The 115343-nt window shown below is 34.2% G+C and carries 96 protein-coding genes, 3 tRNA genes, 2 pseudogenes and 1 other annotated feature (1 of these 102 running past the window's edge); of the genes and pseudogenes, 84 read left to right on the forward strand and 17 right to left on the reverse strand.

Going from position 1 to position 115343, the window contains the following annotated elements; all coding sequences use genetic code 11:
• From ACWPVO_RS07310 to ftsH, 9 genes are all read left to right on the forward strand, one after another.
• Nucleotides 1–15: the end of a hypothetical protein gene (locus ACWPVO_RS07310; RefSeq protein WP_005957944.1), read on the forward strand. The gene continues 942 nt to the left of window position 1, outside the view; 15 of the gene's 957 nt are visible here — the last part of the coding sequence; its start codon lies off the left edge, out of view; the stop codon is at nucleotides 13–15.
• A gap of 201 nt (nucleotides 16–216) precedes the next feature.
• Complete coding sequence (locus ACWPVO_RS07315; RefSeq protein WP_454207517.1) at nucleotides 217–1134, forward strand: SAM-dependent methyltransferase; 918 nt, start codon at nucleotides 217–219, stop codon at nucleotides 1132–1134.
• Between the two features lie 138 nt (nucleotides 1135–1272).
• Nucleotides 1273–1551 carry an HU family DNA-binding protein gene (locus tag ACWPVO_RS07320; protein WP_005957971.1) on the forward strand — a complete coding sequence of 93 codons (279 nt, stop codon included), beginning with the start codon at nucleotides 1273–1275 and terminating at the stop codon, nucleotides 1549–1551.
• A 97-nt stretch (nucleotides 1552–1648) separates the two neighbouring features.
• The gene (locus tag ACWPVO_RS07325) at nucleotides 1649–1891 is read left to right on the forward strand and encodes an RNA-binding S4 domain-containing protein (protein WP_282925333.1); all 243 of its coding nucleotides are present in this window, start codon (nucleotides 1649–1651) and stop codon (nucleotides 1889–1891) included.
• 41 nt (nucleotides 1892–1932) lie between these two features.
• Nucleotides 1933–2247, forward strand: coding sequence for an FtsB family cell division protein (locus ACWPVO_RS07330; protein WP_005957995.1), 315 nt, complete (start codon nucleotides 1933–1935; stop codon nucleotides 2245–2247).
• A gap of 21 nt (nucleotides 2248–2268) precedes the next feature.
• Nucleotides 2269–2646: a S1 RNA-binding domain-containing protein gene (locus ACWPVO_RS07335; protein ID WP_005958005.1), complete on the forward strand. Its 378-nt coding sequence runs from the start codon at nucleotides 2269–2271 to the stop codon at nucleotides 2644–2646.
• 58 nt (nucleotides 2647–2704) lie between these two features.
• Nucleotides 2705–4039, forward strand: coding sequence for a tRNA lysidine(34) synthetase TilS (gene tilS, locus ACWPVO_RS07340; RefSeq protein WP_454207520.1), 1335 nt, complete (start codon nucleotides 2705–2707; stop codon nucleotides 4037–4039).
• Nucleotides 4026–4568 carry a hypoxanthine phosphoribosyltransferase gene (gene hpt, locus ACWPVO_RS07345; RefSeq protein WP_412277645.1) on the forward strand — a complete coding sequence of 181 codons (543 nt, stop codon included), beginning with the start codon at nucleotides 4026–4028 and terminating at the stop codon, nucleotides 4566–4568. Before tilS ends, hpt begins: the two co-directional genes overlap by 14 nt.
• A 5-nt stretch (nucleotides 4569–4573) precedes the next feature.
• On the forward strand, nucleotides 4574–6532 hold the full coding sequence (gene ftsH / locus ACWPVO_RS07350; protein WP_454207522.1) for an ATP-dependent zinc metalloprotease FtsH: 1959 nt from the start codon (nucleotides 4574–4576) through the stop codon (nucleotides 6530–6532).
• A 391-nt stretch (nucleotides 6533–6923) separates the two neighbouring features.
• Here the strand turns inward: ftsH and ACWPVO_RS07355 are convergent, their stop codons facing one another.
• Both ACWPVO_RS07355 and ACWPVO_RS07360 read right to left on the reverse strand, forming a co-directional pair.
• The gene (locus ACWPVO_RS07355; protein ID WP_454207524.1) at nucleotides 6924–9377 is read right to left on the reverse strand and encodes a transglycosylase domain-containing protein; all 2454 of its coding nucleotides are present in this window, start codon (nucleotides 9375–9377) and stop codon (nucleotides 6924–6926) included.
• 120 nt (nucleotides 9378–9497) lie between these two features.
• Nucleotides 9498–10034, reverse strand: a complete 537-nt coding sequence (locus ACWPVO_RS07360; protein ID WP_060799769.1) for a biotin transporter BioY — start codon at nucleotides 10032–10034, stop codon at nucleotides 9498–9500.
• Nucleotides 10035–10198: 164 nt separating this feature from the next.
• Between ACWPVO_RS07360 and ACWPVO_RS07365 the strand changes: the two genes are divergently transcribed.
• From ACWPVO_RS07365 to ACWPVO_RS07405, 9 genes and pseudogenes are all read left to right on the forward strand, one after another.
• On the forward strand, nucleotides 10199–10990 hold the full coding sequence (locus ACWPVO_RS07365; RefSeq protein WP_250342323.1) for a type III pantothenate kinase: 792 nt from the start codon (nucleotides 10199–10201) through the stop codon (nucleotides 10988–10990).
• Between the two features lie 10 nt (nucleotides 10991–11000).
• Complete coding sequence (dusB, locus tag ACWPVO_RS07370; RefSeq protein ID WP_195445369.1) at nucleotides 11001–11927, forward strand: tRNA dihydrouridine synthase DusB; 927 nt, start codon at nucleotides 11001–11003, stop codon at nucleotides 11925–11927.
• A gap of 185 nt (nucleotides 11928–12112) precedes the next feature.
• A complete protein-coding gene (gene greA, locus ACWPVO_RS07375) occupies nucleotides 12113–12586 on the forward strand; it encodes a transcription elongation factor GreA (RefSeq protein ID WP_005958008.1) in 474 nt (157 codons plus the stop codon).
• Nucleotides 12587–12629: 43 nt separating this feature from the next.
• Nucleotides 12630–14504 (forward strand): lysine--tRNA ligase, encoded by a 1875-nt coding sequence (gene lysS / locus ACWPVO_RS07380; RefSeq protein ID WP_454207962.1) that lies wholly within the window; start codon nucleotides 12630–12632, stop codon nucleotides 14502–14504.
• A 169-nt stretch (nucleotides 14505–14673) separates the two neighbouring features.
• A pseudogene (locus ACWPVO_RS07385) lies at nucleotides 14674–14757 on the forward strand (single-stranded DNA-binding protein); the annotation flags it as partial.
• Nucleotide 14758: 1 nt separating this feature from the next.
• Nucleotides 14759–14890 (forward strand): Maff2 family mobile element protein, encoded by a 132-nt coding sequence (locus ACWPVO_RS07390; RefSeq protein WP_454207528.1) that lies wholly within the window; start codon nucleotides 14759–14761, stop codon nucleotides 14888–14890.
• Nucleotides 14891–15613: 723 nt separating this feature from the next.
• Nucleotides 15614–17473, forward strand: coding sequence for a group II intron reverse transcriptase/maturase (gene ltrA, locus ACWPVO_RS07395; protein ID WP_454206952.1), 1860 nt, complete (start codon nucleotides 15614–15616; stop codon nucleotides 17471–17473).
• 274 nt (nucleotides 17474–17747) lie between these two features.
• Complete coding sequence (locus ACWPVO_RS07400; RefSeq protein WP_454207530.1) at nucleotides 17748–18002, forward strand: helix-turn-helix domain-containing protein; 255 nt, start codon at nucleotides 17748–17750, stop codon at nucleotides 18000–18002.
• 428 nt (nucleotides 18003–18430) lie between these two features.
• The gene (locus ACWPVO_RS07405) at nucleotides 18431–18925 is read left to right on the forward strand and encodes a hypothetical protein (RefSeq protein ID WP_004828926.1); all 495 of its coding nucleotides are present in this window, start codon (nucleotides 18431–18433) and stop codon (nucleotides 18923–18925) included.
• A 258-nt stretch (nucleotides 18926–19183) separates the two neighbouring features.
• Here ACWPVO_RS07405 and ACWPVO_RS07410 read toward each other — a convergent pair.
• Nucleotides 19184–19525 (reverse strand): annotated as a pseudogene (locus ACWPVO_RS07410) (helix-turn-helix domain-containing protein); the annotation flags it as partial.
• A gap of 186 nt (nucleotides 19526–19711) precedes the next feature.
• Between ACWPVO_RS07410 and ACWPVO_RS07415 the strand changes: the two are divergent.
• From ACWPVO_RS07415 to ACWPVO_RS07600, 38 genes are all read left to right on the forward strand, one after another.
• Complete coding sequence (locus ACWPVO_RS07415) at nucleotides 19712–19969, forward strand: DUF3847 domain-containing protein (protein WP_454207532.1); 258 nt, start codon at nucleotides 19712–19714, stop codon at nucleotides 19967–19969.
• A 203-nt stretch (nucleotides 19970–20172) separates the two neighbouring features.
• On the forward strand, nucleotides 20173–20745 hold the full coding sequence (locus ACWPVO_RS07420) for a uracil-DNA glycosylase family protein (RefSeq protein ID WP_454207534.1): 573 nt from the start codon (nucleotides 20173–20175) through the stop codon (nucleotides 20743–20745).
• A gap of 112 nt (nucleotides 20746–20857) precedes the next feature.
• Nucleotides 20858–21100 (forward strand): cupin, encoded by a 243-nt coding sequence (locus ACWPVO_RS07425; protein WP_454207536.1) that lies wholly within the window; start codon nucleotides 20858–20860, stop codon nucleotides 21098–21100.
• A 330-nt stretch (nucleotides 21101–21430) separates the two neighbouring features.
• Nucleotides 21431–22615 (forward strand): phosphoglycerate kinase, encoded by a 1185-nt coding sequence (locus ACWPVO_RS07430; protein WP_454207538.1) that lies wholly within the window; start codon nucleotides 21431–21433, stop codon nucleotides 22613–22615.
• Nucleotides 22612–23355 carry a triose-phosphate isomerase gene (gene tpiA / locus ACWPVO_RS07435; RefSeq protein WP_454207540.1) on the forward strand — a complete coding sequence of 248 codons (744 nt, stop codon included), beginning with the start codon at nucleotides 22612–22614 and terminating at the stop codon, nucleotides 23353–23355. The genes ACWPVO_RS07430 and tpiA overlap by 4 nt, the downstream gene beginning before the upstream one ends.
• A complete protein-coding gene (gpmI, locus tag ACWPVO_RS07440) occupies nucleotides 23352–24854 on the forward strand; it encodes a 2,3-bisphosphoglycerate-independent phosphoglycerate mutase (protein ID WP_454207542.1) in 1503 nt (500 codons plus the stop codon). Before tpiA ends, gpmI begins: the two co-directional genes overlap by 4 nt.
• 40 nt (nucleotides 24855–24894) lie before the next feature.
• Nucleotides 24895–26187 carry a phosphopyruvate hydratase gene (eno, locus tag ACWPVO_RS07445; RefSeq protein ID WP_412428536.1) on the forward strand — a complete coding sequence of 431 codons (1293 nt, stop codon included), beginning with the start codon at nucleotides 24895–24897 and terminating at the stop codon, nucleotides 26185–26187.
• The gene (locus tag ACWPVO_RS07450) at nucleotides 26184–26597 is read left to right on the forward strand and encodes a SixA phosphatase family protein (RefSeq protein ID WP_454207545.1); all 414 of its coding nucleotides are present in this window, start codon (nucleotides 26184–26186) and stop codon (nucleotides 26595–26597) included. Before eno ends, ACWPVO_RS07450 begins: the two co-directional genes overlap by 4 nt.
• A gap of 138 nt (nucleotides 26598–26735) precedes the next feature.
• Nucleotides 26736–27383 carry a response regulator transcription factor gene (locus tag ACWPVO_RS07455; protein WP_454207547.1) on the forward strand — a complete coding sequence of 216 codons (648 nt, stop codon included), beginning with the start codon at nucleotides 26736–26738 and terminating at the stop codon, nucleotides 27381–27383.
• Nucleotides 27383–28246, forward strand: a complete 864-nt coding sequence (locus ACWPVO_RS07460) for a sensor histidine kinase (protein ID WP_454207549.1) — start codon at nucleotides 27383–27385, stop codon at nucleotides 28244–28246. The genes ACWPVO_RS07455 and ACWPVO_RS07460 overlap by 1 nt, the downstream gene beginning before the upstream one ends.
• Before the next feature lie 47 nt (nucleotides 28247–28293).
• Nucleotides 28294–28974, forward strand: coding sequence for an ABC transporter ATP-binding protein (locus tag ACWPVO_RS07465; protein ID WP_454207551.1), 681 nt, complete (start codon nucleotides 28294–28296; stop codon nucleotides 28972–28974).
• Nucleotides 28967–31426, forward strand: coding sequence for an FtsX-like permease family protein (locus tag ACWPVO_RS07470; RefSeq protein WP_454207553.1), 2460 nt, complete (start codon nucleotides 28967–28969; stop codon nucleotides 31424–31426). The genes ACWPVO_RS07465 and ACWPVO_RS07470 overlap by 8 nt, the downstream gene beginning before the upstream one ends.
• Before the next feature lie 18 nt (nucleotides 31427–31444).
• Nucleotides 31445–31702, forward strand: a complete 258-nt coding sequence (locus ACWPVO_RS07475) for a hypothetical protein (protein ID WP_454207555.1) — start codon at nucleotides 31445–31447, stop codon at nucleotides 31700–31702.
• Between the two features lie 196 nt (nucleotides 31703–31898).
• Complete coding sequence (locus ACWPVO_RS07480; protein ID WP_454207557.1) at nucleotides 31899–33107, forward strand: ATP-binding protein; 1209 nt, start codon at nucleotides 31899–31901, stop codon at nucleotides 33105–33107.
• Nucleotides 33108–33200: 93 nt separating this feature from the next.
• Entirely contained in the window at nucleotides 33201–34700 is a 1500-nt protein-coding gene (murJ, locus tag ACWPVO_RS07485; RefSeq protein WP_454207559.1) for a murein biosynthesis integral membrane protein MurJ, read from the forward strand.
• 70 nt (nucleotides 34701–34770) lie between these two features.
• Entirely contained in the window at nucleotides 34771–35094 is a 324-nt protein-coding gene (locus ACWPVO_RS07490) for a DsrE family protein (protein WP_412446822.1), read from the forward strand.
• 155 nt (nucleotides 35095–35249) lie between these two features.
• Complete coding sequence (rpoB, locus tag ACWPVO_RS07495; RefSeq protein WP_285044340.1) at nucleotides 35250–38993, forward strand: DNA-directed RNA polymerase subunit beta; 3744 nt, start codon at nucleotides 35250–35252, stop codon at nucleotides 38991–38993.
• 36 nt (nucleotides 38994–39029) lie between these two features.
• A complete protein-coding gene (rpoC, locus tag ACWPVO_RS07500; RefSeq protein WP_005955722.1) occupies nucleotides 39030–42617 on the forward strand; it encodes a DNA-directed RNA polymerase subunit beta' in 3588 nt (1195 codons plus the stop codon).
• Between the two features lie 593 nt (nucleotides 42618–43210).
• A complete protein-coding gene (locus ACWPVO_RS07505; protein WP_005955795.1) occupies nucleotides 43211–44365 on the forward strand; it encodes a poly(R)-hydroxyalkanoic acid synthase subunit PhaE in 1155 nt (384 codons plus the stop codon).
• A gap of 59 nt (nucleotides 44366–44424) precedes the next feature.
• Nucleotides 44425–45492 (forward strand): class III poly(R)-hydroxyalkanoic acid synthase subunit PhaC, encoded by a 1068-nt coding sequence (gene phaC, locus ACWPVO_RS07510; protein WP_005955741.1) that lies wholly within the window; start codon nucleotides 44425–44427, stop codon nucleotides 45490–45492.
• A gap of 20 nt (nucleotides 45493–45512) precedes the next feature.
• Nucleotides 45513–45941, forward strand: coding sequence for a MaoC family dehydratase (locus ACWPVO_RS07515; protein WP_005955636.1), 429 nt, complete (start codon nucleotides 45513–45515; stop codon nucleotides 45939–45941).
• 390 nt (nucleotides 45942–46331) lie between these two features.
• On the forward strand, nucleotides 46332–47666 hold the full coding sequence (gene rsxC, locus ACWPVO_RS07520) for an electron transport complex subunit RsxC (protein ID WP_005955711.1): 1335 nt from the start codon (nucleotides 46332–46334) through the stop codon (nucleotides 47664–47666).
• 11 nt (nucleotides 47667–47677) lie between these two features.
• The gene (locus tag ACWPVO_RS07525) at nucleotides 47678–48682 is read left to right on the forward strand and encodes an RnfABCDGE type electron transport complex subunit D (RefSeq protein ID WP_195445463.1); all 1005 of its coding nucleotides are present in this window, start codon (nucleotides 47678–47680) and stop codon (nucleotides 48680–48682) included.
• Nucleotides 48683–49267, forward strand: coding sequence for an FMN-binding protein (locus ACWPVO_RS07530; protein ID WP_005955712.1), 585 nt, complete (start codon nucleotides 48683–48685; stop codon nucleotides 49265–49267).
• An 11-nt stretch (nucleotides 49268–49278) separates the two neighbouring features.
• Nucleotides 49279–49875 (forward strand): electron transport complex subunit RsxE, encoded by a 597-nt coding sequence (gene rsxE / locus ACWPVO_RS07535; protein WP_060799670.1) that lies wholly within the window; start codon nucleotides 49279–49281, stop codon nucleotides 49873–49875.
• On the forward strand, nucleotides 49875–50453 hold the full coding sequence (gene rsxA / locus ACWPVO_RS07540) for an electron transport complex subunit RsxA (protein ID WP_005955747.1): 579 nt from the start codon (nucleotides 49875–49877) through the stop codon (nucleotides 50451–50453). Before rsxE ends, rsxA begins: the two co-directional genes overlap by 1 nt.
• A 9-nt stretch (nucleotides 50454–50462) precedes the next feature.
• Nucleotides 50463–51380 carry an RnfABCDGE type electron transport complex subunit B gene (locus ACWPVO_RS07545; protein ID WP_454207564.1) on the forward strand — a complete coding sequence of 306 codons (918 nt, stop codon included), beginning with the start codon at nucleotides 50463–50465 and terminating at the stop codon, nucleotides 51378–51380.
• Between the two features lie 592 nt (nucleotides 51381–51972).
• A complete protein-coding gene (locus ACWPVO_RS07550; protein ID WP_454207566.1) occupies nucleotides 51973–53553 on the forward strand; it encodes a type I restriction-modification system subunit M in 1581 nt (526 codons plus the stop codon).
• A complete protein-coding gene (locus ACWPVO_RS07555) occupies nucleotides 53546–54811 on the forward strand; it encodes a restriction endonuclease subunit S (RefSeq protein WP_454207568.1) in 1266 nt (421 codons plus the stop codon). Before ACWPVO_RS07550 ends, ACWPVO_RS07555 begins: the two co-directional genes overlap by 8 nt.
• Before the next feature lie 58 nt (nucleotides 54812–54869).
• On the forward strand, nucleotides 54870–55460 hold the full coding sequence (locus ACWPVO_RS07560; protein WP_454207965.1) for a restriction endonuclease subunit S: 591 nt from the start codon (nucleotides 54870–54872) through the stop codon (nucleotides 55458–55460).
• Between the two features lie 12 nt (nucleotides 55461–55472).
• A complete protein-coding gene (locus tag ACWPVO_RS07565; RefSeq protein ID WP_454207570.1) occupies nucleotides 55473–58493 on the forward strand; it encodes a type I restriction endonuclease subunit R in 3021 nt (1006 codons plus the stop codon).
• A 188-nt stretch (nucleotides 58494–58681) separates the two neighbouring features.
• Nucleotides 58682–58914: a binding site (T-box leader), on the forward strand.
• 57 nt (nucleotides 58915–58971) lie between these two features.
• A complete protein-coding gene (gene brnQ, locus ACWPVO_RS07570) occupies nucleotides 58972–60315 on the forward strand; it encodes a branched-chain amino acid transport system II carrier protein (protein WP_454207572.1) in 1344 nt (447 codons plus the stop codon).
• A 258-nt stretch (nucleotides 60316–60573) separates the two neighbouring features.
• Complete coding sequence (locus ACWPVO_RS07575) at nucleotides 60574–62319, forward strand: ABC transporter ATP-binding protein (RefSeq protein WP_454207574.1); 1746 nt, start codon at nucleotides 60574–60576, stop codon at nucleotides 62317–62319.
• A complete protein-coding gene (locus ACWPVO_RS07580; protein WP_148466229.1) occupies nucleotides 62319–64040 on the forward strand; it encodes an ABC transporter ATP-binding protein in 1722 nt (573 codons plus the stop codon). The genes ACWPVO_RS07575 and ACWPVO_RS07580 overlap by 1 nt, the downstream gene beginning before the upstream one ends.
• Nucleotides 64041–64051: 11 nt before the next feature.
• On the forward strand, nucleotides 64052–64633 hold the full coding sequence (locus ACWPVO_RS07585) for an MptD family putative ECF transporter S component (protein ID WP_270675034.1): 582 nt from the start codon (nucleotides 64052–64054) through the stop codon (nucleotides 64631–64633).
• Nucleotides 64633–65328 (forward strand): energy-coupling factor transporter transmembrane component T family protein, encoded by a 696-nt coding sequence (locus ACWPVO_RS07590; RefSeq protein WP_412277388.1) that lies wholly within the window; start codon nucleotides 64633–64635, stop codon nucleotides 65326–65328. Before ACWPVO_RS07585 ends, ACWPVO_RS07590 begins: the two co-directional genes overlap by 1 nt.
• The gene (locus ACWPVO_RS07595; protein WP_454207577.1) at nucleotides 65322–66731 is read left to right on the forward strand and encodes an ATP-binding cassette domain-containing protein; all 1410 of its coding nucleotides are present in this window, start codon (nucleotides 65322–65324) and stop codon (nucleotides 66729–66731) included. The genes ACWPVO_RS07590 and ACWPVO_RS07595 overlap by 7 nt, the downstream gene beginning before the upstream one ends.
• Complete coding sequence (locus ACWPVO_RS07600; protein ID WP_454207579.1) at nucleotides 66718–67650, forward strand: helix-turn-helix domain-containing protein; 933 nt, start codon at nucleotides 66718–66720, stop codon at nucleotides 67648–67650. Before ACWPVO_RS07595 ends, ACWPVO_RS07600 begins: the two co-directional genes overlap by 14 nt.
• Before the next feature lie 22 nt (nucleotides 67651–67672).
• Here ACWPVO_RS07600 and ACWPVO_RS07605 read toward each other — a convergent pair whose 3' ends face one another.
• Nucleotides 67673–68467: a nitroreductase family protein gene (locus tag ACWPVO_RS07605; protein WP_005955793.1), complete on the reverse strand. Its 795-nt coding sequence runs from the start codon at nucleotides 68465–68467 to the stop codon at nucleotides 67673–67675.
• Nucleotides 68468–68576: 109 nt separating this feature from the next.
• Here ACWPVO_RS07605 and ACWPVO_RS07610 point away from each other — a divergent pair, with 109 nt between their 5' ends.
• The 3 genes from ACWPVO_RS07610 (at nucleotide 68577) to ACWPVO_RS07620 (ending at nucleotide 75050) form a co-directional block, all read left to right on the forward strand.
• Nucleotides 68577–70436 (forward strand): ATP-dependent helicase, encoded by a 1860-nt coding sequence (locus ACWPVO_RS07610; RefSeq protein WP_454207582.1) that lies wholly within the window; start codon nucleotides 68577–68579, stop codon nucleotides 70434–70436.
• The gene (mgtE, locus tag ACWPVO_RS07615; RefSeq protein WP_454207584.1) at nucleotides 70420–71757 is read left to right on the forward strand and encodes a magnesium transporter; all 1338 of its coding nucleotides are present in this window, start codon (nucleotides 70420–70422) and stop codon (nucleotides 71755–71757) included. The genes ACWPVO_RS07610 and mgtE overlap by 17 nt, the downstream gene beginning before the upstream one ends.
• A 152-nt stretch (nucleotides 71758–71909) precedes the next feature.
• Nucleotides 71910–75050: a leucine-rich repeat protein gene (locus ACWPVO_RS07620; RefSeq protein ID WP_454207586.1), complete on the forward strand. Its 3141-nt coding sequence runs from the start codon at nucleotides 71910–71912 to the stop codon at nucleotides 75048–75050.
• Nucleotides 75051–75085: 35 nt separating this feature from the next.
• Here ACWPVO_RS07620 and ACWPVO_RS07625 read toward each other — a convergent pair whose 3' ends face one another.
• The 3 genes from ACWPVO_RS07625 to sfsA are packed head-to-tail and all read right to left on the reverse strand — an operon-like array spanning nucleotide 75086 to nucleotide 76502.
• On the reverse strand, nucleotides 75086–75301 hold the full coding sequence (locus ACWPVO_RS07625; RefSeq protein ID WP_148466236.1) for a DUF6440 family protein: 216 nt from the start codon (nucleotides 75299–75301) through the stop codon (nucleotides 75086–75088).
• An 8-nt stretch (nucleotides 75302–75309) separates the two neighbouring features.
• Complete coding sequence (locus tag ACWPVO_RS07630) at nucleotides 75310–75813, reverse strand: GNAT family N-acetyltransferase (protein ID WP_454207588.1); 504 nt, start codon at nucleotides 75811–75813, stop codon at nucleotides 75310–75312.
• On the reverse strand, nucleotides 75804–76502 hold the full coding sequence (gene sfsA, locus ACWPVO_RS07635; protein ID WP_454207590.1) for a DNA/RNA nuclease SfsA: 699 nt from the start codon (nucleotides 76500–76502) through the stop codon (nucleotides 75804–75806). The genes ACWPVO_RS07630 and sfsA overlap by 10 nt, the downstream gene beginning before the upstream one ends.
• 77 nt (nucleotides 76503–76579) lie before the next feature.
• Here sfsA and ACWPVO_RS07640 point away from each other — a divergent pair, with 77 nt between their 5' ends.
• The gene (locus ACWPVO_RS07640) at nucleotides 76580–77104 is read left to right on the forward strand and encodes a cysteine hydrolase family protein (RefSeq protein ID WP_454207592.1); all 525 of its coding nucleotides are present in this window, start codon (nucleotides 76580–76582) and stop codon (nucleotides 77102–77104) included.
• 220 nt (nucleotides 77105–77324) lie between these two features.
• Here ACWPVO_RS07640 and ACWPVO_RS07645 read toward each other — a convergent pair.
• The 3 genes from ACWPVO_RS07645 to ACWPVO_RS07655 all read right to left on the reverse strand — a co-directional run bounded on the left by ACWPVO_RS07645 (nucleotide 77325) and on the right by ACWPVO_RS07655 (nucleotide 77583).
• Nucleotides 77325–77400 (reverse strand) — tRNA-Phe (locus tag ACWPVO_RS07645).
• A gap of 7 nt (nucleotides 77401–77407) precedes the next feature.
• Nucleotides 77408–77484, reverse strand: a tRNA-Ile gene (locus tag ACWPVO_RS07650).
• A gap of 7 nt (nucleotides 77485–77491) precedes the next feature.
• Nucleotides 77492–77583 (reverse strand) — tRNA-Ser (locus tag ACWPVO_RS07655).
• Nucleotides 77584–77849: 266 nt separating this feature from the next.
• Here ACWPVO_RS07655 and ACWPVO_RS07660 point away from each other — a divergent pair.
• From ACWPVO_RS07660 to ACWPVO_RS07670, 3 genes are all read left to right on the forward strand, one after another.
• Entirely contained in the window at nucleotides 77850–79907 is a 2058-nt protein-coding gene (locus ACWPVO_RS07660; RefSeq protein ID WP_454207594.1) for a heavy metal translocating P-type ATPase, read from the forward strand.
• Between the two features lie 272 nt (nucleotides 79908–80179).
• Nucleotides 80180–80350 (forward strand): DUF362 domain-containing protein, encoded by a 171-nt coding sequence (locus tag ACWPVO_RS07665; RefSeq protein ID WP_060799705.1) that lies wholly within the window; start codon nucleotides 80180–80182, stop codon nucleotides 80348–80350.
• A 326-nt stretch (nucleotides 80351–80676) separates the two neighbouring features.
• Nucleotides 80677–84954, forward strand: a complete 4278-nt coding sequence (locus ACWPVO_RS07670; RefSeq protein ID WP_454207596.1) for an acyl-CoA dehydratase activase-related protein — start codon at nucleotides 80677–80679, stop codon at nucleotides 84952–84954.
• A gap of 95 nt (nucleotides 84955–85049) precedes the next feature.
• Here the strand turns inward: ACWPVO_RS07670 and ACWPVO_RS07675 are convergent, their stop codons facing one another.
• Together ACWPVO_RS07675 and ACWPVO_RS07680 are read right to left on the reverse strand one after the other, a co-directional pair.
• A complete protein-coding gene (locus tag ACWPVO_RS07675) occupies nucleotides 85050–86000 on the reverse strand; it encodes a copper amine oxidase N-terminal domain-containing protein (RefSeq protein ID WP_250342258.1) in 951 nt (316 codons plus the stop codon).
• Between the two features lie 14 nt (nucleotides 86001–86014).
• Nucleotides 86015–86503, reverse strand: coding sequence for a hypothetical protein (locus tag ACWPVO_RS07680; protein WP_282924636.1), 489 nt, complete (start codon nucleotides 86501–86503; stop codon nucleotides 86015–86017).
• A gap of 99 nt (nucleotides 86504–86602) precedes the next feature.
• Between ACWPVO_RS07680 and ACWPVO_RS07685 the strand changes: the two genes are divergently transcribed.
• The 5 genes from ACWPVO_RS07685 to ACWPVO_RS07705 are packed head-to-tail and all read left to right on the forward strand — an operon-like array spanning nucleotide 86603 to nucleotide 92387.
• A complete protein-coding gene (locus ACWPVO_RS07685; RefSeq protein WP_454207599.1) occupies nucleotides 86603–87925 on the forward strand; it encodes a CCA tRNA nucleotidyltransferase in 1323 nt (440 codons plus the stop codon).
• A 4-nt stretch (nucleotides 87926–87929) separates the two neighbouring features.
• On the forward strand, nucleotides 87930–89273 hold the full coding sequence (gene glmM, locus ACWPVO_RS07690) for a phosphoglucosamine mutase (protein ID WP_454207601.1): 1344 nt from the start codon (nucleotides 87930–87932) through the stop codon (nucleotides 89271–89273).
• A gap of 9 nt (nucleotides 89274–89282) precedes the next feature.
• Nucleotides 89283–90116 carry a DegV family protein gene (locus ACWPVO_RS07695; protein WP_250342254.1) on the forward strand — a complete coding sequence of 278 codons (834 nt, stop codon included), beginning with the start codon at nucleotides 89283–89285 and terminating at the stop codon, nucleotides 90114–90116.
• 27 nt (nucleotides 90117–90143) lie between these two features.
• Nucleotides 90144–91262 (forward strand): 5-bromo-4-chloroindolyl phosphate hydrolysis family protein, encoded by a 1119-nt coding sequence (locus ACWPVO_RS07700; RefSeq protein WP_454207603.1) that lies wholly within the window; start codon nucleotides 90144–90146, stop codon nucleotides 91260–91262.
• Between the two features lie 3 nt (nucleotides 91263–91265).
• The gene (locus tag ACWPVO_RS07705) at nucleotides 91266–92387 is read left to right on the forward strand and encodes a toxic anion resistance protein (protein ID WP_005955679.1); all 1122 of its coding nucleotides are present in this window, start codon (nucleotides 91266–91268) and stop codon (nucleotides 92385–92387) included.
• Between the two features lie 200 nt (nucleotides 92388–92587).
• Here the strand turns inward: ACWPVO_RS07705 and ACWPVO_RS07710 are convergent, their stop codons facing one another.
• A complete protein-coding gene (locus ACWPVO_RS07710; RefSeq protein WP_195445048.1) occupies nucleotides 92588–93160 on the reverse strand; it encodes a xanthine phosphoribosyltransferase in 573 nt (190 codons plus the stop codon).
• Between the two features lie 173 nt (nucleotides 93161–93333).
• Between ACWPVO_RS07710 and ACWPVO_RS07715 the strand changes: the two genes are divergently transcribed.
• Entirely contained in the window at nucleotides 93334–94797 is a 1464-nt protein-coding gene (locus ACWPVO_RS07715) for a C40 family peptidase (RefSeq protein ID WP_454207605.1), read from the forward strand.
• A gap of 272 nt (nucleotides 94798–95069) precedes the next feature.
• Here ACWPVO_RS07715 and ACWPVO_RS07720 read toward each other — a convergent pair whose 3' ends face one another.
• Entirely contained in the window at nucleotides 95070–95390 is a 321-nt protein-coding gene (locus ACWPVO_RS07720; protein WP_454207607.1) for a zinc ribbon domain-containing protein YjdM, read from the reverse strand.
• Nucleotides 95391–95501: 111 nt separating this feature from the next.
• On the reverse strand, nucleotides 95502–96407 hold the full coding sequence (locus tag ACWPVO_RS07725) for a copper amine oxidase N-terminal domain-containing protein (RefSeq protein WP_454207609.1): 906 nt from the start codon (nucleotides 96405–96407) through the stop codon (nucleotides 95502–95504).
• 208 nt (nucleotides 96408–96615) lie between these two features.
• Between ACWPVO_RS07725 and ACWPVO_RS07730 the strand changes: the two genes are divergently transcribed.
• The 8 genes from ACWPVO_RS07730 to ACWPVO_RS07765 all read left to right on the forward strand — a co-directional run bounded on the left by ACWPVO_RS07730 (nucleotide 96616) and on the right by ACWPVO_RS07765 (nucleotide 104357).
• Complete coding sequence (locus tag ACWPVO_RS07730; protein WP_454207611.1) at nucleotides 96616–97176, forward strand: DUF5317 domain-containing protein; 561 nt, start codon at nucleotides 96616–96618, stop codon at nucleotides 97174–97176.
• Between the two features lies 1 nt (nucleotide 97177).
• Nucleotides 97178–98008, forward strand: a complete 831-nt coding sequence (cdaA, locus tag ACWPVO_RS07735; protein WP_005955641.1) for a diadenylate cyclase CdaA — start codon at nucleotides 97178–97180, stop codon at nucleotides 98006–98008.
• Nucleotides 97989–98927 (forward strand): CdaR family protein, encoded by a 939-nt coding sequence (locus ACWPVO_RS07740; protein ID WP_285044290.1) that lies wholly within the window; start codon nucleotides 97989–97991, stop codon nucleotides 98925–98927. The genes cdaA and ACWPVO_RS07740 overlap by 20 nt, the downstream gene beginning before the upstream one ends.
• 25 nt (nucleotides 98928–98952) lie before the next feature.
• A complete protein-coding gene (guaB, locus tag ACWPVO_RS07745) occupies nucleotides 98953–100398 on the forward strand; it encodes an IMP dehydrogenase (RefSeq protein WP_005955703.1) in 1446 nt (481 codons plus the stop codon).
• 72 nt (nucleotides 100399–100470) lie between these two features.
• The gene (locus tag ACWPVO_RS07750; protein WP_005955634.1) at nucleotides 100471–101154 is read left to right on the forward strand and encodes a response regulator transcription factor; all 684 of its coding nucleotides are present in this window, start codon (nucleotides 100471–100473) and stop codon (nucleotides 101152–101154) included.
• Between the two features lie 8 nt (nucleotides 101155–101162).
• The gene (locus ACWPVO_RS07755; RefSeq protein WP_454207615.1) at nucleotides 101163–102584 is read left to right on the forward strand and encodes a sensor histidine kinase; all 1422 of its coding nucleotides are present in this window, start codon (nucleotides 101163–101165) and stop codon (nucleotides 102582–102584) included.
• Nucleotides 102577–104013 carry a hypothetical protein gene (locus tag ACWPVO_RS07760; RefSeq protein ID WP_454207617.1) on the forward strand — a complete coding sequence of 479 codons (1437 nt, stop codon included), beginning with the start codon at nucleotides 102577–102579 and terminating at the stop codon, nucleotides 104011–104013. Before ACWPVO_RS07755 ends, ACWPVO_RS07760 begins: the two co-directional genes overlap by 8 nt.
• An 8-nt stretch (nucleotides 104014–104021) precedes the next feature.
• The gene (locus ACWPVO_RS07765; protein ID WP_005955767.1) at nucleotides 104022–104357 is read left to right on the forward strand and encodes a hypothetical protein; all 336 of its coding nucleotides are present in this window, start codon (nucleotides 104022–104024) and stop codon (nucleotides 104355–104357) included.
• A 144-nt stretch (nucleotides 104358–104501) separates the two neighbouring features.
• Here ACWPVO_RS07765 and ACWPVO_RS07770 read toward each other — a convergent pair whose 3' ends face one another.
• Nucleotides 104502–105152 (reverse strand): helix-hairpin-helix domain-containing protein, encoded by a 651-nt coding sequence (locus ACWPVO_RS07770; protein WP_454207619.1) that lies wholly within the window; start codon nucleotides 105150–105152, stop codon nucleotides 104502–104504.
• A gap of 151 nt (nucleotides 105153–105303) precedes the next feature.
• Here ACWPVO_RS07770 and fusA point away from each other — a divergent pair, with 151 nt between their 5' ends.
• The 7 genes from fusA (at nucleotide 105304) to radA (ending at nucleotide 113951) form a co-directional block, all read left to right on the forward strand.
• Nucleotides 105304–107364, forward strand: a complete 2061-nt coding sequence (gene fusA / locus ACWPVO_RS07775; RefSeq protein WP_285074116.1) for an elongation factor G — start codon at nucleotides 105304–105306, stop codon at nucleotides 107362–107364.
• Nucleotides 107365–107496: 132 nt separating this feature from the next.
• Nucleotides 107497–107979: a hypothetical protein gene (locus ACWPVO_RS07780; RefSeq protein ID WP_282924623.1), complete on the forward strand. Its 483-nt coding sequence runs from the start codon at nucleotides 107497–107499 to the stop codon at nucleotides 107977–107979.
• A 209-nt stretch (nucleotides 107980–108188) separates the two neighbouring features.
• Entirely contained in the window at nucleotides 108189–108641 is a 453-nt protein-coding gene (locus ACWPVO_RS07785; RefSeq protein WP_005955630.1) for a CtsR family transcriptional regulator, read from the forward strand.
• A gap of 11 nt (nucleotides 108642–108652) precedes the next feature.
• Complete coding sequence (locus tag ACWPVO_RS07790) at nucleotides 108653–109165, forward strand: UvrB/UvrC motif-containing protein (RefSeq protein WP_454207622.1); 513 nt, start codon at nucleotides 108653–108655, stop codon at nucleotides 109163–109165.
• Entirely contained in the window at nucleotides 109158–110138 is a 981-nt protein-coding gene (locus ACWPVO_RS07795; protein ID WP_454207624.1) for an ATP--guanido phosphotransferase, read from the forward strand. The genes ACWPVO_RS07790 and ACWPVO_RS07795 overlap by 8 nt, the downstream gene beginning before the upstream one ends.
• On the forward strand, nucleotides 110135–112600 hold the full coding sequence (locus ACWPVO_RS07800; protein WP_454207626.1) for an ATP-dependent Clp protease ATP-binding subunit: 2466 nt from the start codon (nucleotides 110135–110137) through the stop codon (nucleotides 112598–112600). The genes ACWPVO_RS07795 and ACWPVO_RS07800 overlap by 4 nt, the downstream gene beginning before the upstream one ends.
• Nucleotides 112572–113951, forward strand: coding sequence for a DNA repair protein RadA (gene radA / locus ACWPVO_RS07805; RefSeq protein ID WP_454207628.1), 1380 nt, complete (start codon nucleotides 112572–112574; stop codon nucleotides 113949–113951). The genes ACWPVO_RS07800 and radA overlap by 29 nt, the downstream gene beginning before the upstream one ends.
• A gap of 72 nt (nucleotides 113952–114023) precedes the next feature.
• Here the strand turns inward: radA and brnQ (ACWPVO_RS07810) are convergent, their stop codons facing one another.
• Nucleotides 114024–115331 (reverse strand): branched-chain amino acid transport system II carrier protein, encoded by a 1308-nt coding sequence (brnQ, locus tag ACWPVO_RS07810; protein WP_454207630.1) that lies wholly within the window; start codon nucleotides 115329–115331, stop codon nucleotides 114024–114026.
• Between the last annotated feature and the right edge of the window lie 12 nt (nucleotides 115332–115343).

Consider the following 115343-nt stretch of genomic DNA (forward strand, 5'->3'; position numbering starts at 1 on the left):
TTTGGATTTGATTAATCCTTATGAGGAGGGGGTAACCCCTCTTTTTTTTATGCAAAAATTTAAAATTTAAAGGACTTGAAAAATAAAATTATTAATTGCTAAAAATATTTTTCTATTGCATGGGAAAAAATTTTTTTATTAACAAAGACAGAGATATAATTAAAATTTTTTATAAACAAGTAGACTTTATGTGTATAATGTTAGCAGGTGATTAGAATGATAAATGTTGTTGGACTTGGATCCACTTCTTCAAGAGACCTTACCCTTGAAGCAGTAAAAATTATGAAAAATGGAATTAAAAATTTTTTGAGGACTGACAGGCATGAAGCCCTTTCTTTTTTTGAGGAAAATAAAATAGCTTACCAGTCCTTTGACTACTTGTACGATGAGATGGAAAGCTTCGACCAAGTTTATAATAAAATTGTAGAAATATTAATAGAAGAATCTAAGAATGAGGACATAAATTATTTTGTGCCAGGTACTCCCCTAGTTGCAGAAAAAACTGTGAGGCTCTTAATAGATAAGAAGGAAGACATAAATATTGTAAATGGAATTTCTTTTATTGAACCAGTTCTTGCAGGAGTTGGACGAGATGCCGTCGATGGACTTTTGTTTTTAGATTCCGATGCAAAGAAGTTTGACTTTGACACAAGGCGTGACACCCTAATAACTCAGGTCTATAACAAGAGAATTGCATCAGACCTATCACTTCTTCTTCAAGAAGTCTATAGCGAAGAGGACATGGCTTATGTAATTACCAACGCAGGTCTTGATGATGAGATTGTAAAGAAGGTGGAAATTTATAAACTGCCAAGACTTGATGACTACAATCACCAGTCCTGTATCTACATCCCAAGGACAAGTGGCAAAAATTTTCAAATGATTATGGACCAGATAGAAAATATTTTAGAAGACAAGGACCTTTACTTAGATGATGAAAATTTTTATAAGCTTAAAAATCTTTTAATAGAGAAATCTAAGGGGATTTCCATGGACTATGAAGATGAAATTGACACTTTAATCCTGTCTTTATTTATGCTTTTCTTAAAGGAAAGAGAAGGTTTAGTGGATTTTCGTGAAATATTTGATGAAATCTATAAAAAATTGGATAAAATAGCGATTTTTTTAAAATAAATGTAGAAAATAAAGTGAACTTAGGTTATAATTGTAACAGTCTTAGCAATAAAGCCCTAAGAAGTCTTGTATATCAAAGACTTACAAGGCTTTGTAACTAAGGAAAGACTATAGAAAATTCTTCAAGGAGGATATAAAATGAACAAATCAGAATTAGTAGCAAGCATTGCAGAAAAATCAGGTCTTACTAAAAAAGACGCTGAACAAGCTTTAAACGGATTTATTTCTTCAGTTCAAGAAGCTCTTGCAGACGGAGAAAAAGTTCAATTAGTTGGATTTGGAACTTTCGAAGTAAGACAAAGAAAAGCTAGAGAAGGAAGAAACCCTAGAAATCCAGAAGAAGTTATTAAGATTCCTGCATCTAAAGCTCCAGTTTTCAGATCAGGTAAAGCTCTTAAAGAAGCTGTTAATAAGTAAGAAAAGAGAAGGCAAGGCCTTCTTTTTTTATGCTCAAATTTTGTCTAAGTATTGATATTTTCTTCTCTATTTGATATATTCATTAATGGAGAGGATTATGAGATTAGATAAATTTTTAAAAAACTCAAGACTTATAAAAAGAAGAACTCTAGCAAAGGAAGCTTGCGAAAAGGGCCTTGTCGAAATTAACGACAAGCTTGCCAAACCATCAGATTCTGTTAACATTGATGACATTATTTCACTCCAACTTGGCGAGAGAAAAATTAGAGTCAAGGTTAAGGATATTTCTGATGTGAATTCCAAGAAGGATGCAGAGACTCTTTATGATAGGATAGATTAATTGAGGATAATAATCTAATTGTATATAGGTGGGAGAGACTTATGAAGGTAAAAAGAAGAAGATTTCCCTTGGCTCTTGCCATTATAATTATAGGGTCTGTACTTTTTGGCTCAGTAAAAATTGGCAAGTCAATATCTCTAAGAAATCAAAAACTTGAGATTATTTCTGCCAACAATAGAGAAATTTCTAATTTAAAACTTGAAATAGATAATCTGAATTCTGAACTAGAAAATTCTTCCTCTACTGATTTTATTGAAAAGGTAGCGAGAGAAGATTTGGGCATGGTTAAACCAAGAGAAGTTATCTATGTTGACAAGAACAAGGATAAGACTACAAATACTGATAAGGGTATTTAAAATAAAATTTAGGAGGAAGTTATGGATTTATCGCCAGGCGATATAGTTGAAGGTGTAGTTACTAAGGTTGCTAAATTTGGAGCCTTTGTAGATTTAGAAGATGGCAAAAGTGGTCTAGTACATATTTCTGAAATTGCAGACACTTTTGTTAAGGATATAAATAATCACATTTCTGAAGGTGATGAGGTTAAAGTCAAGGTTCTTAGCATTGATGAAAAGGGAAAGATTGCCCTTTCAATTAAGGATGCCATTGAGAAAAAAGAAGAGCCTAAGGATGAAAAAGTAGACCAAAGATTCGAAGACATCTTGAGCAAGTTCCTCAAGGAAAGCAATACAAAGCTTGACGAAGCTAGAGCAAGATACAATCAAAAGACAAAGAAGAAGAATTCTAGAAATTAGTAGTGGTAACTATCTTTTGATAGTTTGCCACTTTTTTATTTTAATTTTTATTTTAATTATGGATAAGATATTTTACGAGAACTTAAAAAAACTAAATATAATAAAAAAATCTGACAAGCTAAGTCTTGGTGTATCTGGTGGAGCAGACTCCATGTATCTTTTTTATAATTTTATGGATTTAAAAGAAGAATGGGACCTTGATATAATAGTTTGTCACCTAAATCATGGCATAAGAGAGACTGCCAAGAGAGATGAGGAATTTGTAAAAAAATCTTGCCAAGCTTATGGAATAAAATTTATAAGCAAGACAGTGAACATGGATGAATTTGCAAGAAAAGAAAAAATTTCATCTGAAGAGGCTGGAAGGATTTTAAGGTATGAATTCTTTAGAGAAAACTCTCAAGGGAGGAAGATTTTAACAGCCCACAATGCCAATGACAGGGCAGAGACAGCCCTTTTTAATATTATGAGGGGGACAGGCCTAAAGGGTCTTTCTGGCATCTCTCATGTCAATAAAGACGTCTATAGACCTCTTATAAATATTAAGAGGGAGGAGATCGAAGACTATCTTCACAAGAATAAGCTCCAGTACTTTGATGACGAGACAAACTTTGAAGAAATCTACACTAGAAATAAAATTAGGCTGGGACTTATTCCACAACTTAAAAAATTCAATCCAGATATAATAAATTCTCTTCTTAGACTTTCTGAAAACGCAGAAGAAGCTAATGACTTTATAGGAGAAATTCTAGAAGAAAATTATAATAATTGCTTAGGAGATAATTTTTTAATTCCCTCTGAAATAAAAAAATTAAAAAAGTTTATAGGTCAAGAAGTAATAAAAAAATACTTAGAAGAAAATTTTTATGGTGAAAATATTTTAAGTAGGTCCAACATACTTGCTATCTATGACCTATGCCTTGGCGACTCTGGAAGACAAATTGATCTTGGCAAAAATATTTCTGCAAGAAGGTCCTATGACAAGATTTATATCGAAGAAGTTATTGACCAAGATGAGAAAACAAGCAAGGATTTAGTGCTTGGAAGAAACACAACTGACTTTGGAGAAATTTTCATCTCAAGAGATGAGAAAGAAAGTCATGAGGATTCCTTTATAAAAGTAATAGACTGTGATAAAATAAAGGGTAGTCTTAACATAAGGAAGAGAGCCCCAGGAGATAGATTTAAGCCACTGGGTATGAAAAATAATAAAAAGCTAAAGAATTATTTTATTGATAGAAAAGTTGACAGGCTTTTAAGAGATGAAATAGGACTTGTATGTGATAATGAAAAAATCATCTACATACTTGGGATGGATATCTCAGAAGATGTTAAGGTTGATAAAAACACAAAAAACAAACTCATTTTGGAGGTTAGGAATGTCAGATATTAAAGAAGTTCTTTATTCTGAAGAAGAAATCAGAGATAAAGTTAAAGAACTTGGGGAAAGAATAACAGAGGACTACAAGGGTAAAAATTTATTCTTGCTTGGAATCTTAAAGGGATGTGTTCCCTTTATGGCAGATATTATGAGAAGTATTGACTTAGAGCTTGAATACGACTTTATGGATGTTTCCAGCTACCAAGGCACAAGGTCCATGGGTGAAGTTAGGATCCTAAAGGATATTTCAACATCAATAGTTGATAAGGATATTTTAATCGTCGAAGACATAATTGATACAGGTGTGACTCTTTCTTATTTGACTAAAATTTTAAAGTCAAGGGGAGCAAGGTCTATAGAAATTGTAACTATGCTTTCAAAACCATCTAGGAGAAAGGTTGAACTGCCTGTTAAATACAATGGATATGAAATAGATGACCACTTTGTAATTGGTTATGGAATGGACTACAACGAGAGATTCAGAGGACTTCCTTACATTGGAATACTAGATGAGTCTGTCTATTCTAATAGTGAGGAGTGATATTATTGAATAAAAAATTTGGAGGAGCAGGATTTTATATTGTCCTGATTCTTGTATTAATACTGTCTATTAGATTTTTTGGACCACCAGCAAATGTTGTGGAAGAAAAATCTTTTACAGAGTTTGTGACGGAACTTGAAAAGGACGATGTAAAGTCTGTAAACTTACAAAATGGAATTGACTCCATTGCCAGCGTTAAACTAAAAAATGGCGACACTTTTAGGACTGTAATCCCACAAGAGGCAGCAGATACCTTCTATAAGGACTACTTAAAGGAAAAATCTGATGCAGGAACTATCAACGTAGTTTCAAGCCCAACTAAGCAAACTTCTTTCTTAGTTGAGTGGATTCCAACTCTTCTTATGTTTGCCTTTATTGTTTTCTTCTGGTACAAGATGATGCAACAAGCTGGTGGCGGAGGAAAGATGAACTCCTTCGGTAAGAGCAAGGCAAAACTAATTAACAAAGAAGATGGGAAAAACCTAGTTAAGTTTAAAGATGTTGCTGGCTTGGAAGAAGAAAAGGAAGAGCTTTCAGAAATAGTTGACTTCTTAAAAGATCCTAAGAAATTTATAAATATGGGAGCTAGGATCCCTAAGGGAGTCCTACTTGTAGGTCCTCCAGGAACTGGTAAAACTTATCTTTCAAAGGCTGTTGCCGGCGAAGCAGGAGTTCCTTTCTTTATAATGAGTGGATCTGACTTCGTTGAAATGTTTGTTGGTGTTGGTGCTTCAAGAGTGAGAGACCTTTTTGAATCTGCAAAGAAAAACGCACCTTGTATAATTTTCATTGACGAAATTGATGCAGTGGGAAGAAAAAGAGGAGCAGGTCTTGGCGGTGGCCATGACGAAAGAGAGCAAACTCTTAACCAACTTCTTGTAGAGATGGATGGCTTTGGAACTAACGAAGGAGTTATAGTTATGGCTGCAACAAATAGAGCAGACATACTTGACCCAGCGATATTAAGACCAGGAAGATTTGACAGGACAGTTTATGTTGGCAAGCCAGACGTTCGTGCAAGAAAGGCAATTCTTGAAATTCATTCTAGGGGAAAGAAGCTTGCAGATGATGTAAACCTTGAAGTAATTGCAAAGAGGACTCCAGGCTTTACTCCAGCAGATCTTGAAAACCTAATGAACGAATCAGCTCTACTTGCTGCAAGACGTGGCGAAAATGCAATTTCTATGGAAGATGTTGATGAAGCATCAATAAAGGTCCAAGCAGGTCCTGCAAAGAAGTCTCGTGTTGTTTCAGAAAAGGAAAGAAAGCTCACAGCAGTTCACGAATCTGGACACGCAATTGTATCAAGACTTCTTCCAGAAGAAGATCCTGTTCACATGATTACAATTATTCCAAGAGGAATGGCTGGTGGATTCACTGCCTACCTTCCTGAAGATGATGTTTCTTTCATGACAAAGAAGAAGATGGAAGCTTCTATTGTTTCTCTTCTTGGAGGAAGAGTTGCCGAGTCTCTTGTGCTTGACGACATTTCAACTGGTGCATCCAATGACATTGAGAGAGCTACAAAGATTGCTCGTTCCATGGTAACCCACTATGGAATGAGTGAGAAGCTTGGAACAATTAATTACGACTCATCAGAAAATGAAGTCTTCATAGGAAGGGATCTTGGACGTTCAAGGGATTATTCTGAAAGAACTGCAGCAGAAATTGATGATGAAGTTACAAGAATTATAAACGAGGCTTATACAAAGTGTAAGGAACTTTTAAGCGATAACTTAGACAAGTTGCTTGCCCTTTCTGATGCCCTTTTAGAAAAGGAAACAATTTACTCTAAGGATTTTGAAAAGATCTTTAATGGCGAAAAGCTTGATGAAGAATCAATTGACCTCGAAGATACAATAAATGAAGAAGACTTATCTGATGAAGCAAAGGAACTTATCCATAAGAATGATAAGTTAGATGAAACAGATAAGAAAAATTCAGAAGACGATAAAAGTTTATAAGCATATAAAAAAAGCTCCGAGAGGGGCTTTTTTGTTTTGTCTATTTTTAATAGTGATGGCATTAGAGAGTTTGAATTATGTGTAATAGATTTTAAATTTTAAAATTATTATTTGATTAAGTAGGCAAAATAATTTATTTTAATCTAAGTCAACCTTATAAGTGAGAATCTAAAATTGAAATTTTAAAACATAAACTTTGAAATTTAATAACAAATAATGAAAACTTAGGAAGGTATTTAAGAAAAGTTAATAAGAAATAAATAGAGGATTTAAAGTTAAAAATATTTTATAGAGATTGTTCGCGAATAAAATATGATTAAAAATTAAAATTTTAAATAAAATATGTAGTTAAAAATTTGCAATAAAAAAACTGGAGTCATGCTCCAGTTTTTTAAGCCTCATTATTAAGAATTGACTTAGAAGATTTTTTCTTCTTTTTACTTGGTTTGTTGCTGTTGTTTTCGTTGTTTGATGATTTCTTTTTTCTCTTCTTCTTGTCACTATTATTGTTGTTATTATTATTGTTATTATTGTCCTTCTTCTTTTCCCTTTTCTTTTCTTCAGAAGCTCTGTAGAAGCTGTACTTGTTAACGTAGTGAGGCTTAGTTCCTTCGGCAAAGATTTCTCTTCTACCACCTGAATACTTAGTGTAGATACCTTCAGGTTCTTCAAACTTCTTGCTGTCAAGATCTTGGTGAACAGATCTCATAATTTGCTTCCATAGATAAGCTGATTGAGTTGATCCAAAGGCAAGCTTTTGGTTCTTGTCGTTACCAATCCAAACTGAACAAGTGTAGTAAGGAGTGTAACCAACGAACCAAACGTCTTTCTTGTCAGTAGTTGTACCAGTCTTGCCGGCAACTTCTTGACCAGGGAAGGAAGCATTTCTACCTGTACCACGTCTTACAACATCCTTTAGCATATCAGTCAAGATGTAAGCATTTTGTGGTGTAGTAACTTCTTTCTCTTTAGGGTCAACTTGGTAAATTACATCACCAGTGTTTGATTCGATTTTTGTAATTACATAAGGGTTGGCATACTTTCCTTCGTTGGCAATTGCAGTGAAGGCTCCAGCCATCTCAAAAGGACTTATTCCATAACTCATGCCGCCAAGTGTAAGAGGAGCATAGTCTATGTCATTCCATGTAGGATTGTCCTTCTTCTCAACTATTGTAGAAACTCCAATTGATTTTAAAGTATCCACCATTTTATTAAGAGACTCTTCGTCGTTGTAGGCCTTAGAATAAGTTGAATTCTTATTAACTTTAGCATCCTTGTCAGCAGAAATATCTCTGGCAACTTGGTAGGCACCAACATTTGATGATTGACGAAGAAGGTTTCTTATAGTTGTCCAGCCTTGGTAATAGTTACCAGCGTTCTTAGGTGAGTGGCCAAATAATTTTTCTGGCATCTTTTGGTCTAGGTAAACATCGCCAGCAGTTGCTCCGTTGTTAAGGGCTGTTAGGTAAACTGAAATAGGCTTAATTGATGATCCAGGTTGTCTTGGAACAAGAGCCCTGTTTAAAAGTCTACCACCACTTACATTTCTACCACCAACAAGGGCCTTAACTTCGTGAGTTTTTTGGTCGATGATGACAGATGCAACTTGTGGTTGGATGATTCCATTCTTGTCTGTGAAGCCGCCATAATAATATTTTGGATTGGAAACAACTTCTTCAAGTGTCCTTTGCATATTTATATCCATTGGAGTATAAATCTTTAGACCTCCATTAAAGAGTTTGTTTGCAGCTTCTTCCTTTGAATAACCTGATTCTGTTAAAATTTTTATAGCATTCTTTTGAACAACATCTGTATAGAAAGAAGAAATTCCACTTTCCTTACGAGAGCCAATGTTGATTTCAATTTTTTCGTTTAAAGCCTTGTCGTGATCTTCTTTACTGATTAGTCCTTGAGCAAGCATCCTCTTTAACACAAGTCTTTGTCTTTCTTGAGAAGTTTCATTAAAGACAGCCTTAACAGGAACTAGCATGTTGTTTTGAATTTGAATTAAATCAAAATTATCAATTTGTCCAAGCTCATTTAAGTTCTTGGCAATTTCTATAATTCTCTCAGAGTTTGGCTCAGAGTTTTCATTCTTTGGAAGAAGAACGACTTCAATATTTCCTAAGTCATCTGAGTCTTCTATCTCTTGAGTATTGTAGGGAGTGTACTTTTCTGGAAGGTTTGTTACACCAGCTATAAGGGCACACTCAGCAAGGTCAAGCTCTGATACGTCCTTGTTAAAGAAAGTTTTTGCAGCAGCTTGGACTCCCACAGTTCCCTTGGAGAAGCCTGCAGAGTTTAAGTAAGCTTCAAGGATTTGCTCCTTAGAAAGTTTTTCTTCTATTTGATAGGAATAGTAGACGTCAGTTATTTTTCTCACTACACTTTTTGAGAAGGAAGTGTACAAGTTTTTGGCAAGCTGCATAGTTATAGTTGATGCACCTTGTTCAAAAGACCTAGTTTTTAGGTCGTGAACTATAGCGCCAGCCACTCTCTTGTAGTCAACTCCGCTGTGTTCAAAAAACCTTTCGTCTTCTATTGCCACAATGGCATTTACTAAGTTCTTAGGTATGTCCTCGTAGGGAACGAACTCACTAAACTGATCAGATATAAGTGATTCAATTAGCTTTCCATCACTTGAATAGATCCTTGAAGTTTCAGAAAGTTGAGATCTATATTCTGATGGATCTATTACAGGAGCTTTTTTAAAAATACCTAACACAATTGATGTGACAAGCGAGCCTAAAATAATAATTGCAGCCGCAACAATTAAGAGAAGTATTTTTATTACGCTTGAAAGTTTTATCATTCCACGAGGTTTATTGTTTCTATTGTCTTTCATAACAACCTCCTATTTTGTTATTATATCAGAATTTTAAGCATATAACTATAAATATAAATGAAAAAACCTCGCCATGAAGCGAGGATCTTTCAAAAATTATTCTATTAATTATGAGCTAAATTATTTCATGGCCTTTAAAATTCTTGGAGCAATAATAGCAGCTACTAGAGCCTTTGCCATGTCAGGAATAATAAAAGGAATCATTCCAACAGTGAAGACCTTTGATATGTCCATTGGGTTGCCCATGACTACATTTAAGATGTAGTACATGTAAGGAAGTCCAAGTGCATAGAAGATAACTTCTGCAAGAACTAAGACTACCATAATTTTTCCAAAGTTTTTTTCACCGTGAGCAAACTTGGATATAAATGCTGCTCCAATTATAAAGGCAATTAGAAAACCAAAGCTTGGTTTTAATACTGATTGGATGCCTCCAGTGAAGCCGGCAAAAATTGGAATACCAATTAGACCAAGTAGGACGTAAATAAAAACTGTAAGTCCTGCGTAAAAGGGTGTAAGTAAAAGTCCAGTCATAAATACAAAAAAGTTTTGTAGTGTAAAGGGAACTGGTCCAATGGGAATAGAAATAAAAGCTCCCACTGCTATAAGTGCTACTAAAAGTGCAATTTTTGTTATGTCTTTTGTTTGAATTTTCATTTTCAACCTCCAGAGATATCTTACATAATGTTCACCTTATTGTCAATATGGTTAACCTAAATATTTTGGCAAGACTTTATTTATCAATCTAAAGAAAATAATTAGTTGAAAGACTTCCACATTAAATATATAATGAATACAATTTGTAAAACAGAGGTGTAAAAATGTTATTAGTAATAGATGTAGGAAATACTTCCATAACTTGGGGTGTCTTTAAGGGAGGAGAGCTGGTCAATGACTTTAGGACTTCTACTGTGAAGACTAGGACATCTGATGAGTACGGTCTTATCTTTATAAATACTCTTCTTCATGCCAACATAGACCCACAAGATATCGAAGACGTAATTATTTCTTCAGTTGTGCCAAACCTTATGCACACACTTCCTTCTATGATTATAAAATACTTTAACAAGAGCCCAATGGTTGTGAGCACAGACCTTGAACTTGGACTTAATATTAAATACGACAATCCAAAGCAAGTTGGGGCAGATAGAATTGTCAACGCCGTTGGGGCTATAGAACTTTATGGCGAGCAATCAATTATAGTTGACATTGGAACTGCTATGACTTTTTGCGTTGTCGATAAGGAAAGAAATTATCTTGGTGGACTTATTATGCCAGGAATTGGAATTTCTGCTGAAGCTCTTTTCATGATGACTTCAAAGCTTCCAAAGATAGAACTAATTGCACCGAAAAAAGTTATTCAAGCTGACACAGTTGGTGCAATGCAAGCAGGACTTTACTACGGCTACACTGAAATGATTGATGGGATTGTTGCAAAGCTACTTAAGGAATTAAATTGGAAGGAAGAAGACACTAATATTATTTCAACTGGTGGCTTCTCCACAATGTTAACTAAGGATTCAAAATATAATTTTATTATTAACAAGTTCTTAACACTTGAAGGTTTAAAAATTATTTATGAAAAGAACAACAAACTTGAGGGAATAGATTGAGAGTGATTTTTTGTTAAAGATTTTAGCACCCATGGCAGGCTACACAGATATAGCCTTTAGGGAAGTGGCTACTGAAAAGGGCGCAGACATAACTGTAACTGAAATGGTGTCGGCCATGGCACTTGTATATGAAAACAAAAAAACTATAGACCTCTTGGACATATCTCCTAAGGAGAAGAAAGTTGCAGTCCAAATCTTTGGCAGCGACCCAGATGTCATGGGTCAGGCTGCAAGAATTTTAAATGATTACGACTTTTCTTATGTTGACATAAATATGGGCTGCCCTGCACCAAAGATTGTAAAAAATAATTCGGGCTCCCATCTCCTAAGTGACCCCTCACTGGTTTACGATATTGTAAAGTCTGTTGTAAAAAATTCTAACAAGCCTGTCACTGCAAAGGTCCGTAAGGGGATCGGTGGTCTATCTTCCATGAAGGCTATAAAAAACATTGAGGTGGCAGGTGCGACCTTTGTCACAGTTCACGGAAGAACGAGGGAAGAATACTACACAGGTAAGGCTGACTGGGACTTCATAAAAGAAGTGAAGGCAAATGTTAAAATTCCTGTCATAGGAAATGGAGATGTTGACAGTCCAGAAGATGCAATAGAAAAAATAAATTATTCCAAGGTTGATGGTCTAGCAATAGGTCGTGGGGCAATAGGTAACCCTTACATCTTTAATCAAATAGAAGAACTTATAAAAACTGGCGACTACTACAAGCCAAGTGACAAGGAAAAATTACTTTTAATGATTGATGAGCTTGAAAGAAAAATTTCTTACAAGGGAGAGAAGCTTGGCATACTTGAAATGAGAAAGGTCTATGCAGAATATTTTAAGGGAATGAAGGACTCCAAAGAAGTTAGGAACAAGCTAAACAACTTAAAGGACAAGGAAGAAATTTTAAAAACAATAAGTGACTATATAGATAAAATTTAAATTTTCAAACTCTGTAATCTTTGCAGAGTTTATTTTTTTATAAAATTAAAAAAGTTGATGAAAGTCCTCTAGTCGCTTAATCTTCTTGACATTTAGAAGCCTATAAATTATAATGGCTTAGATTAAAAGGTTTTGTGAAAGGCGGCTGACGCCTTATTTTTTATATAATTGAGGGAGAGAGAGTTTTGGAAAAAGATATATTTTTTACACCGGAAGGTTTAGAAAAAATCGAAAATGAAATTGAGTATTTAAAAACAGTTAGAAGAAAAGAAGTTTCTGAAAGAATTAAGGTAGCTCTTGGCTATGGTGACCTTTCTGAAAACTCTGAGTATGACGAAGCTAAAAACGAACAAGCACAAGTTGAAGAGAGAATCGCTAAGCTTGAAATGATGGTTCGTAATGCTAAAATTATTGATGAAAAAGATTTAAATACAGATGTTGTCAACATAGGATCCAACGTAAAAGTTAGAGAACTTGACACAATGGAAGAAGACGAGTACACAATTGTTGGTTCAGCAGAAGCAGACCCACTTGAAGGAAAAATTTCTAACGAATCACCAGTTGGTTCAAAACTTATTGGCAACCGTGTTGGCGATGTAGTTGAAGTTGAAGTTCCAGACGGAATTATCAAGTACGAAATTTGTGGAATAACTATTTAGGAGGCAGTTTGTGAAGAAAACAGAAGATGCAAATCTAAATGAAATGCTTTTGTTAAAGAGACAAAAGCTTGATGAATTAAAAAAGGAAGGCAAAGACCCCTTTGTCAACGAAACTTATGATGTAACTGCACATTCAGTGGGAATTAAAGAAGAATTCAACGAAGCAGATGAAAGAGAAGTTTCTATTGCTGGACGTATTATGAGCAAGAGACGTCACGGAAAAATTTGCTTCCTAGACCTTAGAGACTCAGAAGGCAACATCCAAGTTTTTGCAAGAAAGGATGTCCTTGAAGATAAATACGAAGACGTTAAGGGCATTGACATTGGAGATATTGTCGGCGTTAAGGGAATTGTATTTAAGACAGAAGCTGGAGAAATCACAGTTCGTGCAACTGATATAACTCTACTTTCAAAGTCCCTACAAATTCTTCCAGAAAAATTCCACGGACTTAAGGACCCAGACCTAAGATACAGACAAAGATATGTTGACTTAATTGTAAATCCTGAAGTTAAGGATGTATTTATTAAGAGAAATAAAATTATCAAGAAGATAAGAGAGTTCCTAGACAATAAGGACTTCCTAGAAGTTGAAACACCAATCCTTGGTACCGTAGCAGGTGGAGCAAACGCAAGACCTTTCTACACTCACCACAACACTCTTGACATTGATATGCAACTAAGAATTGCAAATGAATTATTCCTAAAGAGACTAATTGTTGGTGGCTTCGACAAGGTTTATGAAATGGGCAAGATGTTTAGAAACGAAGGAATGGACACTAGACACAATCCTGAATTTACAAACATTGAACTTTACCAAGCCTATGTTGACTACGAAGAAATGATGAGAATAACTGAAGACCTATTTGAATACGTAGCTCTTGAAGTTCTTGGAACAGATACAATTAACTACCAAGGAACAGAAATTTGCCTAAAGGCACCTTGGAAGAGAATTACCATGATTGATGCAGTTAAAAAATATGCTGACGTTGACTTTAACGAAATTGATACAGACGAAAAGGCAAGAGAAATTGCAAGAGAAAAGGGCATTGAAGTTCATGAAAATGACACATGGGGCAAGCTTCTTTCAGAAATGTTTGAAGAATTCTGTGAAGAGCACCTTGTTGAACCAACTTTTGTAATTGGTCACCCAGTAGATGTTTCTCCACTTGCAAAGAGAAATCCAAAAGACCCAAGACTTACACAAAGATTTGAAGCCTTCATTAACACTTGGGAATTTGCCAATGCCTTCTCAGAACTTAATGACCCAATAGATCAAAGACAAAGATTTGAAGCTCAAGTTGCAGAAAAGGCAGCAGGAGATGACGAAGCTCACCCAATGGATTCAGACTTCATCAATGCAATTGAAGTTGGTCTACCTCCAACAGGTGGACTTGGAATTGGTGTTGACAGGATGATTGTCCTTCTAACAGATCAACCAAGCATTAGGGACGTATTATTATTCCCAACAATGAAACCACTTGGAGCTGAAGTTGCTGAAATAAAAGCTAACAAGGCTGCAGATGAAAAGGCAAGTGTAAAGCTTGACATGTCAAAGGTAAAGGTTGAACCTCTATTTGAAGACATGGTAGACTTTGATACTTTCTCAAAATCTGATTTTAGAGTTGTAAAAGTTAAAAATTGTGAAGAAGTTCCAAAGTCAAAAAAACTTCTTAAGTTTACACTTGATGATGGATCAGGACAAGACAGAACAATCCTATCAGGAATCAAAAACTTTTACGAAGCAGAAGAATTAATTGGCAAGACTCTTGTTGCTATAACAAACCTTCCACCAAGAAAGATGATGGGAGTAGACTCTTGCGGTATGCTTCTATCAGCAGTATGCGACTATGATGGCGAAGAATTATTAAATCTTGTAATGCTAGAGGACAAAATCCCAGCAGGATCAAAATTATATTAAAGAACACGCTAATTATGAAACTGGGGTTTGGTATGAATCCCAGTTTAATTTTTATAATTGGATTAATAGAATTATTAAGCTATAAAATGAAATCAATTTAAAGAAAAATAAATATTAGATAATATCAGACGATAGAAATTAAAAACTCTATCGTCTTTTTTTATACTGAAAATTAGGAAATAAGGTCTACAAGAATTTTATAGTTAAATCACTAAACAAAATAGAAAATAAGAAAGAAAACGAGGAGGAATAATATGGAATTTTTTACAGCTGGAGTTGGAGTTTTAAAGACATTTGTAACTGCAATTGGTGCAGGTTTAGGAGCATGGGGAGTTATTAACTTGATGGAAGGTTATGGTAATGATAACCGTGCGACACGTTCATAAGTGAAAAGCTTATGCACTAAGTCGAAGGACTGAAAGTTCAAAACTTAGGAGAACTGGCAATCTGATAGGTAGAATGACGGGGTAACGCCCTGAAATGCCTACACTGATACTCCGATTGGCAATGAATATTAGACTATTTCATTGTCAAAAGCTCGGTGAAGTCGGCAGAGAGTAGCCGTAAGACTGATATTAACATCAGACACGAAAGCTGTTCAGAGGTGGACGGTGCTACCTATATGTCGGGTGTCGAATACGCATGGTGAGAATGTGTATACCAAAGCACTGACGTACTTCCGAATGTAAGGGTCTAAACGTTTGAATTTGCCTAACGGCAATTCCCATCAAAGATGGGGTGTTTGTGGATGAGTAAGAATGGTTGTTATGAAAATCCATATATCGTTACAGGCGATATGGTGAAAACTAAACACAGGCTTAGAGGAAGAACCTAAACGTATTCAAAGATAAGATTGTCGGAACGTGGTAAGCCAAGAGCATGGAAGCAGTCTAATGCTAATGAAGTGTTGAATGGGAAAATGACTGAAAAAAAACAGCATATAACCATTCTTTATCTCGGTGAAAGTGGTGGCACAGTACCTATGAAGCGAAAATAATAAGTTCGTGGAGGGATAGCCACCAGTCACAGGAAAGTACAAGAACTGAAATTAAGACAAACACAGCTTCGAGTATGACAAAGAAAATCAAATCCGAAAGGAGATGGTGACTGTGTCCACTTCGAAACAAACACTGAAACAAAGCAAAATCCGTTATACGGAATACTATGACTTGCAAAAAGTCCTTGATGATTTATATGAAGATAGCGGTAATAATAAAGTATTTTCAAATTTAATGGAGTTGATAACTTCAAGAGAAAATATTAAACTTGCCTATCGTAGTATAAAAGGGAACAAAGGAAGTCATACGGCTGGGGTAGATGGCAGAACAATAAAACATCTATCAAGGCTAAATGAAGAGGAATACATTTCTCTCATACAAAAACAGTTTCATTGGTATAAGCCACGCCCTGTAAAGAGAGTGGAAATGCGAAAGCCTAATGGGAAAATTAGACCTTTAGGAATACCAACTATTGTAGATAGAATTGTACAACAATGTATCTTGCAAATATTAGAGCCGATATGTGAAGCCAAGTTTCATGACAGTTCCTATGGGTTTCGACCTAACAGGAGTACGGAACACGCTATTGCAGAATGTGCAAGACTAATGCAGATACAGCACTTACACTATGTAGTCGATATTGATATACAAGGATTTTTCGATAACGTATATCATGCAAAGCTCATAAGGCAGCTTTGGAATTTAGGAATCCAAGACAAAAAGTTACTTTGTATCATTAAGGAAATGCTTAAAGCAGACATAGTTATGCCCGATAAAAAGGTAATTACACCAACAAAGGGAACACCACAAGGCGGAATATTATCACCGCTACTATCTAATGTAGTCTTGAACGAATTAGATTGGTGGGTTTCATCTCAATGGCTGACAATGCCTACGCATTATCCATATAAACAGAGAACGAACAGTCAAGGAACAGAGATAAAAAGCCATACTTACAGAGCTTTAAGAACAAGCAACCTAAAAGAAATATACATTGTAAGGTATGCTGATGATTTTAAGATATTTTGCCGTAATTACTACGATGCAAAAAGAACCTATCAGGCAGTTACAAAATGGTTGCAAGACAGATTAAAACTAAATGTGAGTGAAGAAAAATCTAAAATAACAAATCTAAAACAAAGGTATTCGGAGTTCTTAGGATTTAAGCTTAAGGTTAAACCAAAAGGCAAAAAGTTTGTTGTACAGTCGCATATAAGTGATAAGGCACTGAAAAATGCAAAAGAAAATATTTCTAAATGTGTTGCGGATATAAAAAGACCTGCAAACGAAAAGGAACAGTACAAAGCAATAGCCAAGTATAATGCCACTGTTTCAGGCTTGCATAATTACTACCAAATAGCAACAAATGTAAGTTTGGACTTTGCTAAAATAGCCTTTCACATTAAAAAGCAGATGAACAACAGACTTGATATTAAAACCAGTGGAATGCTAAACAAAGGATTTATCAAAGAAAAATATGGAAAAAGTAAACAGCTTCGCTTCCTTAATGGACATCCGCTAATTCCAGTTGGATATATTAGGACAAAGGACGCAAAACACAAGAAAAAGGTTGTAAATAAATACACTGTAAAGGGCAGAGCTTTTATTCATAAAAATCTGCAAATCGATGTAGATACACTTGTTTGGTTGATGAGACATCCTGTACTTGATAAGAGTATAGAGTTTGCAGACAACAGAATCTCGCTCTTTGCAGCTCAATATGGCAGATGTGGGGTAACAGGTGTAAAACTTACACCAAACTATATACATTGCCATCACAAGATACCGCTTGAACAAGGCGGTACAGACAGTTATAGCAACTTAATTCTTGTTACAGAAGCAGTTCATATACTTATCCATGCAACAAAAGAAGATACAATCCAAAAATATATAAAAGAGCTTGGCTTAACGGTCAAGCAGATCGAGAAATGTAATAAGCTTAGAAAAATGGCAGGATTGCCACTAATTTAGAAAAAAATAATTTGTTACGAAGTGTGTAAGTCTTAGTTAAAACGTGAAAATCTTTCTTGTGATGGAACGCCGTGTGCGGTGAAAGTCGCATGCACGGTGTGAAGTGGGGGAAAATCCGGAGATAACATCAAAGGATTACCTATCACTATCTGGTGCTAAATCTCAAGGTATTAAGCAATTTATGGCAAAATAAGGACGGAATAACACAACAAATTCTCTAAAACAAATCACTAAACCAATATAAGATTGAATGAAATCAATATTCATGCTATAATTGAATAAATTTAATGAAGAGAAAAAGAGGGATATTATGGCACTTAACTATAAACCATTATGGATACAGTTAGCGAAAAAAGGATTAAAGAAAACAGATGTAATAGCTATGGCAGGACTAACAACAAATGTTATGGCACAAATGGGCAAGGATAAACCAATTACATTTAAGAATTTAGAAAGAATATGTAAGGCTCTATCTTGCACTCCTAATGATATTATTAGTTTTGAAGATGAATTTGAAAAAGAGATTTAAATTCTTATAGTTCTTTACACTTGATTTACAAGGGATCAAAGAAAATCTTAATAAGGGTTTCTAAAATTTTATTGAAATAATGTATAATTTGTTATAGCTTACTTACAATTTTAGAATTGTAATCTTTATATAGGGTGTTTTTATATCTTGTCAATGATTTTGTAAATATCTTTTAGATTGTAATTCAAAGTTTTGTGAGTAATTTATTTGAGAATTTACAAAACTTCTTAATACATGACCTGTATGTGTATAATGACATTGACAAGAAGACATCTGTGATTATAGATTTTAAATAACTATATAATTGTAAAAAAGTATAGCACTAATACTAGCAAGAAAATTTATACGAATTTAGTTGACACAACTAAGAAAAATTGCTCCCATTTACGAAATGGTTTATACTTCAAGAGAGGAGGTGAACTAAATTGATGAAAACACTTGGTATGTTAACAATCATCTGCTTAACAGCATCAATTATGATGGTGAATTTTATACTTATTATACCGAAATTTGGCTCGAAGCATTTCGGTGCACCCGATGATATCAAAGTTATGATGAGTAAGTTGCCAGATAAACCGATTTGGATCAATATAATCGGCGGACTTATCATGATACTTGGATTGCTAGCCATTGCAGCCGTTCTAGGCTGGGCAATTGTTGATACAGTAAAATTTAGTTTAACTTTTCAGCAAGCCTTTGTTAGATTTTTAATACTATTTGAAGGATATAAGCTTTTTGATATTATCTTTTTTGATTATCTCATGCTTACCAAGTTAAAATTGCCGACTAAAGTTTACCCAGAGACGGTTGGTGCTAAGGGTTATGATAATTTTGGTTTTAATGGGAAAAGTCAGATTGCAAAAATTATAATCTTCTTTTTCGTGAGCCTAATTTTGGCATATTTACTGACCGTTTTGGTTTAACTAGAAATTCATAACTTATAATGTTCAATTCGAATTCTTGGCTATTTATTTTAAGGGGCTGTAGCTTAAAAAAACTAATTATCAGAAATAGATATAAGCCAAGAACAGTTATATGAAGATGGGTTAGAGTGAAATATAAACGAAAGAAACTTCAATCTAATGAATGTGAGCATATCTTAAAAACAAGACAAGAACCATTCCTATACAAATATCTATACATGCAAATTCATATAAGATAAAGGCGTATAAAAAATTAGTTTAATCACTGCAATCACAATTTAAATTGTGGTGGTCGCAAGTCAAATTACGAACTTCACTAGGAAGTTTTCCCTTGTATCTTTTGTAATAAATGGAAAATTTGCTATGGGATGAGTATCCAACAGATTGAGCTATTTCTTTTATAGGAAGTTTGATATTTAAGAGAAGAGTTTCAGCTACATTCATTCTTTTTCTTTGGGTGTATTCTGTAATGCTCTGACCATATTTTTCTTTGAATAGATTTTTTAATTTAGTCCCGCTCATTGTAGATATTTTTTCAAGAGTTTCTTGGTTTACATTCATGGCGGAATGATCATCTAAGAATCTGGCTACATCTTTTATCTTTGTGAGAAAAATATGATAAAAAAGATAAACAAAAAGTTATAACATTCCAGATTGGGATTACATGGAAAGATATATAGAAAACGTAAAACTAAAATGTAATATAGAAATGTATAACATTTAGAAAAAAGACGATTAGAAAAGTAAAAACTAGTCGTCTTTTTTAATACAAGAAAGGAGATTTATATGAAAAAATTAGAACAATTAAGACAAGAGTCAAAAGAAATAAAAGATAAAATTGACGATACAGAAGAAAGATTAAGACAACTAAAAAATCAAGAAAAAAAGATATTAAAACAAGACATAGAAAAAAGAAGAAAAGAAAGAACACATAGACTCATAACAAGAGGAGCAATCTTAGAAAGCCTTATAGAAAATGCAGAAGAACTAACAGATGAAGAAATAAAAATCCTATTAGAAGAAGCAACAAAGACAAAAGCATAATTGAAAGATTTATAAATGAAAATCTAACATCACAAGGAATGATAGTAGATTATGCTATTCATGATGAGAGTCAAGACAAAAATGGGTAATTATCTTATGTAGGTTGAAAGTTTTACTAGGCTAAGAATAGATTTTTTACGAAAATTGTTACTTGTCCTAAAGCTTGGCAAGGTTCTAATTCTAATGAAAGTGATGGCAAAATTATGGAAGAAAAACTCATTATTAAAAAATTAAGAGAAGATTGCAGAAATGAAATCTACACAAATAAAGGAATTAACCCAATATTCCAGCTAAATCCAAAATCAAAAATTTTGATAATTGGGCAAGCTCCTGGGGAAAGGGTTGAAGAAACTGGTATTTTATTTAATGATAAGAGTGGGGAAAATCTTGTCAAATGGTTGGGTATATCGGAAGACGTCCTCCATAGTGAAGATTTTTCTATAATTCCAATGGATTTTTATTATCCTGGAAAGGGAAAATCGGGCGACAAGGCTCCTAGATCTTTTATTGCAAAAGAATACCATCCACTATTATTAGATGAATTGAAGGATATAAAGTTAACCATTTTGATAGGAGCCTATGCTCAAAAGTTTTATTTGAAGGATAAATTTAAGAAAAATTTAACTGAAACAGTAAAATCTTACAAAGAATTTTTGCCAGAATATTTCCCAATAGCTCACCCAAGTCCTCTAAACAATAGGTGGATAGCAAAAAATCCTTTTTTTAAAGAAGAGGTCTTGCCTGAGTTAAAGAAAATTGTAAAAAAGCTGAGATAAATTGTGTTTGTGAAAATTTATTGTTTACCATTTTTTTATGGTAATGGTCATCAACAAGGAGAGAAAATATTAAAAAATAAGTGCGAATATTTTATACGGCAAGTTTGAGCATTTGGTGGATGAGGATAATTTACAAATAACCCACCTACAAATCAAAAAGGGCGAAGAAATACCAAGTCACAAGTCAGATAAAAGTGTAGTACTTGTAATTTATAAGGGAAAGGTAGATTTTAAGGAAGAGAAGGGAAACCAGATAATAATCTCAGGTGATATAATCACAATGGATCCTAATGAAATCTATGCTCTTAAGGCTCTTGAGTATAGCGATTTGATGGTTATAAAAGTAAGAATTTAAGAATATATTCAGCTAAGATAGGCAGGTGGTTATTTTATCAACCTGCCTTTAATTTTTATATATTTAAGCAAAAATTTGGGACTCGATAAAAGTTTACAAGCTAATAATAATTTACAGGTTAGTAGAAGTTTGCGACTTAATAAAAGTTTGCAAGTTCATAAAAACTTATAGCTTAATAAAAACTTATTACTTTTTAATAGCTTATGACTTAAGAAAAATTATATTTTTATTTATATTCATAAAGCTTCTGTGGAACTTCAACTCTCAACAATTTATGGTATAATTTAAATGATAAATTGACAGAATAAATCGGAAAATAAGAGGTGTAATGTGAAAAAAACTATTAGAGATTTTGATTTTAATGATAAAACTGCCCTTGTTAGGGTTGACTTTAATGTTCCCCTAAAGGATGGCAAGGTTACTGGCGACGATAGAATTGTTAAGGCCATCCCAACTATTGATTATTTAGTAGAAAATGGAGCTAAAGTTGTATTAATGAGTCACCTTGGTAGACCTAAGGGAGAGTATAAGGAAGAGTTTTCTCTTGCTCCCGTTGCTAAGAGAGCTTCAGAACTTTTAAAGAAGGATGTTAAGTTTATCCCATCAAAGGAAGTTGTTGATGAGGAAGTTATTAGTCAAGTTAAGGAACTAAAAAAAGGCGAGGTCGCCCTTCTTGAAAACTTGAGATTTGTTAAGGGCGAAGAAAAGAACGACAAGGACTTTGCAAAGAAACTTGCATCACTTGGCGATATCTTTGTGAATGATGCCTTTGGAACTGCTCACAGGGCCCACGCATCAAATGTTGGTGTGACAGAATTCCTACCATCATGTGCAGGTCTATTAGTTGAAAAGGAAATTAAATACTTTGAAGATGCCCTAAGGAATCCAGAAAAGCCTTTTGCAGCAATTCTTGGCGGGTCAAAGGTTTCTGACAAGATTGGGGTAATAGAAAACCTGCTAGAAAAAGTTGACGTCCTAGTAATTGTTGGTGCCATGTCAAATACTTTCTTAAAGTCCAAGGGACTTGAAGTTGGAAAATCTCTTGTAGAAGATGACAAGTTAGACCTTGCGAGAGAAATTATGGCAAAGGCAGCAGAAAATCATGTTGAAATAATTCTTCCAAAGGACGTAATCGTTGCTCCAGAATTATCTGATAATGCCAAGGGAACTTTAAAAAAAGTGGAAGATGTTGGTCAAGATGACATGATCCTCGACATTGGAAAAGAAAGTCTAAAGGACATTGAAGGTTCTCTTTCTAAGGCAAAGACTGTAGTCTTAAATGGACCTTGTGGAGTTTTTGAAATTGAAGAATTCTCTCACGGAACTATTGAACTTGCAAAAATCTTGGCTAAGCTTGATGCCACAGTAATTGTTGGTGGTGGAGACTCTGTTGCTGCTGTTGAAAAGGCAGGAGTGGCAGACAAGCTAACTCACATCTCAACTGGTGGTGGAGCAAGTCTTGAAATGCTTGAAGGAAAGAAGCTTCCTGGTATCGAGGCAGTTGAAGAAGCATGAGAAAAAAATATATTTGTGGAAATTGGAAGATGAATAAGACTTCTTCTGAGGCCCTTGAATTTTCAAAAGAAATAAATAAATTTGAATTTAATAAGGTTGATGCCCTTCTTGCACCATCTTTTGTAACTCTAGAAAGTTTGAGAAAAAACTTGAAAGATGAAATAAAAGTTGCTGGACAAAATGTGTCTCAGTTTGATGAGGGGGCCTACACTGGCGAAGTTTCAACTTCAATGTTAAAAGATATTGGTGTAGATGATGTAATCATCGGTCACTCTGAAAGACGTGAAAAGTTTTTGGAAAATGATGAAATCATAAATGCCAAGGTAAAAAAAGCTCTTGAAGATGATTTGTCAGTAATTCTTTGTCTAGGAGAATCTCTTGAAATAAAAGAGGAAGGCAGGGAAGTTGACTTTGTTAGAGAAGAACTTTTAAATTCTCTTGATGGAGTTAAAAATATAGAGAAGGTTACTATTGCCTACGAACCTATTTGGGCAATTGGGACTGGAAAAACCTGCTCATCAGAAGATGCAGAGAAGATGTGCAGGGAAATAAGAAATATAATAGATGAAAAATACGGAGAAGTTTCTCAAAAAACAAGAATCCTTTACGGTGGATCTGTTAAGCCATCAAATGCGGGAGAAATTTTATCCAAGGGAAATATTGATGGGGTCCTAGTTGGTGGAGCAAGCTTAAAGACTAGTGACTTTATTGAAATTATAAAAGCTGGTGAAAGTCTATGAAGCCAACAATGTTAATAATCCTAGATGGATTTGGAATAAATGAAAGCGAAGTAGGAAACGCAGTTAAGCTTGCAAAGACTCCAGTTCTTGATGGGCTTTACAAGACTTCGCCTCACACAGAAATTTATGCCAGCGAAGAATATGTTGGCCTACCTCATGGACAAATGGGAAATTCTGAAGTTGGTCACTTAAATATTGGAGCAGGTAGAGTTATTTATCAAAACTTGACAAAGATTACTGAGTCAATTAAGTCAGGAGAATTTTTTAAGAATCCTGAATTTAAAAGGGCAATAGACAATGCCAAAGAAAATAATTCAAGCCTTCACCTCATTGGACTTGTGTCTAAGGGAGGAGTTCACTCACACCTTGACCACTTAAAGGCCCTAATAGAACTCATGAAGGAAGAGGGAATTGAAAAAACTTACATCCATGTAATTACTGATGGACGTGACGTTTCACCTCACGCAGCCCTTGATGATATAAAAGAACTCCAAGAAGAAATCGAAAAAGTTGGAAATGGAAAAATTGCCACAATTTCTGGCAGGTACTATGCCATGGATCGTGACAAGAGGTGGGAAAGAACTAAAAAATACTACGATAACCTAGTAAGTGATGTGGACTTCACTGAAGAAGACATTCTTTCTTATATAAAGTCATCTTACGACAAAGATGTTACAGATGAATTTTTAGAACCTGCCAAATTTGTAAAGGATTCTGAAATCAAAGATAAGGATTCAGTAATTATCTTTAACTTTAGACCAGACAGGGTTAGACAAATTACAAGAGCCCTTGTTGATGATGACTTCGCAGGTTTTGAAAGAGAAAAAATTAATACAGTCCTTGTTACAATGACAGAGTATGACAAGGAAATAAAAAATAAATTTGTTGCCTTTAAGGACGAGATACCAAAGGATACCCTGGGAGAAGTTCTTGAAAAAAATAAAATCAAGCAACTTAGGATTGCAGAGACAGAAAAATATGCCCACGTTACATTTTTCTTTAACGGTGGACGTGAAAAGCCCTTTGAAGGCGAGGACAGAATTTTAGTTCCATCTCCAAAGGTTGCAACCTACGACCTGAAGCCAGAAATGTCTGCCAATGAAGTTACAGATAAGGTAATTGAAAGTTTGGAAAAGAACAAGTATGGCCTAATAATTTTAAACTTTGCAAACCCAGACATGGTTGGTCACACTGGCGACTTGCAGGCAGCTATAAAGGCAGTTGAAACTGTGGACCATGACCTTGGAAGAATTTTAAAGGTCTTAAAAGAAAAGGATGGGGCAGCAATAATCACTGCAGACCATGGAAACTGTGAATACATGATTGATGACGAAGGCAATGTTGTCACAAGCCACAGCACAAATCTTGTTCCCCTATTTTTATTTAATAGGGATGAAGAATTAAGATCAGGTGGAGCCCTTTGCGACTTGTCGCCAACAATTTTAAAAATTATGGGACTAGATCAGCCAGAACTTATGACTGGCAAGTCTTTGTTTTAATAGAATTTACTAGAAATTTATTTTAAATTTAGGAGGAATTATGAGTTTAATTGATTACGTTTATGCGAGAGAAGTCCTTGATTCAAGGGGAAACCCAACAGTTGAAGTAGAAGTTGGAACACTTAATGGCGGCTTTGGTTCTGCAATTGTGCCAAGTGGTGCATCAACTGGTATCCACGAAGCTGTAGAACTTCGTGACGGAGAAGAAAGATACAATGGCAAGGGAGTTGAAAAGGCAGTTGAAAATGTAAATGAAAAAATTGCTGAAGAATTAATTTGCTTTGATTGCTTTGACCAACTTGGCATTGACAAGATGCTTATTGAACTTGATGGAAGTGAAAACAAGGGAAATCTTGGAGCCAATGCAATCCTTGGAGTATCAATAGCAGTTGCGAGAGCAGCAGCAAATGAAGCTGGGCTTCCACTTTACCAATACCTTGGTGGAGTGAATGCAAAGACTATGCCAATCCCAATGATGAATATAATCAATGGTGGCGAACACGCTGACAACAACGTAGACATTCAAGAATTTATGATAATGCCAATAGGAGCAAAAACTTTTAAAGAAGCTCTTAGGATGGGAGCAGAAGTTTATCACGCACTTAAAAAAGTTTTAAAGGACAAGGGACTTTCAACTGGTGTTGGCGACGAAGGTGGCTTTGCACCAAATCTTGAGTCCAACAAAAAAGCCTTTGATTGCATCCTTGACGCTGTAAAGGCAGCAGGCTATCAAGCAGGCAAGGATATTGTACTTGCAATTGATGCTGCAGCTTCAGAATTTTATGACAAGGACAAGAAAAAATATATACTTGCAGGAGAAGGTCGTGAGTTCACATCAGAAGAACTTTCAAAATTCTATGAAGAATTAGTAAATGAATACCCAATTTATTCTATAGAAGATGGACTTGACGAAGACGACTGGGAAGGTTGGAAGCACCTTACAGATTTAATTGGAGACAAAGTTCAATTAGTTGGCGACGACTTCTTCGTAACAAATACAAAGAGACTTCAAGAAGGGATTGAAAAGGAATCTGCAAACTCAATCTTAATTAAACTAAATCAAATTGGAACAATCACAGAAACTCTTGACTCCATAGAACTTGCAAAGAGACACAACTACACTGCAATAATTTCTCACAGATCAGGAGAAAGTGAAGACTCAACAATAGCAGACCTTGCAGTTGCAACTAACGCTGGCTTTATAAAAACTGGAGCACCAGCAAGATCTGAAAGAGTTGCAAAATACAACGAGCTTCTAAGAATTGAAGACGAACTAGGCGACTTAGCAATTTATCCAGGCTTTGCTGCTTTCTATAACATTGATAGAAAATGAAAATTTACTTTATAAGACATGGTGAAGCAGAAATTTATGCTGATGATGACTTCAAGAGAAAGTTGACAACAATAGGAAGGGTTAAGTTAGAAAATTCCTTTAAAGCCTTTGCCAATAGGTTAGAGGACAAGAGGTCCTACAAGATTTACTCTTCACCTCTGGAAAGGGCAAAAGAAACTGCAGAGATTTTGGCAAAACACTTAGATTCTGATTTTGAAGTCAAGGACTATCTTGCAGGTGGAAGGATAAGAGATATATTAAAAACTTTAGACCAAGATGGAAACTATATCTTGGTATCTCACGAACCCTTTATATCAAATTGGATTTACCAACTAACTGGCGAGATGAAAATTATCTCAAGGGGCAGCATAAATTTTGTTGAAATCAATCCTCAGGACTTTGCAGAATAAAATTTTTAAAATCACAAGCACTGGCAAAAGCTGGTGCTTTTTTCATGTGAAGATCTAAAAGAATCCAAAATGATTAAGAATTCTTTTAAAAACCAAAGTGTGATAGAATTTGTTTACAAGATAGTGTTAGGTGATTAAATGAAAAAAATAATTTTAATAGAAGACGATGAAATTTTATCAAGTGGTATTGAGTCTTACTTGTCAAAAAATGATTTTAAAGTAGAAACTTGTAAAAGTTTTGAAGAAGCAAAGATAAAAATAAATAATTCTTTTGACTTGGCAATATTAGACATAAATTTACCTGATAGAGATGGAATCAACTTGATGAATACTTTGAGAGAAAATAATGTTAGGGTAATAATCACAACAGTAAAAAACGATGAGAAATTTATTGTTAAGGCCCTAGACAGTGGAGCCGACGATTACATTACAAAACCCTTTAAGCTCTCAATCTTAAGAGCGAGAATAGATAAAACTCTTAGGACGGCTCTTGTTAAAGATGATTTTATTAACTTTAAGGACCTGACCCTAAATAATAGGGAAGGAAGCTTTTATTATAAAGATAAAAAACTAGATTTAACGTCATTAGAATTTCAAGTGATGAAATTATTTATAAATAATCCCAATAGAATTTTTACTAGGGACTTTTTACTGGAAAGATTTTGGGATAGGCGAGAGAAGTTTGTCAACGATAATACACTTACTGCTACTGTTAAAAGAATAAGAGATAAAAGTGACAGAGATATTATTAAGACAATTCGTGGAATAGGTTATAGGATGGACTGATGATTTATTTATTTTACCCTGTGAGCTTATTGGCATTATATTATTTTTTAAAGAAAAGACAAAAGAAAAGAATTGAGGAGTTGGAAAATCTTATAGATAGGTTGGGAGAAAAGAACTATTCCATTCCCATGGTCCAAGATGACTTTTCAATACTGGAAGACAAGATTTATAAAATTTTTATAGAACTTGTTGAAGCTAGAGAATTAGTGGAGAAAAATTCAAAAAAGCAAACTCAAAACCTAGAAGATATTGCCCATCAAATAAAAACTCCAATCACTTCAATGTTTTTTGACTTGGAAACAATTGATAAGACTGAAGATAATAAAAAAGAGATTGAAGGGCTTGAGCTTCAACTTGAAAGGCTTAACTCTCTTGCTGATATTTTGTTAAAGCTTTCTAGTCTTGATGCGAATATAGACAAGATGGAGAAGAGAGAGGTTTTTATTTCAGAAATACTTGACTATGTTTTGGATATTTTGAGGAAATCAATTGATGAGAAAAAGGTAAAAGTTATTTGTGACTACGAGGATTATGAGATAAAAGTCGATTACTATTGGATCTCAGAAGCCCTAATAAATATTATAAAGAATGCCCTAAGCCTTGATGGCCTTACAAAAATTAAAATTTCTACGAATAAAAATCCAATTTACACAGAGATAATAATTGAAGATGATGGTGGAGGTATTAAAGAAGAAAACCTCAAAAAAATATTTGAAAGATTTTACAAGAGTCCTGACTCTAAGGGCTTTGGCATTGGCCTTGCCATGGCAAAATCTATTGTTGAGGCGAACAATGGAGCTATATCTGTAAAAAATGGTAAGGATGGTGCGATTTTTAAAATTAAATTTTACAATGTCACTTAAAAGTCATTTTAACCCTTTATTATTTAGACAAATAAAGGGAGGTACATATGGAAATTGTTAGAGTTGAAAATTTATCAAAAACTTATGGAAGTGGAGAAAATCTTGTAAGAGCCATTGATGATGTTAATTTAAAAATAGAAAAAGGAGAATTTATTGCAATTGTTGGACCAAGTGGATCAGGCAAGTCAACCCTTCTTCACTTGTTGGGTGGTGTGGACAATCCAAGTTCTGGGAAAATATTTATAGACGGCAATGATATCTCAAAATATACATCAAAAGAATTAGCACTTTTTAGGAGAAGAAAAGTAGGATTAATTTATCAATTTTATAATTTAATCCCCAACTTAACAGTTAGGCATAACATTGAGTTGCCCCTAAAGCTTGATAAGAGAAAAATTAATGATGAAGCCCTATTGGATATTGTTAGAAAACTTGGCATAGAAAATAAGTTGGATTCTTTTCCAAGTGAATTATCAGGTGGCCAGCAACAAAGGGTTGCCATAGCAAGGAGTCTTGTCTATTCTCCGTCACTTGTACTTGCCGATGAACCAACAGGAAACCTAGACAGGGAAAATTCAAGAGAAATAATTGAAATTTTAAAATATTTTAACAGGACTTTAAAACAGACAATTATTGTAATAACCCATGACGAGTCCATAGCCCTAGAGGCAGAAAGGGTAATAACAATTGTTGATGGGAAAGTAGTGGGAGATGAGAAGAATGAATAAGAAAAATCTCTCAATCTCACTTTCACTTTTTATAACTGCAATTTTCTTTACATTTTGTGTTTACTTTGGATATGTTAATAATAAGTTCGATTATGAATATTTTAGGAACAGATCCATTTATGATGCTAAAATTATGCCTGATACAGTTTCGGGTGACTCAAGTAAACTAAAGGAAATAAAGAATATTAAAGAAGTGGGAGAAGTTGCAGTAGAAAATAATTCTGCCAAGCTATCTCAAAATGTCTTAGTGGTAAATTACACAGACCAGGGTTTCAACAAGATGTTAGAAGATAGTATATTAAAAGAGGGAAGCTTTGCTGCAAAAGATAATGAAATTACTATACCAAAAAGTCTTGCAGAAAAAGAAAACTTAAAAATTGGCGATAAGGTAAAAGTAGAGTTTGGAAATAGATTGGTTGATGGAAAGCTTATAAAGCCAGTTTCAAGTGTTACTAAAGATGAAGAATTTATAAGAAAAGATAGCAAAGAATATGTAATAAGTGGTCTCACAAAAAATCTTTACAATGAGAATATGAAGATTTTTTATGCTTCTACTGTCATAGGAAAGAATGCAAAAACTAATAGCTTTGTAAGATTTAATAATTTTAGAAAAGCCTACAATAATAAAGAGAATTTAGAAAAAGATCTTGCATTTGCCTTGAATAAAGATAAAGTAGAACTAGAATTTAGCGAAATAATGAAAGATTACTATAATGTTGATGGAAGTCTTTTACAACAAAATAGGCAGGTGATTGTAGACACTCTTTTAATTTTTGTTACAATCCTTATTTTTATATTTTTTGTAAAAAATATTTTTACAGTTTGGGGACTAAGAAAGATAAGAGAAGTTTCAATGTACAAATCCATTGGCTCAACAGATTATCAAATTTATAAATTGCTTTTAAAAGATGGATTAAAAATTTCACTTTTACCAATAATTTTAGGACATATTTTCGGATATGGAGGAATCAACCTCCTCTATCTTGGCCTTCAAAAAATTGTTGAGAAAGAAGAAAAATTTGAGTTTATAGAATTTTCGCCAAAGCTTTCCCTCATAGTTTTATTAATTTGCTTTTTTATAATTTTCATAGCAATATTTTCTCCAGCGAAAAAAATTGCAAAGATAAATATAATTGATGGTATAAAGGGCAACTTTAATGACAAAAATATAAAATTAAAGAGGAATAAAGATATTTGGAAAGAATTAAAGATAAATAATTTAAAAACTATTTCTTCTCAGAGATATATTTCTGCAATTGGAATGATAATTGTCTCAATTTTTTTGATAGTTTTCTCTATGGCAAAGTACAATAGGGTGAAGAATACTTTCATTTATAATACGAATATAAATATACTAATCGATTCAAATGAAGCTGAAGTTCCTAATGTATTAAAAGATATAATGAAGACTACAGAAAATGACAGAGCCTTTCTTTCAACTGAAAAATATATTTCTCTTAGTAAGGAGCAAAATTATTCAGATGAGTTTAGGTTTCTTAATTTAGATGACAAAATGCGAAAATATTATGATAGTGGCGAAAATTTTTATCTAGATGGAATTATAACGGCTTTAGATGATCAAACTTTTGAAAAGATAGGAGGCAAAAAGGGAGAAGTTTTGCTATTAAATAGGGTCCAAGTAAATCCAAATGCACCCATTGATGGATCAGAAACAACAAAATATTTTAAAAATATAAGTAGTTTAAATTACTCTATAACAGAAGAGGAAAATTATAATTATTCAATAAAAGTAGATAAACTAATTGATGACACAAAGGACTTTAGGCAAAGAAGGCTACCTTTCTATGTGTATTTATATGTTGACTTTAACACATACCTTAAACTCTTAGATGAATGGAATAAATACTATTTAAAAAATAATAATGACTTGAGAAGAAACACCTATGAACTTTCAATGCAAGTTGATGAAAATAAGTTAGACGATATAAAGAATGAAGTTAAAGAGAGATTAGATTCTTCCATTGCCTATAATGAAACTTATAATTTAACTACAAGTAAAGATGTAGAGGCAAATCGCATGAAAGATGTAAAAGGTTTTGGCCTTATGATAATTTCTATTGCAAGCATAATTTTTATTTTAAATATAACTAATGGATATTCTTCTATTAATTTAAGTTTAATGGCTAGAAAAAAAGAAATTGGATCATTAATGTCTTGTGGAATAGATGAGGAAGAACTAAAAAATAAATTTATAAAGGATTTTATATTCGAGGAAATAAAATCTCTGGCAATAGTTTTAACAGTAAGTTTTGCTGCTTTATTTATAATTGCAAAAATTTCACCAACAATGGATATAAAAATTTTATTGTCTTATTTTGAATATAAATATTTCCTTGCTTTTGGGATTTTGATTTATGGAATAAATATTTTAATTTATAAGATAAGTTTACAAAATATTTTAAAGATTGACCCCATTGATTTGATAAGATGATTTGACTAGGAGGTAATCATGAGAAAAAGTATTAGCAAGTATTTATTTTTTATTGGCATAGGAGTTTTTATAATTTCTTATTTGCTGCCAGTAGATCTTTTTGAAAATTTTACAAACTTAAGACCAACTGGACTTACAAGTTTATTTATCTGTAGGATTATAGGACTTATTGGTCTTATCTTCGCAGTTAAAGAGAGGTCAGTTTTGTTTGGAGTCCTAAATTTTTTGTTAATTATAATTTTTCCCCTCTTTATGTTCATTAATAGTTTCATATAAAGTCACAAGCTTTGAGTATAGACTCAGGGCTTTTTTATTTGTGTAGTAATTAATCTTATAAGCTATAATAAAAAAAACAAAACTTTCGATTATACTAGAAATAAATAAAAAATATTTAATAATTTCGAGTATAATCGAAATATGCTTGAAAATTATTTGCATTACGAGTATACTCGAAATGAATGGAGGAATTCAAATGGATTATATTTTTAGAGCAAAATATATAGAGAAAATAAAAAGTTTTATTGATAAGCCTATTGTAAAGATTTTGACTGGCATGAGGCGTGTTGGTAAATCTACTATTTTAAAAACTATAAAAAATGATGTCTTGAAGGATGTTAATGAGGAAAATAAAATTTATATGAACTTTGAATCCTTTGAATTTTTTGAAATCAAGGATGCAGCAATATTAAAAAATTACTTAAATGAAAAGTTGAAGGACAAAAAGGGGAAAATCTATTTTTTCTTTGATGAAATTCAATTAGTTAAAGATTGGGAGAAGGTCATAAATGCTTTAAGGGTTAGCTTTGATTCAGACATTTATATTACTGGGTCCAATTCAAAACTAATTTCTGGTGACTTGGCAACACTTCTTGCAGGTAGATATGTTGAATTTGAGATCCAACCCTTTACCTTTGACGAGTTTTCTCAAATTAATAATAAATTAAATTTAAGCCGAGATGAATTATTTCAAAAATTTATAAAAATTGGTGGTATGCCTGGTTTAAAATATTTCAAGCTTGAAGAAGAGGTTTCTCAAAAATATTTAAATGATATTTATAACACAGTCCTCGTGAAAGATGTTTTGAACTACAACAATATAAGAGATGTTGATATATTTAATAGGATTCTCAGCTTCGTAATGCAAAATATTGGTGCGACTTTTTCTGCTAGTGCCATAAAAAATTATTTAAAGAGCGAAAATCGAAATATTTCTGTAGATACTGTTTTAAATTATTTGGAATATTGCAATAGAGCCTTTGTCTTAAAAAAAGTTCCAAGATTTGATCTAGAAGGCAAAAAACTCTTAAAGGTAGATGAAAAATATTATTTGACGGACCATGGTTTTAGACAGTCCATGGGATTTTCCAACTTAAAAGATATTGAAAAAACTTTAGAAAATATCGTCTATATTGAACTTATCTCACGAGGATATGATGTGAAAATTGGAAAAGTAAAGGATAGAGAAATTGATTTTGTGGCAAAAAGAGGAGAGATCATTTCTTATTTTCAAATTTCATACCTAATGGAAAATGAAAAAACAAGGGAAAGGGAGTTTGGAGTTTATGATTTAATAAAAGACAATTATCCAAAGTATGTTCTTTCCATGGATAAACTCGATTTTTCGCAAAAAGGCATAATTCACAAAAACATAATTGATTTCTTATTGGAAGGTGAGAAATAATTTTTCATAATAGAAGTGAGCTTGTAAATAAAATTAAATAACTATATAATTACTTGGGGTTTAACCCAAGTTTTTTTATTTAAAGGAGAAAAAATGAAGACTTCTTATATACTTATGATAATTACAATCCTTTCAAAAGTTTTTGGACTCTTGAGGGAGAAGGCCCTTGCCTACTTCTTTGGTGTTGGCATGGTGGCAGATATATTTTTAATTGCCTTCCAACTTCCCATGACCTTTACAAATGTCATTAGTGGTGCCGTTGCCAATGGTTACATACCCATGTACGACTCCATAAGGGAGAGGGAGGACAAAAAATTTGCTGATAAGTTCACTGCTAATTTATCAAACATAATTTTTATTGCCTTTGCCATTGTTACCATTATTTCTATTATTTTCGCAAGACCTCTTGTTAAGTTAATGGCTGAAGGCTTCTCTGGAGAAAAGCTTGAGCTAGCAATTTTTGTATCAAGAGTTGCCATGCTATCAATTGCTGTCACTGCAGTGAGTTCTATTTATAAGGCCTACTTACAAATTCATGAAAAGTTTGTAATTTCTGTCCTTCACTCAATTATTATGAATATTATAATTATTATTTCTATGGGACTTGCCTACAAGATGGGAATAAATTATCTTGCAGTGGGAATTTTTCTTGCCTTTGTCCTTCAATATGGGATTTTTATTAGACCAATTAAGAAGCTTGGCTACAAACATTCCTTAACAATTGATTTTAATGGGGACATGAAGAAGTTATTTACTTCTATTATTCCAATTTTGATTTCAACTTCTGCTATTGAGATAAACTTTATGATTTCAAGATCCATTGCATCGGGCGCCTATGCCGGTGGGATATCAATTTTAAATTACTCCTACAAGCTTCAAAGTTTTGTAACAGGAATTGTTGTAACTTCAATAATCACTGCAACTTATCCTAAGCTTGCCAAGTTTGGATCCAAAAAGGACTTAGTTAACTTAAAGTCCTCCTTATCTGAAGGACTTTCCAGCATGATAATCTTAGTTGTGCCTGCAGCCTTTGGACTTTATGTTTTTTCCTTCCCAATTGTAAATCTTTTATTCGTTGGGGGAGAATTTTCTGTTGAAGATGCAAAGATAACTGCCACAGTTTTATCTCTCTTTGCCTTTGGTGTAATTGGTATTGGAGTTCGTGAAATTATTTCGAGAGCTTTTTATTCCCTAGGCGACAACAAGACTCCTGTTTATAATTCAGTAATTATACTTGGAATAAATGTAGCCCTTGCACTACTTTTTTCAAAGCTCATGGGCATAAGGGGAATTGCTCTTGCAACTTCAATTTCTTTTATTGTGGGAGCTCTTGCAATGTATTTTTCATCAATTAGATTAATTGGAAATGTATTTGACAAAAAACTTTTGATGAACTTAATAAAAATCACAATTGCTTCCCTAGCTATGGCCCTTGGATCAAGATTGGTTTATGAAGTTCTTACAAGAAGTTTAAGCATAAACTTATCTCTTCTTCTTTCTATAATAGTAGCTGGTGGGATTTATCTTATCCTCCTTATCCTTTTAAGGGTTGATGAAGTTAGAGAAATATTAAAGTTAGTTTTTAAAAAGTAGGAAATTTTTCGATAAGCTTTCCTTTTTCTCTTTATTAGTGTAAAATGTTAACTAATAAGGAGTGATAAATATGAAGGTAATTTTTCACGTAGTAGAACAAGACAAATGGTCTTCTGTAATATCAAACGTAAGAGACTTATTAGATAACGTTGAAGACATCCAAGTTGAAATAATTGCAATGTCAAAAGCTGCTGCATTATTTAACAGATATTCAGGAGTTGACTTCCATGGAGTAATGGGAAACCCTAAGGTTAATATTACAATCGGTAAAAAAGCCTTAGAAGAAAACAAACTTACACCAGAACTAATTCCTTCAGAAATCAAAGTTGAAGATTTAGTTATAACAAAAATCGTAAGACTTCAAAACGAAGGCTACGCTTATATTAGACTTTAAAAAAGAATTCTGCCTTTTGGCAGGATTTTTTTGTTTAAATAACTTGCAAAGTGTCAATAATAATGATAAAATACCTATTTGCATAATAATAATTAGAGTGGTGATTTGGACTCTAATTGGATACACTCATTTGAAAGGCTAGGGTGAGAAAATTAATGGTACATCCTGTTAAATATGGGAAACGTGAGAGAATGAGTTTTTCTCGTGTAGACGAAGTTATGTCACTTCCAAATCTTCTTGACGTGCAGACTTCTTCATACAAATGGTTGATTGAAGAAGGATTGAAAGAAGTTTTTGATGACGTATCTCCTATCGAGGATTATTCTGGAAATTTAATTTTAGAATTTGTTGACTATCATTTATCTGAGGATATCAAATATGATATAGACGAATCTAAACAGAGAGACACAAATTACTCTGCGCCATTAAAGGCAAAGGTAAGACTTATCAACAGTGAAACGGGCGAAGTTAAGGAACAAGAAGTCTTTATGGGCGATCTTCCACTTATGACACCAACTGGCACATTTGTAATAAATGGGGCAGAACGTGTAGTTGTTTCACAACTTGTAAGAAGTCCAGGAGCATACTATAAGGAAGAAAGAGACAAGACAGGTAAGAAAATCTATTCGGCAACACTTATACCAAATAGGGGAGCTTGGCTTGAATTTGAAACTGATGCTCAAGGCGTTATCAATGTAAGAATTGATAGAACAAGAAAAATTCCAATTACTATCTTATTAAGAGCCCTTGGAGTTGAATCTAACCAAGAGATCATGGACGTAATTGGAGAAAGTGAAGCTGTATTAAAGACACTTGAAAAAGATACTACTACTAATAAGAGTGAAGCTTTACTTGAAATTTATAAAAAATTAAGACCAGGTGAACCACCTACTATTGATTCAGCTCAATCATTATTTGAGAATATGTTCTTCGATGACAGAAGATATGACCTTGCTAAGGTTGGTAGATATAAATTCAACAAGAAGCTTGGAATTTCTGCAAGACTTGAAGGTAATATTCCTGCTGAAGACATAGTTGACCCAATGACTGGGGAAATCTTAGCAGAAGCTGGCGAACTACTAAACAGGGCAAAGGCTGAAAAGATTGAAGCAGCTGGTGTTAACCAAGTTCTAGTAAAAACTGATGAAAACTATGAACATGCAAGTGAAAATACAATAGTAATTGGTAACAACTTCACTTTTGTTGATGCCTATGAACTAGACTTCGACATGGAAGAACTTGGCTTTAAAGAAAAAGTTTATAGACCACTTTTCGATGAACTTTATGAAGAATATTCTGAAGACACAGAAAAGTTTAAGGAAGAGCTAGTAAAGGCTCATAAAGAATTATCTCCAAAAAATATTTTAATCGACGATATTATCGCTGGTATAAACTATCAATTTGGACTTATGAATAACGTGGGATCCGTTGACGACATTGACCACCTTGGAAACAGAAGAATTAGGTCTGTTGGAGAACTTCTTCAAAACCAATTTAGAATTGGTATTTCAAGAATGGAAAGAGTTATCCGTGAAAGGATGACTGTACAAGATGTTGATGCAACAACTCCACAATCACTTATAAATATTAGACCTGTGACAGCAGCCATAAAAGAATTCTTTGGCTCTTCACAACTTTCACAATTTATGGACCAAAATAATCCTCTATCAGAATTAACTCACAAGAGAAGGTTATCTGCACTAGGACCTGGTGGGTTGAGCAGAGATAGGGCTGGATTTGAAGTGCGTGACGTCCATAACTCACATTACGGAAGAATGTGTCCTATTGAGACACCAGAAGGTCCAAACATTGGACTTATCACTTCCCTTACAACTTACGCAAGAATAAACGACTATGGTTTTATTGAGACTCCATATAGGAAGGTTGTTAACGGAGTTGTAACTGATCAAATAGATTATCTAACTGCCGATGTTGAGTACGAACAAATCATTGCTCAAGCTGACGAAAGACTTGATGAAAATAATAGATTCGTTGAAGATAGGATTGCTGCCAGAGGTCATGGCGGTAATGCCGATATTTTCGACATTAAAGATGTAAACTACATGGACGTTTCTCCTCAACAAATTGTTGCTGTAGGTACTTCCATGATTCCTTTCTTGGAAAACGACGACGCCAACAGGGCCCTAATGGGTGCTAACATGCAGCGTCAAGCAGTACCTCTATTAAAGACTGAGGCTCCTGTTGTTGGAACTGGTATTGAATACAGGGCAGCAAAGGACTCTGGTGTTGTAATTGTTTCTAAGAACAAGGGTAAAATCAAAAAAGTTGACTCTGTTCACATTGAAGTGGAAAGAGAATCTGACAAGGGAATTGACACTTATAAACTTCACAAGTTTATGGGTGGTAACCAAGGAACTACAATCAATCAAAGACCTATTGTTAAGGAAGGCGACCTTGTAGAAGCAGGAGAAATCATTGCTGATGGACCAAGTACAGACCAAGGTGAAATGGCTCTTGGTAAAAATATCCTAATAGCCTTTATGAACTGGGAAGGATATAACTACGAGGACGCTATGCTTGTAAGTCAAGAACTTGTTATTGACGACGTGTTAACTTCACTTCACATTGAAGAATACGAATCAGAAGCAAGAGATACAAAACTTGGACCTGAAGAGATTACAAGAGACATCCCTAATGTTGGGGAAGACATGTTAAAGGATCTTGACGACAGAGGTATTATAAGAATTGGTGCGGAAGTTAAACCAGGAGATATCCTAGTTGGTAAGGTAACTCCAAAGGGAGAAACTGAACTTTCTGCAGAAGAAAGACTTCTTCGTTCAATCTTTGGCGAAAAGGCAAGAGAAGTAAGAGATACTTCCCTTAGACTTCCTCACGGTGAACAAGGAATTGTTGTTGACGTTAAGACATTTAATAGGTCTGACGGAGACGAACTTCAGCCAGGCGTTAACGAAATGGTAAGAGTCTTTGTTGCTACAAAGAGAAAGATTCAAGTTGGAGATAAGATGTGTGGTCGTCACGGTAACAAGGGTGTTATTTCTAGGGTTATGCCTAAGGAAGACATGCCTTACATGCCAGATGGTACACCAATCCAAATTGTTCTTAATCCACTAGGGGTTCCTTCTCGTATGAACCTTGGACAAGTACTAGAAGTTCACTTGGGACTTGCTGCCAAAAAACTTGGATGGCACGTTGCCACACCAGTATTTGATGGTGCTAATGAAAATGATATTTTCGATACACTTGAAGAAGCTGGATATTCTAGAGATGGAAAAATTCAACTAAGAGATGGTAGAACTGGAGAAGAATTCGACCACCCTGTAACAGTTGGTTACATGTATATGTTGAAACTTCACCACTTGGTTGATGAAAAGATCCACGCTCGTTCTACTGGACCTTACTCCCTTGTTACACAACAACCTCTTGGAGGTAAGGCACAATTCGGTGGACAAAGATTTGGAGAAATGGAAGTTTGGGCTCTTGAAGCATATGGTGCCAGCCATACTCTACAAGAAATGCTTACAGTTAAGTCTGACGACATTGTTGGTCGTGTTAAGACTTACGAAGCTATTGTTAAGGGTGAAAACATTCCACAACCAGGAGTTCCTGAATCCTTTAAGGTTCTAATTAAAGAACTTCAAGCACTAGCTCTTGAAATTCAAGTTCTTGATGAAAAGGGCAATGAAGTTGACCTTGAAGTTGATGAAGATGAACTAACAAAGATTGACAACATCGATGATAATAATACAAAGTCAGACGATGATGAATTAAAGGAACTAATAGAACAAACTGGAACTGCAAATATTGGAATCAGAACAATTTCAACTGATGAAGTTGAGTCTTTTGAAAACAGTCACTTCTACGAAGATGAAGACGGCGAGTATGAAGATGATGATGAATCCGATGAATCTGAAGATTAATTATTGTTTTAATTAATATGAAAGGAGAAGTGCTCCTTGAGCGAACATGAATTATTCCATTCAATAAAAATTGGACTAGCTTCACCTCAAAAGATCAGATCTTGGTCTTATGGAGAAGTTAAAAAACCGGAAACTATAAATTACAGGACATTAAAGCCTGAAAAAGAAGGTCTATTTTGTGAAAAAATATTTGGACCTACTAAAGACTGGGAATGTTCCTGTGGAAAATATAAAAGAGTAAGATACAAGGGAGTAGTCTGCGAAAAATGTGGCGTTGAAGTCACAAAGGCTAAGGTTCGTCGTGAAAGAATGGGTCATATTGAACTTGCTGCTCCAGTATCACACATTTGGTACTTCAAGGGAATCCCTTCAAGAATGGGTCTTGTACTAGACATGAGCCCTAGGGCCCTTGAAAAGGTACTTTACTTTGCATCTTATGTAGTAACTTATGTTGAACCAGGCGAAACAACTCTTTATGAAAAACAACTATTATCAGAAATCGAATATAGGGAATTCAAGAGAGAATATGGGGACAAGTTTACTGCAAAGATGGGTGCAGAAGCTATTAGAGACCTTCTAGAAAAAGTTGACCTTCAAAAGGAAAATGATGAACTAACAGAAGAACTCCAAGATGCAACTGGACAAAAGAAAATTAGAATCACAAGAAGGCTAGAAGTTATTGATGCCTTTATCCAATCAGACAACAAGCCTGAATGGATGATCCTTGATGCAATCCCTGTTATACCACCAGACCTAAGACCAATGGTACAACTTGATGGTGGAAGATTTGCAACAAGTGACTTAAACGATTTATATAGAAGAATTGTAAATAGAAACAACAGACTTAAGAAGTTAATGGACATAAATGCTCCAGACATTATCGTTAGAAATGAAAAGAGAATGCTACAAGAATCTGTAGATGCTCTTATTGACAACGGTAGACGTGGAAGACCTGTAACTGGACCTGGAAACAGACCACTTAAATCTTTATCAGAAATGTTAAAGGGTAAGCAAGGTCGTTTCCGTCAAAACTTACTTGGTAAGAGAGTTGACTACTCTGGTCGTTCTGTAATCGTAGTTGGACCAGACCTTAAATTTTACCAATGTGGACTTCCAAAGAATATGGCACTAGAACTATTTAAACCTTTTGTAATGAAGGAACTTGTTTCTAGAGGCCTAACTTACAACATTAAATCTGCAAAGAGAATGGTTGAAAGAGGAAAAGAAGAAGTTTGGGATGTACTTGAAGAAGTTATAAAAGATCACCCAGTTCTTCTTAACCGTGCACCGACACTTCACAGACTTGGTATCCAAGCCTTTGAACCTATCCTTGTAGAAGGAAAGGCTATTAAGCTTCATCCACTTTCTTGTACAGCATATAACGCCGACTTCGATGGTGACCAAATGGCTGTCCATTTACCACTATCAACTGAAGCACAAGCTGAAGCAAGACTATTAATGCTTTCAACTAACAATATCTTGGCTCTAAAGGATGGTAAGCCAATTACTACTCCTACACAAGATATGGTTCTTGGTTCATATTATCTAACTCTTATGAGAGAAGATAAGCTAAAGGGAGACGGATCAGTTTATAGAAATTATGATGAAATGTTCCACGCTTATGAATCAGGATTCTTACACCTTCAATCAAAGGTATCTGTAAGAAGATATGCAGATGAAAATGACAAGAGGGGTAAAATTGTCCCATCAACTGTTGGTAGATTTATTATGAATGAGTTTATCCCACAAGACCTTGGTTTTGTTAACAGGGATGAAGATAAATATTCACTTGAAATCGACCAAGTTGTAGACAAGAAACTTCTTGGAAAAATAATTGAAAAAACTTATAAAAAACATGGAAATATAAAAACTGCTGAACTTCTTGATAACATCAAGGCAACAGGATACCACTACTCAACTATTGGAGCTATTTCAATTTCAATGGGTGACGTACAAATTCCTGACTCTAAACCAGAAATTTTAGCAGCAGCTGAACAAGAAGTAGCTAAGTACGAAAAAGCCTTTAGAAAGGGTCTTATCTCTGATGAAGAAAGATATGAAAAGGTAATTGAAATTTGGAACAAGGCAACAGATGATTTAACTGATGATGTAATGGACGGCTTTGATGCCCTAAACAACATCTACATCATGGCAGACTCTGGAGCCAGAGGTTCTAAGAACCAAATCAGACAACTTGCAGGTATGCGTGGACTTATGGCATCACCTTCAGGTAGAACTATCGAAGTTCCAATCACTTCAAACTTTAGAGAAGGTCTTTCAGTACTTGAATTCTACATGTCAGCCCACGGTTCCAGAAAGGGTCTTGCCGATACAGCCCTAAGAACTGCTGACTCTGGTTACTTGACAAGAAGACTAGTAGATGTTTCACAACAAGTTATTATCTCTGAAGAAGACTGTGGCACAGATGAATATCTTGTAGCTAGAGCCTTTAAAGATGGAAAAGAATTAATAGAATCTCTTGCAGATAGAATCGAAGGAAGATATTCCTTTGAAGATATAGTTAACCCAGAAACTGGAGAAGTAATTGTTGGAGCTAACGAAGCTATCTCTGATGACGACGCAGCCCTAATTGAATCTCTAGGAATAGAAGAAGTTAAGGTTAGATCAATCCTTGGCTGCAAGAGTAAGACTGGAGTTTGTGCCCACTGCTACGGTAGAAACCTTGCAACAGGATCACACATTGGAATTGGTGAAGCAGTTGGTGTAATTGCTGCCCAATCAATTGGTGAACCAGGTACACAACTTACAATGAGAACTTTCCACACTGGTGGTGTAGCGGCAGCTGCTGATATCACTCAAGGTCTTCCAAGAGTTGAAGAACTTTTCGAAGCTAGAAAGCCAAAGGGTCTTGCAGTTATTGCAGAACGTGCTGGTGTAGTTGACATTAAGGAAACTAACAAGAAGAGAGAAGTTCTTATTACAGCTGAAGATGGAACAGTAGACTCCTACAACATCGTTTATGGATCAAGACTAAAGGTTAAAGCAGGCGATGAAGTTGAAGCAGGAGATGAACTTACACAAGGTTCTGTATATCCACAAGACTTACTACGTGTTAAGGGTGAAAAGGGTGTACAAGAATACATTGTAAAAGAAGTTCAAAGAGTTTATAGGCTTCAAGGGGTAGACATCAACGACAAGCACATTGAAATCATTGTTAGACAAATGCTATCAAAGTGCAAGATAGAAGATGCAGGAGACACAGATTTACTTCCAGGATCTCTTGTAAATGTTGTTGACTACAAGAGAGCAAACAAAGAAGCTATTGATGCGGGTAAGGAACCAGCAATTGGTCAAATCAACTTACTTGGTATCACAAAGGCTTCCCTTGCAACAGAATCCTTCTTATCAGCCGCATCTTTCCAAGAAACTACAAGAGTTCTTACTGATGCAGCAATCAAGGGTAAGGAAGATAAGCTTGAAGGTCTAAAGGAAAATATTATAATTGGACAACTTATACCAGCAGGTACAGGTGCTCGTATTAATTCTAAGGTTCAAATTGGAATCGACGAAAGCCTAAGAGAAGATTACAATATTCTAGAAGACTCTGAAGTTATCACAACTGATGACATAAAAGTTGAACTTGAAACAGTTGAAGAAGAATAAAATTTTATAAATTGAAAGTAGGCTTAGAGATAGGCCTACTTTTTTTGTGCAAATTTTTAAAATAATATTGTTGCTGCTAAGAAGCCACTAATTAATTGAAAGTTAGTAAGAATTTAAAAGCTTGTCATTACATAGAAGTAGAAAAATTTTTATAAGCTTTTAAGTTATTGGGAGCTAGAATTTTTTTCAAGCTTGTATTAAATAATAAACTAAGATATTTTTACAGCCTTGTATTAAATTATAAGCTAATAAAATTTCATAGCCTTGCATTAAAGCATAAGAAAGTAAGGTTTTGTAGCTTTCTATTTATTTATCAACAAGCGAATCATCAAAGACTTGCATTTGTTTAGTGACTAACAAACTTTTATAAGCTGGCAAAAGAAAAATTTTTATAAATTACTAAGACATGGTTTTTTAAAAAGTTATAAGGTATCAAAAGCTAACAAAAGACTAAGAAGTAATAAATTTTACATAAGTTTTAATAAAAATTTAACAAAACCAAATATTATTGTTTTACAATATAAAAAAGTGGGTAATTTATTAATAAGATAAACTACAAAAGTAAATTTAAATTTAGAAAACAGGGGGATAATATGACAATGAACAACAACGCTTGGAATGATATGTTCAAAACAAGTCAAGAAATGATGAAGGCATGGATGGATGCTCTGCCAAAGAGAGATCCTGAAAATGAAAATGCGCAAGGCAATGCTTTTGATTTTACTAAATATCAAGATTGGGCAAAGTTCCAACAAGCATGGATGAAGGGTTGGGAAGATATGGTTAAAAATTCAAGTCAAGAAAATCCATTTATGAATAGTCCTTACGAAGCTTGGACAAAGATGATGGAATATTATAATCCTTTTGATGCTAGCAAAATGATGGGAGCAGGTACTAGAGATGTTTTTGAAAAAATTCTTAACTCTAACAAATTGTACCTTGGTGTTTATGAACAATGGAAAAAGTTCAACGATGATTATTTAAAATCTGGAAGTGATATCTACAAAGAAAATCTAAACCAGTTAGTAAATCAATTTAATGAAATTTTCACAAATAATTTAATTCCACTTTTGCCTAAAGAAATTCAAGGCTTGATGATTAACTCTCAAAGTTACTTTAATACTTACTTAAAAACTTTAGAAAATTTTGTTGGTCCTTGGTCCTTTGCCTACCAAAATATAGCTGATATTTACATGGAAGCTATATACAAGGATCCTATGAAGCTATCAGATTCTTTAAAAGAATGGAAGGATGCCTATAATAAAACTTTTGGAATTTTAGTAAAATCTCCTGTAGTTGGAAGTTCAAGAGAAATGCTTGAGCAAAACAATAAGGCTGTAGATTCTATGATTGATATGTTAATTTCTGTCTCAGAATTTATGACAAAATCTTTGTCTGTTGGATACAAGAACTCCCAAGAAGTTTTTGAAGAATACTTTGAAGCAGTTGATAAAGGTGAAGATCCAAAAACTTTCAATGAGTTTTATAAGATGTGGTCAAAGCATGTTGAAAATGCCATTGAAAAATATTTTTATACAGATGAGTTTTCAAAGCTTATTGCTAAGGCAGCAGATTCTTATATGATTTTTAAAATTGAATTTGACAAGTTAATTGAAAAATCTCTTAGCGATTCTCCAATTGTTACAAAGTCTGAAGTAGATAATGTTTATAAGAATGTTTACGAATTGAGACGTGAAGTTAGGTCCTTAAAGAAAGAATTGGAAGAATTGAAGGGTAAGAAAGACTGAGGAAGGATTAAAAAATTATCGCAATAAACTTTGAGATAGATTAGGTAAAGGAGGAGAAAATGTACAAAGATTTTTTTGATATAAAGACATCCATTGAAGAAGGGATAAAGGCTCAAGAAAAATTTCTAAAGAGTTATGAGAGTATGATTAGTGCAACTAATGATCACGCTAATCAAACTCCAAGGGAAGTTGTTTTCGAGGAAGATAAATTAAAACTTTATCATTATAACAAATCTACAAGAAGTGTAAATAAGGTTCCAACACTAATTGTTTATGCTCTTGTGAACACTCCTTCAATGATGGATATTGGTCAGGACAAGTCTTTTATTAAAAAACTAGTGGACAGCGGACTAGATTTATATTTAATAGAGTGGGGTTTCCCTACAGCTGATGACAAGTATATCTCTTTAGATGACTATATAAATATTTATATTGACGATGTTGTTGACCACATAAGAAAAGAAAGTGGCGCAGATAAGATAAATATTCTTGGTGTCTGTCAAGGTGGTACTTTTAGTTTGATGTACACAGCTCTTCATCCAGGAAAGGTTAAAAATCTTGTAACTATGGTTACACCTGTAGACTTCTCTACAGATGACGGACTTCTTTTCAAGTGGGGAAAATATTTAGACCCAGACAGGATGGTAGAAGCCTATGGAGTTGTGCCAGGAGACTTTATGAATACAGGTTTCCTAACTTTAAAACCTTTATCACTTATGGTGAACAAATATGTAGATGTTATAAATGACTTAGACGATCCAGAACATCTCTCAAGTTTTATGACTATGGAAAAGTGGATTTTCGACAGCCCTGGACAAGCTGGAATGGCTTATAAGGAATTCTTAAACGCAATGTATAGAGAAAATCGTCTTATTAAAGGCGAAATGGAAGTTGGTGGTAAAAAAGTAGATTTGAAAAAAATCACTCAGCCAGTTCTAAATCTTTATGCAGAAAGAGACAACCAAGTGCCTAATGCTGCATCTATTCCAATTGGAGATTATGTGGGAAGCGAAGACTACACAGCTAAATCTTTCCCTACAGGTCATATTGGAATGTTTGTAAGTAGAAGGAGTCAAGAAGAAGTAGCACCAACTGTAGTGGACTGGTTAAAGAGTCACTCAAAATAAAATAGAAGGGATAGTGACATATGGATAACACAAAGGGAAAAACTATTAATGAATTGAAGGTAGGACAAAGCGCTTGCTTTACAAAAACTGTTTCAGAGGCAGATGTTTATAACTACATTGGAGTATCTGGTGACTTTAACCCTGCCCACATCAATGAAGAGTTTGCTAAAAAAACAAGATTTAAAAAACGTATTGCTCACGGTATGATTAGTGCAGGATTTATTTCTTCAGTATTAGGAACCCAACTTCCTGGACCAGGAACTATCTATTTAAATCAAGATCTTAAATTTACACATCCAGTTCATTTTGGGGATACTATTACAGCAACTTGCACGGTGGAAGAAATCTTTCCTGACACAAACAGGGTAATTATGGACACAGTTTGCGTGAATCAACATGGACAAACAGTAATAGAGGGTAGGGCTTTAGTTTTAGCTCCACTGGAATAACAATATAAGAGGACGGCGCTATATTACATAGCGTCGTTTTTTATATTTGAGTAAAATTTAAATTAGGATATTTGATTTTATAGAATTATGGACTATTTGTTAAAGACTAAAAAGAAAAAATCTTCTGATAATATTGCTCGTATTTAAATTTATCAGCCTAATTTTATATACAAAGAAGCCAACTATTAAAGAAAAATAAAGTTTTTAATGAAGGTGATTTTGATAGCTGGTATCAAAATCAACCTGTCAAGAATGACTATTTTTAAAGAATGATAAAGATTTCCCAAATTGAATTTTTTCAGTAGAATAATGTACTTTAATAAAATTTAGTGTTATAATTATAACAAATGGTAAAAATATAGGCTTATGCCAAATAAGGGGTGAAGTTTTATGAGTTCAAGAAATCTCACTTTTTCCGTAGGTGGAGTTCACATGGACGAACACAAAACTTTGACAGAAAAAATCGCAATTGAGAGGATGCCAAGTCCAAAGATTGCCTACATACCTATGTCACAACACATTGGAGCGCCATGCTCACCTGTTGTGTCTAAGGGCGATTCTGTTAAGGTTGGCCAAATTGTTGGGAATTCTGATGCTTTTATTTCAGCAGCTATACACTCTTCTGTTTCAGGTACAGTTAAAGAGATTAAAAAAATGTATACAGCTGATGGAAGGTATTGTGATTGCGTCGTTATAGAAAACGATGGCAAGGATGAAATGACTGATGATCTTAAGTCTTTTAAGGATTACAAGGATCATCCAATTGACGATTTGATTCCTTTTATAAAAGAAAAGGGAATCGTAGGAATGGGGGGAGCTGGTTTCCCACTTCACGCTAAGCTAAAGAGTGAAGATCCAGCTTTAGATGAATGTATAATCAATGGTGCAGAATGTGAGCCTTTCCTTACATGTGACCATAGAATTATGCTAGAAAAAACTGAAGAAATATTAGAAGGTCTAGATATCTTCTCATATTATTACAACAAAGAAGCTTCCTATATGGCAATTGAAGAAAATAAACCTGATGCAATTGCTAAGATGGAAGAAGTTATTGGGGAAAATCCTAACTGGAAGCACCTAAAGGTTGTTGGATGCCAAACTAAGTATCCACAAGGTGATTCAAAGAGACTTTCTGAAGCTGTTGTTGGAAGAATTGTTCCACAAAATGGTGTAACAAATGATGTTGGAGTTTTTCTAACAAATGTTGGTACTACTCTTGCCTTTTACGAAGCTATGATCGAAGGAAAGCCTTCCTATGAAAGAGTTATAACTGTTTCTGGTTCTGGTATTAAGGAACCTAAGAATATTCTCGTTAAAATAGGTACTCCTGTGGGAGATATCCTAGATTTCTGTGGAGGAGTAAAGGACAACTTCAAGGAAATCATCTGTGGCGGTCCAATGACTGGTAAGTCTGTATTTAATCTTGACTCTCCAGTTACTAAGACTACTTCTGGTATTTTGGTTTTCACTGAAGAAGAAGTCACAGAAAGAATTGAGTCTCCATGTATTAGATGTTCAAGGTGTGTTGACCACTGCCCAGCTCACATAAATCCAACTGATATTAATCATGCGATTTTAAAGGGCGATGTGGACTTATGCATGACTCTTCATGCTGACCAATGTATGGAATGTGGTATATGTTCCTTTGTATGTCCAGCTAAGAGACATCTTACAGCATCTATTAAATTAGCTAAACGAGAAATCAGAGCTAATCAAAAGAGATAGGAGGGATCAATTTGGAAAATAATAAAATTAATAAAGATCCGATGACAGTAAATGAGGCACGTTTTGTTTCACTAGCACCTCATATTAGGTCAAACGACACTGTTAGAAAGATTATGCTTGATGTTATTATTGCACTTGTTCCTGCAATGATTGCTTCTGTTTATTTCTTTGGAACAAGGGCTATTGCTCTTTTAGCAGTATGCATTGGTGCTTGTGTATTTACTGAACTTATTACACAAAAATGCCTAAAGAAAACTGTACAAATCGCTGATTTATCTGCTGTTGTTACTGGAATATTGATTGCACTTAACATGCCTGAGTCTTTCCCACTATGGATGGCAGCTTTCGGATCAGTTTTTGCAATATTAGTAGTTAAAGAATGTTTTGGTGGTATTGGTTTCAACTTTATGAACCCAGCCCTTGCAGCAAGACTTGTACTTATGACATCTTGGCCAAAACAAATTACAGATTATATTTCACCAGAAATATTGAAGCAAGGTATTACAACATCATCTGTAGCAGTGGATGGAATATCTTTCGCAACACCTCTTCAAATTATTGCTTCTGGCGATATTACAAATCTTCCATCATTGGGAGATATGTTTATGGGAAATATTGGTGGTGTAATAGGAGAAACTTCTGCAATTGCACTTCTAATTGGCTTTGTTTACCTAGTAGCAAGAAAGGTAATTACTTGGGAAATTCCAGTTATCTATGTAGCAACTACTGCAGTATGTCTATTTGTTCTTGGAATCCCAATGGAACTAATTCCTTATGAACTACTTGCAGGTGGTTTGTTACTTGGTGCTATCTTTATGGCAACTGACTACACTACAAACCCAATAAACAAAAAGGGAAGAATTATTTTTGCCCTTGGATGTGGTATCTTAACTGCAGTTATTAGGGTTAAGGCATCTCTTCCTGAAGGTGTTTCATACGCAATATGTCTTATGAACCTCGCAACACCATTAATTGACAAACTTACAGTATCAAGTGCATATGGGGAGGCGAAGTAAATGAAAGAACCAGTAAAATTTGGAATAATACTTTTAGTATTCTGTGCCCTATCAGCAGGTCTTCTTGCAGCTGTAAATAGTTTTACGGCTCCAGTAATTGCAGAAACTGAACTTAAAAATACACTTGCATCCTATGAAGTTATTTTTGGTGATGCTGCCGATAGTTTTGAAGAATACGATCAAGCTAAATTAGATGCAATAAAAGAAAAATATCCAAACATAGAAAAAATCTTTGTTGCCAAAAAGGGACAAGATGTTGTTGGATATGGTGTAAACGTAAAATCAAATGGTTATGGTGGAGCTATGGTTAACGCTCTTGGATTCTTACTTGATGGCGATAAAATCGCTGGATTTAGAAATATCTCCAATGGTGAAACAAGTGGATTTGGTTCTAGAATCACAACTGACGAATACTATCCATCCTATGAAGGGAAATCTGCAGTTGGTCCTTTAAAACTTTCTAAGGATCCAAAGGCTGAAGATGAAGTTATGTGGCTAACATCTGCAACAATTTCTTCTAAGGGAGCACTTGCAGGTTCCAACGATGCCATAAAAGTTTATGACGAAGTTTTAAAAAATGAATAAGGAGGTTTAAAATGAAATTATCTAAAGTATTTTTAGACGGTGCTTTTAAAAACAATCCTGTATTCATACAACTTATAGGACTTTGTTCAACACTGGCTATTACAAACAGTTTAACAAACTCACTAGCAATGGGTATAGCAGTTACCTTCGTACTTATAATGAGTAACGGTGTAGTATCTGCCCTTAGAAATGTAATTCCTGATAAAATAAGAATTCCTTGCTTTATCGTAGTAATTGCAACTTTTGTAACATTAGTACAAATGATCCTTCAAGCATATGCCCAATCAATTTATGCAGCACTAGGTATCTTCTTACCACTAATCGTAGTTAACTGCTGTATACTTGGTGAAGCAGAAGGTTTCGCCTACAAGAACAAACTTATCCCATCAATAGTTGACGGAATAGGAACAGGAGTAGGATACACAATTGCAGTTCTTGCAATGGGTCTTGTACGTGAATTTTTCGGTTACGGAACATTATTTGAAAAACAAATCTTGCCAGAAGCCTATCCAGGAATTGGACTTATGGGAGCTCCAGCAGGTGCCTTCATACTTCTTGGATTCTTAATAGCAGGATTTAAAATATTATTAAATAGGAGGGCAGACTAATGTTAGAAAGTATTTTAACTATTTTAATCTCAACAATACTTGTAAATAACTATGTTTTTGCTCAGTTCTTAGGAATTTGTCCCTTCTTAGGTGTATCTTCCAAGACAGAGACTGCCCTTGGAATGGGTATAGCCGTTACCTTTGTAGTTGTACTTGCATCTGCAATAACATGGCTAATTCAAATTTTTGTATTAGACAAATTTGGACTTGAGTATTTACAAACAATTGCCTTTATACTTGTAATTGCATCCCTAGTACAATTTGTAGAAATGTTTATTAAGAAGTCATCACCTTCACTTTATCAAGCCATGGGTGTTTACCTTCCACTAATTACTACAAACTGCGTTGTACTTGGTGTAACAGTATTAAACGTGCAAAACGGATATAACTTAATAGAAACTATCTTTAGTGGATTTGGAGCTTCTATAGGCTTCACACTTGCTTTAGTACTAATAGCAGCTCTAAGAGAAAAACTTATGCTAGCAAATGTACCTAAGGCACTTCAAGGTGTTCCTATTGCACTTGTGAGTGCTGGTCTTATGGCAATAGCATTCTCAGGTTTCGGCGGATTGGTATAGGAGGTAATTATGGAACTTAGTACAATACTTACCCCAGCGATCTTTTTAGGAATTGCGGGAGCCTTCTTTGGAGTAATACTCTCCATTGCATCAAAGGTTTTTTATGTAGAAGTTGATCCAAAGGTAGCAGAAGTTAGAGATGCCCTTCCAGGCGCAAACTGTGGAGCTTGTGGTTTCCCAGGTTGTGATGGACTTGCAGAAGCCATTGCATCTGGCAAAGCACCAGTAAATGGTTGCGTAATTGGTGGTGCAGACACAGCTGAAAAAGTCAGCACAATAATGGGTGTCAATGCAGGAAATGTTGATAGAAATGTTGCCGTAGTTCACTGCCAAGGTGACTGCAATAAGGCAAAAAATAAATACGACTACAATGACCTAGTTGACTGTAGACTTATAGCAGACTACCAACAAGGTGCAAAAGCTTGTAACTTTGGTTGCTGCGGTGGTGGAACTTGTGTAAGCGTATGTGAATTCGACGCCATCCACATGGTTAACGGAGTAGCAGTAGTTGACAAGGAAAAATGTGTAGCTTGTATGAAGTGTATCAACATTTGTCCTAAGAAAATTATTTCTCTAAGACCTTACAAATCAAAAACAGTTGTAGAATGTAAGTCACTTGACTCAGGTAAAGTTGTTAGAAATAACTGTAGCATCGGTTGTATAGGATGTGGAATCTGTGAAAAGAACTGTCCTAAGGATGCAATCCATGTAGAAAACAACCTAGCATCAATTGACTATGAAAAGTGTATCAACTGTGGAATTTGTGTTTCAAAATGTCCAACAGGAGCAATCTATTGCGAATATCCTGAAAGAGTTGAAAAAATGAAACAAAAGGAAAAAGAAAAGAAAGAAAAAGAAAGACAAGCAAAACTTGCAGAAGCCCAAGCTAAAAAAGCAGAAGCAGAAAAAGAAAAAGTTAATGCTTAAACTTTAAATTTAAAATTTCAAATTCAAAATCAAAACTGTCGTGTAATAGCGGCAGTTTTTTTGCGTTCAATTTTATAAGTTGAAAAATGAAAATTTATTTTGTAAGAAAGAGGATGAAGAAAGAATTAAGAAGTAAGATGATAAAGAAAAGTGAAGGATGAGTGAAGAATAAAGAATGAAGTAGAGAGTAAGTAGTAAAAAGTAGCAGAAAAGAAGTAAGAATGTAAAGAGTAGTAAGTAATGAAGTAAGAGGAAAGAAGTTAGAATTTAAAGAGTAAAGAGTTGTAAGCAAAAAAGTAATATGAATGAAGAGTAGTGAAATAATAAGTAAAAGATTAGAAGCAAGAAGTTAAATAAGAAAGATTAAACAACAAACAACAAACAAAAACTAAGGAACTGCAAAACAATTAAAAGTAAAATGAAAAAGTTATAAGAAAAACAAAAAGAAATTTTTAGATAGCAAACATTTTCTTTGTAAGAAATAGCATAAAATGATATTCTATTTATGTATAAGGACTTTTAAATACTTTGATAATAAGTCATACAAAATAAAAGATTAAAAGATGAAAAATAAATAAGTGAGGTAGTATAAATGGCTGATAAGATAAAAGAAAACTTAGAAACAGTGCAAAGAGCAGAGCTCCATAGAAAAATATGGGCAATAGCTGATGATGTTAGAGGAGCAGTAGACGGCTGGGACTTCAAACAATACATATTAGGAATTCTATTTTATAGATTCATATCAGAAAACATTACAGAATTTTTTAACGAAGCAGAACACGAAGCAGGAGATTTGGAATTTGACTATGCAGAAATTTCAGATGAAGAAGCAGAACAAGACTTTAGACCAAACACAGTAGAAGATAAGGGCTTCTTTATCTTGCCAAGCCAACTCTTTAAAAACGTAGTAAAGACAGCAAAAAATAATGAAAACTTAAACACAGATCTAGCAAATATATTTAAAGACATTGAAGGAAGTGCTGTAGGTTTTCAATCAGAAGATGACATAAAAGGACTTTTCGAAGATGTAGATACAAGAAGCAACAAACTAGGCGGAACAGTCGCAGAGAAAAACAAAAGATTATGTGACATATTAACAGGGATTGATAAAATAAACTTTGGCGACTTCAAAGACAATGACATAGATGCCTTTGGCGATGCCTACGAATATTTAATTTCTAACTACGCAAGCAATGCAGGTAAGTCAGGTGGAGAATTTTTCACACCACAAACAGTATCAAAACTCTTGGCAAGAATAGTAATGGAAGGCAAGACAAGCATTAACAAGGTGTATGATCCTACATGTGGCAGTGGGTCCCTGCTCTTGCAAATGAAGAAGCAATTTGATGAACATATAATTGATGAAGGCTTCTTTGGTCAAGAAATCAACATGACCAACTTCAACCTAGCCCGTATGAATATGTTCCTTCACAATGTCAACTACAACAACTTTTCTATAAGAAGGGGAGACACCCTCATAAATCCCCTTCATGGAGATGAAAAACCCTTTGATGCCATTGTTTCAAATCCACCTTATTCAATAAAGTGGATAGGAGATAAGGATCCAACACTTATAAGTGATGAAAGATTTGCCCCAGCAGGTAAGTTGGCACCAAAATCTTATGCAGATTATGCCTTTATACTCCATTCACTTTTTTATTTATCAAGTCAAGGAAGGGCTGCCATAGTTTGCTTCCCAGGGATTTTTTATAGGAAGGGAGCAGAAAAAACAATTAGGCAGTACCTAGTGGACAACAACTTTATCGACTGTGTAATACAACTACCTGAAAATCTCTTCTTTGGAACGTCAATAGCAACTTGCGTCCTAGTAATGGCGAAAAACAAAACAGAAAATAAAATCTTATTTATTGATGCAAGCAAGGAATTTAAAAAGGAAACAAACAACAACATCTTAGAAGAAAAGAACATCAATACAATAGTAGAAGAATTTAAAAACCGTGAAGAAAGGGAATACTTCTCCAGATATGTAGACATAGATGAAATAGTAGAAAATGACTACAACCTTTCAGTTTCCACTTATGTAGAAAAGGAAGATACGAGAGAAAAGATAGACATCAAGGTCCTCAACAAAGAAATTGATGAAACTGTAAAGAAAATAGACGAGCTTAGAGCTTCTATAAATGAAATAGTAAGGGAGCTTGAAGATGAGTAAGATAGATGAATTATTAAAGAATGAAAAGGTAGAGTGGAAGAAGTTAGGTGAAGTTTGCGAGATTAAAAGAGGACGTGTAATCTCAAAGGCATATTTGGAAAAAAATTCTGGTGATTTTCCGGTATATTCTTCTCAGACAAGAAATAATGGAGAAATTGGTAGAATTAATACCTATGATTTTGATGGTGAATATGCTACATGGACTACTGATGGAGCGTATGCTGGTACCGTATTTTATAGAAATGGAAAATTTTCAATTACAAATATTTGTGGGTTGATAAAGCCTAATGATAGCAATAGATTATTAGTTAAATATATTGTATATTGGTTACAAATTGAGGCAAATAAGCATGTTAAAGGTGGATCCGGAAATCCTAAATTAATGAGTAATGTAGTTGCTAACATAAAGATTCCGATTCCACAAATTGAAACGCAAGAAAAAATTGTTAAAATACTTGACAAATTCACAAATTATGTTACTGAGTTACAGGCAGAGTTACAGGCAGAGTTACAGGCAAGAAATAAGCAGTATGAGTATTATAGGGATATGCTTTTAAGTGAAGATTATTTAAGCAAATTATCTAACGAAATGGATAATTTAATATCAAAAGATTATGAAATTAAAATAATTACTCTTGGAAAAATTGCTAAAATAAGTAGAGGAGCCTCACCAAGACCTATAAAAAAATATATTACTAACGATGAAGAAGGCATACCTTGGATAAAAATAGGAGATGTAAGTGTAAACTCAAAATATGTAACAAAAACCGAACAAAAAATATCGTTAGAGGGAGCTGAAAAATCTAGGGTTTTGAAAAAAGGTGATTTTATAATGTCAAACTCTATGAGTTTTGGAAGACCTTATATACTTAATATCGATGGAGCAATACATGATGGTTGGGCTTCAATTAGTGAATTTCATGATTTTTTAGATCCTGATTTTTTATATTATTACTTGACATCTTCTCAGGTTAAAAATTACTGGGAAGGAAAAATAAATAGCTCTTCTGTAAGTAATCTGAATTCTGAAATAATTCGCTCTTTGCCAGTTCCTATAATTGATAAAAAGTTACAAAAGTTGGTGGCAAATATTCTTGATAAGTTTCAAGACCTGCTTTCTGATACTCAAGGTTTGTTGCCAGAGGAGATTGAACAAAGACGAAAACAATATGAATATTATCGTGAAAAACTCTTGACATTTGACGGAAATATGTTAGAGAGAGAGAGAGAGAGAGAGAGAGAGAGCATATCTCTCTAAATCATATTTAAAATCTCTCAAAGAAGCTGGAGAAATTGTTGGAGTTAGTTTTTTTAATATCGAGAAGAAGAATCTTGGAGAAATTTCAGATATTGTACTTGGTGGAACGCCTAATAAGACTAAACACGAGTATTGGGAAAATGGAACTATTCCTTGGATGAGTAGTGGAGAAGTAAATAAAAAGAAAATATACAGTACAGATAATTTTATAACGCAAGCAGGTTATGATAATTCAAGTGCAACTATGGTTCCAGCTGATTCGACAGTAATAGCATTGGCTGGGCAGGGTAAAACTAGAGGTTTAGTTGCAAGAATAAAAATCAGCCTTTCAACAAACCAATCTTTAGCAACCTTAATTCCTAAGGATATTATAATAAACGACTATTTATATTATTATTTGGAGAGTCAATATAATAAATTACGTGAGGTATCATCGGGTGATGGGAGTCGAGGAGGACTTAATAAAGAAATTTTAAAGAGATACCTAATTATTATTCCTCCAATTCCTATTCAAGAACAGGTCGTTTCTATACTAGATAAGTTTGATAAGTTGGTAAATGACATTAATGAAGGTTTACCTAAAGAGATTGAGTTAAGACAAAAACAGTATGAGTATTATAGAGAAAGGCTTTTGAATTTTCCTAAATAGAAAGGAGTTATTATGTCCGAGAAAATCATAAATTACAATACGTCGACTATTGCTGAGATGACCAATGGAATTATTCTAGCAAATTTTAAAAAGGACTTAAGTGCTAGAGAGTCTTCCTATCAAAGTGAAAGTGATCTTGAAAGGAAGATGATTGATAATTTAGTTTCTCAGGGTTATGAGTTTATAAAGACAAAGACTAGTGAGGACTTATATAGGAACTTGAGGCTACAAATTGAGAAGTTAAATAGCCTTTCCTTTTCTGATGAAGAGTGGAAAAGATTCTTAGTTGAATATTTAGATTCTCCTAATGATGGGATGGTTGAAAAGACTAGGAAGATTCAAGAAGATTATATTTATGATTTCACTTTTGATGATGGTCATTTGCAAAACATTAAGATCATTGACAAGAAGAATATTCACAATAATTTCTTGCAGGTTACTAATCAGGTAAAGGGAGAGGGCAAAAATCAAAATCGTTATGATGTTACAATTTTGGTAAATGGCTTGCCCCTTGTTCACATTGAACTTAAAAAAAGAGGGGTAAACTTGCATGAGGCTTTTAACCAAATTCACAGGTATAGCAAGGAAAGTTTTAATAGTGATAATTCTCTCTATAAGTTTGTCCAAATTTTTGTAATTTCTAATGGGACCTACACTAGGTATTTTGCAAATACTACGGCTCAAAATAAGAATAATTATGAGTTCACTTGCGAGTGGGCTGATGCCAAGAATAAAGTTATTTGTGATTTAGAGGATTTTACTAGGACTTTTTTTGAAAAGCGTGTTGTTCTTGAAGTCCTAACTAAGTATTGTGTATTTGATGTCAATAATACTCTTTTGATTATGCGTCCTTATCAAATTGCTGCAACTGAAAGAATTTTATGGAAGATAAGGTCTAGTTATGAGGCGAAAAAGTTTGGCAGACCTGAGGCTGGCGGTTTTATTTGGCACACTACTGGGTCTGGTAAGACTTTAACTTCTTTTAAGGCTGCAAGGCTTGCTACTAATTTAGACTTTATTGACAAGGTGTTTTTTGTTGTTGATAGGAAGGATCTTGACTATCAAACTATGAAGGAGTACCAAAGATTTCAACCTGACTCTGTCAATGGTAGCAAGGATACTAAGGAGCTTAAGAAGTGTATCGAAAAGGATGACAACAGGATTGTTGTAACCACTATTCAAAAGTTAAATGAGTTTGTGAAGAAGAATCCTAATCACGATATTTATGATAAGCAGTGTGTTCTTATTTATGATGAGTGTCACCGCTCTCAATTTGGTGATGCACAAAAAAATATAAGAAAGGCTTTTAAGAAATACTACCAATTTGGTTTTACTGGTACGCCAATTTTCCCAGAAAATTCTCTTGGTGGCGATACAACTGCAGGAATTTTTGGGGCACAACTCCACTCTTATGTAATCACTGATGCCATTCGTGATGGAAAGGTGCTAAAGTTCAAGGTGGATTACAACAACATCAAGCCTAAATTTAAAAATGCTGAAAAAGAAGATGATGAAAAGAAGTTAGAGCAATTGGAAAAGAAAATGCTTCTTCACCCTGAAAGAATTAGTGAGATTACTAAGTACATTCTCGATGTCTTTGATACCAAGACCCACCGCAATGAGTTTTATGATTTGAAGCATAGAAGGCTCAATGGATTTAATGCAATGTTTGCTGTTCAAAGTGTTGATGCTGCTAAGTTATATTATGAAGAGTTTCAAAGGCAACAGGAATCATTGCCTGAAGATAAGAGGTTGAAGGTAGCTACTATTTATAGTTTTGCAGCTAATGAAGAGCAAAGGGCTATTGGAGAAATTTCTGAAGAAAACTTTGATCCTTCTGCCATGGAGTCATCTGCAAAAGAGTTTTTGGATAAGGTAATAGATGATTACAATGGTTACTTTAAGACAAACTTCTCTACCAACGGAAATGAGTTCCAAAACTACTACAAGGACTTATCTCTAAAGGTAAAGGATAAACAAGTTGACTTGCTTATTGTTGTTGGTATGTTTTTGACTGGCTTTGATGCTCCTACTTTAAACACACTCTTCGTTGACAAGAACTTAAGGTATCATGGACTTATTCAAGCTTTTTCGAGAACTAATAGGATTCTCAACAAGGTAAAAACTTTTGGAAACATTGTCTGCTTTAGAGATTTGGAGAAGGCGACAAAGGATGCCATTAAGACCTTTGGAGATGAGAACAGTGTCAATGTTATCTTGGAAAAGTCTTACGAAGAATACATCAATGGTTTTAAGGATGAGGAAACTGGTAAGGTTCAAAAGGGCTATGTAGAAATTTGTAATGAGTTAGTTTCAAAGTTCCCAGACCCAACAGAGATTGTTTTGGAAGCAGACAAGAAAGAATTTGCAGAACTTTTTGGAGAACTTCTCAAGTCTGAAAATATTTTGAAAAACTTTGATGAGTTCGAAAACTTTGAAAAGATTATTTCTGATAGACAGATGCAAGACATGAAGAGTGTCTATGTTGATATTAGAGAAAGTGTTTTAAGTTCTAAAAGGGAAGGTAAGTCTGATGAGGGAATTGATTTTTCTGATATTGAATTTCAAATCGACTTGCTTAAAACTGATGAAATAAATCTCGATTATATTTTATCTTTAATTTTGGAAAAATCTAAAGAACATGAAGATGTTGAAAGTATTAAAGTTGAAGTAAGAAGGGTAATTAGGTCCAGTCTTGGCACAAGAGCTAAGGAAGAATTAATTATGGATTTTATTAATTCAACTAGGTTGTCTGAATTAAAAAATACCGATGACATCTTAGAGTCTTTTTACACTTTTGCAAAGAAGGAGAAGAGTAAAAAGATAGAGGACTTGATTGAAGATGAAAAGTTAAAGGATGATTCAAGAAGGTTTATTGAAAAATCAATTAGCAAGGGATACGTGGACTATGCAGGGGATGAACTAGACCGCATTCTTCCACCGACTTCACGTAGACATGGTGCAAGAGAAAAGAAAAAAGATTCTGTCCTTGATAAAATTAGAAAAATTGTCGAGGTCTTTGTGGGAATTTAAAATTTTGAATCAGGTTTTTATTGGAGTTTTATAAAATAAATTTCAAATTCAAATCAAAACTGTCGTGTGGGAGCGGCAGTTTTTTTGCGTTCAATTTTATAAATCTAACAAAATGAAAATTTAAAAAAAGTATTTGACAAGATGTTTTTTATTCCCTATAATTTAATGCAAATCATAATTTTATTTATAAAAAATATTGGAAAAAACGAGTAGGTTTATTAAAGTTTTCAGAGAGTAGGCGTTTGGTGAAAGCCTATAATGGAGATAAATTCGAAAATCCTTTTTCTTTATGCAAGTCTGAACCTCAGTAAGATTTGTCGCTTTAGTAGGCGTTATCTATACTCGGCATTGATTGATGCTTGTTAAGAGAGCTTACATATTTGTAGGAACTAAGGTGGTAACGCGATAATTCGTCCTTTGTCTATTATTTAGACAAGGGACTTTTTTTATTTATAAAATTAAAATTTAGGAGGAAAGAATGAAAAATTTATCAAGAAGTCAGTTTACTCAAGTGAGCATAATGCTCTTTGGATTGTTCTTTGGAGCTGGAAATTTAATTTTCCCTCCATTTTTAGGAAATCAAGCAGGGAATAAAACTTTAATTTCCCTTTTGGCTTTTTCTGTTACTGCAATTATCTTCCCAGTCCTTGGAGCTATAGCTGTTGGCAAGACTGACGGACTTAAAAACTTATCTTCAAGAGTTGGAGAAAAGTTCGCCTTAGTTTTTACTACTGCAATATACCTTTCTATAGGACCTGGTCTTGGTATACCAAGAGCTGGATCTGTTCCTTTTGAAATGGCAATAGCACCTTATGTACCAGAAACTTTTAACCTATCTCTTGTAAGGCTTGCCTATACCTTTGTATTCTTTGCTGTTGCAATGTGGGTTTGCTTAAAGCCTAACAAGTTAGTTGCAAGAGTTGGAAAATATCTTACTCCAACACTTTTACTTTTAATATTTATAATGTTTGCAAAAGTTATGACCCTACCAAAGCTTCCTGCAATGGCAAGTGGAAATTACAAGGATGCTCCAGTTGTTGCTGGTTTCCTTGCAGGTTATGACACTATGGACGCAGTTGCAGCTCTTAACTTTGGTTTTGTTGTTACTCTTGCTATAAGAAGATTTGGCGTTGAAGATAAGAAGCTTGTTACTTCATATACTGCTAAGGCTGGTCTACTTGCAGGTAGTGTTTTGTTTGTTGTTTACCTAATGCTTTCAACAATGGGTATGGTTACATCGAAGGCCTTCGCTGGCGTAGAAAATGGTGCAGTTGTTCTTACAGAAGCTGTAAAGCTTGTATTTGGCAACTTTGGTTTAGTTCTTTTGGCTTCAATATTTACTCTTGCTTGTTTAACAACTTGTATAGGTTTAATATCAAGTGGATCTGAATATTTTTGCACCCTTTTTAACCGTAAGATGTCTTATGGCAGATGGGTTTTCCTTTGGACCTTCTTCTCCTTTGTAATGGCAAACTTCGGACTTAATAAACTTCTTGCTTTATCAGTGCCACTACTAACTGTTATATATCCAGTTGCCTTAGTCTTAATACTCTTAGGATTTACTCACGACTTTGTTGGTTACTCAAGACTTTCTTATAAGGCATCAGCCTTCTTTGCAGTTGGTCTACCACTTGTGTCTGTTGCCAAGTCAACATTTAATCTAAGTCTACCTCTATTGACAAAGCTTGAAGCAAGCCTTCCAATGGCATCAAGTGGTTTGTCTTGGGTCCTACCAAGTCTTGCTGCTGTAGTTTTAGTTGAAGCATATTCAAGACTAGTATTACCATCAAAGGCTAAGGTAAAAGCAGAAAATTATATGTAAGATAAATTAGAAATTTAAAAACAGTCTCACGTCATTAATGTGGGACTTTTTTTATGCTTTCTTGCAAAGAGGATAAAAAAAATTTTTGATGCTTGTGATGAAAGGAAAATATGACAAATAAATTCTAATTGAATATAATTAAAAATTTTTTTGAATAGAAAAGTATTTTTGTTAAGAAAATTGAAAAAAGAAATATTATAATAATCTCGATAATTGTTATCAATTGACTTGATATTAAATAAAGAGAGGTGTTATATTTTGAAATTATACAAAAAATTATTTTCCTACATACCTGAGAGAAAACTTCACGGTATTCTTGCATGTCTACTTACGACCTTGGGCATTGTTTTAGAATTTTATGCTTATTATTTAATTTGGATTTTGCTAAAGAATGTATTTACTGGTGGGGTCTTATCAGAAGAAAGAAGTCTTGCAATAAAAATTTTATTTTTATTTATTGCCTATGGTCTTTTATACTTTATGGGACTTTGGATGAGTCACTTAGCAGGTTTTAGGCTTGAAACGCGTCTTCGTGAAAGAGGTATAAAGCATCTTCTTAGGGCATCTAATACTTTTTTTGACCTAAATAATTCTGGAGAAGTGAGAAAAATAATTGACAACAATGTGGAGCAAACTCACATGATTGTGGCTCATTTAATTCCAGATCAAACAGCAGCCTTTTTGACTCCCATACTTATGATTATCTTGACCTTCCTATTGGATTTATATCTTGGAATATTTTTTATTGTCATTGTCCTAATAAGTTTAGTCCTTGTAAAAAATATGATGGGTGATCAGTCCTTTATGAAGAAGTACATGGATATGCTTGATGAAATGAACGCAGGTGCAGTTGAGTATGTAAGGGCCATGCCTGTAGTAAAGATTTTTAATGCACCCTTAATCGGTTTTAAAAAACTTTATGATTCGATTCTTGTTTATAAGGATATGGTCTATAAGTATTCTATGTCTTGCAGGGTTCCCTATGTCATATTCCAATGGCTTTTAAATATTTTTATAATTACGCCAATATTTTTGGGAATCTTTATGGTTAATAGGGGAGCTGATCCTGGTCTTTGGGCGGCAAAAATTTTATTTTTTACTCTATTCATGGGGATATTCTTTTCTAACACAATGAAAATTATGTATGTATCTATGTTTGTCTTCCAGGCAAATTCTGCTGTGGATAATCTTGAAAATTTGTTCAAGGAGATGAAGGCGAAGGAAATAGAATTTGGAAGCCAAAGGGAATTCTTAAACAAAAATATTGAATTTAAGAATGTAGACTTCTCCTATGACGGAGAAAATAAAATTTTAAATAACTTTTCTCTAAGTCTTGAAGAAGATAAGGTCTATGCCTTGGTGGGTAGTTCGGGTTCAGGTAAGTCAACTATTGCAAAATTAATTTCTGGTCTGTACCCTGTTGACTCAGGAGAAATTTTAATTGGAAACAAAAATATTTCTTCCTATGACAAGGAAAGTCTTATGAAAAACATAGGAATTGTTTTTCAAAACCCACAGCTCTTCCAGGGTATCTCCATTTTTGAAAATGTCAAGCTTGGAAAAAATGATGCCACTGATGAAGAAGTATTAAGGGCATTAAAACTTGCAAGGTGTGACGAGTTTATAGACAAATTCAAAGAAGGTTATGATGTAGTGATTGGAGCAGAAGGTGTAAATCTTTCTGGGGGAGAAAAGCAAAGGGTAAGTATTGCTAGGATTTTCTTAAAGAATCCAAAAATAATAATTATGGACGAAGCCTCAGCAGCTGCTGACCCCGAAAACGAATATGAACTACAAAGAGCCTTTAAGGAATTAATAAAAAATAGGACTACAATTATGATTGCCCACAGGCTTACTTCCATAAGAGGAGTAGATGAAATTCTTTTAATCGAAGATGGAAAGCTAATTGAAAGAGGAAGTCACGATAAACTTTACAAGGAAGACAGCAAGTATAAGAAGTTTGTGGAAATGTATATGAAGGCAAATGAATGGAGGGTTGACTGATGAAAACTTATTTGAAAAATCGCTTTGGACTTACAGACAAGGGGGCAGAGGGTGCTCTTGTTGCAATAAGATATTCTAGCCTAAAGACCCTTTCTTATATGCTACCTATGTTCTTACTTATGTATGTAATGCAAGGCTTGTTAAATTTAGGAGACTTTAGTCCATGGATTTCAGTCATCGCCTATGTAATAATTGGTCTTCTTATGATTTTTGTAATTAATAGGGATTACATTACAACTTACAACGAAACCTATAAGGAATCTGCAAACCTTAGGATAGAAATTTCTGAAATAATTAAGGACTTGCCTCTTAGTTTTTATTCAAGTAGAGATTTAACAGATCTTTCTCAAACAATAATGAAGGATGTAGAAGCAATTGAACATGCACTTTCTCATGCACTTTCAGGATTTTATGGCTTTATAATAAATCTACTTATTATTTCCATTTTGCTACTAATTGGAAATTTAAAACTTGGGCTTGCAGTTATAGTGCCAATTTATATTTCTGCTATTTTGAATTTGTTTTCCAGCAAGATGCAAAAAAAGGCGACTAAGTCCTACTACAAAGAACAAAGAAAGTCTTCGAAGATGTTTCAAGAACTCATTGACCTATCTACAGAGATCAAGTCCTATAATTTGACTGAAGAAAAGGAAAAAAGTGGCATTGAATTTGTTAGGTCTTTAGAAAAGAACCACATTAAGTCAGAACTGGGGCAAGTTATCCCTCTTGTTTCTGCAGGAGTTGTGGCAAATTTATCTCTTGCCCTTGCAATATATGTTGGATTAAATAGCTTGATAGATGGAGAAATAAATATCTTGTATTTTGCAGGCTACTTATTTGCTTCAGCAAGATTAATTGATGGAGTCGCAGCCTTCAACGGATTTTATGCGGAGTTAATGTATATCGATTCGCCAGTTGAAAAAATAAAGGCACTTAGGAATGAAAAAATTCAAAAAGGAAATAGAGCAGACTTGAAGTCCTTTGACATTAAAGGAGATAAGGTTTCCTTCTCTTATCTCGATGACAAAAAAGTTATAGATAATATTTCCTTTAAGGCCTTGCAGGGAAAGACTACTGCCCTTGTTGGTCCATCAGGTTGCGGTAAGTCCACCCTAATAAAACTAGTGGCAAGGTTATATGATTACGACTCTGGAGAAATCACAATTGATGGTAAGGAGATAAAAAATATTGCCACACAAGACTTGTTCAAACACATTTCCATGGTCTTTCAAGATGTAACCCTCTTTAATGGATCGGTAATGGAAAATATTAGGCTGGGCAGGTCCAGTGCCAGTGACGAAGAAGTCCTTGAAGCGGCAAGACTTGCCAACTGCGATGACTTTGTAAAGAAATTGCCAAGGGGATATGAAACGGAAATTGGCGAAAATGGTTCCAACTTATCTGGCGGTGAAAGACAAAGAATTTCCATAGCAAGAGCCTTCTTAAAGGATGCAGAAATAATTCTTTTAGATGAAATTGCCGCATCACTTGATGTGGAAAATGAAAAGTACATCCAAGAGTCTTTGAATAAATTAACAAAGAACAAAACTGTAATCATAATATCTCACAGGATGAAGTCAATAGAAAATGTAGACCAAATAATTGTTATGAAAGACGGAAAAATTGAAGACTTTGGAAAACATAAAGAACTAATAGAAAGAAGCAAGACTTACAAGAAGATGATTGAGTCATCAAAGAAGTCAGAAGAATTTGTATATTAAGAGGAGATAAGATGAAAAAATTTGGAATTCGGGATTTAGTAAATGCCGGTGTATTTTCGCTTTTAACTGTAATGGCAACTTGGTGTGGAGGCATGATAGGTTTTATACCTGTCCTTATGCCCCTAGTTCCCTTTGCTTGTGGTTTGGTTTCAGGGCCAGTCTTTATGCTTTATTCAACAAAGATAGACAAGTTTGGCATGGTCTTAATAATGGGAATAGTTTTTGGACTTGTATTTTCAATGTCAGGTCATGGGGCAATAGTTCTGCCTGCCATAATTGTCTTGTCTTTAATTTGCGAGATGATATTAAAAAAAGGTGGTTACAAGTCAATAAAAACTGCAAGACTAACCTACATGGTCTTTATGCTTTTTGGAGCTGCAAATTTAATACCAGTGTATTTTGCCAGAGATGCCTTTGTTCAATCTTTAATCGACCAAGATTACGGAGCAGAATATGCAGAAAAACTATTATCTGTTATGCCAACTTGGTCCTTTATACCTGTAGTCCTAGTAGGTATGTTAGGTGGATACTTAGGTTGCACTATTGGAATTAAAATTCTAAATAAGCACTTCAAAAAAGCAGGAATGGCTTAATGAAAATTGACTTTAGGACAAAAATATTTTTAACAAATGTAATAGGGATTGCTGCCATTGAGGGTTCTCTTGGAAGAAGATATTATTATCTTGGGATTCTAATAGCAATCTTTCCCTATTTACTTGCATTATTTGATAAAAAGTGGTCCCTTTTAATTAAGGGACTTTTATATACTTCTGTGGCATTCTTAGGGCAAGGTCTCTTGCTTAACCTTTCGCAAAATTTTTTAACAATGATTTTAAACCTCTATGTTGGAATAATTATAAGAATCTTGCCTGGAGTTATGATGGGTTACTATGCTCTTGTTACAACAAAAATGAGTGATCTTGTTTACTCTTTGCAGAAAATAAACTTGCCAAATTTTTTGATTATTCCAGTTTCTGTAATGTTTAGATTTTTTTATTCAATAAAGGAAGATTACAAGAAAATAAATGAGGCCATGTATATGCATGGACTAAGTATGAAAAATTTTTTCAAAGAGCCTGCTAAGATTTTGGAATATAAGTTTGTTCCACTTTTAATGATCACATCACAGACTGCTGATGATGTTGCCATATCAGCTATGACAAGGGGAATGAGAGTGGATGGAGAGAGGTCATCTATTTCTGATGCAAGCTTGAAGTTGCAAGATTATGTCTTAATAGCCTTTGGAATTTTTATAATAGTTTTATTCATCAGGGTGAAAATATGTTAGAGTTTAAAAATTTTTCCTTGGCCTATGAAAATTATGAGGGCAAAGAAAATACAATATTTGAAAATATTAATCTGTCCTTTGAAGGGGGCAGTGTAAATGTAATAAGTGGACAGTCAGGTTCAGGCAAGTCAACTTTTATAAAGCTAATTAATGGTATAATTCCAGAGGTAAATAATGCCAAAATTTCGGGCCAGCTTTTATTTAAGGGAAAAAATTTATTTGACCAGGGCATAAGCGATAGGAGTCAATATATTTCCACAGTTTTTCAAAATCCCAAAAATCAATTTTACTGCATCAATTCAAGTGATGAGATGGCCTTTGCTCTTGAAAACAGAAATGTAAAAAGAGAGGAGATACTAAGTAAAATAGATTACTATACAAGGATTTTTGGTACAGATAAATTACTTGATAGAGATTTATTCAAATTATCAGGTGGGGAGAAACAACTTGTTGCAATTACGTCTGTTGCCCTAATGGATAATGAAATTTATATTTTTGATGAACCCTCTGCCTCTCTTGATAATAAATCCATTGAAAGATTAAAAAATATTATTGAGATATTAAAGGAAAAGAAAAAAATTATAATTATTGCAGAGCATAGGCTTTACTACCTAAGGGACATAATGGATAAGCTCTTTGTCATTGAAGACAAAAAAATAAATTCCTACCAAAGAGAAGAGCTTAATGATGAATTTATAAGAAATCATAAGCTGAGAAGTCTAAAGGAAATAAAAAAGGAAGATTTGAATAAGGATAAATACATAAAAAAATCTTTTTTTGATAAAAATTTTGATCATGACAAAATAATGGAGTGTCGAAACTTTTTTTGCAAGTATAGCGCTAGTGATAAGGTAATTTTTGATTTTAACCTATCCTTTGACAGGGGAATTTATTTTATAATTGGAGAAAATGGAATAGGAAAGACCTCTTTTATAAGAAATATTTGCGGACTTAATAAGGGGCAAAGGGGAGATTTATATTATGGGTCTGAGAAAATAAGGAGGCCCTATGAAAAAATTTCTCTTGTAATGCAAGATGTGAACTATCAATTATTTACAGATTCAGTTTACTCAGAAATGTCAATAGTATCAGATGATGACCTTCTAAAGGAAAAAATCTTGTGTGATTTGGGACTTTGGGATAAGAAGGGCAGGCATCCGCAAGCCTTATCTGGAGGAGAGAAGCAAAGACTTGCCCTTGGACTAGCCCTTGCCAGCAAGAAGGAAATAGTTTTGTTAGACGAACCAACTTCTGGCTTGTGCCTAAAGAATATGACAAAATTAATTAGCTTCTTAAAGGAAATGAAAAAGCAAAACAAAACAATTATTATAATCACACACGATTATGAATTTATTAAGAGTGCAGATGAAAATATTTTGGAGTTTGTAAATGAAAAATACTAATTATTTAGCTTCTTGGGACTTTGAAATCGTCGATGATAATGATGATTTTATAGAGTATCGAGGGATAAGCCATCCTAAAAATAAAATGAAAAATTATAAACTTTTTCCAGGACTTATGCTCATGTATATTGACTTAAGGGAAAGGTACCAAGTGCAGGCTTCTGATAGCAAAGGAAATAAGGGCTATAGGATTTCTTATAGCTATGAAGGTAATTACTTTACCTATATCAATGATACAAAGATTTTAATAACTAGAGAAATTTTTATTGGCAAGGCCCTTCCTTATGCAAGGGAATCTTATACGACCAAGGACAGGGTTCAGGCCTTTAACTTTATCATTTTTGAAAACCAGATAGATAAGGATTCCTTTTACGGTAAAATCCTAGTGGAATTTTTGAAAAAAATAAATTCAATAAAGGATATGGGTTTTGTATATAGGAATGAAAGACTAATTCAAAGGGCCAATGAACTTATCCAGGTCCTAAAAAGTGAAGATATCTTGGGTATTTCTATAAAGGCTCTGGATTTAATTTACGATATTACACGAGAAAAAACTTCAGAAATAAGAAAATCTTATCAAAAGCAAGAAAAAAGCGAAGAAATTATTTTAATTGAAGAGTTTATTAAAGAAAACTTAGAAAAGGATATTACCTTAGACTTACTTACCAAGAAATTTAAAATCTCGAAGTCAAACCTAAATAAAAAATTCATCAGAAAATTTCAGTACACTCCTATAAAGTATCTCAACAATTTAAGGATGATGAAGGCAGAAGAAATTTTGATGAAGACAGATAAAAACATAACAGAAATTTCTATGGAACTTGGTCTCACAAGTCCATCAAATTTCACAAGGTCCTTTAAAAAATTTACGGGACTAAGTCCAAGTGAATACAGAAAAAAAGAAGCTCTAAGTGAATGAGCTTCTTTTTAATGTTTAAATTTTATAAAGTAAAGGAACCGATGTAATAATATTTACCTGCGTCCTTTAGGTCGATTGTCCATTTCTTTTCGATACCAATTGTCTTTAGCATTTCTTCCATATAGAAAAGGATAACGCCCATGTCTATTAGTGATCTTGTGTCTTCATCAGATTTTACCATGTAAGCTTCAACAACTGATCCCTTTAGTACGAATCTCCAAGGTTGGAAGTTCTTGTGGCTTGGTGCAAATCTAACAGATGAGAATACATCAAAGACTCCGTAATTTTCTAGAGTTTCAATGGAAATTGGATTTCCTAGAGTATCAGCAAAGACAATTTCTTCAACTGTAAGTCTTGAACTTGTAACTTCTGGATCAAAAAACTTTTTCTTTTGACCGTAGCCTATTGCTATTAGATAGTCGATTCCTGTTCCGTTTTCGCCAAAGATTGCCTTCTTAGTTTCGTGGTCAACCTCGTCCACTGTTATCCAACAAGTGTCTAGGTCTAGGTCAACGATTTTTGTGTTTAGCTTTTCAAGGCAGTAGCCACCCTTTAAGATGTTAAGTGGTTTGTCGTTTTTAATATCTAGTGCAATGTAGTGTGGAGCTTCGATCATAACTCCTGCGTATCCTGCCTTGCCCCTAAGACCTTCGGCTACAATTTTTCCATTTTCGTAAAGTGAAAAATTAATTTCGCTTTCTTCACGGTCTAGCTCATCCATAAGTAATTTTATATTTTCCAAAGAATCTCTTGGCACAGTGTCCTTTTTAAAATTTCTCACTGATTTTCTCTTTTGTAAAAAGTTTGTCATTAACATAGTAATCCCCCCTAAAACTCTTCTTAATAAAGATTATAACACAAGGGCGGGCTCAAAAATAGATTTAAAATAATTACCTTATAGTTTAAACTATAGGAGGAGGGATAAAGTGAATTTAACACCAAGTCAATTAAAAGCTGTAGATCACTTTGAGGGTCCTGCCATTGTTTTGGCAGTTCCTGGTGCAGGAAAGACTACTATGATCCTTTACAGGACCAAAAAGTTAATAGAGAGGGGAGTGGACCCCAAGAGCATCTTAACAATTACTTTTTCCAAGGCTCAAGCTGTGGACATAAAGGATCGTTTTGTAGGAATGGACGGCGACAGGACTGTTCACTTCTCCACCATCCACGCCTTTTGCTATTCAATTGTAAGAGACTATTCCAAAAAGTCTGGCAAGTCTCTTAGCCTTATTGATTCAAATATGAAAAAGAAGTACGAGATCCTTAGAGACATCTACAGGTCTGTTAATAATTCCTATCCCACAGAAGAACGAATTGAAACTGCGATTTCAGAAGTTGGTTATTGCAAGAACATGATGTTGTCGCCCCAGTCTTTTGCCAAAGCCAAGAGGTGTGACACAGATAATTTTGTCAAGTTCTTTGAGACCTATGAAAAGTTTAAGAAGGACAGGGGACTTATAGATTTTGACGACATGATAAATCTTTCCTATGATGTCTTAAAGAATGACCCTGCAATAATGAAGAAGTACAGGGGCAGGTTTAAGTTCATCCAACTTGATGAGGGTCAAGACACTTCTAGGAGTCAGTTTATGGTTTTGAAACTCCTTGCCAGGCCTAATAATAATTTATTTGTAGTTGCCGATGATGACCAGTCCATCTATGGCTTTAGGGGAGCCAACACTGAAGAACTTTTTAAACTCAAGGATGAATACAAGGACATAAAGACCTTTTATATGGAAGACAACTTCCGTTCCACTAAAAATATTGTAAATATTGCAAATATTTTTATTGGGCAGAATGAGAAGAGGTTTGAAAAAACTCTTGTAACAGACAACCCCTTTGACAAACCTGTAAGTATTATTAAGGTCAAGGAGCCCAAAGACCAGTACGCCCTAATAGAAGAAGAGTTAAAAAAAGAAGATGGAGACATTGCAGTCCTCTACCGTAACAACCTTTCAAGCATTGGCCTTGTAGAGTACTTTGAGAGGAAAAATTATGAATTTAATATAAAGGATAAGAAGACCAAGTTTTTCTCTCACTTTATAACTCATGACATCTTGGATATTTTAAACTTTGCTGGGGACCTTTCAGACATTGATCTCTATGAAAAATTTTATTTTAAATTAAAGGGTTATATTTCAAAGAGACATATTGAATACCTAAAGAGACACAGGGGGAAAAATATCTTTAACATCTTAAAGGATTATCCAGATCTTCCATCTTATTACAACAAGAATATAAACGGGCTCTTGGTTGGTTTTAAAAAGATTGCAAGGGTAGATGTCTATGAGGCCATAGATTATATTGACAAGGAAATGGGCTATGGCGACTATCTTAGAGAAAATGCCAAGAGGTTTATGGAGACTGAAGCAACTTTAAATGAATACCTTTACTACTTAAAGATGATTGCCAAGTCGACTAAGTCTTTGGACCTATTCATTGGCAGGCTCAAGGAATTGGAATATGATCTATTAAAGGCTAGAGATACTGATGCAAGGCTTACCTTCTCAACTATCCATTCAGCCAAGGGACTTGAATTCTCAAGAGTTTTTGTTGTAGACTTGTATGAGGGGACCTTGCCATCAACATCGAGCATTGAAGGTCTAAGAGAAGATCCAGACCTTTACGAAGAGGAGAGAAGGCTCTTTTATGTAGCAATGACTAGGGCGAAGAGGGAACTCTACCTCATGTACTCCCACTACACAAATGGAAAGAAAAATGAAATTTCTTCCTTTGTTACAGACTTAGAGACTTTAGCAGGAGGAAACAGTGAACATAATAGATGAAATAAAAAATATAATATTAGAAAGAGATGAAGTAAAAGCTAATGAGCTCTTTGAAGAGTATCACCCCGTTGATATTTGCCTAGAGCTTGAAGATTATGAAGACGAAGAAATTGGAATTTTTGTAAAATTATTAAACAAGGAAAATCTCGGCTTACTCTTAGAGTCGGCAGAAGAAGACTTAGCAAGAATAATAATGAGATTTTTTACAAATGAAGAGCTAATTGAAACTTTTGCCTTTATAGAAAACTCAATTGTGGCTGACCTTCTTGGATTTCTTTCAACAGTTAGAAGAAAGGAAATCTTGTCACTGATAAAAAGTGATAAACAAAACATCCTAAAGATGATTTTGTCCTTTGACGAAGAATCTGCAGGGTCAATTATGACTACAAACTTTATAGCCCTTAAGGAGCACTTGACGGCAGACCAGGCAGTAAAGAAAATAATTTCAATTTCTCCAAAGACAGAGATTATTGACAAGATTTTTGTTACTGATGACAAGCATAGACTTAGCGGGATAGTGACTATGAGGGACCTCTTGGTTTGTCATGCAGACACTCTCTTAAGGGACCTCATGGAAGAGTGCGACTTTTATGTCTATGGGACAGATGACCAAGAAGTTGCCGCTAACCTCTTCTCCAAGTATGAGTTGGACATTCTTCCCGTTGTAAATAACAAGATGGTAGTTCTTGGTGTAATAACATCTGATGACATCATCGCAGTTATTGACCAAGAGCACAACGAAGATATGTTGCAGATGCACGGGGTTAATGCCGATGAAGAATACGACTCAAGTTTAATGGAATCCTTTAAGTCAAGATTACCTTGGCTTGTAATAAACTTGGTCACAGCCTTTTTGGCATCATCAGTTGTTAAGGGCTTTGAGTACACAATTTCTCAAGTAGTTGTTTTATCTGCTGCCATGCCAATTGTTACGGGAATGGGAGGTAACGCAGGCTCACAAACTCTTTCAATTATTATCACTTCTTTAGCAAGAGGAGAGTTGTCCCTTAAGGAAGACTTCAAGTTGATTTTCAAGGAAATCTTCTTGGGACTTACTGAAGGAGCAATAATTGGGCTCTTGGCTGCAGGAGTTTTTGTCTTCTGGCACCACAACCTTTACCTTGGCTTCATTCTTTTCTTGGCAATGATTTTAAATATGATAATCGCCTGCTCTATGGGATTCTTAATTCCGCTTTTACTTGATAGGTTAAAGGTGGATCCAGCCATAGCATCATCAATATTTTTGACAACTTTTACAGATGTATTTGGATTTTTTATCTTCCTAGGTCTGGCAACAATGTTTTTGCCAAAATTGGTTTAAAAATTCATATAAAAAATAAGATTTTAACAGTAAAGAACATATCGAGACCAGAGCTTGGTATGTTCTTTTTAATATATCATCAAAATAATATTAACAAAATTATTTTGATTACATCTATTATGTATAGATAATATATAAAATAAGGAGAGTTTATGAATAAAAAAATAAAATTTTTAGCTGTTTCTACGGCATTGACAAGTGTAGTTTTGCTGAATAGTACTTATGCATTGAATGCAAATAGCTTAGCTAATAATAACTCTATAGATGTAAATAATCATATTTATACAGTCGAAGATTTTGTAATTAAAGATAATAAAATTTATGGTTTTTCAGATAAGGGCCTTAAGAAATTGAAAGAAAACCCAATTGTTAAGTTACCAAGTTTTGATGAGAAAGGAAATCCGATTACAAAAATTGCTTCTTTTGCCTTTACAGCGAATAAGATGGTTGCAATAGACGAGTTTCTATTAAAAGATGAGTCGCCAGATTCTGAGACTTATGGAAAAGATTACTATGGAGAAAAGATTGAAAAATTAGGCGGAGTTTTTAGGAACACAGAGATTAAAGAAGTTATCATACCAGAAGGCTATGTAGAGATAGGACCTGATGCTTTTAGAGATAATAAAAATCTTAAAAAAATCACATTTCCTAGAACTTTAAAACATATAAAGGACTATGCGTGTGCACATACTTCTATTAATAATCTTGTTTTAAATGAGGGGCTAGAAAAAATTGATGACACATCTTTTTTTGATGCCGAAATAAAAGGGAAACTAATAATACCTGAAAGTGTTTGTGATATAGGTGAGAGAGCTTTTAAAAACAATCAAATCCATGAAGTTATTTTCAATGGAGAAAAATTAGAAGAATTAAAAGAGCAAGTTTTTGAAGACAATCAAATTGAAGAAATAACAATTCCAGGTTCTATAAAAAAGATTTCTCCTGACGCTTTCAACGCTAACTCAGGTAGCACAAGTTATGCTAGACGTGTAGTTGTGAAGTACAATGGAAATAGTGATCTTTTGGATGGAGTAAACTTTTATGTAAATCCGAGTGAAGATAAAAGAACAGATGGCTTAGATATAGATGCAAGTGAGTGGGATCTTTCCGACTTCATTATTGAAGGCAAATCTATTAAAGGATTCAGCACAAGTGGATTTTTAAAAATTCTAAAAAATAAAAACTTAATACTACCAAATAAGAATAAAAATGGAGAAGATATAGTAGAAGTAGCAGCAGATGCCTTTAGAAATGTTGATTTCGATGAATCGAGTATAAAAAAATATGATATTGAAAGTGTAGTTTTACCAAAAAATATTGAAAAGATTGGAGATTTTGCATTTCAATCTAATAATATAAAGGAAATTGATTTTTCTGAAAATAATAATCTTAAAGAGATTGGTAAGGGTGCATTTATGAATAATAAAATTGAATCCTTATCATTAAATGATGAAATTGAAAAAATAGATGATGCAGCTTTTCATATAAATAAAATAGAAATGTTGTTTTTACAAGGAGGACATCTAAAATATATAGGCAAATCTTCTTTCAGACAAAATAATATCTCAATTTTATATTTAATTTCTAATGAATTAAAGGAAATTTCTGATATGGCTTTTCTAGAGAATGATATACAAGGAGAGCTTGACTTATCACAATTACCTAATTTAAAGAAAATAGGAGTACAAAGTTTTAGAAACAATAGTATTGAAAAGTTAAACATTCCAGATAGCCTAGAGGAAATATCAGCAGAAGCATTTTATAACAATAAGATAGAAACTTTAAACATATCAGATAATGTAAAATTGATAATGTTTAATGCTTTTGATACTAACGATGGATCAGGTAAATCTGTAATTATTAATACAGTTGGAAATAAAAATATTAACAGGATAGCTGATGGTAATAATTTTAAAATTGATCCTAGTGTACTAGCCGTAGATAAAACTGAATTAATTAATATTGTAAATGAGATTAAAAATCTTGATAAAAGAGAACTAAGAGAGTCTACAAGAAAACAGTTTGATGATATTATTGCAAATGGAGAAGAATTAATAAAGAATGAAAAACTAACTAGGGGTCAACTTCTTAAATTTGTAAAAGATACTAAATTTTTCTTAGGTAGAGTTGATCTTGACAAGGCAATGGAAAAGGCAAATAAGGCAATTTTAAATAAGTCCTTAAAAGAGAATGAAATTAAAATTTTAAAAAACAAGTTAAATTATGCCAATACAGCTTATAATAATGCAGCATCACCTAGTTGGAAGATAGATAGGACAAGTAAGGAGCTAAATTTATTATCGGATTTATGCCTTAATAAAGGAGAAATTTCTAAGGCAAACATGGTCCAAGGAGTTTATAAATTAGAAAGTCCTCTTCCAATTCCACCATACTATATAGGTGTAAATATGTATTTTGATGATCAGGGCAAGATTTTATATGTACTTGATATGTCTTATACCATAGGAGAAGGAACAAAAAATGAATTTGGTGCTGATGTATTAAATGTTGATGAAGATAATGAAGGTTATCATGAATTGGCTATAAGAAGTCTAAGTCAATATGATGGAAAAAATATAAAGGACATTCTAAATTCAGATTTTTCAATTATAAAAGACTATGGTGACTTAGAAAAGTATCACGTTGAGGGTATTTTCAATGCTGTAAAAGATGCTTGTAAAGATGCAAAGATTCTTTTAGATAAAAATAGTGCAGAAAAAACAAATCCCCTAGATGAAAACATTGATGACTTTAGAGACCATCCTAAAATTTCAATAAGGAATAATAGTGTAAAGGGAGAGAAAGTCTATGTTCAAGGGAAATTAAATGGCAGTTCAAGAAATGAAAGAAGTACCAAAGATAAAAACAAGAAGGTAATATTAAAACTTGATTCCAATAAGTATTTTGAAGTTACACCAAGTGGAAAAATTGAAAAGGAATTTGAATTCAAACCCTTTGTTAAGGATGGAAGAACTATGTTACCTATTAGATTCATAGCAGAATTTATTGGATTAAAGGTTACTTGGATAAAGGATACAAGGACTGTTATTTTTGAAAAAGATAATAAAAAAATAAGTATAAATGTAGATGATGATAAAATTATAGATGAAAATGGTAATGTAATTAAAATGGATACAAAAGGAGTAATAAAAAAAGATAGATTTTATCTACCTTTGACAAATGTTTCCAAACTCTTTAATTTAACTAATGGAAATTTAAAAGATGATAAAGAAAATGATATCGAGTATAAAGAAGATACGAGAGAAATAATAATAAATATAAAAAATTTATAAATGAGAAAAACTCCTGGGGACAGGAGTTTTTTGTTTTAAATATTTTCTAAAAAGTTTGCTATTTCTCTTTGACTGGAAACAACAACTTTTCCATCAGGGCCCAAGAGGGGAGTGATTCCCATACCGTAACCTGCACCGATGTATAGATAATTTACTCCAGTCTCTGTGTCCAAGAGAATTTCCATGGACTCAGTAAGAGTACCTTCTTTAAAAATTTTTATAAATCTTTTTTCTTTGTCTTTACTAAACATTTTTAACCTCACAATACTTTTTCGAAGGCGAGTCTTTCATTCTTGCCGCCAAGATAAACTATGCCAACATACTTATAAGATAGAGAGCTTAATAATCTCTGCATGTCCTTGTTTCCTCTGTGGGTGTCAATCCTTACTGACTTAAAATTATTTTCTCTTGCATAGGATTCTGACATTTCAATTATTTTTCTCCCGTAGCCCTTTTTTCTTTCACTCTCAAGTGTCCCAATCCTGTGAAGAGCCACATAGGGCCTTGGACTTTTCCAGGTCCCATCTAAATTATTTTCATAATCTATGTCGTAGTCGTAAATAATGACAGTGGAGACAACTTTACCATCATTTTCTAAAACAAAAATATTTTTATTTTCTATAAGTTTTTTAAAATTATCAAGATTTGGTTTATCATGACCCTGCCACTGGTCAAGTCCTAAGGACTTTAATTTCCTTGATCCATCATCATAGATTTTTAAGATTATTTCTCTATCATATTCTCTTGCTAGTCTTAATTCCATCTTTCCTCCAAGATAACTGGAACTTCATTGTTAAGTTCTATTGAATTTTTTGTGACTATTGAATCGTAGGCGAGGACTTTGACACCATTTTCACTTGCCTCTTTAAGTCCTCTTGAAAAACTTGGGTCAGTCAAATAATTTGGTGTAAAAAATTTGACATCTTCCATTTGAATTACAAACAAGACAAAGGTCAAATAATTTTCTTGAGAATTATCTAGTCCCTTGACGTGCTTAAGGCCTCTCTTAGTTGGCGCATCAGGGAAGGCCACGATACCATCCTTCTCAAGGGTAACACCCTTGACTTCCATTAGAGCTTTTTGCCCTTCGCCTTCAAGATAAAAGTCGAAGCGTGAATCTCCATGAGTGTACTCTCTTTTTATTTTATTGTACTTAAAGCCCAAGTCAATTTTATTTTTAAGTAGGGCTTCTTCTACCACTTGGTTGGGAGCTTGAGAGTCAATATTTATTAATCTGTCGCCCTTCATTACTCCAATTAAGGTGTAGGAAGTCTTCCTATTTGGATTGTCATTGTAGGTCAAGTAGACTGTAACACCTTCAATAAGGAGCTCTTTGCAGCGACCAGTGTTTGGCACGTAGACCTCCAAGGTCTTAGAGCCCTTCTTGCAATAGGATATAAATCTGTTTTTTCTATATAAAAATTCTGCTCTTATTACGCTAGTGTATTTCATAAGTCACCCCAAAATATTATACAGGGAACTTTAATTTATGTAAAATATGGAGTAAGATAGAAAAAAGGAGGGAGTTAATGGACCTTTTAGTAGTTATTGATATGCAAAACGACTTTGTCACAGGATCTCTTAAAGCAAAAGATGGAGAAAGACTCTTAAAGGAAGTTGTTAAAAAAGTTGAGAGCTTTCATGGGGAAGTTGTCTATACCCTAGACACCCATTATGATGATTATCTTTCAACAGATGAAGGAAAGAATCTTCCTATAGAGCACTGCATCAAGGGGACTTGGGGTCACGATATTCCAGAAGAGTTAAAGATGACTAAGTCCTTTGAAGGAGCAAAGAAGTTCGAAAAAAATACTTTTGCTTCAGTTGAGCTTGGAGAATATCTAAAAAAATTAGATGAAGAAGAGGGAGTAGGAGATATATATTTTCTAGGACTTGTTGCAGACATCTGCGTAGTCTCAAATATTTTATTAGTTAAGGGCTTCTTACCAGAAAAAAATATTTATCTTTTTAAAGATTTAACAGAAGGATTGACAGATGAAAAGAAGGCATCAGCCCTAGATGTACTAGAGTCCTGTCAGGTAAAAATAATTTAATTTAAGAAATAAGAAAAATCAAAAAAATAAAAATGAAAAAGCACACGACTATTATGTAGTAAACATAAAGTAGTGTGCTTTTTTAATGCAATCAATTTTAAATTCTTTTGAACTGAAAAAATTTTCGTGGCGAGAAAATTAAAAGTAAAACTGAAATTAAAAATTATAAAAAATCTAAAAATAAGCAAAAAAATAAGTACCAACTAATTGGTACTTATTATGGTGCCCAGAGCCGGAATCGAACCAGCGACACGAGGATTTTCAGTCCTCTGCTCTACCGACTGAGCTATCTGGGCAAGTAAATGGTGGGCCTTCAGGGACTTGAACCCGGGACCTACCGGTTATGAGCCGGGCGCTCTAACCAACTGAGCTAAAGGCCCTCACCATTGGCGGAGAAAGAGGGATTTGAACCCTCGCGACCCTAATCGGGACCTACTCCCTTAGCAGGGGAGCCTCTTCAGCCACTTGAGTATTTCTCCAAATTGAAGGTCACTCTTTAGCAACTTACTCTACTCATTCTAAAGTAATGAGCATCTTTTGTCAACTGTTTTTTTAAAAGATTTTAAATTTAATTTAAAATTTATGTAAAATCTATTAAAAAAATTTAAGGTCATCTCTTGCCTAAGTATTATCTCATAAATAATTAAAAAAATAAAGAACAAAATCTATTGACAAAAAAAGATGATGTAATACAATGAATATATGAACAAGTGTCGAAATATTAAAAATAAAAAAGGAGAAATTTATGGATAAGTATATTTTTCACTTAAGAGGACTTACTTGCGCTAACTGTGCAGGCAAGATAGAAGAGAAACTTAAGTCAAGAGATGAACTCAAAAATCTTCATTACGATTTTCTAAATGATGAGCTTGTCTTTGAATCAGAAGAGGAGTCAAGTGAGCTAAGAAATAAAATTCAAGAGATTGTTGATTCCATAGAAGATGGAGTGGTTGTAACAGAAGACCTTGGTGAAGAGATAGAAGAAGAGGAGGAAGAAGAAAGTTTCTCCATCTACAAGTCTATTGTTGTATTTGTAGGACTTGTGATTTTACATTTTGCAAAATTAAATGAAAAAGTTACAATAATTTCTTATTTAGTTTTATATCTAATTATTGGCTACGATGTAATAAAACCATCAATAGAAAAAATTGCTACAGGAAAATTTATGGATGAAAAATTTCTTATGACTGTGGCATCTCTTGCTGCTATAATTTCGGGCGAGTATGCAGAAGCTGTTGCAGTTATGCTTTTCTACAGTGTGGGAGAAATTATTCAAGATAGGGCAGTGGACTCATCAAAGAAATCCATTAAAGAAGCCTTAAAGTTAAAACCAGACTTTGCCAACTTAATGATTGATGGAGAGATTGTAAAAGTTGATCCAAGCGAAGTTGCCATTGGACAAGTTATTTTAATTAGACCAGGAGAAAAAGTTCCCCTAGATGGAAAAATCTTGAAGGGATCTTCTAATCTCGACACTTCAAATATTTCTGGAGAGTTTGCTCCAGTTTCTCTTGAAGAGGGAGATGAAATAATATCTGGTTTTGTAAATTTGGACTCTTCTCTTGAAGTTGAAGTAACAAAGACTTATAAGGAAGGAACTATTGCAAAAATTATTGACATGGTCAAGAATGCCAGCGTAAATAAGGCTAAAGTAGAGAAATTTATCACTAGATTTGCAAAAATTTATACCCCAATAGTAATTGGTCTTGCAGTAATTTTATTCTTATTCTTAAATTTTGCAACAGACCATACTGCTAAAGAAGCACTTTACAGAGCGGCCATATTTTTGGTTATTTCCTGTCCATGTGCTCTTGCAATTTCTGTTCCACTTACAATGTTTGCGGGAATTGGATCTCTTTCAAGAAGGTCAATCTTTGTAAAGGGTGGAAATTCTATTGAAGCCTTGACTGACATTGATGGAGTTGCCTTTGATAAAACTGGAACAGTTACTAAGGGTGAATTTATTATTGCAGAAGTAGAAGAAACCTCTGCATCAAAAGATGAAATATTAGAAATTGCTGCTGTGGGAGAGGCTTATTCAACTCACCCAATAGCCAAGGCTATTGTAAAAGCCTTTAAGACTAAAAAAACTCCTGACCACCTAAACAATCTTGGTGGTAAGGGAATAGAATTTGAACTTGAAGGTAAGTCCTACCTTGTTGGAAATAAAAAATTATTGGAAGACTTTGACATAAGTCTTGAAGGAAACAAGGAATCAAACTACGTGGACGTATTTGTTGCTGACAAGGAAAAAGTTCTTGGGGTTATAAAACTAAAAGATCAGATAAAGGATGGAGTTAAGGATAGTGTTGGTAAACTTCACCAAATGGGAGTTAAGACTTACATGTTCTCTGGGGACAAGGACAGGGTAGTAGAAGAAATCGCAAAAGAAGTTGGAATTGACTACTATAAGGGTTCTCTTTTACCAGAAGATAAGGTAAGTGAAATTAAAAAAATTGAAGAAGACAAAAGAATTGCCTTTGTTGGTGACGGAACTAATGATGCACCTTCACTTGCATCAGCATATTTAGGAATAAGTATGGGTTCTGGATCAGATATTGCCATAGAAACTTCTGACATTGTTCTTTTAAAAAATGATATTTCTTCTATTGTAAGGGCAATTGATATTGCTAAGAGGGTAAAGAAAATTGCCTACCAAAATATTTTTATTGCCTTGTTCTTAAAAGTTGTAGTATTAGGACTTGGAGCAGTGGGATATGTTTCTATGCCTCTAGCAGTTTTTGCTGATGTAGGTGTTGCTCTACTTTGCATTGTCAATTCACTTAGGGTTTTTAAAGAATAATAAATCATAGTAAAACGCTATGGTTTATTAGCTTTAATGAATACAAGACTCAATTAAAAAATATTTATTGATAATTAAATAATTTTAGAATTGTCTAAAAGTATTGAGTTTGCTTAATTCTTATAATTTTTTATAAAATCAGAAAAAATTTATCATAAAAAAAGAATAATAATGATTGAAATATTAAAAAGATTATGTTAATATAATGACATAAGATTATGAATATAAGAATTCATAAATTTTGGTATAATTTTTTATGGAGGTAATGTAAAATGGCATATGTAATTAACGATTCTTGCATCGCATGTGGTGCATGTCAAGCAGAATGTCCAGTTGGATGTATTAGCGAAGGAGACATCTATACAATTGACGAATCTCAATGTATCGATTGCGGTAGCTGTGCAGCTGTTTGTCCAGTAGGCGCTCCAAATCCAGAAGACTAATTTACTTAAAGAAAAGATAGGTAATGGGCCTATCTTTTTTTTTACATACTTTCGATTAGAAGCTGTCCTCTTAAGAGGATGGTTTTTTATTGCAAAAATATCTTTTTGCCATTATAAAAATCACTAAAGTAGTTTATAATGAAAGAAAGCAATTGTTAAGAAATGTCAAATATCTTAATAATAAAAATCAAACTTTGCGAAAAAAATTATTGTATTTGCAAATAGAAAGTGCAATAATTATTTATCTCAGCATGTATTTTGAAAATTAATAAAATTAACTTATACATAAAATTTAGTGGCTTTTATTTTGAAAGGAGAAAGTGACTATGCTAATTCACATGGGATTAGATGTTGGTTCAACTACTGTAAAACTTGTAATACTAGATGAAAAATTAAATATTTTATATAAAACTTATAGAAGGCATTTTTCTGATGTTAGAAAAACTGTTAAGGACGTAATCAATGAAGTCTATCCACAGTTTAAGTACGACACAGTAACTGTTAATGTAACAGGATCAGGTGGACTTTCTGTTCATGAATTCTTAGGTATTGATTTTGTCCAAGAAGTTGTAGCAGGGAGAGAAGCAATCTCTTGCTTTATTCCCAAGACTGATGTGGCAATTGAACTTGGTGGTGAAGATTCAAAAATTACTTACCTAAGAGGATCTGTTGAACAAAGGATGAACTCTATTTGTGCTGGTGGTACAGGTACCTTCATAGATCAAATGGCATCACTTCTTCAAACTGATGCATCAGGTCTAAATGAAATGGCAAAGGACTACGAAAAATTATATCCCATTGCATCAAGATGTGGAGTTTTTGCCAAGACTGACGTTCAAGCTCTTATAAACCAAGGAGCAAGCAAGGCTGACATAGCTATTTCAGTTTTTCAATCCGTTGTAAATCAAACAATTTCTAACCTAGCATGTGGTAGACCAATAAGAGGTAATGTTGCCTTCTTAGGTGGACCACTTCACTTCCTTCCAATGTTAAAGGAAAGATTTGTAGAGACTTTGGACTTAAAAGAAGATGAGATTATAGCTCCAGAAAATTCACAAATTTTTGTTGCTTTGGGTGCTGCCCTTTCAAGTTTTGACTCCAAGGCCATGTACTTTGTAGAACTTTACAACAAGGTAAACACAAGTGCAGAAACTCTTGTAAAGGAAAGTGACGTAATGCCTGCCCTTTTTACAAGCGATGAAGAAGTTAGGGACTTTAGAGAAAGACACAAGACAAAATCTCTTAAAAAAATTGACCTAAAAGCTTATGAGGGACCAATTTATCTTGGAATAGATTCAGGTTCAACAACTTCAAAGCTAGTAGCAATTTCTGACAACAATGAAATTCTCTACACATTCTATGGATCCAACAAGGGCAACCCACTTGACATTGCCATAGAAAACCTAAAGGAAATCTATAAAGAAAAAAATGACAAGGCCTACTTTGCTGGATGTGGTACAACTGGTTATGGGGAAGAATTTTTAAAGGCTGCCCTAAACTTAGACCTTGGGGAAGTAGAAACCATTGCCCACTTCACTGCAGCAAAATATTTTGATCCAAATGTTGACTTCATCTTAGACATTGGTGGACAAGACATGAAGTCTATGAAGATAAGGGATGGAGTAATAGAGTCCATACTTTTAAACGAAGCTTGCTCAGCAGGATGTGGTTCCTTCTTAGAAACTTTTGCTCATTCAGTAAATATGACTGCAGAAGAATTTGCCAATGAAGCTACAAGGTCTAGGGAGCCTGTTGACCTTGGATCACGTTGTACAGTTTTCATGAACTCCAATGTTAAACAAGCTCAAAAGGAAGGGGCATCTGTCCCAGATATTTCTGCTGGACTTGCTTACTCAGTAATTAGAAATGCCATCCAAAAGGTTATTAAGGTGAGAGACCCTAAAGACCTTGGCCAACACATAGTTGTTCAAGGTGGTACCTTCTTATCTGATGCAGTGCTTAGGGCCTTTGAAAACTTAACTGGAGTTGAAGTTACAAGACCAGAGATAGCTGGGCTTATGGGAGCTCTTGGTATGGCTCTTATTGCAAAGGAAAAATCCACTGGAAAATCAAATATAATTTCCAAGGAAGACTTAGAGGTTTTTGAGTACAAATCAATCTCAACAAATTGTAGACAATGTACTAACCAATGTGCTCTTTCTGTTAATGTATTTCCTAATGGAAAGAGATACATCACAGGAAATAGGTGCGAAAAGGGAGCAGGTCATGTTAGGAGTAAGGAAGACCAACTTCCAAATATGTATGCCTACAAGTACAAGAGAGTATTCGACTACAAGTCTCTTCCAGAAAAAGAAGCGCCAAGAGGTATTGTTGGAATCCCTAGAGTGCTAAATATTTATGAAAATTATCCCTTCTGGCATAGCTTCTTCACAGAGCTTGGCTATTCAGTAGTATTATCTTCTAAGTCATCAAGAGAAATCTACGAAAAGGGAATCGAAACAATAACAAGTGAGACAGCTTGTTATCCTGCAAAAATTTCTCACGGACACATAGAAGATTTAATAGAAAAGGGAATAAAATTTATATTTTATCCAGCAGTCTTTTATGAAGAAAGACAATTTAAAAATGCTGACAACACCTTAAATTGTCCTGTAGTTGCAGGATATTCTGAAGTTATAAAAAATAATGTGGATGATATAGTTGATGGCAAAGTCAAATTTATGAATCCTTTTATCTCCTTTGACGATAGAAAAAAATTGGAAAAGAGATTAGCGGAAGTCTTTGACTTTATACCTAAGAATGAAGTTAAGAAAGCAGTTCGAGCTGGATACGAAGAACAAGATAGGTATAGGCTCGATGTCTTAAATGAAGGTAACAGGATCTTGGAAGAAGTTAATGCAAAAAATCAAAGAGCCATTGTCCTTTCAGGCAGACCTTACCACATAGATCCAGAAATAAATCACGGCATTCCAGAACTCATAACAAGTCTTGGACTTGCAGTTATTTCTGAAGATGGAATTGCAAGGAATGTAGAAATTGATTCAAGACTTAGGGTCCTTGACCAATGGAACTACCACTCAAGACTATACAGAGCGGCAAAATTTGTTGGAGAACACGAAAACTTGGAGCTTGTACAACTTAACTCCTTTGGTTGTGGCATTGACGCAGTGACAACTGACCAAGTCCAATACATCTTGGAGTCTTACAATAAAATTTACACAGCCCTAAAGATTGATGAAGTTTCAAATCTTGGTGCAGTTAAAATCAGGATTAGGTCCCTATTAGAAGCAGCTGAAAAGAGAGAGTTCGAAAAAATTGATGCAGAACTTGAAGGTCTACTAGATGATGATCCAGTTATATTTACAAGGGAAATGAAAAAGGATTACACTATTTTGATGCCGCAAATGGCACCTCTTCACTTTAGGATCTTTGAACCAATCCTAAGACAAGAGGGAATAAACATTGAAGTCCTTCACGACACAGGCCACAAGGTTGTTAATGAAGGTTTGAAATATGTAAACAACGACGCTTGTTACCCATCAATTTTTGTTGTTGGACAATTTATTGACGCTGTGAAGTCTGGTCAATACGACACAGATAGGTTGGCACTCTTGATGAGTCAAACTGGTGGAGCCTGCAGGGCATCAAACTATGTTGGATTTGTTAGGAAGGCACTTAAGGATGCAGGTTATGGTCACGTTCCAGTAATTGGACTTTCCTTCCAAGGTATTGAAGAACATCCTGGCTTCCAATTTGACAAGAGACAAATGGTAAGGATTGGTCGAAAATTAATTCAAGGAATGCTTTACGCTGACCTAATAATGAGACTTACTCAAGCTACAAGACCTTATGAAGTCATAAAGGGCTCAACAAATATATTGCGCGACAGGTGGCTTGACCTTACGACATCAGAAAATTTAATTTACAACAAAACAACTTTCAAGAAAAATGTAAATCAAATGGTAAGTGAGTTTGAAAGACTTGAAATTACAAAAGAAGAAAAACCTAAAGTTGGAATAGTTGGTGAAATCTTAGTTAAGTATCATCCAGCTGCCAACAACCACCTTGCAGACCTACTTGAAAAGGAAGGAGCAGAAGTTGTCATCCCAGACTTAACTGACTTCATGATGTACTCCTTTAAAAACGCGAGGGCCAAGGCTGACAAACTTTCAAAATCAAAATTATCTGCCTTTGTTTGTGAAATGGGAATTTCTTATATTGAATCCTACAGAAAATTTGTGAGAGAAGCTCTCCATGGTACGAGATTTACTTCTCCAGAAAAAATTGAAGAGATAATCAAGTATGCAGAAAAGTACGTTGACCTTGGCAACCAATATGGAGAAGGTTGGCTCTTAACTGGTGAAATGGTTGAGTTAATTGAGTCAGGTGTTGAAAATATTATTTGTGTTCAACCTTTTGGATGTCTTCCAAACCACATCACAGGTAAGGGTGTCATAAAGGCCATAAGGTCTTCCTATGAAAAGGCAAATATAATTCCAATTGACTACGACGCATCAGCTTCTGAAGTAAATCAATTTAACAGGATCAAGCTTATGCTTTCACAAGCAAAGAAGAATATGGAAGAAGGCGAAGACAAATACAACAGAGGCTACCTAAAGAAAAAGGCAAGTATGAAAAATTAAATAAATTGAATTAAATAAATTGATATAAACAAAACCCCTCAAATTAACTTGAGGGGTTTTTCATGTGCAAAATTTTAATTATTAAAAATTATAAATTAAAGATTTTTAATAATATTTTTGAAAGTCTTGTCTTGCAACAAGTTACTTGTTGAATTTTGTTTTTCTTTTAAATCCTTGTAAACTTCTATGTCCTTTTGAGCCTTATAGTCTTCGCCCTTAAGAGCAGCCTTAAAGGAATCAGTAGCTTCTTGCATCTTAACTTGGAAGTCATTTAATTCCATTATAAAAGCTTTTGCAACTTTCTCGTCCTTATTAATAATAGAATTTTTTAGGCCTGGAAGAATTTCTAGGGCCTTTTGGCTTGCACTTAAAGTGTATTGGTGAGAAGACTTAAATTTTTCTGGAACATCGAGGGCCTTTATCTTATCAACTGTAGATCTTATTTCTCTATCTGCTCTTTCATAAGCATTAGTTAGATCAGCATCACTTAGCTTTGCAGCATTGTCAAAGAAGGATAATTTTAAATCCTTGATAGACTTATTTAATTCTCCTTGTAGAGAAGAAATTTCTTTTACATACTTATCTTCATCTGATGACAAGTCAATAATAGAAGATGCTTTTTCCTTGTTGTCATTAATAATAACCTTGAAGTTCTTATTGTCCCACTTAACTTCTGCCTTTAGGTTTTCAGCAACAAATCTTAGAGGAACGAAAGTACGGTCCTTCTTAATTGATGCAGGAGCATCTAGCTTTAATTCTTTGTCATTCACTTTTGCCTTAGTGGAATCAATCTTAAGACTTATTTCTGTGTCCTTGCCACTAATTCCAACTTCTCTCTTGTCATTGTCCCAAGTAACCTTGTAGCCAAGAGTTTCTGAGATAAATCTTATGGGAACCATAGTCCTTTCATTTTGGATATAGGGTGCCACATCTGATTTTATAATTTTTCCGTTGTACTCAATAAGAGGACTTCTTCCTGCAAAAACATTTGAAGTCACAAATATCATGAGGACAAGGGAAAATAAAATTGATTTAAATTTTTTCATTCTAATCTTCCTCCTTATTTGCTCTTCACTGAAGAAGTGTAAGAGTTAGGATCAAATTGTTTTTCAATATAAATTAAGTTTGAGTCCTTATCTCCTTGTAATTCAATGAAGGATCCTTCTCTATCAGTTGGAGAAACTTCTCCCTTTTCGTCATCCCTATAGAAAATTAAATATTCTTTGTTAGGACTTAAGTTCTTTGGAATATCTACTTGTATTTGAGAGAGGTCTCCCTTGTAGTCCTTTAAGAAGGCTGTGGACATTCCCTCTGCAGTAGATGTTGAAATTCTAATTCTTGAAATATAATCAGAGTTTTTGATGAGTTCGTTAACAGCTTCTTTGTCGAAGTTTGAAGTTGCAACTTGCTCTTCATCAGTTTCTTTATTAGCAACTTCTGATGCAACTTTTGCTTCATTAGCTTCAGCCTTAGCTTGGTCTTTTTTGCCACAAGCAGCAAGACTAAGACTAAGAAGTAATGACATTGAAATAATAAAAATCTTTTTCATATTGTACCTCCAATTTTAGTTCATTATATCACAAGACAATGGCTTAATTATATAATTTTAAATTAAGAATAAGAATGTTATAATGAAAAGGGTGATAGAATGCCAAAGAATGTCCTATTCATTTTAAATAAATTGAGAGAAAATGGCTTTGAGGCCTACATAGTTGGCGGGTCTGTGAGAGACACGCTAATGGGTATAGAGCCACATGATTACGACATAACAACTTCTGCAAGGCCAGAGGAAATTAAAAAAGTCTTCCAAGCTTATAAGACTGTCTTAGTTGGTGAAGACTTTGGAACAGTTGGCATTTTGTTAGACAATACTCTTTATGAAGTTACAACTTTTAGGATTGACGGAGCTTATATAAACAACAGGAAGCCAGAGAAGGTTATTTTCTCTAAGAATCTCACAGAGGATTTAAAGAGAAGGGACTTTACCATTAACGCCATGGCAATGGACGGAGATGGAAATCTTTACGATCCCTTTAATGGTCAAGATGATATAAAAAATAAAATAATTAGGGCTGTGGGAGATCCCAATGAGAGGATAAGAGAAGACGCCCTTAGGATGATGAGGGCAATTAGATTTGCTGGAAGGTTTGGATTTTTTATTGAGGAAGAACTATTCGATGCCCTATCCTTAAACGCAAGTCTCTTAAAGAAAATTGCTCCAGAGAGAATTTTTGATGAGTTTTCAAAGATGATTACAGGAGAAAACCCATCCCATTATTTACTTTTAATGGAAGAGACGGGGATACTCGATGTAATTTTCCCAGAGCTAAAGAGGACAGTTGGCTTTGTTCAATTTTCTCCCTTCCATGACAAGACCCTCTTCGACCATCTTATTTGTGTAATGGACAATGTGAAGCCTGACTTAAGCCTAAGATTAGCTGGGCTTTTTCACGACATTTCAAAGGTTGATACCCTATCAATTGGAGAAGATGGCAGGGGACACTTTTACGGACACGAAGTCCTTGGTGCAGATAAGGTCGAAGAAATTTTAAAAAGATATAGACTTCCCAACAAAACAATTGAAAAGGTAAAAATTTTAATCCTAGACCACATGAAGGTCCATGCAGAGATGACTGACAAGGCCCTAAGAAGACAAATAAAAAGAGTGGGAAGGGATAATGTCCTAGACCTTTATGACCTATTAATTTCAGATTGCATGTGCACAAGGGCAGATAGGGATGCTTCTTTTATTATAAATAGGAAAAATAGGGTAAAAGAATTATTAGACGAAAAAGAAATGAAAACTGAAAAGTTTTTGGAAATTAATGGAAATGACATAAAGTCCTTGGGTTTCTCTGAGGGCAAAATTATTGGAAGGATTTTAAGAGACCTAGAGGAAATGGTCTTAGATGATCCGGAAAAAAATAAGAAAACTTACTTAATAGATTATATAGATAAAAATTACAGGTGATGAAATGACAAGATTATTTGGAACAGATGGAGTTCGTGGGATTGCTAACAAGAAGCTAACTCCAAAGCTTTGTTACGATATTGGAAGGGCAGCAGCCTATGTACTTGCCAAGGGCAAGAAGGGCAAGGTCCTAGTTGGAAGAGACACAAGACTTTCAGGCGACTTAGTTGAGTCTTCTCTTGTGGCAGGTTTTATGAGTATAGGACTTGATGTGGACTTGGCAGGAGTAATTCCGACACCAGGTGTCGCATACCTTACAAGGACTGGCGACTACCTATGTGGAGTTTCTATTTCCGCATCTCACAATCCTTATGAACACAATGGAATTAAATTTTTCTCTTCAGAAGGCCTAAAGCTAGACGATGAAGTAGAAGATGAAATAGAAGAAAAAATTCTTTCAACTACAAAAATATACAAGGACGTGACAGGAGAAGAAATTGGAAGACTTAATAGGTCCACTGAATTTACTCAAAAGTATGTGGACTACTTAAAGAATTTAGTTGATCTTGACTTCTCAGACTTTGAAGTTGCAGTAGATGCAGGCAACGGTGCTCAATCTCACATAGCCGAAGAAGTTCTAAAGTCCTATGGTGCCAAGGTAAAAATTATTAACAATGAACCTAACGGAATGAATATAAATGACTCTTGTGGTTCAACAAATCCAAATCTAATTCAAGAGCTTGTAAAAAAAGAGGGAGCCGACATTGGTATGTCCTTTGATGGAGATGCCGACAGGATTATTGCAGTTGATGAAGAAGGTAATATTGTAGATGGTGACCACATACTTGCCATAGTTGCCACTTACTTAAAGAAAGATGGCAGACTCAAAAATAATGCAGCAGTGGGAACTATTATGTCCAACATGGGTCTAAAGAAGTATCTTGAAAAAATTGATGTGGACTTTGTTGAAACTAAGGTTGGAGATAGGTACATCTTAGAAAAGATGCTTTCCGATGATTATGTAATTGGAGCAGAACAATCTGGTCACGTAATCTTCCTTGACCACAACACAACTGGTGATGGACTTGCAACAGGTATCCACCTCTTAGAAATTATGAAGAAGACTGGAAAAAAACTATCTGAATTAAATAAACTAATGAGGAACTATCCTCAAGTTCTTAAAAATGCACGAGTTCGTGAAGACTTGAAAAATAAATACCAAGACTTTCCAGAAATCATGGATGCTATAAAAGAAGTTGAAGAAAACTACCACGGATCTGGTAGGGTTGTAATAAGACCATCAGGCACAGAAGCCCTTGTTCGTGTAATGATTGAGGGAGAAGATCAAGATAAACTTTCAAGTGATGCTGACAAACTAGTAAAGCTTATTGAAGATAAATTAAATTAGGAGCAAGAAATGTACAAGATTATATCAGACACAAGTTGTGACTTGAGGAAAGATGAAATAAAGGATTTGGGGATAGAATATGTTCCCTTTAAGATTTCTATCGATGGAAAAGATTATACAGACGATGAAAATTTAAACTTAGATGAATTCTTAGAAGTCATGAAAAAAACAGAAAATCCAATTCACACAGCCTGTCCATCTCCTTATGATTATTTTAAAATAATTGAGGAAAATAAGGACAAGGATATTTATATTCTTACAATTGGATCAAAACTTTCTGGCTCTTATAACTCTGCCAAGGTAGCAGAGGCTGAAGCGAGAGAAAAGTTTGAAGGAATAAATATTCATGTAATTGACACTAAGGCTGCATCAGCAGGTACAACAAGAATTGTCCTAAAGTTACTTGACCTTGTAAAGGAAAAGGACTTCGATGAAGTTGTAGAAGAAATTGAAAAGGAAACAGACCTTGAGACAACTATGTTTGTCTTAGAGTCTATGAAGAACCTAATCAAAAATGGAAGAATAAAAAAGACGACAGGCCTTATTGCCAATGTTTTAAATATTAGACCAATTATGATTTCTGATGATGGAGAAATTGAACTCTATGAAGTCAACCGTGGAATGAAAAAGTCTCTTGATAAAATGGTTAAGGCAATAGAAAGCAAGTGCAAGAGAGAAAAGCCTGACCTTATTACAATTTCTTATGTGGAAGATAAAGACAGGGCAGAAAAGCTAAAGGAAAGAATAGAAGATCTTTATGAGGGTGCCAAAGTCCACCTTAGACATACCAATGGTCTATCCTCTGGATATGCTGACATTGGAGGAATCGTCATAGCTTTTTAAGTAGGAGATAGCTTTTTGAGGTGAAGAATGAGAAAAGATAGGGAAAATAATTTTCAAGACAAGATAAACGGCGCCTTCAAAGATGAAAACTTTAAAGAAATTGGAGAAATAATTGGAGAAGGAATTGACACAGCAATAGACGTGACAAAAAGATCTATAAGTAGCTTTGTGAATAAAAATAAGAGAAAATTACCATATAGTATTCAAAATGATGACAGAATAATAAATCAAAATCCAAAGACTGTAAACAGGGTAAAAACATGGGGATTTGTCGCAAAAGTTTCAATTGTGGGTCATCTTATTGCTTTGTTTGGTTTTCTCATGGATATGTTTGATACTTATGGATCAATAAGAGAAGATTTGCCAGCCTTAATTTTTTGGGTAATTCCTGCCCTTGTTATTTCTTTTTATGCAAACTACAGAATAAAAAAGATCAAGGACCAAATTATTAGATTTAGAAAATACAATCGTGAAATTGGAAATAATACAGTGATTCCAACTCAAGATCTTGCTGCCATAACAGCTAAGCCTCTTGATTTTACAATAAATGACTTGTTAAATATGATTGAAAAAGATTACTACAGGCAAGCAAGGATTGTTGAAGATGGCAAGCTTTTTATCCTGGATTCAAAAACCTACAAATTATACAAGGAAGAAGCCCTAAGGGATCCTTATGAAAAGATGGAGGAACTTGAAAATCAAGAAAATAGTGAGAGGGCAGAAGAACTTCTTCTAAGAGCAAGGTCCTATGTGACTGAACTTACACAAATTGAAGGAAAAATCTCATCTCCAATGGATGAAAAAATTAGGGAACTTTTGAAAATAATTGGTAAGATTTTTGAACTCTTAAAAGAAAATCCCAGCACAGCTGGAGATTTAAACAAGGCAATAAATTATTATCTGCCAACTACAGTAAAGCTTTCAAACTCTTATTTAGAGATGAAGGAGAAACCAACAGAATCTGTTAAATCATCTCTAAAGGATATTGAAGCTACAATGGATATTGTAATAGATGCCTTTATGAAAATTCTTGACAATATTTACCAGGAAAAAATTATGGATTTATCATCAGACATGTCTGTATTAAAATCCATGCTAAAGCAAGAAGGACTTTTAGATAAGGATGAATTTAAAATCGGGAGGTAAAAAGTGGATAGAGAAATAAAATTATCACTATCAGATGACTTTGATGAAATTCAAGAAGATGAAAAAAATATATTGAAAGAAGTTGAAGCTGATAAGGAAATTAGACTAAGCCCAGAAGAAGAAAAACAAGTAAATGATTTTGCCAAAGAAATCGATATAACAAATTCAAATATTGTCCTTCAATATGGAGTTGGCGCCCAAAGAAAGATTTCAAATTTTTCTGAGAAGACATTGGAGTCTGTTAAGACCAAGGACCTTGGTGAAGTTGGTGATCTCTTATCTGGAGTTGTAAATGAGCTCAAGTCCTTTGACCTTGATGAAGAAGACAATAAGTTACTTGGATTCTTCAAAAAGCAAGCCAACAAGATGACTTCAATTAAGACTAAGTACGACTCAGCAGAAAAAAATGTAAACAACATTATAAAGACTCTTGAGGACCACCAAGTTACACTTATGAAGGACATTGCTATGCTTGACCAAATGTATGACTTAAATGAGTCCTATTACAAGGAACTTAGTATGTACATACTTGCTGGTAACAAAAAACTTGAAGAGGCAAAAAACATTGAGCTACCAAGGCTAAAGGAAAGAGCAGAAGAAACTAACCTTCCAGTGGATGCACAGCGTGCCAATGATTATGTAAATATGATTTCTAGATTTGAAAAGAAACTTCACGACCTAGACCTTACTAGGATGGTTTCTATTCAAATGGCGCCACAAATTAGGATGGTCCAATCTTCTAACACAGTTATGGTTGAAAAAATTCAATCAACAATTGTGAACACCATCCCTCTTTGGAAGTCTCAAATGGTAATTGCCCTTGGAGCAAATCATTCTAAGGAAGCAGCCAAGGCAACTAAAGAAGTGACTGACTTAACTAACCAACTCTTAAAGAAAAACGCAGAAACTTTAAAGCAAACTACTGTTGAAACTGCAAAATTATCTGAGAGGGGAATAGTTGACATGGAAACAATTAGGCACACAAATGATCAACTTATCTCAGCCTTAAACGAAGTGCGTGATATTCAAATTGAAGGTCACAAGAGACGTGAAGAAGCTTCACAAGAGCTTAGAAGGATAGAAGAAAATTTGAAGTCATCTTTAGTCGAAATTGCAAATAAATAAGTTTAAAAGTTAATAAGATGATAAGAGCCGAGAGAAATCTCGGTTTTTTTATTTGTGAAAAATTTTTTTTAGAGGCTCATAAGTTATTAGGCCTCAATAAAAAATTATTGCTAAGTAGAAGAATTAAATATAATCAAAATAAAAAAGCTCCCAATGTTTTTTACAACATAGGAGAGCTTATGACTTAAGTAACAAACAACTTATCTAAAAGTAATCTTTCCATCTTCAATGGAATCGATAATTGCAAGAGAGAGAAGGTCATAACCCATATCTCTAATAATCTTGCCACCATCTTGGAAGCCCTTTTCAATAGCAACAGAGACACCAGATATTGTAGCACCAGCTTGCTTTGAAACGTCGATTAGACCCTTTAGGGCATTTCCTTCTGCTAGGAAGTCGTCGATTATAAGTAAGTTGTCCTCAGGAGATAAAAATCTCTTGGAAACAGTTATAGTATAATTTTTCTTTGTAGTGTAGGATTCAACCTTTGACTCGTAAACATCGTTGCCAATGTTTAAAGTTTTTTGCTTCTTGCAAAAGACCACCATGGCATCGTCAAAGTGTTTTGAAGCAACAGTTGCTAGGGCAATGCCACTTGCTTCAATAGTAAGTATCTTGTTTATTTTTTTGTCCTTAAAATATACTGCCATCTCTTCAGCAAGCTTGTCCAAAAATTTTATATCAAGTTGGTGATTTAAAAATGAATCTACCTTAACAATATTTCCATCTAAAATTCTACCGTCATTTATAATTCTTTCTTCTAATAATTTCATTTTACACCTCTAGAATATTTTAAGGCATAAGGAAGAAGTTAGCAAGTTGAGGGCAAGCTTTTATAAAAATAAATTAAAAATTTTAAGTTTTGAATAAATTCTTACATTGTAGCTAAGAGAGACCTTATCTGATAAAATTGATTTAACAGAATAAATTGAGAAAGGAGAAATTTATGAAAAAAACTTTAATTTTACTTGGCTTAGTCTTAAGCCTAATCATTCCAAGCAATATTTTTGCAGAAAAGGCCCTGCCAAATAATTCTTCAAAGATGGAAATTATTGCTGAGGATGGCAATGCCAATAACTACACTTTTTCAACCTACATCATAGAGGACTACAACTACTTTAAACTCCGTAACTTTGCAGCCTATATGAATGATACTGTGAAGAAGTTTGATGTAAAATACAATGGCGACAAAAATGCCATTGAAATTTTTACAAAGAAGTCCTATGAGGATTTTACTGGCCTTCCAAGTGAAAAAATTTCTGGACCAAAGGAAGCCATTCCAAGTAAGCAAAAGATATTTATAGACGGCAGTGAAGTTCAAATTTCTGGCTACAATATTGATGGAAATAATTATTTTAAGCTTAGAGATTTAGCAGCTGCCTTAGATATAAAAGTTTATTACGATTCCCTTAGGAAGTCTGTCATATTAAATCCAAAGCTTCCAAGTGACGAAAAGCTTTCAGATAATCTAAATTCAGAGTTAGAAAAAAATATTAGGACAGATGATAAGAAAGCTGGACTTAATGAAAGTCAAAACTCATCACAAGTCTTTGCATCAGAAGAAGATTTAATTTATTTTCCTCAAAAGAATCTTGACCGCAATCTCAACCTAAAGCCAGGTTATGTAGCAGAAATTAAAAATTCAAAAATTACAAACTTCAAGAAGACTTCCTCACAAGTTAATATTCCAAAGGGAACAGGGATTTTATATTTTGACCTTGACAACTTAAAGGCCAAGACGGTTTATATTGATGGCTATGACACAAGTCTCACTCAAGCTTATTTAAACAAGTGGATGAAGAAAAATATCTTGGTACCTCTTATTCGTGGAGAAAAAATTTCAGGACAAGAAGATGCCTATAAGATTGCTTATGTAACTTTTGTTGATACAGCACCAAGGGTCAATGGAGTAAGTGAACTTGTTGGTGTAAAGGCTTCTGAAGTTAGGAACTATCTTTATGGACCGTCATCAAATCTCAAGGATTTTACAGCTGATAGGGGACAAATTTATGCCCTTGCCAAGAATGGTGAAAACATTGGTTGGTCCTGGTGGTACTTTACAGGCCCAAATTCTTACAATGAAAAAATTGACCACATGATTAATTATGCCTTAAGCGTTCAAGGTTTTTCCTACGATCAATTTGACTGTTCAGGCCTAGTTGGTACTGCAGCAGAATTTGCAGGTTTTCCAATAGCACCAGCCTACTCATGGCTTATTGAAGAATCGCCTTTGGTTCAGGAAGTTCCTATGAGTCAACTTAAAAGAGGAGACCTCTTAAACAAGGCAGGAGACCACATAATGATTTATATTGGAGATGGAAAGGTTGTTGAATCTGTGCCAAGGGCCGGAGTTAGAGTTGCCCCAGTGAGAAAGGCAGGTTACAAGGCCCTAAGAATTAAAAATATGTAAAATATAAGGGAGCTTCGGCTCCTTTTTTCATGGAAATTTATATTTTTTGGAGAAATCTTTTTAAAATTATTTTTATTGAATATTTTTTAAAAATGTCTTCAAGAAAGAAAAGATATAAAAATATTTGAATGAGAATAATTTTATAAAATTAAAATTAAATTAAATAAGTCTATTAGATATATCACTTAATTAACCTTAGAATTAAAATTACAAAATAATTTTGCAATTAAAAAAAAGGAAATAAAAAAAGTGCCAAGTCTTGGCACAAAAATTTAAGCTTTTTTAACAACGGAAGACTTAAGATAAATTCCACCGAAGTCTTTAGTCTTGGCGTCAATATCATGACCGTTTACTTCTTCGTCGAGAATCCTAATGTTGTTAATCTTAGTTCCTCTCTTCATAGTGTCCTTGCCAAACTTTAAGTCCTTAATAGTCACAACGCTATCACCAGTCTTAAGTTCATTACCATTGGCATCGAGAACCTTGTCCTCTTCAAGACAAAGGTCAGTCCACATATGTCCACACTCTGGACAGTTATAAGCAACATTATCAAAATAGCCATATTCTGATCCACAATTTGGGCACTTATACATTTATCTCATCCTTTCAAATATCTTAACTTAAGTATAATGTATAGGATATAAAATAACAAATGACAATTAAAAAAGATCTCCCAGAGGAGATCTTAATTTTATAAACAAACTTTAGATAAATTTTCCATTATCATAAATTACTTTACCGTCTTCAAAAACTTTACGATCTTTAACAGAATATGATGAACTTTCTTTCATTCTGACGTGCCAATTTCCATCAGGTCCACTTAAATCATTTTTAATACGTATTCCTTTGGCATCAAAGAAAACAATAGTATCTTTTTCATTTTGCCATGTAGCAGATTTTCCATCTGCTCGCATAGTCAATTTTGCTTGACCAATTACTTGATCTTGAAAAGTTTGTGGATTATAAACTAGTAAAGTAATAGTATATATATTCGGACCTTCATCATTTTTCATTATATATAAGCAACTACCATTAAGTGGATTTATATATCCTCCTTCAATTTCAACTGCATCTTTTTTTATTACCGGATTATTTTCTTTTTTTACTTCAGGACTCTTAGCTTTTTCATTTTGTCTTAATTTAGTAAACTCATCTTTATTGTATTTACTTTTGTCACCAATAATAACTACTTTATTTTCATTATCCCAATTAACTTCAACACCTAAAGCTTCACTTATAAATCTTACTGGTACAAAAGTTCTTGAATTAACAATTTTTGCAGGAACATCTAGAGTGGCTTCTTTTTTCTCATTTTTTTCTGTAATATTAGCATTAACAGAATCGATAATTAACTCTATTTTTTGAGAGTTATCTTTAGAAGTAATTGTCACTTTCTTGGAATCTTTGTCCCAATCTACTTTACTACCAAGAGCTTCTGATATAAATCTTATTGGTACAAGAGTTCTGTCTTTTTCGATGAAACAAGCTGCATCAGTTTCAACTTTTTTTCCATCTACAACTAAATATAAATCTTCTTTTGCAAATACATTTACACTTATACCTAAAATTAAAACACTAATAAGTACAAGTAATTTAGATAGTTTTTTCATAATATTACCTCTCTTTCTTAAGTTTATTATATGACATAAACTAGAAAAAGCAATCGTTTTACTAATTTTCTATATAATTATTATTTTATATTGATGGATAAGATTGAAAACTGATAAAACAAAAAAATTTTATATATTAAAGATGAGAAAATTTTTGTAATATATGTCATTATAAATTATTTGTGATATCATAAAACAAGGTGATAAAATGATTTTAGAGGCATTGATTCTTACCCTTATAAGTATGATTTTTATTAGGGACAAGGACTTTAATAATTTAATAAATTTTAAATTCAAAAGAGTTTATCTTGCCATTTTTGGAATAGTTTTAATGATTCTAATAAACTTTATAACGGGAAGAGATTTTGGAGGTCTCACTGAATTCTATGTAAAAAACTTTAAAGTCTTTCACATACTTTCTCTTTTACTCATTAGTCTTTCATTTTTTTCAAATTATGAGAACAAGGGACTTTTGATTTGTGGACTTGGAACTTTTTTAAATGCCCTTCCAGTAATGGCAAATGGAAAGATGCCAGTCTCGGCAAGTGCCCTAATGAAAATAGGCAACGAGAGAATTATAAAAATTATTTACATGGGCGGAAGTCTAAGTCATGGAGTCTTTGACAATCCAAAACTTTATTTTTTGTCGGACTTCATATACTTAAAAAGATTTATTGGGCCTTCTAAGGTCATCAGCCTTGGAGATATTTTAATTGCCCTTGGTTTATATTTTGCACTTATGATTATTGTTAGAAAGAGAGGTGCTTAGGATGGAAAAATTTAGTAACTTATTAAATGTTATAGATTTAAGAGATGTGGTGGACATATTAATTGTTACCCTCCTAATCTATTACGTTTTAAAGTTAATTAGAAACACCAGAGCAGAACAAGTTTTTAAGGGGATTCTATTTATCCTCCTTTTTATAAAAATTTCACAATTTTTCCAACTCTATACAGTTAACTGGATCTTTACCAGGTTTATCAATGATGGTATTGTTGCCATTATTGTCTTGTTCCAACCAGAAATTAGAAGAGGTCTTCAATATCTTGGACTTACTTCCAACATAAAAAATAGCTTTAGTCAAAACAAGGACAATGTGCCAGAGACTGTAGAAGAAATTACTTCTGCCGTTGCATCTCTTGCTAGACAAAAGATTGGTGCCCTTATTATTATTGAAAATGAAGTTGGACTTACAGAAGTTATAGAAACTGGAACTGAGATAAAGGGAAAGGTCAGCAGCGGACTTCTTATAAATATTTTTATCCCCAACACCCCTCTACACGATGGAGCAGTTATTATTAAGGGATCACAAATCAAGGCCGCAGCATGTTTCTTACCATTATCTGACAACCAAAAGATTTCCAAGGAATTGGGAACAAGACACAGGGCAGGGATTGGAATTTCTGAAAAATCTGACTGTCTATCTATTATGGTTTCAGAAGAAAATGGAACAATTTCAACAGCTGAAAATGGAGTTATTTCAAGATACTTGGATATAGAAACCCTTGAAGCAAAACTTCTAGAAATTTACAGTCCAGACTACAAAGCGAAGACTTTTTTCTCAAAGCGTGGTGAAAAAAATGAAGAAAATAAATTTTAGAAATGACAGAAGCTTGATGTTAAAAGTTATGTCCTTGATTTTTGCAATTATCCTTTGGTCCTATGTAAAGGGAGAGGCAAACTTTATTAGTTCGACAAACTTTAAAAACATCGAGGTTACCTATGATGGACTTAGTCATCTAAAAGAAAAAAATTTAACAATTATCTCTCCTAAGGAGTCAACTGTAGATGTTAAGCTCCAAGGTTACAATTCTTATATGAGAAATGTAACAAGAGATGGGATTGTTGCCAAGGTTGATGTCAGCAAGTTAACTGAGGGAGAACATTCAGTCCCTATAAATGTTTCCTATATTGATCTTGGGATTTCTGTTACTAACACTACACCAAGAAGGATTCCCTTTAAAATCGATAAGGTCCTAGAGGAAAAGGCTGAGGCCAACATTGTATTCTTAAACAAGTTGGAAAAGGGACTTACTCTAGGAGACTTAAATAAAAAGGTTAATGTTGTTGTCAAGGGTCCCTCAACTTATGTAAATAAAATTAATAAGATTGATGCTTATATTGACCTTTCAGAAATAACAGAAACCACAAGTATTCAGGCAGAGATTTATGCCTATGATGATGCTGGAAAGATAATTAAGGAAGTTGAAATAAGTCCTGCTACTATAAAAGTTGACATTCCAATTCTAAAAAGTAAAACTGTGCCAATTAAATTAAAATTTAATGAAAATACTAGTAAAAATATTGTGACAAGTGACTTTTCAATTGAGCCATCTTCTGTTACAATTAGAGGAAATTCTGATGTAATTGATTCTATTGACTTTATAGAAACTGAACCAATTAATTTGCATAATTTTAAAGCTGGAAATGATTTAGTAAAATTGAAGTTGCCAGATAAGGTTACATTAGTTGACGAGAATATTGACTTCAGATTGAAGCAAGTAGTAAGGGAAGATTAATGTGTATTAATAATCAGGAGGGAATATGGAATTTTTTGGAGAAGGACTAACATTTGACGATATTTTACTTGTGCCAGCAAAATCAGAAATTTTGCCTAACGAAGTTGACTTATCTACAAACTTAACGGAAAAGATCAAGCTAAACATTCCTCTTATGTCAGCAGGCATGGACACTGTTACAGAACACAAGATGTCAATTGCCATGGCAAGAGAAGGTGGAATTGGTATCATCCACAAGAATATGTCAATTGAAGAACAAGCCTTAGAAGTAGACAAGGTAAAAAGATCTGAACACGGAGTTATAACTGATCCCTTTTCACTAACTAAGGATCATTCTATTGCAGATGCTTCTGAACTTATGGAAAGATACAGGATATCTGGTGTGCCTGTAGTTACAGAAAAGGGTGTTTTAGAAGGAATTATTACAAACAGGGACATAAGATTTGAAACTGATCTTTCTAAGAGAATTAGCGATGTAATGACTTCAGAAAAACTTATTACTGGAGATCCTGATATTAATTTAGACCAAGCTCTAAACATCCTAAAGAAATATAAGATTGAAAAGCTTCCTCTAGTTGATAAGGACAATGTATTAAAAGGACTTATCACAATTAAGGATATTGAAAAACACGAACAATATCCAAACTCAGCAAGAGATAAATCAGGAAGACTTTTAGCTGGAGCTGCTGTTGGAGCAACTAAGGACGTTTTAGATAGAATCGAAGCCCTTGTTAAGGCTAAGGCTGACGTTGTTGTTATTGATACAGCTCACGGTCAATCTAAAAACGTATTAAACACTATAAAGAAAATAAAGGATGCCTACCCAGACCTACAACTTATTGCAGGTAACGTAGCAACTTATGAAGGAACAGAAGACCTAATTAAGGCTGGTGCTGACTGTGTTAAGATTGGTATTGGACCTGGTTCAATTTGTACAACTAGAGTTGTAACTGGTATTGGTGTTCCACAAATTACTGCTATAATGGAAGCTTATAGGGCTGCTAAAAAGTATGGCATTCCAATAATTGCCGATGGTGGTATTAAGTTCTCTGGTGATGTTGCCAAGGCCCTTGCAGCTGGTGGTAATGTTGTTATGATGGGTTCACTTTTCGCAGGAACTGATGAATCTCCAGGAGAAGAAATCTTTGTTGAAGGAAGAAGATTCAAAGCCTACAGAGGTATGGGTTCTCTTGGTGCCATGAGTGCTGGTTCATCCGATAGGTACTTCCAATCAGGTACAACTAAGTACGTTCCTGAAGGAGTTGAAGGTAGGGTTCCTTACAAGGGACTTGTTGGCGATATTGTATTCCAACTTGTTGGTGGAGTTAAGTCTGCCATGGGTTATATGGGTGCAAAGGACCTCGAAACTCTTAGGGCAACTGCTAAGTATGTTAAGATTACACAAGCTTCACTTACAGAATCTCACCCACACAATATTACAATTACAAGAGAAGCTCCTAACTATTATTAAGACATTAATAAATCCACTTCAATTGAATTTGGAGTGGATTTTCTTTATAATTACAAGTATAGAGGTGATATTTTGAAAACAAAAGTCTTGCTCGTTGAAGACGAAGAATCAATAAGAAAATTTGTTAAAATAAATCTTGAAAGAGAAGGCTACACAATTTTTGAAGCAGGCAGTGGAGAAGAGGGAATCGAAATTGCTAGACGTGAGCTTCCAGATATTGTAGTCCTTGATATTATGTTGCCAGGCATTGATGGTTTTGAAGTCTGCAAGACCTTGAGGGGAGAGTTCCCAAGCCTTGGTATCATTATGCTAACTGCAAAGGCAGAAGACTATGACAAGATCATGGGTCTTCAATATGGAACTGATGATTATTTGACTAAGCCCTTTAACCCAACTGAACTTACCCTAAGAATAAAATCCATTGAGAGAAGGCTTGAGATTGGGGAAGAAAATGAAAGCAACTTAATCACGGATCCACCTTTTAAAATAGATTCTTATTCAAGAAAGTTTTACAAGGACGATGTGGAATTAGAACTAACTCCTACAGAATATCAAATTATAAAAATATTTATGACAAACCCTGGCAAGGCCATGACTAGAAATGAAATTTTAAAACTAGTTTGGGGCGACGACTTCTTGGGTGACTCAAAAATTGTTGACGTAAACATAAGAAGACTTAGGTCAAAGATCGAAACTAACCCAGCAAAACCAGATTACATTGAAACTGTTTGGGGAACTGGCTACAGATGGAAGTAGGTTTATAATTGAAAAATAAAATTGGGAAAAGACTTGTTAGAAGTTTTTTAATAATAATTTTAATTACAATTTCAATTATAGATATATTCTTGCTTTTTGCCTTTAGCTCTTACTACTACAACAACATCTCCAAGGAATTGATCCAGAGAATGGAGGTCTCCCTTGAAATATATAGGAGGGACTACTCCGACAAGTCCATTGAAGATTTGATTTATGAAGACAGTGACATCTTCTTGTCTAACACCAATGCAGAGGTTCAAATTCTTGATAAGGACAAGAACCTCTTGTCAGATTCCATAGGAAGGTTGGCATCAAACCCCATAGAAACTTCAGATGTATTAGCAGCTGAAAGGGGAGAGATAAAAACTTGGAAGGGTGAAGAGTCACAAACTGGTGAATCCATTATGTCAGTTGCAGGCCCCATTAAGAACAATGAAGGTGAGACAATTGGCTACCTAAGATTTATATCTTCTATGGAAGAAGTCAAGGCTGCAATTTTTAAAACCATTATAAGCTTACTTATCTTCACACTTTTTGTTGCCCTACTGACAACTACAGTTTCACTTTTAATTTCCAAGTCTATTGTAAGGCCAATACTTGAACTTACAGAAGTTGCCAAGACTATGTTAAAGGGCAACTATGAAGAGAAGGCCAAGGTCTTTGAAGATGACGAAATTGGCGAGCTTGCCAAGACCTTAAACGCCATGAGTGATGAAATTATAAATAAGGATAGGATCAAAAATGATTTTATATCTTCTATTTCTCACGAGCTTAGGACCCCTCTTACATCCATAAAGGGCTGGGCAGTTGTCCTCAAGGATGCCAAGGAGGACGAAAAGGACCTAATGGAAGATGGCTTAAACATAATAGAAAATGAAGCTGATAGACTTGCCAAGATGGTAGAAGAACTTTTAGACTTCTCAAGATATATATCTGGAAGGATTACTCTCGATAAGGAAATAATTGACATTTCTCAAACTTGTCTTGATATATCAAAGCAAATGAGACCTCGTGCCAAGTCCAACAACATTGAACTTATAACAGACCTTCCAAAGGAATCAATACTTATTAACGCTGATGAAAATAGAATTAAGCAGCTACTTATTAATCTTTTGGATAATGCCATTAAGTTTACTTCAGACAAGGGCTGGGTTAAGTTCCAAATGCTTAAGGAAGATGACAAGGTTCAAATTATGATTTCAGACAACGGAATGGGAATGACCAAGGAAGAACTTGCTCATGTAAAGGAAAAGTTCTACAAGGGCAAGCACTCTAAGAGCCACAGTGGCATTGGTCTATCCATAAGCGATGAAATAACTAAGCTCCATCAAGGAAGCCTTGAGATTTTCTCAGAAGAAAATATTGGAACTACAGTAAAGGTTAGCTTGCCTATAGAAGTTGAAAAAGAAGTGGGTGAAAACAATGATTAAAAAAATAATTTTTTACCTTTCATTAATTTCTCTAGTATTCTTAACTGGTTGTTCCTTTTTGACTAGTCAGGGGACAAATGTTGAGAGACCAGAAATGGGTCAAGCACCTATTTATGGCAAGTGGACCATAACTAAATTTATTTCCAACAAGAAGGTCAACCAAGACAACTTTAGGTTTAAGGACATAATTGGAGAAGACCTATACTTTAGTAATAATTCAGTCCTTCTTGCCAATGACTACATCAAGGATGCTTCTTACAAGACTAAGTATGTTAAACTTTCCAACTACTTGTATGAAAAGTTTAACCTGGACTACAAGAACTTAGGCATAGAAGATTCTGATGTTTTTACAACCTATGTCTTTGATTCCAATTCCAACTCTTCCTTATACTATGAAGTCATAAAGACTAGTGAGAACACAGCTCTCTTGTTTGACAACGGAATTACCCTTGAGATTAAACTTGTAGACGACAAGATTAAAAATGAAGATTTAAATTCCACTATCTTAGCAAAGAAGGATGAAGTCTTGGCAAAGAGCAACTTGTTTGACTTAAATGGAGACAAGGGATTTTTAATTGGCTTTAAGACCAAGGTGGACTCAGACATTCCTTCTTGGAACTACAAGACTCTTTATCTAAAATTTTCTGACCTGAAATTGGAAAATGTCTACGAGATGAACAACATAATCTTGCCGAGAGATGACAGGTTTGTTGAAGTTAGCGTCCAAAGAGAATCAAAAGCTGAGGAAACAACAGATTGGTTAATCGCAAAAGAATATAAAACTTCAAAGCTTCTTAAGAAGGACCCAGAGATTCCAAAAATTGACTCGGAAGAGTTGAGAGATAACAATTCACTTAAGACAATAAACTTTATAACAAATAATTATATAAATGTTGAAAGCCTAGATAGGAATACTAATGTAAGAAGCCTTAGGATTTATAATCTTGATAACTTAGAAGACAAAAAAGCCCTAAGCTTTAAGGACTTTGTATCCGAGAAGGCCTTAGAGACAGAAGGTAAAAACATTGAAGCCCTTAAAGAAGATCCTTACAACATAGGCATCTATAGGGATAATGGTTTTTGGAAACTAAAGGGAAGAGTTAATTCAGGAGAGGGAAAGTATTCAGATTTTGATTTAAACCTAGTCCTTCCTTATGAAGTTAACAAGTATAATAAAATTAATATACCAATGGCGCAAATTAAAAATTTCAAGTCATCAATCAAGGACGGATTTGTTTCTCCTGACAATATTTTTTTAATAACATTGGAAAATAATTATCTAAGAATATATAATATAAGTGAAGGAAAAATTCTTCCAAACCCTATCTTTGAAAGGGAGATTGGAAAAGAAGCTTCCACTATTATGACTGAGTGGGCAACAGGCCGCTACGCAAATATTTGGCAAGATGAACTTTCATCTAATAAATGAGGTGTAAAATGAATAAAATCATGGAATTAGTAGGAGAAAATTCCACTTACTTGCTCCTAACTCTAGGTGCAATATTAATTGGAGTTGTTCTTACCTTTATAGTAAACTTTGCTGCAAGAGATTTAAAATTTATAAAATATTTACCAGGACTTGCCTTGGTATTTGTTGGAATAATTTCTCTTTTCATTGTGATCAACAAACTTTTTGATCCAAGCAGCTTAGACAATTTAATTATCTTTGTAGTTGGAGTTTCATCTGGACTAGTGTCATTAATATTTGCTCTAATAATAGGCATAGCTACTTCAGATAAAAATCGATACAGGAGAAATCCTAGAAAAAGATAAAGATAAAAGCTCAAGATAAGAGGCACTTAGGTGCTTCTTTTTTCTTGAGCTTTTTTAGGAAGAATATGAAAAATATTAAATTTTTAATTTATATATACTAGGAGCTTGCCCCTTAAAGGGACCTAAGCTATGATTAAGTACAAATTAATAAGTGGAAATGTAGTCCTTCATGGATTCAAACTTTTTGTCCCCAATGCCAGGGACATTTTTTATGTCCTCAATAGAAGAGAAAGAATTATTAGCCCTGTAGTCAATAATTTTTTGAGCAGTCTTTTCTCCAACTCCAGGAATTTTTGTGAGCTCGCTTAAGTCTGCTGAGTTGATATTTATCTTTGAAGAAGTATCACTTGATGATAGGTTAGACGCAAGACTTGAAATATTATTTTGGACTTCGCCAACTTTTGGAATGTAAATTTTTTCCTCATCGTGAAGTCTTGCTGCGAGGTTAACCCTGTCTAGGTCTGCATCATCTCTTGCACCACCGGCAAGGTCAAGAGCATCAACAAGGCGCTTACTTGAGTCAAGCCTAAGTATGCCAGGCTTATTGACAGCGCCTGAGATGTGGACCATGATCTCTTCCTTTTCTTCAGGAGCTTTTTCTATTGCAAGTTCACTTGAAGATGACTCAAGAGATTTTTTATCACTATCTATTACTCCAGAAGTATTTATTTTTAAAAATTCTTTGGCATCCTCATCTTCATTATGGGAATCATTATACTGATAGCCAATGATTAAGAGCAAGGCCACTATTATTATGTAGGGAAGATTATCTTTTTTCAAAAATTTAAAATCCATTTACATCACTCATTTATTAATAATATTATATTTATAACATTGTAATACCCTAAACAGATAAATTTTACACAGTTTTCAAATGCTAAAATTTATGTTATAATTTATCCATCGAAACGATTTCAAAAAAATTAACATATTTAGGAGGAAAACAATGAAAGTTTATACAACAGATAAGGTAAGAAATCTTGCTCTCGTGGGACATTCTGGCTCCGGAAAGACTAACCTAACAGAGGCTATGTTATTCCAAAGTGGAGCAACAAAAAAACTTGGAAATGTTTCTAGCAAGAATACAATTTCTGACTTCTCAAAGGAAGAGAGAGAAAGAGGAACATCAATAGCTACATCAATTATTCCTGTTGAATGGAGAAATTATAAAGTAAACATAATAGATACTCCTGGATTTCTTGATTTTGTTGGAGAAGCTCACTCTGCCCTAAGAGCTAGTGAAGCTGCAATCATGGTTATAGATGCAACTAAGGGAATCGAAGTTGGAACAGAAAGAACTTGGAAATACACAGAAAAAATTGGACTTCCAAGAATTATATTTATAAATAAAATTGACGGAGAAAATGTAAACTTTAGAAAACTAATGGACGAGCTTGAAGCTGCCTTTGGTAAAAAAGTTATTCCTTTCTCTGTACCTATTGGCGAAGGAGAAAACTTTATTGGTGTAACTGATGTAATCTTCCAAAAGGGTTACAAGTATGTAAACTCTGCACCACAAGAAACTGAACTTAACCACGACCAAGTTAAGGCAACTGAAAGAATGTATGAAGAAATTGCAGAAGTAGTTGCAGGTTCTGACGAAGTTCTTATGGAAAAATATTTCTCAGGAGAAAAATTCACAAGAGAAGACCTTTTAAGAGGAGTTACAACAGCCCTACTTGAAGGTGACGCAGTTCCACTACTTGTTGGATCTGGTGAAAAGGGAATAGGTATTGATATTTTACTTAACACTATAGTTAATTACATGCCAGCACCAGACGATGATCGTGCCCACCTTGGATTTAGATATAAAGAAGGGGAAGAAAGAAAGGTTTCAGAAAAGGATCCTTTTGCAGCAGTTGTATTTAAAACTATTTCTGACCCATTCCTAGGAAAAATTTCTATCTTTAAGGTAATTTCTGGTATCTTAACTAAAAACACAAGCTTATACAATGTAAATAATGACGAAAGTGAAAAACTTGGCGGCCTTTTCGTAATGAGAGGTAAGGAACAAATAGAAGTTGATGAAATTCATGCAGGAGATATTGGAGCAACAACAAAGCTTGTTGGAACATTAACTGGTGATACTCTTTGCGATAAAGATCACCTAGTTGAATACAAGAAGTTGAAACACCCAACTCCAGTTTTATATTATGCAATTGAACCTAAGACTAAGGGAGACGAAGAAAAACTTACTCAATCTCTTAAGAAGATTAGGGACGAAGACCCAACATTCACTGTTGAAAGAAACACAGAAACTAAGCAAATGACTATTGGTGGTCAAGGTAAGGTTCAACTTGATGTTATACTTGAAAAATTAAAGAACACTTATGGAGTTGAAGTTGAAATTGTTCCATTCATAATTCCTTACAGAGAAACAATTAGAAAGACTGCAAGTGTTCAAGGTAAGCACAAGAAACAATCTGGTGGAGCAGGCCAATACGGTGATGTTTGGATTAGATTTGAACCATCTGAAGCTGAATTTGAATTTGACGAAGAAGTTTTTGGTGGTGCAGTTCCTAAGAACTACTTCCCAGCAGTTGAAAAGGGAATCATTGAATCTAAGGAAAAGGGAGTTCTTGCAGGCTATCCTGTTACAAACTTCAAGGCTGTACTATATGATGGATCTTACCACGATGTAGACTCTAATGAAATGTCTTTCAAACTTGCTGCAAATCTTGCCTTCAAGAAGGGTATGCAAGAAGCAAGTCCAGTTCTTCTTGAACCAATTATGAAGGTTGAAGTTACAATACCTGAAGCATATCTTGGAGATGTAATGGGAGACATGAACAAGAGACGTGGGAGAATTCTTGGTATGGACCAACAAAACGACGGTACTCAAGTTCTTATTGCTGAAGCTCCTCAAGCTGAATTATTCACTTACCTAATTGATCTTAGATCACTTACTCAAGGTAGGGGAACCTTCAACATGGAATTTGTTAGATACGAAGAAGTTCCACAAAACATTGCAGATAAAATTATTGAAGAAAGACAAACTGACAAATAAAATAAATTTTTAAAGGTTGGGCATAAATGCTCAACCTTTTTAATTATAAAACATTTAAAAATATTGAAAAGTGATATTAAATATTTTATAATTTAGTTAGATAATATTATATCGTATAGAAGGGGGATAAAAATGAAAACTAAAAAAATTGTATTAATTTTAATATCTTTGGCTCTTGTGTCAATTATGTGTGGTTTTTCTTTTTTTAATTCTAAAAAAGAAAAGTATGATTTTAACATAGATGTTTGTGATGAAAAACCAAACTATGAAAAAATTATTAAAGACTTAAGCTATGACAGCGTGTTTAAATATAAGCTAAAAGAAGTTATAGTAAGCAACAAGGTTATGGAAGAACAGGGTTTTAATTTTACAACAAATAAAGATGCTGATTATTTATTAATATTTTCTAATAAGGATAATGAGAATGCGCGTATAGCAATAAGAGTTTCTGATATGAGTTTGAGAATTTATAATTCTAAAAATCATAGTAGTTATGTACTTATTACTGATACAAAAAATTCAAAAAAAGATTTAGATTTCTCTTCTAAAAGTGGTATTCCAAAAGGAACATTTACTATTTTAGAACTAGAACGAGAAAAAGTTATAAATAAGTAAAAAAAAGAATTAAATTGCTCTAGAATATCTGTTGGTGAGTTAAACCCCAACAGATATTTTCATTTTAAAAACAACAAAAGATATATATCCATAAAAGGATACGAAACCAAATACTTTACAAAAGTCCTAGTTTATATTAAACTAGAGATAGTAAAAGATAGTCAGTTTTTTATAATTTAAAAGACAAAGATAGTCAAAGGAATGGTTTTATGGCAAAATTATCCAATTCCATAGAAGAATTTTTAAATGAATTGATATTTGAATCTGATGGAGTTGTTGAAATACAAAGATCAAAAATTTCAGACCAATTTAACTGTGCCCCTTCACAAATAAATTATGTCTTAACAACTAGGTTCACACCCTTTAAGGGCTACTATGTTGAATCAAGACGTGGCGGCGGCGGCTACATTAGAATTGTAAAAGTAAAACTAGAAGATGATGAAGAAAGGCTTGAGAGATTTTTGAACTTCATAGGCGACTCTATTACAAAAAATAATTCAGATGATTTACTAGAGGAACTTGTGAGACTAAAGAAGGTCACAAAAAGAGAAATGGAACTCATGAAGGTGAGCCTGTCTGACAGGTCTCTAAGTCAATGCGAAAATAGAAATGAACTGAGGGCAGACTTGTTAAAGAATATGCTCCTCGTTATTTTCAGCTAGGAGGGAAGAAGATGTTGTGCGACAACTGCAAAGAAAGAGAATCAATAATTTCCTACACAAGGATAAATAATGACGAAGTAGAAGAGGTTCATCTATGTCAAGTTTGTGCCGAAGAAAAATTTAAAAAGGAATTTCAGGGCTATCAAAATATAATTCCTCAACTAGAAAACGCCCTAAAAAATATTTTTAAATTCACTGCCAACTCCTATAAGGATGAGGAGGATGACATTAGGTGTGAATATTGTGGCAAGAGTTTTAGAGAACTTAAAAACACAGGAGTCCTAGGTTGTCCAAAATGTTATGACTCCTATGGAAATGAAATTAAGTCTTATCTTAATGCCTTAAATATAAATTTGAAATACAGGGGCAAGATTCCCAAGAACTCAGAGTCCTACATTTACTATAATAGGAAGCTAGAGGACCTTAGGGAAAAGTTGGACCTTGCTGTTAGCCTAGAAGAATATGAAAAGGCTGCAGAAATAAGGGATGAGATAAAAACTTTAAAGGAAGATGCCAATGTCTAAAATTATTTTAGGAAATAAGGTAAAATTATATAGAAACATTGACGGCAAGAACTTCGTCAACACTATGTCAGAGGAAGAATTAAAAGAAAATTTAGAATTTCTTGACCCAATAATTAGGGGGATGGGTTATGAAAATCTTGATATAGAAAAGATGTCATCCCTCAAAAAGTTAAAACTCATTGAAGAGGGAAGACTTGGCAAGAGGTTTGTTGAAGAGAAAAATATTGGCTTCTATCAAAAAGTTGATGAGCCAGATATTCTGATTAACTCCAGTGAACACCTAGAACTTTCAAAGTTTTCTAGGACCCAGTCCCTTGATGAACTTTACAAGGAAATCTATGACTTGGAAGGAAGGCTTGAAGAAAATATAAATTTTGCCTTTAGTCCAGAGTATGGGTATTTGACTTCAAGGGTTTTTAATGCAGGAACTGGCTTTAAGCCCATAGCCTTTTTATACCTGCCAGCCCTAAATTATTTTGGCATAAATGAAATTGCCAAGGGGCTATCAAGGCTTGGCTACACCCTAGGTTCTTACAGGGATAGTTCTAAGAAGGCCCTTGCAAGTATTTACACCCTTTCCTTTGAGTCAACTTTGACAGAAGAGGAAGGATCTTATATAGAAAAATTAAAACTAATTAGCGAGGAAATCGCTGATGTTGAAAGAGAAAATAGAAAAAAACTTTATCTTGATAATATTATTAGCCTTGAGGACATGGTCAACAGGTCCTATGGCCTACTTGCCAATGCAAGGTTATTGTCGGAAGAAGAGATGATGCAGTCCATGAGCATGATTAATCTAGGGATTGAACTTTCAATCTTAAAGCCAAATAGGGAATTTGACTTCTACCAAGAAATTATGAAGCTAAGAAATGGACACTTACAAATTGAGAGAGGCTCAATCTTAGACCTTAAGTCAAGAGACATCCTAAGGGCTAACAAGTCGAGAGCTCTCATGAAGGAGGTTTTCAAATGAGTATGTTTGGAAAGTTTAGTGAAAAATCACAAAAAGCCATCCTCTTTGCTCAGCAAGAAGCAAGGGAACAGAGGCATTCATATATAGGGTCAGAACACATTCTTCTTGGAATTTTGCGAGAAGGAACAGATGCAGGCGCCCATATACTTTCAAAGCTTGGAATAGATTACAAGAAGGCCAAGGAAACTACTATGGACATAGTTAGCCAAGGTCAAGGTCCAGTTGTGTCAAGTATTGCTTACACTCCAAGGACTAAGAGAATCTTTGAACTTGCCTTTGAAGTGTCAAGAGAAATGGGCGAGAACACAGTGTCAACTGATCACCTTCTACTTGGTATCCTAAGAGAAGGCCAAGGAGTTGCCATCCTAGTTTTAAAGAGACTGGGAATAGATATTATGAGTCTTGAAAATGATATTTTAAATAATATGGAAGACTATGAAGATTATGAAGAAGGCGACGAAGCTGGATCAGAAGCCCTAGAAAAATATACAACAAACTTAAATAAAAAGGCTGAAGAGGGAAAAATTGACCCAGTAATTGGAAGAGAAAAGGAAATAAAAAGAGTTATCCAAGTTTTATCAAGAAGGACAAAAAACAACCCCGTCCTAATTGGAGAGCCAGGTGTTGGTAAAACTGCCATAGCTGAGGGACTTGCTGCAGAAATTGTTGCAGGAAATGTTCCAGAAATTATGAAGGACAAAATTATTTTAACTCTTGATATCTCCCAACTTATTGCCGGAGCAAAATACAGGGGAGACTTTGAAGAGAGATTAAAAAATGTAACTAAGGAAGCAAGCAAGAATAAAAATATTATTTTATTAATTGATGAAATGCACGTCATAATTGGTGCTGGTTCAGCTGAAGGATCCCTCGATGCTTCAAATATTTTAAAGCCTATGCTTACAAAGTCAGTCCTACAAATTATTGGAGCTACAACAATTACAGAATACAGGCAAAAAATTGAAAAAGACTCTGCCTTTGAGAGAAGGCTTATGCCAATAATGGTTGATGAACCAAGCACAGAGGATTCAATAAAGATCATCCAAGGTCTTAAAAAGATTTACGAAGACCACCACCATGTGATAATTCCAGATGAAAGTATTGAAGCTGCTGTAAAATATTCTGATAGGTACCTAAACGACAGGTTCTTGCCAGACAAGGCCATTGACCTTATTGATGAAGCAAGCTCAAAATTAAAAATTGAATCCTACAAGGTCCCAGAGTTTGAAGAAAAATATAAGCTTGACCTTGAAGATATTGAAGAAAAGAAAAACCAAGCAGTAAGAGACCAAGACTATGAACTTGCAGCCAACCTTAGAGATGAGCAGAAGAAAGTTGAAAAGGAACTAGAAGATAAGAGAGCTGAATTTAGAGAAAAAGAATCCAAAAAGGAAGTTTCTCCAGAACTTATAGCTGACATAGTTTCAGATTGGTCCAAGGTTCCTGTAACTGAGATGACAGAAGAAGAGACAGAAAAACTAAGAGACCTTGACATCAAGCTAAAAGAAGACGTAAAGGGTCAAGACCAAGCTCTTGAGGTACTTGCCAAGGCTATAAAGAGGTCGAGGATTGGGCTCAAGGATCCAAATAAGCCAATAGGTTCCTTCATCTTTGTTGGTCCAACTGGTGTTGGTAAGACTTATCTTGCGAAGAGCCTAGCTAAAAACTTATTTGGAAAAGAAGAAAACATGATTAGGTTTGACATGTCTGAATACATGGAAAAATTTACTGTATCAAAACTTGTGGGTTCACCTCCAGGTTATGTTGGTTACGACGAAGGTGGCGAGCTAACAGAAGCTGTTAGGACAAACCCTTATTCAGTAATTCTTTTAGATGAAATTGAAAAGGCCCACCCAGATATATTTAACATCTTGCTACAAATTCTTGATGAAGGAAGGCTGACTGACTCCAAGGGAAGAACTGTAAACTTTAAAGACACAGTTATAATTATGACATCCAACGCAGGTGCCAACCTCTTGGCCAAGAATTCGGTTCTAGGTTTCTCAACTTCAGAAGACTCTGCAAAGAAGAGTGAGTTTGAAAACATGAAGAAGATTATAGACCAGTCCCTAAAAGATATGTTTAAGCCAGAATTTTTAAATAGGGTTGATGATGTTGTAATCTTTAAGGCTCTTGAAAAAACTGAAATCAAGGAAATTGTTAAGAAGATGCTTGACAGCCAAAGCCTTAGACTTAAGGACATGGGCATTAAGGCAAAATACACAAATAAACTTATCACCTTCCTAGTTGATGAGGGCTATGACAAGGTCTTTGGTGCAAGACCTCTTCAAAGAACTATTACAAAATTAATTGAAGATAAGATCGCCGATGAATTCTTAGATGGAAAGATCAAGGAGGGCGACGAAATTTCTGTAGATGTTAAATACAAGAAGGTTCAAATAAAAAAGCTAAAGAAGACAAAAAAGGCGAAAGATGAAAAAGAAAATAGTCTATCAATGTAATAAATGCGGCTACATTTCCCATGGTTTTTTTGGGAAGTGTCCCAACTGTGGTTCTTGGAACAGTTTAGAAGAAAAGGAAGAAGAGTCTTCATCAGGAAAGACTTCTACAAGAACCAAAAAAGTTAAAAAAGATGCACAAAAATTAAATACTGTTGCAGTTTCTTCTGATGAGAGAGTCAAGACTAGCATAGAAGAATTTAACAGGGTCATGGGCGGGGGAATCGTTCGTGATTCTGTTAGCATCTTGACTGCAAAGCCGGGTTCAGGTAAGTCAACTCTTCTTATGCAGGTTGCCAATGACCTTGCCAACAAGGGTATGAGGGTCCTTTACGCATCGGGAGAAGAATCAGAAACACAAATTAAGATGAGAGCTGAGAGGATTCTCGACAAGCTTTCAGAAAATATTTGGGTCTACTCTGTGACATCACTTAACTCTGTCTTGGACCAAGTTGAAAAAATTGATCCCCAACTTATAATCATTGACTCCATTCAAACCTTTACTCTTGATGAGTTTCCACAAAGACCTGGCACACCAACTCAAACCATGGAGTGTGCCTACAAGATGACAGAAGTTGCCAAGGACCTAGAGAAGCCTCGCATGATTTTCTTAGTTGGTCAAATGACTAAGCAAGATGAACTTGCAGGTGTTAGAAGTCTTGAGCACTTAGTGGATACTGTCCTCTTAATTGATGGCGACTCATCAGAGGACTTGAGGTCACTTATGACAACAAAGAACAGATATGGGTCTACTGGTGAGATTGGATTTTTCTCCATGACAGAAAAGGGAATGATTTCAATTGACAACCCTTCAGAATATTTTATGACTAAGAGGTCGGTTGCAGAACAAGTGCCCGGTTCATCTCTTTCAGTTATAAGAGAGGGAACGAGGCCAATAATTCTTGAGACAGAGGCCCTTGCCTCCAAGTCCTTCCTACCTTATCCCTCAAGAATTTCTGAATCAGTTAGAAGGGAACACCTAAACACCCTTGTTTCAATTCTTGAAGAGAGGGCAGGTATTACCTTCTTGGACAAAAATATTGTAGTCAAGTCAACTGGCGGCATAAAAGTTAAGGAGCAGGCTTCGAACCTTTCTGTAATGGTTTCCATTGTTTCATCAACTCTCAACCAGCCCGTTGAAGCTAACTCGGTTTTCGTTGCCGATGTGGGGCTTACGGGAGAACTAAAAAATGTTCCAAGCCTCGACGTAAGACTTAAGGAAGCAGAGCGAATGGGTTTTAAAAAAGCCTACGTCTCCAAATATTCTAATGTGAAGGAAGAAAACTACAAGGGCTTAGAAGTCATTAAGATGTCAACTATATCTGAAGTCCTAGCAAAAATATTTAACATATAAATTTAGATAATAAAAAAACTCTTGTTACTTAATGAGTAATAAGAGTTTTTCTTTTTGCTAATTTTAAATTTTTTAAGCTTCCTTTGGATGTCTTGTAGATGCAATTGCAAGAGAGATTACAAGTCCAAGAAGCATTGGACATACCCAACCAAGACCAAACTCAGTAAGTGGTAGCTTTGTTAACATTTCTCCAAGTCCACCAAGAAGTCCCTTGCCTTGTAGGACAAATAAGAAACCAAATAATAGTGAAACAAGAGAAGGCACCTTAAACACTAAGTCGTCTTTAATTTTTTCGTTAAATAGTCCTAGGAAAACTATTGTCATTGCACATGGATAAATAACTTCAAGGATTGGTGCAGAAATTTTAATGATTTGTGTAACACCAAGCATTGATATCAAACATGAAACAATGGAACAAATAACGACAACTCTTTCATAAGAAATTTTGTTGAAAGTTAAGTCGTTAAAGAAGTTACCTGTTGCAGAAATAAGTCCAATAGCAGTTGTAAGACAGGCAAGTGCAGTAATAATACCAAGTATATAAACACCGATGCCGCCAAGAACTCTGTTAGTAATATCAACAAGAAGTAGAGTTGAATCAGTATCAGCATTGTAGATGCCAAGACTTGAAGTTTGAGCTCCAAGATATAATAGGCCTCCGTAGATAAGTGCCAATAAAATTACGGCAATAACACTTGATAAAATAGTTGCCTTGATCTCAATTTTTTGTGAAGAATAATTTCTTGATTTAACAGCACCAATAACAACAAGGGCAAACATACAACTTGCAATGGCATCCATTGTTTGGTAGCCATCAGTGATGCCCTTCTTAAGAACATTATCGATCATTGTAGTGTCTGCAACTTCTCCAATTGGAGTAATTATTCCCTTAACAATTAAAACTGCCATACAAAGTAAAAGTGAAGGAGTAAGGAACTTTCCAACAATGTCAACAACCTTGCTAGGTCTAATACTTAGTAGACAAGCAATTACGAAGAAAATAACAGAGAATAAGTACCTGTTAAAGGACTCACCAAAGATTGGCAAGATTCCAATTTCATAAGTAGTAGCGGCAGTTCTTGGAGTTGCCAAGAAAGGTCCAATACATAAAATAATTGCGGTAGAAATTATAATTGCAAAGGTCTTGTTAATCCTTGAGGCCAGGACGTTGAGGTTACCTTCATACTTAGATAGGGCTATAATTGCCAGTAGGCCTAAGCCTGCATCTGTAATCGTAAAACCTAAAAATCCTATCCACCATTGGTGGCCCGACAATAAACCTAGATAAGGCGGAAAGATTAAGTTTCCAGCTCCGAAGAACATTGCGAATAATGCGAAGCCGATAATAAATAAATCTTTCGTCTTGATTTCATTGTTCATCTTTTTACCTCC

It is taken from the genome of Peptoniphilus sp. Marseille-Q6390 (genome assembly GCF_965119475.1).

Bases quoted from the DNA above. Each gene is read 5' to 3' on its own strand.
- ACWPVO_RS07315 (WP_454207517.1), top strand. From the start codon at position 217: ATGATAAATGTTGTTGGACTTGGATCCACTTCTTCAAGAGACCTTACC.
- ACWPVO_RS07320 (WP_005957971.1), top strand. From the start codon at position 1,273: ATGAACAAATCAGAATTAGTAGCAAGCATTGCAGAAAAATCAGGTCTT.
- ACWPVO_RS07325 (WP_282925333.1), top strand. From the start codon at position 1,649: ATGAGATTAGATAAATTTTTAAAAAACTCAAGACTTATAAAAAGAAGA.
- ACWPVO_RS07330 (WP_005957995.1), top strand. From the start codon at position 1,933: ATGAAGGTAAAAAGAAGAAGATTTCCCTTGGCTCTTGCCATTATAATT.
- ACWPVO_RS07335 (WP_005958005.1), top strand. From the start codon at position 2,269: ATGGATTTATCGCCAGGCGATATAGTTGAAGGTGTAGTTACTAAGGTT.
- tilS (WP_454207520.1), top strand. From the start codon at position 2,705: ATGGATAAGATATTTTACGAGAACTTAAAAAAACTAAATATAATAAAA.
- hpt (WP_412277645.1), top strand. From the start codon at position 4,026: ATGTCAGATATTAAAGAAGTTCTTTATTCTGAAGAAGAAATCAGAGAT.
- ACWPVO_RS07355 (WP_454207524.1), bottom strand. From the start codon at position 9,377: ATGAAAGACAATAGAAACAATAAACCTCGTGGAATGATAAAACTTTCA.
- ACWPVO_RS07360 (WP_060799769.1), bottom strand. From the start codon at position 10,034: ATGAAAATTCAAACAAAAGACATAACAAAAATTGCACTTTTAGTAGCA.
- ACWPVO_RS07365 (WP_250342323.1), top strand. From the start codon at position 10,199: ATGTTATTAGTAATAGATGTAGGAAATACTTCCATAACTTGGGGTGTC.
- lysS (WP_454207962.1), top strand. From the start codon at position 12,630: ATGCTTTTGTTAAAGAGACAAAAGCTTGATGAATTAAAAAAGGAAGGC.
- ACWPVO_RS07390 (WP_454207528.1), top strand. From the start codon at position 14,759: ATGGAATTTTTTACAGCTGGAGTTGGAGTTTTAAAGACATTTGTAACT.
- ACWPVO_RS07405 (WP_004828926.1), top strand. From the start codon at position 18,431: ATGAAAACACTTGGTATGTTAACAATCATCTGCTTAACAGCATCAATT.
- ACWPVO_RS07415 (WP_454207532.1), top strand. From the start codon at position 19,712: ATGAAAAAATTAGAACAATTAAGACAAGAGTCAAAAGAAATAAAAGAT.
- ACWPVO_RS07420 (WP_454207534.1), top strand. From the start codon at position 20,173: ATGGAAGAAAAACTCATTATTAAAAAATTAAGAGAAGATTGCAGAAAT.
- tpiA (WP_454207540.1), top strand. From the start codon at position 22,612: ATGAGAAAAAAATATATTTGTGGAAATTGGAAGATGAATAAGACTTCT.
- gpmI (WP_454207542.1), top strand. From the start codon at position 23,352: ATGAAGCCAACAATGTTAATAATCCTAGATGGATTTGGAATAAATGAA.
- eno (WP_412428536.1), top strand. From the start codon at position 24,895: ATGAGTTTAATTGATTACGTTTATGCGAGAGAAGTCCTTGATTCAAGG.
- ACWPVO_RS07450 (WP_454207545.1), top strand. From the start codon at position 26,184: ATGAAAATTTACTTTATAAGACATGGTGAAGCAGAAATTTATGCTGAT.
- ACWPVO_RS07455 (WP_454207547.1), top strand. From the start codon at position 26,736: ATGAAAAAAATAATTTTAATAGAAGACGATGAAATTTTATCAAGTGGT.
- ACWPVO_RS07460 (WP_454207549.1), top strand. From the start codon at position 27,383: ATGATTTATTTATTTTACCCTGTGAGCTTATTGGCATTATATTATTTT.
- ACWPVO_RS07465 (WP_454207551.1), top strand. From the start codon at position 28,294: ATGGAAATTGTTAGAGTTGAAAATTTATCAAAAACTTATGGAAGTGGA.
- ACWPVO_RS07470 (WP_454207553.1), top strand. From the start codon at position 28,967: ATGAATAAGAAAAATCTCTCAATCTCACTTTCACTTTTTATAACTGCA.
- ACWPVO_RS07475 (WP_454207555.1), top strand. From the start codon at position 31,445: ATGAGAAAAAGTATTAGCAAGTATTTATTTTTTATTGGCATAGGAGTT.
- ACWPVO_RS07480 (WP_454207557.1), top strand. From the start codon at position 31,899: ATGGATTATATTTTTAGAGCAAAATATATAGAGAAAATAAAAAGTTTT.
- murJ (WP_454207559.1), top strand. From the start codon at position 33,201: ATGAAGACTTCTTATATACTTATGATAATTACAATCCTTTCAAAAGTT.
- ACWPVO_RS07490 (WP_412446822.1), top strand. From the start codon at position 34,771: ATGAAGGTAATTTTTCACGTAGTAGAACAAGACAAATGGTCTTCTGTA.
- rpoB (WP_285044340.1), top strand. From the start codon at position 35,250: ATGGTACATCCTGTTAAATATGGGAAACGTGAGAGAATGAGTTTTTCT.
- ACWPVO_RS07505 (WP_005955795.1), top strand. From the start codon at position 43,211: ATGACAATGAACAACAACGCTTGGAATGATATGTTCAAAACAAGTCAA.
- phaC (WP_005955741.1), top strand. From the start codon at position 44,425: ATGTACAAAGATTTTTTTGATATAAAGACATCCATTGAAGAAGGGATA.
- ACWPVO_RS07515 (WP_005955636.1), top strand. From the start codon at position 45,513: ATGGATAACACAAAGGGAAAAACTATTAATGAATTGAAGGTAGGACAA.
- rsxC (WP_005955711.1), top strand. From the start codon at position 46,332: ATGAGTTCAAGAAATCTCACTTTTTCCGTAGGTGGAGTTCACATGGAC.
- ACWPVO_RS07530 (WP_005955712.1), top strand. From the start codon at position 48,683: ATGAAAGAACCAGTAAAATTTGGAATAATACTTTTAGTATTCTGTGCC.
- rsxE (WP_060799670.1), top strand. From the start codon at position 49,279: ATGAAATTATCTAAAGTATTTTTAGACGGTGCTTTTAAAAACAATCCT.
- rsxA (WP_005955747.1), top strand. From the start codon at position 49,875: ATGTTAGAAAGTATTTTAACTATTTTAATCTCAACAATACTTGTAAAT.
- ACWPVO_RS07545 (WP_454207564.1), top strand. From the start codon at position 50,463: ATGGAACTTAGTACAATACTTACCCCAGCGATCTTTTTAGGAATTGCG.
- ACWPVO_RS07550 (WP_454207566.1), top strand. From the start codon at position 51,973: ATGGCTGATAAGATAAAAGAAAACTTAGAAACAGTGCAAAGAGCAGAG.
- ACWPVO_RS07555 (WP_454207568.1), top strand. From the start codon at position 53,546: ATGAGTAAGATAGATGAATTATTAAAGAATGAAAAGGTAGAGTGGAAG.
- ACWPVO_RS07565 (WP_454207570.1), top strand. From the start codon at position 55,473: ATGTCCGAGAAAATCATAAATTACAATACGTCGACTATTGCTGAGATG.
- brnQ (WP_454207572.1), top strand. From the start codon at position 58,972: ATGAAAAATTTATCAAGAAGTCAGTTTACTCAAGTGAGCATAATGCTC.
- ACWPVO_RS07580 (WP_148466229.1), top strand. From the start codon at position 62,319: ATGAAAACTTATTTGAAAAATCGCTTTGGACTTACAGACAAGGGGGCA.
- ACWPVO_RS07585 (WP_270675034.1), top strand. From the start codon at position 64,052: ATGAAAAAATTTGGAATTCGGGATTTAGTAAATGCCGGTGTATTTTCG.
- ACWPVO_RS07590 (WP_412277388.1), top strand. From the start codon at position 64,633: ATGAAAATTGACTTTAGGACAAAAATATTTTTAACAAATGTAATAGGG.
- ACWPVO_RS07595 (WP_454207577.1), top strand. From the start codon at position 65,322: ATGTTAGAGTTTAAAAATTTTTCCTTGGCCTATGAAAATTATGAGGGC.
- ACWPVO_RS07600 (WP_454207579.1), top strand. From the start codon at position 66,718: ATGAAAAATACTAATTATTTAGCTTCTTGGGACTTTGAAATCGTCGAT.
- ACWPVO_RS07605 (WP_005955793.1), bottom strand. From the start codon at position 68,467: ATGTTAATGACAAACTTTTTACAAAAGAGAAAATCAGTGAGAAATTTT.
- ACWPVO_RS07620 (WP_454207586.1), top strand. From the start codon at position 71,910: ATGAATAAAAAAATAAAATTTTTAGCTGTTTCTACGGCATTGACAAGT.
- ACWPVO_RS07625 (WP_148466236.1), bottom strand. From the start codon at position 75,301: ATGTTTAGTAAAGACAAAGAAAAAAGATTTATAAAAATTTTTAAAGAA.
- ACWPVO_RS07630 (WP_454207588.1), bottom strand. From the start codon at position 75,813: ATGGAATTAAGACTAGCAAGAGAATATGATAGAGAAATAATCTTAAAA.
- sfsA (WP_454207590.1), bottom strand. From the start codon at position 76,502: ATGAAATACACTAGCGTAATAAGAGCAGAATTTTTATATAGAAAAAAC.
- ACWPVO_RS07640 (WP_454207592.1), top strand. From the start codon at position 76,580: ATGGACCTTTTAGTAGTTATTGATATGCAAAACGACTTTGTCACAGGA.
- ACWPVO_RS07660 (WP_454207594.1), top strand. From the start codon at position 77,850: ATGGATAAGTATATTTTTCACTTAAGAGGACTTACTTGCGCTAACTGT.
- ACWPVO_RS07665 (WP_060799705.1), top strand. From the start codon at position 80,180: ATGGCATATGTAATTAACGATTCTTGCATCGCATGTGGTGCATGTCAA.
- ACWPVO_RS07670 (WP_454207596.1), top strand. From the start codon at position 80,677: ATGCTAATTCACATGGGATTAGATGTTGGTTCAACTACTGTAAAACTT.
- ACWPVO_RS07675 (WP_250342258.1), bottom strand. From the start codon at position 86,000: ATGAAAAAATTTAAATCAATTTTATTTTCCCTTGTCCTCATGATATTT.
- ACWPVO_RS07680 (WP_282924636.1), bottom strand. From the start codon at position 86,503: ATGAAAAAGATTTTTATTATTTCAATGTCATTACTTCTTAGTCTTAGT.
- ACWPVO_RS07685 (WP_454207599.1), top strand. From the start codon at position 86,603: ATGCCAAAGAATGTCCTATTCATTTTAAATAAATTGAGAGAAAATGGC.
- glmM (WP_454207601.1), top strand. From the start codon at position 87,930: ATGACAAGATTATTTGGAACAGATGGAGTTCGTGGGATTGCTAACAAG.
- ACWPVO_RS07695 (WP_250342254.1), top strand. From the start codon at position 89,283: ATGTACAAGATTATATCAGACACAAGTTGTGACTTGAGGAAAGATGAA.
- ACWPVO_RS07700 (WP_454207603.1), top strand. From the start codon at position 90,144: ATGAGAAAAGATAGGGAAAATAATTTTCAAGACAAGATAAACGGCGCC.
- ACWPVO_RS07710 (WP_195445048.1), bottom strand. From the start codon at position 93,160: ATGAAATTATTAGAAGAAAGAATTATAAATGACGGTAGAATTTTAGAT.
- ACWPVO_RS07715 (WP_454207605.1), top strand. From the start codon at position 93,334: ATGAAAAAAACTTTAATTTTACTTGGCTTAGTCTTAAGCCTAATCATT.
- ACWPVO_RS07720 (WP_454207607.1), bottom strand. From the start codon at position 95,390: ATGTATAAGTGCCCAAATTGTGGATCAGAATATGGCTATTTTGATAAT.
- ACWPVO_RS07725 (WP_454207609.1), bottom strand. From the start codon at position 96,407: ATGAAAAAACTATCTAAATTACTTGTACTTATTAGTGTTTTAATTTTA.
- ACWPVO_RS07730 (WP_454207611.1), top strand. From the start codon at position 96,616: ATGATTTTAGAGGCATTGATTCTTACCCTTATAAGTATGATTTTTATT.
- cdaA (WP_005955641.1), top strand. From the start codon at position 97,178: ATGGAAAAATTTAGTAACTTATTAAATGTTATAGATTTAAGAGATGTG.
- ACWPVO_RS07740 (WP_285044290.1), top strand. From the start codon at position 97,989: ATGAAGAAAATAAATTTTAGAAATGACAGAAGCTTGATGTTAAAAGTT.
- guaB (WP_005955703.1), top strand. From the start codon at position 98,953: ATGGAATTTTTTGGAGAAGGACTAACATTTGACGATATTTTACTTGTG.
- ACWPVO_RS07760 (WP_454207617.1), top strand. From the start codon at position 102,577: ATGATTAAAAAAATAATTTTTTACCTTTCATTAATTTCTCTAGTATTC.
- ACWPVO_RS07765 (WP_005955767.1), top strand. From the start codon at position 104,022: ATGAATAAAATCATGGAATTAGTAGGAGAAAATTCCACTTACTTGCTC.
- ACWPVO_RS07770 (WP_454207619.1), bottom strand. From the start codon at position 105,152: ATGGATTTTAAATTTTTGAAAAAAGATAATCTTCCCTACATAATAATA.
- fusA (WP_285074116.1), top strand. From the start codon at position 105,304: ATGAAAGTTTATACAACAGATAAGGTAAGAAATCTTGCTCTCGTGGGA.
- ACWPVO_RS07780 (WP_282924623.1), top strand. From the start codon at position 107,497: ATGAAAACTAAAAAAATTGTATTAATTTTAATATCTTTGGCTCTTGTG.
- ACWPVO_RS07785 (WP_005955630.1), top strand. From the start codon at position 108,189: ATGGCAAAATTATCCAATTCCATAGAAGAATTTTTAAATGAATTGATA.
- ACWPVO_RS07790 (WP_454207622.1), top strand. From the start codon at position 108,653: ATGTTGTGCGACAACTGCAAAGAAAGAGAATCAATAATTTCCTACACA.
- ACWPVO_RS07795 (WP_454207624.1), top strand. From the start codon at position 109,158: ATGTCTAAAATTATTTTAGGAAATAAGGTAAAATTATATAGAAACATT.
- ACWPVO_RS07800 (WP_454207626.1), top strand. From the start codon at position 110,135: ATGAGTATGTTTGGAAAGTTTAGTGAAAAATCACAAAAAGCCATCCTC.
- radA (WP_454207628.1), top strand. From the start codon at position 112,572: ATGAAAAAGAAAATAGTCTATCAATGTAATAAATGCGGCTACATTTCC.
- brnQ (WP_454207630.1), bottom strand. From the start codon at position 115,331: ATGAACAATGAAATCAAGACGAAAGATTTATTTATTATCGGCTTCGCA.